Origin of the sequence: uncultured Fibrella sp., assembly GCF_964250085.1 — a bacterium.
In the GTDB taxonomy this organism is placed as follows: domain Bacteria; phylum Bacteroidota; class Bacteroidia; order Cytophagales; family Spirosomataceae; genus Fibrella.
In genome coordinates this window covers 800,918-916,260 of record NZ_CAXUEC010000003.1, presented here as the reverse complement: position 1 = coordinate 916,260, position 115,343 = coordinate 800,918, and the positions used below count along the sequence as shown (strand labels likewise).

The following is a 115,343-nucleotide window of genomic DNA, read 5'->3' as shown; positions in this document are numbered from 1 at the left end:
GCGTCGTGGAAACCGGATTACCCGGCAGGGCAAACACAACCCGTTGGGCGTCGGCACTGCGGCCAAACCAGAGTGGTTTACCCGGCCGTTGCTCGATCTTGTGAAAAAGGCGCTGAATGCCCAGTCCGCCCAGCACCTCGGGCACGAAATCAGCTTTTCCGGCCGATACGCCGCCCGTCATCACCAGCACGTCGTTGGTTGCCAGCAGGCTCGACAAACCGGCCGTAATCGTGGCTATATCGTCGGGGAAATGGTGCACCGAAGCATCGATCGACAAGTCGCGGAGGGCGGCCTGCAACAGGTACGCGTTCGACTGTCGAATCTGATGGGGGAGGGGCGTCTGGTGCGTATCGACCAGTTCGTCGCCCGTAGAGACCACCGCCACGCGGGGCCGTTTCAGCACCGATACTGACGTTTGCCCCACCGACGCCACCACCGCCAGTTCAACGGGACGAAGCACGGTTCCGGCTGGCAGGAGCACATCGAAAGTGCGGCGGTCGGTTCCCTGTCTGTGTATGTTTTGGCCGCGCACCATGTCGGCAGGAATGGTGAGCGTAGCTATGCCGTCGGTAATGGATAGGTCTTCGTAGCGAATCACCGCATCGGCACCACTGGGGAGCACGGCACCCGTCATTACTTCGATACAACCCCTGGGGTCAGATAGTGGCTGGATGGGTTCGCCCGCCCGCTGAACGGCCAGTACCGGGTACGTTGTTTGCCCGTCGGCCAGCGCCGTAAACTGAATAGCAATGCCATCCATCGCCACCCGGTCGAAGGGTGGAAAGTCACGGTCGGCCAGAATGGTTTCGGCGAGCACCCGCCCGCGGGCCTCGGCAAAAGGCACCGTTTCGGTCGAGAGTGTCAGGCCGTGAGTGGCAAGGAGTTGATCAGCGTCGGCAACAGTGAGCATAGCGGTTCAGTTGAGGAAAGCCAAAAATAGCTCATTCTCCCCGATGATTCGTAGCGGGTGGCAAACAGCCGGTGACCGGGCGTGCAGGCAGTGGCCTGGCAATTAATTGACCCGAAGCGCGTTGCGTAGTCGGGACTTACTAAACCAAACCAATCCAATGAAAGCGATCCTCATGATGCTCGGTTGCCTATACGGCTCGGTAGCCACTGCCCAATTCGTTGTCTGTAAGCGACCGGAAGTGGTTCAGATCGACAGGCGGGAAGTGTCTAATAAAGAGTGGGCAGCCTTCCTTCAGTTTACCAGGAACGACCCGGCCTTATCGAGAAAGTACAGTCAATCAATGAAACCGTCGCAATGGAGCAGCAACAAGCTCAGCCTTAACAGGCAACACGAACCCATAACGGGAATTAGCTGGCAGCAGGCACTAGCCTATTGCGACTGGCGCAGTATAACGGCTACTTATCTGGCCACGCACGCTAAACCGGCCACCTATCAGCAGATGAAACAGGCCAATGCCAGGGCTAAAACACGCATCACGTACCGTCTCCCGACTGATGAGGAATTCAAGCGGTTGCCGATCCCACCGACCACGGATACCAGGGCAGGGATAAGCTTTCGTTGCGTTCGTTCTGTGAAAAAAACAGCGTAGTCAATCGGGTAACGGTATCAGCCATGAAACCGCTACCCGACTGCTTTATTTGTTCTCCGACTCTTCGCTGGGCTCCCACAGCTCAATCAGGTTGCCCTCCGGGTCGAGCACGTGCACGAATTTGCCGTACTCATATTCGGCTATTTCGTCAACGATTGTCACGTTATCCTTCTTCAGTTCCTCAACCAGCGCCGCTAGATTTTCCACCCGGTAGTTGATCATAAACGGCTTTGTCGACGGATCAAACGATTTGGTGTCATTGGGGAATGCGCACCAGGCCGTAGAGCCTTTTTTCGACGGGTCATCGGCCTGCCGCCACTCAAATGATGTTCCGTATTCGCTGGTAACTAACCCCAGGTTTCTGGCGTACCAGTCGTTCATGGCTTGCGGATCGTTGCATTTGAAAAATACGCCGCCCAGGCCCGTTACTTTTTTCATAGTAGTCAATATGTTGGTGTAAAGTAACGTGGTTTGCCAGTCGTAAACGCAAAAGCCCCGGCTTTCTGAGCTGGGGCTTTTGCGTTTACGACTGGCAGACTCATAGTATTGATGAGCGCAAGGCTACCTATTAAAATAAACTGGTAACAATGCGCCACAATGCCCAGGCTGTGGCCAACGAACAGAGCAATACCACTGACCAGGTGATCAGATTTACTAACGCGTCTGACGCGTGAAGGGTGAGAAGTTTTCTGGTAGTCACGCCTATATGACTATTTATGCGCCAATAGGTCACACTAAGTTTACAATTAATTTTATTGGATAATGTGCATGGTCTATTTCCTGCCGCAAAAAAGCGTCCTGCACGGAGCGATTCCTGTTGCCACTGACGAACACAGAATAAATAAATGTACTTATTCTGGAAGTCCTGACTGAGCCACTTAGCTTGTACCCTCAACACTATACTACCTTCCGGCCATGAACAAATTAGGGCCAGTAATCATCATACGGTCGGACGTTAATAGGCCAAGATTAAAACGGGTTCGAACTACGCCAGAAATTACATCTGGATGCTGAGCTACAGGTCAAATGATTCCTTACTTGTTTTTCAATACGGCGGCGAGCAGACTCCATTCTGTACTGTGCTAGCCGATTTTACATAGAAAAACCCCGATCACACGTAGTAATCGGGATTTCCTTATGGGGTAATTTTGCTGCCGAACGGTTAGGGACTGAGCCTCAACCGTGGAAGAAATCCTTCATTTTTTCGAAGAACCCTTTGTCGCTTTTATTGGGCCTTGGATGAAAATTGGGGGATAACCGAAGCTTCTCCAGGATTGTCCGTTCTTCTGAACTGAGGACTTTAGGCGTCCAGACATTCACGTGAATCAACTGATCGCCACGACCATAGCCATTCAGGTCTTTAATGCCTTTTCCTTTCAGGCGGAGGATTTTGCCACTTTGCGTGCCTGCTTCCAGCGAAATTTTGGCCCGTCCGTCAATCGTGGGGACCTCAACACTGGTACCCAGTGCCGCGTCGACAAAGTTGACGTATAGGTCGTAGACCACGTTGGTGCCATCGCGCTTCAGGTCCTCGTCCTCTTCTTCCTCAACCACAATCAGCAGGTCACCGGCTACGCCACCGCGCGGGGGTACGTTGCCTTTGCCGCCTACCGAGAGCTGGATGCCCTCGGCAACACCCGCCGGAATCTTGATTGGAATGACGTCTTCCTGTAACACGCGACCTTCACCGTGGCATACGTCGCACCGGTCAGTGACAAGTTTACCTTCGCCGTTGCAGGTGCCGCAAGTGGCCGTCGAGACCATCTGCCCCAGCATGGTGTTCACCACTTTGCGGGTTTGGCCTGTTCCCTGGCAGGTCTGGCAGGTTTGAACGGCGGTTCCGTTTTTGGAGCCGTTGCCGCCGCAGGTCTGGCAGGCAACATGCCGCTTCACTTTAATTTTTTTCTCTACGCCGTTGGCGATCTCCTGAAGGTCAAGCTTCAGTTTGATGCGCAGGTCAGAGCCACGACGAACACGCTGCCGTTGTTGCCCGCCGCCGCCACGACCGCCGCCAAAGAAGGAGCCGAACGGCGATTCGTCGCCGAAAATGTCGCCGAACTGGCTGAAAATATCATCCATTGACGGGCCGCCGGCACCACCGCCCGCTGCGCCGCCCAGACCCGCGTGGCCAAACTGATCGTAGCGAGCCCGTTTGTTATCGTCGCTCAATACGTCATACGCCTCCGCAGCCTCCTTGAATTTATCTTCGGCGGTGGGATCGTCGGGGTTTTTATCCGGGTGATACTTGATCGCCATCTTGCGGTACGCCTTTTTAATGTCGTCTGCCGTGGCTTTCTTGTCTATTCCCAGAATTTCGTAATAATCACGTTTCGTTGCCATCTCTTAAGAAATTAAGAATTAAGAGTTAAGAATGAAGAGTTTCTGTTCACAGGCTCCAGGTACGGTGACTCAGTGTAGCGCAACTCTTCATTCTTAATTTCTTAACCCTTAATTCATCTATGCTCCTACAATTACTTTAGCGTAGCGGATTACCTTGTCATTGAGCAGGTATCCTTTTTCGATTTCATCGATCACCTTGCCTTTCAGGTCTTCGGTGGGAGCCGGAAACTGTGTGACTGACTCGTGCAAATCGGCGTTGAATGGTTCGCCCTTGCTGTTCATCGGTTTGAGGCCCTTCCCTTCCAGCACCTTGTTAAGCTTGCTGTATATCAGGTTGATACCCTCTTTAGCGGCGGCAACATCGGTTGTCGACTCCAGGGCCTGCATAGCCCGTTCGAAATCATCGACTACAGGCAACAGCGTGACCATCAGCCCTTCGCTGGCGGTCGAGATCAGGTCTAACTTCTCTTTGGCTGTGCGGCGGCGGAAGTTCTCAAAATCGGCGTAAAGACGCAGGTATTTATCTTTCATCACGGCGAGTTCAGAGCCGATGGCTTCTGTGGGTTCGGGAGCCACGTCGGCACCGTCACCTGCTGGTGCGCTACCGTTGATAACTTCCGCTTCTTCGACCTCACGGTCTTCGGTCGTGATTGGTTCGGTTGAGTTGTCAGGTTGTGGCACAGACTCGTCCACAATGTCTTTATTTTCCATACAAACAGGTCGTATTTCGCGCTTAATCGGATTGTAAAGGTAGTTGCAAATCCGCTGCCAAAGCCATCAGGCTGACAAGATGGCACAACGGAATGCTGTAACTGAAAGGAGGTGCACCGTGATAATGCCCCCTATGCAGGAACGTACCTGGCGCTAATTGTGCCAGGTACGTTCCTGCATAGGGGGCATTATCACGGTGTCGGCAGGGCTACTGCCGGGTTAGAATCAAACCGAGATTTTGGTAGGTACTTGATGTGAGCACCAACTGGATATAATTGCACTCGTTCCGTAGCACCGTAAACGGAGTAATCTGTGCGTATTGACCACTTTGCTGGATCGACAGGTAGATCATGAATACGTTCCTGGGGGAAGTGTCCTGGAATGGAACGCTGGGGTCATATGTTTTAGCCACTACTGGTTTACCAAGAATCGATGTCTCAAACAACGCATCGGGGTCGTCGATTGCTCCGTCAGCGGTGAATGTAATGGTCCCTGTCTGAGTGGGCCTTTTCGGATTTATCGTTGATTCGACATGCCAGGTGCCAACGATATTCTGTTCAATTGGCTGCGTCTGACAACTAGTTGGCGGACTGGTGGTGTGGTTTGGCACGATCACTAAATCGGTGCAGGCTGATGCGATTAACAGACACCCCGGTAGTAGTGTATACAGGTAACGTATTCTTCTCATTGCAAATCTACTTTCAATCTACAACGGTCATTTGTTTTATTTCCTATATACCAAGTAGGAATATTGCACGTACAGCTCATTTCTCAGCCGATGATTACTCAGTAACCACCAGCGAGCGAAGCTGATTCAATTGGTTACGAGCCTGCTGTAGCTTTGTCTGATACGCTTCAATCGGTTCTAAATCACTTACTTCTACGGGCTTCTCAACCTGCTCCAGCAACATCATCATTTCTTCGAGTGCCCTGATCGCATTCCATAAGGCGTCTTCCAGCGTTTGCTTCACCCCACTAAGCAACGCTTCGGTGGTAAACCCATGACCCGTATGACACCGGTACCGCAGAAGTTGACCTTCCTGAATACGTACCAGCGTACCATGACATTCCGGGCAGGTGAATGGCGTTAGCTGACCAACCTCGACAAGACCCAGTTCAAGGCCATTGTCTTTTTTCGTAACGTTCACTTCTCTCGACATACGCGTTTCCTCGTCTGAAGAAAGCACAGGTCTTTCTCCGGTTTCTTCCTGAACCAGGTTACCCAGCAGAGAGGCCATATCAGCGAGGGGGACTGTATAATCGACCTCAACATGCTGGCGTACATTTTCGGGCATACTGGGATACATCGCTTCCTGAGGCTCCTGAATGACACTGACACCTCCCAGCCGTTTAACGGACCACATACCAGAGGTGCCGTCGTCGAGTGCACCCGTCAAAATTACCCCGATTACCCGGGGGCCATACCTATACGCCGCTGAGCGAAATAGCGTGTCGATCGAGGGTCGGAACCGGTTCTCTTTAGGGCCATTTCTGACCAGTACATGATCATGCTCAAGTAGCAGGTGATGGTCTGGCGGGGCTATATAAATATAACCCTGTTGAATCGATTCGCCATCTGTTGGGTGGATCGCTTTCAGTTTACCGGCATAGTTTAGTATTTCCGGCAGCCGACTGGGCGAGTCAGCACTTACATGCTGAACAACAAACAACGAAGCAGGGAAATCAGCAGGTAAGGCCGCGACCAGTTCTCTGAGGGCGTATATCCCCCCCGCCGAAGCACCAATCACAACAATATCTCGTTTGCCCATATCGGTCAGTTCCATCCCTTCGGTGGTCTAACCGGTTGCTATCCCGCTTGTTGTCGCTGGAACAAGCCAGAGCGCCTGATGCTCACTATCGTGAGGAAACGGTTCGCTTAACAAGCAGGCTGCAGGTTGCTTATCGACTGGTCTGGTTCACTAGTTTTTTGAAGAAGGGCAACAGTTCCTGAGCCATAATTGCGTGGTCCTCAACGTTTGGATGGCCACTGCAACCGTGGGCCTGCATCGGTTGGAAAAAATAGACTGCAACGGGTTTGTCCGTGCTGTGAGCGGCATCAATGCGTTCTTTCACGGCTGTCAGGCAGTGTTGGAGTTTCGCCCGGTTGTTTCCGTTGATCATCGGGCTGCTAAGCAGGGCAATCTGCGCACCGGGGTATTTCGACTTGACGACATTCACAAAATCTACGTATTTGCTCACGTAAGCCGCACTGTCGAACGGTAATCGTTCCCGCTTCCCATCGCCATTGCTCAAGTCGTTGGTGCCCAGGGCGATGCTAACCACTTGTGGTGTGAACCGGCTGAAGTTCCAGGTCGTTGTGTTCCCTGCCTGGAAATCTACTTTTTCATACACGGCCGGCATCGTAGGCCCGTTACTATTCCAGTTACGATACACGCCAATACCGCTTACGCTGCTCAGGATAAAACTTGTTGCCAGGGCACGGGCCACGCGGGGGCCATACGCCATGTAGGCGTTGTGCTGGTCGTGATACTGCCCGCTCCCGCAGGGTACGTCAGACGGATCTGCGGCGGCTCCGCAGGTAATACTGTTGCCGATGAATTCGATAAGTGGTGCTTTGGCTTCCCGGACAGGTTTTATGTTAGTGCCGGTAATTTTCGCGAGGATAATGGGGCCGGTATGGGCTTCGGTCGCTTTATAGAGCCAAACCGTGTGCTTACCGGCAGTGGGTGCCGTTAGCCGTATCGGTTCTTTCGACTCCCCCGAGATTCTTATTCGCTTCTGGTAGACGCCATCCAGCTCATATTGCAGGTAGTTATGTCCGGTAGCATTGGGTAGGCTGACGTATAACTCGCAGGTCGGGCCGTTGAAACTAAACCCGACGTGCATCGCCGAACTAATCATTTCCAGCCGTTGATACTGGTCTATGGCGAATCGGCCATAAGGCTGTAAATCTGATGCGGATAGCGTGGCTGACTTGTCTGAACTGCGTTTAGACGAAGCACAGCCCAGGCAGAGCATGATGGCTACCAGTGCTGCTGTTAGTAGACGGGGAGTCGCGTTCATGCAAGACGTATGGTCGTATTGTTGATAGGAGGGCAGTCTGACTGTTGCTTTCCGGCTTCAAAAATAGCAGGAATCAGGTACGTTCCCCACTTGGTTTCGATGCGGTAGGAACGAATTGCCGTTACGGGACGATAGTGCCGGTAGCCGCATTTTATAAATCCGGCTACCGGCGTAATAACGTGGACCCGTTGGGTGTAGTTAGGGGCGGCTAATTCGGTTTTCTGCGTTCAGGTAACCAATTAATAAACATCTTTTATAGAACGCGTTTTGGCAAATAGCTTTGGCCAAGCTAATTTTTTTAACCTCTTCGGCTATGTCAACTATTAGGCAGACAATCAGCGACGCATTCAAGGGCCTTTCTCCAGGGACTATTGGTTTACATCATGGCGATCCGTCAACTTACAGTCATACATTATCTGTAAAGACAAAAAATTCGTCGGTAAAAAAGAAGAAAGTCATACAGGTTCCTGGGAGGTTTTACCAGCATGGCTCGAAAACTTTGTACCTGGATGCAAAGGGAGTATGGGAAAATACAGCCTTGCTATTGTCAAAAGCAGATGCATTGCATATCGCAGGCGAAATAGATAGATTCAGCTTGTCGTATCATGGTGATGTGAAAAGTAATAATGAATGGCTGGCTATGTACGGTTATAACCCTACCATGTCGATTACTTTTCATGACAAGCATGGAAAGCCTGTCCAAAAACCAATGCCGGGGATGGCGTGTCATAACTGCGGTATAGTGTTGCCTATACAACTCATTGAGATAGACCACCATATGCCCCAAGCTGATGGCGAATACCTATACACAGTAAAAACCCTCCGGGCGCTCGGACTTACGATTGCCGCCGGAACGGGAGCAAAGAGTACAGGTATCGGCAACTGGGGAAAATTTGTGATAGCTGTGAAGGAAAGGCCGTTCGGGACGAATCCTCAGTTGAATTTAGTTGCTGACAGAAATAAATGGATACCTAACGATAAAGGGAAAGCTTTTTTGAGTCTCTGCGCATTTGCTTTTTCCCTGAATCCCTTTTCTATAGGCATGATGGCCTTAACATCAGCCTGCCGAAATAGTATGCTAAATTTAGTGCCCCTTTGCAGAACATGTAATGGAAATAAATCTGATTATTATAAAGTAATAAAATAGTTCTGAAGCCGCCCCAAATTTCTGGACTGCTCAGCTATTGAGAGTCGGGCCGTAATGGAAAAGCAGAATTGTTCCAGCGCGTGGCGGAAAGAAAGATCAGTTACGCCCTATCGCGGAAGCTACTGGGAGTAACCCCTTTTTCTTCTGAAAAAACCCGGCTGAAATAGCGGGGATTGTCGAAGCCCACGGCATAAGCCACCTCGGCAACGCTCAACGCTGATTGTAGTAGCAGCGCTTCGGCTTTTTGCAGGCGAAGTGCCCTCAGGTAAGGAATTACCGACATGCCGGTCAGCGCCATTACCTTGCGGTATAATGAGTTCCGGCTCATGCCCATCAGTTGACAGATCATGGTCGTATCGAGCGCCACGTTGTCCAGATGAAGTTCCAGGGTAGCGCGCAGTTTGGCCACAAACTGATCTTCCCGCGTATCGGTCCCGTCGGCGGAAGAGGGGTCTTCCTGCGGGTTACCCATCGCCCGCTGGCTGTAATAGCGCTGCAAAAGCTGTCTGGTCTGGAGCATATTGCCCAGCACGAGGAGCAACTCTTCCCGCTGGAAAGGCTTAACCAGGTACGCATCTCCCCCCCGCCGTAAGCCCGTAAGCCGATCGTCCATAGCGGCCCGGGCCGTGAGCAAGACAATCGGTATGTGGCTGGTGCGCTCGTCGTTCTTCAGGATACCGCAAAGTTCGAATCCGTCTTTGATGGGCATCATCACATCGCTCACAATCAGATCGGGAATGATGGACACAGCCTGGTTAATACCGATCTGCCCGTTTTCGGCCCGTATGACCTGGTACTCCTCCCGCAGGCAGCTCTGGATATAGGTGGCGGCATCGTCATTATCTTCCACCAGCAACAGCACGGGACGATCTGGCGTCTCTTCCAAACTGGCTTCGACCTGGTCGCCCATCTCACCCGGGTCAGATGTGGTCAGCATGGGCGCGGGCGGTACATGGTCGACCAGGGGAGCCTGCCGGGTCAGGGGGATACGGACCACAAATTCAGCGCCCGATCTGGATGGACCCAGTCTGGATGGACCCGGCCCGGAGGGGGCTGGTCGGTTGCGAACCGCTAGTCCACCCTGCATCAGACTAACCAACTCCCGTACCAGCGACAGGCCAATGCCAGTACCACCAGTGGCCAGCCCAGCCTGATGCGGCCCAGCCTGATGCGGCCCAGCCGAATCGTCGGACTGCTGCTGATAAAAGCGGTCAAAGATCCTTGTCAGGCTGGCCGGATCAATGCCGGGGCCAGTGTCGCTGACGGTGATTTGAATCCACGGGTCAGCCAACTGATGGATTGGCGTAAGGGCCTCATGGTAGCCCGCCGGGGTAAGTGGTTGCCAGTGGGGCTGAATAGTCACTTCGCAACGTACCTGACCTCCTGGCGGGGTAAAATGGAGCGCGTTTCCCAGCAGGTTGGCCACAATGTCCTGTAGCTTGTCCGGGCTGAAGTCGGCCTCCACGCTTTCTTCCTCCGTGTGCACGATCAGGCTCACCTGCTTCGTCCCGGCTATCGACTGGAACGATTCACCGACGAAGCGGATAAAGCAGATCAGGTCGGTTCGCACGAGTTTGAGCGGCATCTTGCCGGCTTCCAGCCGGGAAAGATCCAGAATTTGATTGATCAACCGCAGCAGGTTGCGGCCGTTGCGTTCAATCAGGATGGCCGATTGCTGCAACTGGGGATCGGCCTGCCGGCGTAGGTTGTCGGCCATGCCCAGAATCACCGTTAAGGGCGTGCGGAATTCATGGGAGATGTTGGCGAAAAAACGGGATTTGGTTTCGTCGAGTTGTAAGAGGTCCTGAGCCTGGCGGCCAATGATCTGAGTGGCCTCGTTGATCTGGGTTTGCAGCCGGATTTGTGCCTTCCGGTATTGCCATTCCCGCCATCGACCCCAGGCCCATACACCACCCAGCAACAGAAATGCCAGGGGAAAGGCAAACCAGCCGCGCAGGTAAAACGGCCGCAGTACCCGCACCCCAATGGAAAGGGTATCCGACGACATCCGGCCGTCGGCAGCCTGCCCCCTGATCAGCAGTGTATGGTCGCCGTAGGGCAGGTTACCCAGCCGTAGCGAAGGTTCGGTCTGGTAGTGCCAGGTATTATCCACGCCCCTGAATTGGTAGGCGTACGTATTTTTCTGAGCGTCGGTGTAGTTGAGCAGCGCGAAGTCGAGGGCACTACTGCGGTCGTTGGGGCTCAGCGTGATCTGATTGGTCCTGAGCAGTTCCGCTGTCTTGTTGACCAGTGTGTTGCGGTCGGCATCGAATTGGCGGAAAGAAACCACCCGCAGAGGCAGGGAGGGTGGCGGGGCTTCGGCTTCGAAATCACGCGGGTCGAAAGCCGTTACCCCGTTCAAACCACCAAAATAAAGCCGCCCCTGCGCATCCTGATAGTGGGCAATGCGGTTGAACTCGTTGTGGGTGATGCCGTTTTGTACCGTGTAGGTACGTGTGGTAAGCCGGACCGGGTCAAACTGCATGATGCCATTGTCGCTACTGAGCCAGAGGTGGCCCCGCCGGTCGGCATACACCGCATAGATATTATCGTTGTTCAACCCGTCGGCCCGTTTGAACTGGCGGTACTGGCTTAGGGATCGATCCCAGCGAATCAGCCCGGCGTTGGCCGTGGCCAGCCAAAAGCGTCCGTTGGGAGCCTGGTAAAAATGCTGGTAGCTGTCGGCGGGTAGCCTGAAGGTGCCCTTGCCGCCACGCCAGTAGCGGGCTGTAACACCTCGTCGGGGGTCAACCGTGTAGAACCCCGTGGTTGCGCAGAGCCAGATCGTGCCTTGCCGGTCGGTACCAATGTGGAGGACGTGGGCCTGGGCTAATTCGGGGAACTGGTTATAGCCCCGGAAGGGCGTTACGCGGCTGGCGACCGGGTCGACCAGCCACAAACCGGGATCGCCACCGGCCAGCAACCGGCGGGGAGTGGCCGAGAAAGGATGAATGGTCCATACGGCTCCCGGCCCGGATAGGGGCATCACGGTACTTTTGGTGGTTCGGTAATCGTAGGCGATCAGCGTATACCCTTCGCCTAAGTAGAGTTTGCCCGCCAGGTTACCGCTCAAACTAAGTAACGACCGCTGCCCCCCCAGCAGCCGACGGGCCGCTTCCCCCGAACGTCGGCTGGCGAATAAACCCATATCATTCTCCAGATTCGCGTAGAGCGTATCGCCAACGGTGGTAATGCCCCGAACTGCGGGTTGTTTTCCGTTACCGGACTGGTAAAATAAACGCTGAAAATAGTTCTGGCTAATCCGGATCTGGTAGAGTCCAAAGCTGGTTCCTAACCAGAGGCTCCCATTTTTGTCCCGAAAAAAACTCCGGTTATCAACCTGGTCACTGACCAGTTGATCGCTGATATCGAGGGTAACTTTTCCGGTGGAGTCACGCAACTGGTAACCATTCCAGACCAGTCCGCTCCGGTCGAAGGCATAAACAAGTCGCCGTTGCAATTTCGCCGGTTTGATCAGATCAATGGATTGCTCCTGACGACGACCCGACCCGTCGATTTTAAACAATTGGCCCGTATACGGGTGTTGCGCGTCTAGAACAACTCTGTAAAAGAATTCTGTACCGGCATGGCGCTGGCCTGAACAGGTAATGATAGTTCCTGAGTGGTCGTAGGTACGTAGTACGCGCCCGTCCTGCGTTAGTTCCACCAGTTGTTTATGGTTAGCAATGGCCCAAACGGTGTTGCGGGGGGTTACGGCCGCCAGCGTCAGGGTCGTATACTGGGGTAATGACACCGTCTCCAGACCCGACCTGGGATGGTAGACGTTTAGTTTAGCTGGCGGATGGTAATCAATGAAAAAGATCGTTCCGTCAGCACCATTCAGTAGCAGAAGATGCGGCAACACCGGAGGGGGAGGGCGTTGGGGCTGGTTGAAGCGTTTCCCGAAGGAAGTGGCTACGCCGGTTACCGGGTTAAAGAGGGTGATGGCTGATTTACCCTCGGGACCCATAAGCCACAGCAATCCGTCGGCATCCTGAGCAATGGATTGAATGTCATCAAAATCAAGCCCGTTTTTTTCCCGAGTATACGTCGTGAACGTAGCGCCGTCGAAGCGGTTAAGCCCAAACTTGGTGCCGAACCACATAAAATCCCGGCGATCCTGAAAAATGGCGTTCACTTCGCGGTGGGCCAGCCCCTGCTCGGGGCCGTAGCGCTGAACGGAAGCCGCAAAGTGCTGCGCCCCGGCCAATGAGGAGCAACCGACTAAGAGAACTATGACCAGGCTGATCGCTTTCAATACATGCTGTTTTAATGCCTGATTCTAGGAATGAGCAGCCAAATGTAAGTAGTATCCTATTATAATCTGTAGACTATGCGTGCATTAGCTGGCAGATCGCCTGACCCATGCTGGCTCACCGGCCTGTCGAAGGGGGCGACGTTCACTGCTCGTGGCAACTGACGTAAGCCGCCAGAGTGTGCCGCTCCTGGGGCTGATTTACCTGCTTTCCTGCTCTTTTTGGGCCTGCTGCACCAAATTTGCACCTATTTGGGTGAAATCTGCACACCGGTCCGACGGCCTTCGGATAACATTGCAAACTCATTCAGGACCGAAAAACTCCCCTTTTTTATCGGCCTGATTTAGCAGAAATCCGGGATTGAATGCCTTCGGATGTGCCTCTTCCGCACCCTTATCCGCTGCGCTTGCTTTACCTGCTTATTCTTATATGAGTGCCATGGCTCACCACAACGGGTACATGGGAGTAGATGTCTAACTAAACAAAGGTTCACGTATGATCTTTACCCCACCGCTGAATAGCCCCGCCCATCCATTTCCTCTGACCTGGCCGCCCCTTAGACTGTACGTTCGGGAGCGCGGCAAGCAGCATTTTCCCGTCAGCAGTCTGGTCTCTCTTCAATCTGAGGGCAACTACAGTTGGCTATGCTGGGCCGATGGCCGGCGCATGCTCATGCCGCGCACGCTTAAATGGTATATGGAGCAGCTTCCCCCTGCCCACTTTATCCGCTTTCACCGCAACTGCATTATCAACAGGCACTACATCCAGCGGCTGGAAAACTCAAAAGCGGGCCACATAGCTCATCTGTCGACGGGTGAGACCCTGGCCATTTCCCGTCGTCGCTGGCGGGACGTATGCCGGGAGCTACAGCTCTTCGGAGAAGCTGAACGAACCCCGACCCACGGCTGGTAAACCGAAACGCTACGGTAGTGCCAGATGGCTTTGTCCTGGAACCCTAACTGGTCAGCACGGCCCCTCGAATGCCCAGATCAACACGGTGCTGGAAGGACACAACGAAGGCAACGTACCTGCTGCGAATACCTCTTCGCAGGGTACAAAAAAGCCAACCCTCAAGTCGGGGCTGGCTTTTTGGTTTACTTAACCTAAACTAATCAAAAATCTTAACTACCTGACTGCATGCGATTTTTTAGTTCGTCGGCCCCCGTATTGCGCTGGCGGGCGGCTTTTACGTTCTGGTTACCAAATCGGTAGGTAAATGAAGCGCGGATGACGCGGCTTTGCCAGAACGATTTCACGGCGAAATCGATATCCTGGAACTTCGCAACGCCGCTGAATTTATTGCCCCAGAACAGGTCGTTTATGTTGAGGCTGAAGCGGCCTTTCCGTTCCCATACCTGCTTCTGAATGCCAATCGACAGGGCACTCTGTGGCTGAAACTTGTAGAAACCATACACGCCCGCCCCATTATAGTAACCGCTGACTTCTACGGATAGCGTTTTGCTGACGGTCAGGTTTTGGCTGCTATATACATTCCACGACGTCTGTTGCAGGGTTAGCAACTGATCGTTGTAGAAAGTCTTGTAGTTGTTGTAGAAGCCCGAGAGATTGGTCTGCATCTGCCACCATTTTGTCACTTTCACCGGGAAGCTTATGGTCAGGTTTATATTATCCTGATGGTCGATGTTCTCGCTGGTCACGTACGTTTTATTCTCGGCCGGAATCTGGTGTGGCACTTCGCTGATGATGGCGTCGCTGATACGGCTGTAGGCAAGGGTGGTAATAAATGACTGCTTGAAGGTGTGGGTCAGTTGGAGCGAATTTGTAAACTGCGGGCGTAGATTGGGGTTCCCCTGCTGATACGTATACGGGTCAAGGAAGAAGATGAACGGGTTCAGTGTCTGGTAGTTAGGCCGGTCGATGCGGCGGCTGTAATTCAAAGACAACGCATTGTTGGTGTCGAGTTGCTGCGTTACGAAAATGCTTGGGAACAGGTTCGTGTAGGTACGTTCCCGCACGTCGTTGAGCGTGACTGAGTTACCTACCGAATGCGTATGTTCGAGGCGAAGCCCTGTTTGTAGCTGCGTTTTCTTGCCGAGCTTGGTACTGTAATTCGCGTAGGCGGCCGAAATAGTCTCCGTGTAGATGAACCGGTTCGAGCGGCCGGCATCAACAGCCCACACATCCGATTTCGTCTCAAATGCCAGGTCGTTGTCTGATTGTACCCGGCTGTTTTTCAGACCCGCCTCAAACTTTCCGTTGCCAAGTGGGTGCGCATAGTCGACCTTGCCAACCAGGATGCTGATGAATGAGGGCATGATGTTACGAACCGAGTCGGGGCGGCCGCTGGGTGTTCCGTCGGGGGTGAAGTATTGCGTACCGAGCACGTTGCGAGACCGGCCGTTGTAGGTGACGTAATCGACGTCGGCGCTCAACTCCCGCCCTTTATCATTGAGCTGGTGCTTCAGGTTCAGGTTATAATTCAGGTTCGTCAGCCCGTTGCTTGCAACGCCATTGGTCGAGAATCGGCGTGTAACAGCCAGTTGTTCGTTCAGGATATCGGTCTTGCTTTCCGAACTGGGCTGATCCCAGGCTTCGGTAAAACCGCTGAACAGCACCCCAATCGTCGTTTTTTTCGTTACCGACCAATCCGCGCCTGCCTTGAAATTGTGGTTCTGGCTGCTGCCAAACCGGCGGCTATGCTGGTCGAAGTACGTCACATTACCTTCGTAAGGGATGCGGCGATAAATGTCGTTCCGGTTAAAATTATTGTACTGGCCGAAGCTGTAGGTGCCAAACAGATTGACTTTCCCTTCCCGGTGGTTCAGGTTCAGCGACGTAGATGCCCGGCCCCGGCCGTCGGGTTGCAGTGTCTGGCCAACGCCCACCGTGAAGGTGCCGTTGGTGCCGAAATTCTTGTTCTTTTTGAAGCGGATATTGATAATGCCTGAGTTACCGGCGGCGTCATATTTCGCTGATGGATTGGTAATTACTTCCAGTTTCTCCACATTGTCGCTGGGCGTATTGCGCAGCAGGTTCATCAACTCCTGCGTAGACAGATACGACCGTTTGCCGTCTATTTCAACGATAACGCCGCCTTTACCCCGCACCTTTATCTCTTCGTTTTGCTGATCGACCGTGACGCCGGGTGCTTTCTCAAGCACTTCCAGCAAGGTGTTTCCTGCTGCTACGGCACTGTTTTCAACGTTTACGACCATGCGGTCGACCTGCTGCTCGATGAACGGCCGTTTGGCCACAACCGTCACTTCTGATAGCTTCCGCTGCTCCTCCGTTAGTTTCAGGCTGGGCAGTTTAATCGTAGTGTGCTCGGCATCGAGGGCGAACGGTTGGCTGTAGCTTTTGCTATAGCCAACCTGCTGAGCTGAGAGTAGATACCGGCCGATGGCAATGTTCTCGAACAGGTACGTTCCCTCGGCGTCGGCTACGGCACCTTTTACCAGCGTTGAATCGCTTGCCTTGACAAGCAACATCGTTGAAAAAGGGAGTGGTTTATCGGCCTGGTCAAGGCATTGGCCAGTTATTGAGCCCTTTATTGGTTGCTGCGCGTTGGCCGTCGTATACGCGAACCATGAAATAACGGAGAGTAGAATGAGTAACCGCATAAGAGAAGTGGCATGGGCCGTTAATGATGTTGTAAAACTAAGGTACTAGGCACTGCATAGTACCTGATCTTACACGAGCGGCAGGTTTGTCATGTTCAGTGGTCTATGGCGCTGTATAGACACCATTCCCCTTTTTTCTGTACATAACTACCCAATAGATGAGCGAAGGGGAGCGGTACGTTGCATGGTCCCACCAAAAAAGTTGAGAAATTCATTGGCCTCTCGGCTGAACTGTCTGCCGATGACTAACAAAAAACCCGGTCTGCAAAGCGCAAACCGGGTTTATGCCAATCAGTATAGTCCTGCGCTTAGTCGACGCGGTAGGCTACGACGGTATTTTTAAGAAACGTAGGAACGAGCAACAGCTTCCCCTTTTTGATATAGGTTATGTCTGCTGAGTTGGTTTTGCTGGTTCGGGTATCGAGCAGACTCTGTTTTTGCCCGTCCTTGTCCACGAAAAATACCTGTCCATTCCAGTCTGATACAAAGTGGCCTGATTTGCCGTCGCTCACAATGCCGTCGGTGGCTGCCATTCCATCGGCAAGGGTGGTCATTTCTTTGGTGTCTAAATCGACCCGGCGCAGGGCACCTATTTTCGTGCTTCCGACGAGGATTGATTTTGTTCCTTCGGCTAGCAAACCATTTGGCTTGTTGAGTTGCTCGCCCGACATAAGCACCTCCCAATTGCCATTTTTGAGGCGGTAGATTTTATCAAATCGGCTATCCGATACATAAACGGTGCCGTCTTTAGCCACCGTTACGTCATTCAGGAACGCATTTTTCGGGTCTACCGCATCATACGTTTTCTCAACCTGCCCGGTAGTGGTGTTAATCTCAACCAGTCGGTACACGTCTGTTACATAGAGCTTGCCCTGATGTAGCCCCATGCCTTTGGGGGCATTAAGGCCGGTTGCCCAGCGTAGGTTGGTGATCTTGCCATCGGTGGTCATCTGGCTGATGAAGCCATTGCCGTCGAGTTCATCGGACTTGCCGTCAATGTTGGCCACGTAAACGATGTCGGTAGAGGGGTCGAAAAGTACGGATTCGGGAACGCGTAGGGTAGAGTCTGACTCCCAGACTTTTACCAGTTTTTTTGGCTTAGGTTTTGCTACTGTGTTCTGGCTGATGCCAAAAAGAAGGCCAGCGGCTATAAGCAGGTAAGCAAGTCGGATTGAGGAGTTAATCATGATTCGTTTATTTTTCAACGCAAAAGAAGTGCAGTTTCCATCCAGTACAAGCCTGGCCAGCAGATTTCCAGTGATCGGCTGCCGTAGGCCAGTCTATAAGCTGCTGCCGAAAGGAGGCTGCCAATCGTGCCGTTTGCCAAATTTATTGATTAGCCAATTTTAATAAACCTTCTCACTATGAACAGGTTATTGACCTGCTACCTTCTAAATCATAAACCATGTTTACCCAACAGAACCAACAACCTGCGGCTTCTTCGCTGAAAGCAAGTATCCAGGATCTGGCCCGTCTGCATCAGTTTTACGACCCCTCTGATGACATGCTTTGGGCATTTTTCGACGCACGCGTGCTACGCGATCAACCGATCGAAGTAGCTGATTTTGTCTTGCAAACGGTATTGTCTAATGAGCCTTACGGGCAGATTCCAACGGCTACCGTGGGATAAATGCCGGGCTATGCGTAACATTACGCAGCTTTCCGGGGCGGTTTCCGGCATTTAGTTTCATTCCACTCTCCGTCTGTTTTATGCAAATTGGATTTGTTGGCCTTGGTAAAATGGGCTTTAACATGGTGCTCAACCTGCTGCGCCATAAACACGAAGTAATTGGTTACGACATCAACGAGGCGTTGGTGAACGACATAAAGGGCGAAGGCGCTCAGGGCGTGTTGACCCTGCCGGACCTGTGCAATGCGCTGGAAGGGCGCCGTATAGTATGGTTGATGATTCCGGCCGGCCCACTGATCGACCGCGTAATCGACCAACTGTTACCACTGATCAAAGAGGGAGATATCCTGATCGACGGCGGTAATTCGCACTATAAGGATACGCTCCGGCGCTACGCCATGCTGAAAGAAAAAGGCATTAATTACGTAGACTGTGGAACGAGCGGTGGGATGGAAGGTGCCCTGAACGGTGCCTGCACGATGGTGGGGGGCGATCCCGATGTGGTTTCATACATCGACCAACTGTTCCAGGATATGTCGGTTGAAAACGGTTATCTCTACACCGGTCCGGCAGGTAGTGGGCACTTCACCAAGATGGTCCACAACGGTATCGAGTATGGCATGATGCAGTCGATAGCCGAGGGGTTTGAGGTGCTGGAAAAAAGCCCATTCCCATATGATTATCAGGCTGTTGCCAAGATGTGGAACAACGGGTCGGTTATCCGTAGCTGGCTGATGGAACTGGCCGAAAATGCGTTTTCGAAAGATGCCAAACTAGACAGCATTCTGGGACGGATGCACTCATCGGGCGAAGGCAAGTGGACGCTGGAAACGGCTCTTGATATGGGCGTACCTACACCCGTTATTGCCATGTCGGTGCTGATGCGGTACCGGTCGTTGCAGGAAGACACCTTCTCGGGTAAAGTAGTAGCCGCCCTCCGAAACGAGTTCGGCGGCCACGCGGTGGATAAAAAGTAAACGTTGACTTGAAGTTCAATGTCTACCGTCTAAAGTTCAAAGGCGCTGCTCATTACCAATCAGGTTAATGAGCAGCGCCTTTGAACTTTAGACGGTAGACATTGAACCTTACCCCTAAAAACATTCCCCCTTACCACACAGTTGATAGCCTGATGTACTCTTCGTTCTGAACTATGGCTGTTAATCTGCTTACCTATTTATCCGATCAGTTCACACCCTCGGTAATCGACCAGTTGGGTCAACGGATTGGCGAGTCGCCTGCTAAAACAGGCAATGCCATCAAGGCAATTATTCCGGTAGTACTGGGTGGCCTTGCCCAACGTACCCACACTATTACTGATGCTGACGAGATCGTCGACTTTCTCCGTCATTCCAAGTATACAAAAACTGGTACGCCCCTCGATATTGCACAGGTGAGCGACACAGGAGCCGAAATGCATGATGCCGTTTCGACGGGCAGTACCTTCATTGAACGCATACTGCCTGCGCGTGTCGATGCGGTAGCCCGCGAGATTGCCCGGCATAGCCAAATCAACCGTACGTCGGCCTTGAGCCTGATGGATCTGGTTGGTGCGGTGCTGGAAGGTGTGCTGGGTCGGCAATCGCTCGAAAATGGGCTGACTGGCGTTAACCTGAGTACGCTGGTAGGCGGGCAGGTTGCCGACATCCGGGCTGGTATACCCGCCGGGTTGGCTGCTTTCGCCACGTCGCTTGGCTTCGATAAATTAGGAGGCCCCGCAACCGGCGACGGGCAACATGTGACCACCTTCATGAGCACGCCGGTAAACCCCGATATTCCAAAAAGCCCGCTGGTTGAACGGGAACGGGAAAACGTAAACTGGTTGCGGTGGGCGATGATCGCCGTGGGTGCACTAATTCTGTTTCTGATTATTCAGAAATGCCGTCAGCCGCAGACAGGCGTCGATGGCGTATATACAGATACGACAGCTCGCTCTGAACCCGATAGTCGGGAAGATACGTCGGCTGTTTCACGGGCCAACGCCGCCAAATCGAACGGATCACCCACGGGCTCGATTCCAGGTGGGCCAGCCGGGGCTGCGGCGGCCGATGCGGAAGAAAAACGACAGATGGACCTGCCCGGTGGTCGTCGGATCAGGGTAGCATCCAATACGTTCAACGCGAACCTGGCTCAATTCCTGGCCGGAAAAACGCGGCCATTACCCCGAACATTCACGTTTGAAAACCTGACGTTCGAGACCAATTCGACGAAGATTACCAACGAATCGAAACCCAACGTCAACGATCTCATCGAGATTATGAATGCGTATCCCTCGTTGCAGATCAACATTCAGGGCCATACCGATAATACGGGGGATGCCGTTGCTAACAAGAAACTTTCGCTCGACCGGGCCAACACGGTTCGGGACGTGCTGACGTCGGCCGGTGTGGCAGCCAATCGAATTACCACTCAGGGGTTTGGCGCTGAAAAACCCACCGCTACTAATGATACGGAGGAAGGGCGCCAGAAAAATCGCCGCATCGACGTTGTGGTCACGAAGATTTAACAGCCGGTAGTCTAATGTAGGCTCCGGTGTAGAGGCGCAAGATTTTGCATCTTCATGCACGATTTTGCCCCGCTACAAAGCTACTTTTGCTGGCTAGACCGCCTACTATGTTTGCTGACGCGATTGACATCGTCGATCCATTTACCCGCCCCATTCATTCGATTATCCGGCTGTATGGCCATAATGAAGTTATCCCCGGCTCGGCAACACTCTTCTTTGTCAATGACAAAGCCTGTGCTATTACGTGTAAACACGTGGCCGAACTGATTGTCCAGTCTGATTCTATCTATGGTCAGTTCAACGCCTTTCGGGCCGAAATAAGACAGTATCAACGGGATAAAAATTACGCGCACCTGCTGCAAAAGATGGAAGAAAAATATGGGTTCAAAAGCGAAACCGTGATCCGGGTACGTAATATGTTCATGAACTGCGTCGATCAGTTTACGGAACTCAAAGTTGACCTGCATCCTACGCAGGATCTGGCCCTGATTCGCTTCATTGGCTATAACCGAACCTTATATAAAAGCCACGCCACCTTTTTGCGTGACAGCAGCCGGGCCCGGCCGGGAAGATCGCTCTGTCGGCTTGGCTATCCGTTTCCTGAGTTTACAAACTATTGGTACAACACGGATAAAGACGATATCGAGTGGATTGCTGAAGGTCGTGATACGACGCCCAAGTTTCCGATCGATGGCATCATTACCCGACTTCTGTCTGATAATGGCACCAATGTAACCGGCATCGAACTCAGTACGCCCGGTCTGCGCGGGCAAAGCGGCGGCCCGTTGTTCGACATAAATGGCCTGGTATATGGCATGCAGGCCGAAACGCGCCACCTGCACCTGGGCTTCGATATCGAGGGGCGTGACGTGATGGTGAATGGCCGGAAAGCGCGCGTCTCCAATTACCCGTTCCTGAACGTGGGCGCCTGCATCCACGTCGACGTGATCAAACGCTTCCTGAGTGACCATAATGTAACGTACCTGGAAGGCTAAAAGCAGGGGAGTGGACGAACCAGACTGCGCGGAACTACCTATATTTGAGGCGCTTCGTAACCGTCAGGCGCAGTGCCGTTCACTCCTCCATATGAAATATAGCTTACTTTCCTTCGCGTTGCTAGCTGCCAACCTATCGGTGGCACAGGCGGTTACAAATAACTCAGGTACGTATACGTCAATAACCATCTACGATCCGTTTCAGATCGGCTATAACGACGTAAGCGGTTCGCCGTTCATTCCAGAAAAAGGATTTGCTACAGGCTACGTCACTGTCGGCGGAACAACCCCCCAGAAACTCAAAGCGCGTTATAACACAGAAGCTGGCCAACTGGAATACCTCGAAAAGTCGAAAGTACTTCGGATGACCACACCAGTGAACGAATTCAGGATGGTGGTGAATGAAGGCGACACGCTTCTTTTCCGAACCGGATATTCGGGGAAAGGGGAACTGGCTAAGCCATTGTACTGCCATGTAGTATATGAAAGCAAAAAAGCGACCTTGATACGTTCGATCATCTCGGTTATTAAAAAAGATGAAGACCCGATGAGTGCTGATTTTGGCAAGAAACGCTTTGTGCAACGGGAGCAATCTTACCTGGTAGTTGCCAAGGAGATAACATCGGTAACCCCATCGAAATCATCCGTACTGGCTGCTTTCCCGGCCGACCAGCGTGAGGCATTCACCGCGGTGCTTAATAAGCAATCCGGGAAGCTGAAAACGTGGGCTGATGTGAAGAAAGTACTCACAGAGTACGATCACAATTAAGAGTGACTGGTAAGCAGGAGCTGGTTGATTCATACAACGTACCTGAGCGAAGCATGCCTCAATCCTTTAACTCAGCCTTACTTTGAACAGGTCTCTCGAACGGGTGTAGATGTAGCTGACTACCAGCACGGTGACCACGCCACCCGCCAGCACCGACCGGACCGTGCCCAGTACCCGAGCCGCTACGCCCGATTCAAACGCCCCGATTTCATTCGACGAACTAACGAAAATGCCATTTACGGCCGCTACCCGACCGCGCAGGTGATCGGGCGGAAAAATCTGCATGATCGTCTGGCGGATGATCACACTGACGCTGTCGAAGGCACCCGTGAGCGCCAGCATCATGAGCGAGAGGTAGAAATTTGTAGACAGGGCGAAAACGATTGTGACTACGCCAAATGCAGCCACCGCCAGTAACATATTGCGCCAGGCATTGTGCGTGGGCGGGTATTTTGCCATCGCCAGCATCGTGACCACCGCGCCCACCGATGGAGCCGCCCGCAAGGCACCCAACCCTTCGGCCCCTACCTTGAGTATGTCTTCGGCGAAGATGGGCAAAATGGCCACCACACCACCAAACAGCACCGAAAAAAGGTCTAATGAAATAGCATACAGCACAATACGATTGCTGAAAACAAAGGCGAAGCCTTCGCGCAGGCTGCTCCAGAAGCCCACGTCCGTAACCGAATGCGTGGCAACAACGGGGTGCCGCTTAATCAGTGACAGGAAAATGAAGCAGAGAACATACAGAAAGATGGCGGTCAGCAACGTGTTCTCAAACCCAATGGCGGCGTAAAGCAACCCAGCCACACCCGGCCCAACAATGGCACCGGCCTGCCAGAATGAACTGCTCCAGGTCGAGGAATTAGCGTACAGTTCGCGGGGAACCAGGAATGGTTTCAGCGATGAACTGGCGGGGGAATAAAAACCGCGTGCTGTGCCAATCAGCATCAAAACGCCATAAATAACGGCCAGGCGCGCCGTCTGCGAGAATTGACTGACAACCGACGGCTGGAAGGCCGCGTATAAAATAACCGACCCCAGCATAATCACGATGAGGCTGAGTTGCAGGATGCGCTTTTTATCGCGCCGGTCGGCCAGGTGCCCGCCAAATAACGACAGAATAATGAACGGAATCGCTTCGGCCAACCCCACCAGCCCAAGTGCCAGCGGATCGTGGGTGATTTTGTATAGTTCGTACCCCAGAATCACCTCCTGAATGAGTAAGGTGATCGTGAAAAAAAACGAATTGAGAATGTAGTAGAGGAAATCGGGAATACGCAGCGAGGCGTACGGATCGTGAGGGGCAACTGAATCGGAAACAGGCATACAGAAAAGTCCAAAGTCTAAAGTCCAACGTCTAAACTTGCCCGGACGGTTCACCCGCCGACAACTTCAGACATTGGACTTCAGCCATTGACTGTTGAACCTACCTATCTAGGGGTACATCGTTTGCACCGTAGCCAGATCGAGGGGCGAGAGAGCCGTGCGCTGCGCATCGAAGGTCGAGCCGTCTTTCTTCACCAGCGTGGGTTGCCCGTTGACCGAGAAGCTCCAGGAATGATACAGCATGATGGAGCCGAAGTCAAATCCACCCGGCTGATCAAACCCATCCTTGTTCTGCTGCACATATGTCTGGAAGTCACTCTCAAAACCGGGCTGAATATTCTGGGTCAGCACCGTGACGGAATTGTCCCGGTCGGCCCGGCTATGTTCATGGTACAGGCCCACTGTATGCCCAATTTCGTGAATCGTATTCCCCGTCGTGCACCAGTCGGCCAGGGTGATGAACTGCTGGCCACCCACCCGGCCAATGTACGACGAGCAACCACCACCGGGTTTGAAGGTAACATAGCTCAACTGGGTGGTGCGCTGCACAAAACGGATGGCGGTATTGGCTTCCCAGTGGGCGATGGCCTCGGTGACCCGCTGGGGATAAGGCAGCGTTGGATCAACGGTGTAGTAAACGATTTTGCTGGGCCAGCGCAGGCTCTTCAGGGTGCGGCCCGCGCCCTGAGTGGCGTGGTCGGCATCGCCCAGTTGATCGGCCGACAGCATGATGTCACCCTGATAAACGGCCTCTCCATTGACCATTCGATAGGTGATGGGTTGGCCCAGGTAGGTGCCGGTCTGGAGGGTGCCGGTCTGGTTGGGAAAAGCCATTTCCAGAGGCTGGCCGCTATGTTTGGGACTTAACTGGTCTTGTTGCTGATCCGTTGAACAGCCGATGATACATAAAGCTGCCAGTGCAGCACCCGCAATAGAGAATGGAGAGCTTTTCATGTTGTGGTTGAATAAATGTAAGCGTGAGATGGTTGAGTTAATGAATATGTGCACTTCTGTTAATACTCAAATATAAGGCCAGGCCTTAAGCCGGATTTAATGCTGTAACATACGGAATAGGCCTGTTCTGTAGATTTCTATACTAGTAAATTTGTTCAAATGCAAGAAATAGTGTGTTTAAATTCTTAATATCTACTTAAGTACTGGATTAACTGGTTTGTATATAGGCACTTAGCCTTCTGTAAGGCTGGTAGAGGAGCGAATTAAGAAGAAATAAGTTATCTGATTAGTAATATAGTTATATGACATATATACAAATACAGGAATGAGAGTAGCTTTACTTCAGGATGATAAACTTCCTTTGGTTGCCCCTATCAAGCTGGTAACTGAAAGAAATTTATCGTTTTGGTTCATCTTCAGTCTACTACCTTGGTTTTTTATCTACTAATTTTTTTAATTATTTCTTTGTATTTCAATTGGTTAAGAGCTGGTGAGCTATGGGCTCGAAAATAGGTATCAGGCAATTTATTCACTAGAGGTCATGGTCAGGGAGTTCACAGACGCTGAACCGGATCTGTTCGCAGATAAGCCGTTGTGCCTATACTTCGCGACTACGGAATTTGTACTTTAACCAGATTGTAGAGTGACAGGGTCATACGCTGTATACAGGAAGTAGAGGCGTCTTTCCTAACAACGATAGGTTGTGCGATGACCGGGAAACTCCCGACTGGTAGCCTATGTCGGCGTTAAAGTTGAAGTCCCCGCCTGGTAAAATCTATCCTTGTTTTGCTGAGCGCAGATCTGAAAACCGCCGCCGAAGTCCGCTTGAATGGCTTGGCCTAACACCGTTACAGAGGCATCATAAAACACCATGCCAAGTGATTGTGACTGTACTATAGTCCCGCCGGATTCCCGTTTTTGTGGATAGTATTCTACACGTCTACAGGCAATAATTAGTGTGCCAACAATTGCTCAATCAGAATAACTTATTGTATGTCGATATTTCCTATCAGGCGGTTTATTGGTGTCGCCAATTGAAAGTAGATGAGAAGGCGATTGTTTATTAATGGTTGGAATAATGCTATATTTTGGCGACTTTTTTATAGGTCAAGAAAAATGAGCTACTTTCGTTTTCCACTGCTTAGCGCATGCTATTGCAGTTTTCTTATACGTAAAATTCCCTTTATCTATGCCTGTTCGTCTGATTCCCCGGGTTGCGTCGGCCTATGAACCACCCATGCTGATCAAGAATCTCCTTCATCAATCGAACCGATACGAGCCGAACCGGGAGATCGTCTATCGCAACCTGTTCAGGATGACCTACACAACGTTCAATGAGCGGGTGCAGCAACTGGCCAATGTGTTGACCGATCTGGGAGTGGAGGCTGGCGATACCGTCGCCGTAATGGATTGGGACAGCCACCGGTATCTGGAGGCTTTCTTTGCTGTTCCCTGTCTGGGGGCCGTGTTGCATACGATCAACGTGCGGTTGTCTCCCTTCCAGATTCTGTACACGATGAATCATGCCGTTGATAAAGTGGTACTGGTTCATGAAGATTTTTTGCCGCTGCTCGATGGAATTCGATCGCAACTGACCACGGTTAAGACCATTATTGTGCTGAGCGACGCCGTGTATAACGCGACCACAAAACAGGTCGACACCGCTCGTTACACAGCCCCCGACAATACGGCGGGCGAGTACGAAACCCTACTCGCGGCTGCGTCAATCACGTTCGACTTTCCCGATTTCGACGAAAACGCGCTGGCCACCACGTTCTACACGACCGGCACAACGGGCCATCCAAAAGGCGTGTACTTCTCGCACCGGCAGCTATTCATGCACACTATGGGCTTATGCACGTATGTGTGTGGCTATCAGGCCGCGTCGTTCCAGTCGAATACGGATGTGTATATGCCCATCACGCCTATGTTCCACGTACACGCCTGGGGATTTCCCTATTTAGCTACCATGCTGTCGGCTAGACAGGTATATCCTGGTAAATACGAACCGGAAATGCTTTTGAAACTGATTCTGACAGAAGGCGTTACGTTTTCGCACTGCGTACCGACCATTCTGAACATGCTGGTGAGCAGCCCGGCGGTCGTGCAGTTCCGCGAGCAGTTGAGCCGCTGGAAAGTCATCATTGGTGGTTCTGCGCTGACCAAAGGGCTGGCGTCGGCGGCTATGAAAATGGGCATCCGGGTGTATCAGGGATATGGCATGTCAGAAACGGCCCCCATCATGGCGGTAACGTACCTGAATGACACCGAGCGCGTTTTACCCATCGACGAGCAGGTGCCGCTGCTGACGCAGGCCGGCCGAATTGCCCCTTTCATCGAGATGCGCCTGATGGACGAGCTTGGCAATTTTATGCCGCATGATGGCGAAGCCGTGGGCGAAGTGGTAGCCCGTGGCCCCTGGCTAACGCAGGGGTACTGGCAGGAACCCGAACGCGGCAGTGAACTGTGGCGGTATGGCTGGCTTCACACGGGCGATGTAGCCAGCATCACCCCCGACAACTGGGTGCATATTGCCGACCGAACCAAGGACGTGATCAAGACGGGTGGTGAATGGGTGTCGTCGCTGGAAATCGAAGACCTGCTTTCTCAAATAGAAGGAGTGGCCGAAGTGGCCGTGATCGGGCTGCCCGACGAGAAGTGGGGCGAGCGGCCGCACGCCATCATTGTGCCCAAATCCGATTATAAAGATAAGCTCCGCCCCGACATGATAAAAGCGGCCCTGCAAGCGCGGGTCGACAAGGGTGAACTGAACAAATGGTACGTACCTGATCGCATCATCTTCGTACTGGAAATCCCGAAAACCAGCGTCGGTAAACTCGATAAGAAACGGATGCGGACCGAAATGAAAGAGGAAATTTTGAAATAAGTTTGCCGTTTACTATTGCGCTGCTAAGCCAGAGTCAAGTACGTTAGCAGCGCAACAGTAAACGGCAACCGGCAACCTTTTTTTCCATGACTCGAATCGGGCTTATTTCCGACACCCATAGTTACCTCGACCCTACGGTATTTACCCACTTCGCCGACTGCGATGAGGTATGGCATGCAGGCGACGTAGGCGCACCTGATGTGGCCCGGCAACTGGCCGATTTTCGGCCGTTGCGCATCATCAGCGGTAATATTGATTCGGAGCGCGATTATCCTGCCAACCTGCGTTTCGATCTGGAAGGATTTTCTGTATGGATGACGCACATCGGCGGATCACCACCGCGCTACAATCCGACGGTTCGGCCTGAGCTTCAGATCAACACACCTGATCTGTTCATCTGTGGGCATTCCCACATTCTAAAGGTCGTGCGTGATCCGAAGCTGGCCAACATGCTATATCTAAATCCCGGTGCGGCCGGAAAAACAGGCTTTCATCTACAACGTACCTGCCTGCGCTTTACGCTCGATGTCGGCCGAATCAGCGACATGCAGGTGATTGAGTTGGGGAAACGCTAAACGGTTGCTACCGGCTCGTGACGTTGCCACCAAACGGTTGGCCCATCCGGGTCATGGCCTCAAACGCATCCGCGTTGGTATTGATAAATGGTGTTACGATCAGTCTTACATTTGTCCAAAATGGACGATGTTGTCCGATTGAATACTTCTGATTAAAATTTGTGCGAATGGCTTGCATGTATTCGATAGTTGGTTGACAATAAGGCGTATATGCTTTAATAGCACAACGCCCACTAACGACCATGAAACAAAATTGACTTTTAAAAAGATTCAGTCTTATTGGAATAGTGCAACTAGTTCGTAGGTCAGCCCTTCGTTTTCAGGTATAGTGCTATAGATTCTTTTAACGATTCCCTCTTTTCAGGTACGTTTTCGCGCTAATGACGTTCGATCCGGTTGCTCCCTTCTATGATATACTGGCTCGGTTAGCGTTTGGGCAATCCCTGATTCGGGCGCAGGAATGGGGCATTGATCAGGTACGTCCGGGGAGTCGCGTGCTGGTGCTTGGCGGCGGAACAGGGGCAACGCTACCGTATCTGCTGGCCCGGCAGCCTATCCATATCACATACATAGAGGCGTCAACGGCCATGCTTCAGCGGGCCAGGCAACGTACCCAGCCAACAGCAACCATTACGTTTATAGTTGGTACTGAAGCCGATCTGTCAGCGAAGGAGAAGTTTGACGTTATTCTGCTTCCGTTTGTGCTGGACCTTTACCCCGCCGATACGCTTCAGGTACGTATGCTGCCTCGGTTATTACGCCACCTCAACGCGGATGGGCAGCTTGTTGTGACGGATTTTGACCGTCCCCAAACTTACTGGCAACGGGGATATATGTGGCTGATGCTGCGATTCTTCAACGTTACCGCCAACATTGTTGTCCGAGAGTGGACTAATTGGCCCGACGCCCTGCGGCAGGCTGGTTTAACCGAGAAAATCACCCGGTCGTTTCGCGGTGGCCAGGTACGTTCCGGCTGCTGGCTACGGGTTCAGTAACGTACCCAGCCAGTACCAACATTACTCCAGTAGGTCGGTTAGGGCTTCATGGACATCATCAAACTGGCCGATATCGTACCATTCGTCGCCACCAATATCGAGGTAATGACCGTCGCGTTTCGGTGGTTTGGCAGTGCCTTCGCCGGGGATGAAATCGTGGGCAAAAATCGTGCTCATCAACGTCCGAAGTTGCTCCCAGGGCAGCGTCCGATGCTGCTCTTCCCGGTTTTGGATCGTAATCAGTTTCACAACCCTGGTTGCGAACTGGGCCTGTAGGTGTACCTCCGCGTCGCCGCTCCGCTGGAAGCTGAGGTAGCTCAGTTCAAAAGGCTTTTCTTTACCACCCGCCTCATAAATGGCCTGAATCAGTTCCTGAACTGAATACATGAATACGTCGACATTAACTGGTGTGCCAACTTCAGGGTCATCATAACCTGAGTCGATCGTTACTTCCAGAAAATCGTCATCCTCATCCAGTGTTGACTCGTCGAATGGGCCAAGTTTGGTCGTTGACACAACGTTGTGAATGACCGGCAACCAGGCGGTGCCAAGCTGTCCCGACCACGCAAAGTTGTCATTCATGGTAAATCCTTCACCCGTAATGTCTTCTTCGTCAAGGTCCTCGCGGTCGGTATATGTGATGGCGAAGTCGACCTGTAGGCCGCTCATACCGGCGGGGCGGGCGGTTAATTCGTAGAAATGGGTGTAAGGGGCCGGAATCATGCCAGCCGATTGGTAGCGAATATGAAGCGAAACGAACGACATGATTCGGTGAGGTTAGTGGCGAAACGGGAATGCAGCACCCGCCAGTTTGTGATACAAAGATACAGCACCCGTTGCCGCCAACGTGCCTATGCCTGCGCCCGCCAGCACATCGAGTGGGTAATGCGCACCAACGTAGATGCGGCTGTAGGAAACGACAATCGCCCATAGAAACAGCCAACCTACCTGTTTGTAGCGTTGCCCAAACAGCAGCCACAGGCTCATGGCAAGAGCAAAGGTGTTGGCGGCGTGAGACGAGGCAAAGCCAAACAACCCGCCGCAGGGCAACACAGGGTGAATCAGCGGTTGCAGCGCCGCTTCATGGCAGGGCCGGAACCGAAGCGTGAGTGGCTTAAGTACAGACGAGCACACCTGATCACTCGCCGCCACGGCAATGGCCAACGTAAGGACCAGCGCCACAGCCCGCCAGCCGAAACGCCAGCCTAGCCAGATTACCAGCAGGACGTAAAAGGGAATCCAGGTATTTCGCTCGGTAAACAGCACCATGACTGGGTCGAGCCAGGGTGTGTAATGGCCGTTTAGAAAGAGGAATAAAGCGGTATCGAACTGGTTAAGGGCATCGCGCATGGTGGCGCAAAGATAGCGGAAGCGGGCACGGAGCGTAGCTATTCAATGATGTGTCAGTCCGGCTTTTCGGTTAAAAACTCATCCGTAAAGTGAGCTTTCTGTTTCGGCTTTATGAATTTTTCGGCGTTGTAGCTGGCTGATTTTCCTTTCGGAATTGAGAGTGACGTCCAGTCGGTATCACGAGCCATTTTGCCAATGAATACGATCTGACCAACATGGTACGGGTAATGCGCGAGTTGTCGATTGATAGCTTCGGTAATGGTATGCCCCTGATTACGGATGAAAATCTCGCGTTGCAGGTCGCCGGGTGTCAGGAGCCGGAGGGCCGAAAACAGGCATTCCCACCCTTCGTTCCAATTGGCCATAAGCTCCTCGCGCGTGTTAATCGTGGGCTCAAACTCACTTTCCCGGCTGCGCCATTCTTTTTCGCCATCAGTGGTTAAAAAGTCGGTCCACCGGGATAACATATTGCCCCTGAGATGCTTGACGATGATGGCAATGCTGTTGCTTTCTGAATTGTATTGCCAGAACAGTTGCTCATCGGTCAGTTGGTCGATCGTCTTTTCGCCAAGCAGTTTGTAATAAGCGAATTGCTTTTGGACACTGGTCAGGTAATCGTCTGTCATGTTCGTTAAACGATTTAAAAGTAGGCGATCAGTACAACCGTTGCCTGGGGTTAGCAATAGAAGGGGCCAGTGAAAGTTAAATGGCTTCCAGCAGCAGTTTCGCTTCACCGCCCAACTCGATCTGGTCGCCGGGTGATAGCGTATAGCCAACGCCGGGTAGGTCGGCGCGTTCAACGGTGTCGTCGGCGCGGAGGATTTTGGTTTTGTTGCCATTGGCAGGCAGGCCACCCGCATCGGCCATGAGTCGATACCGGCGGGCTTCGGCGTCGTAGCGGATCGTCGCATGCTGTCGGCTGACGCTCTGGTTCGGTTCGCCACGTGTAGCGTCGAAACCGGGTTCGCCCGAATCAAAAAAAGCAATATCGTTGGTTCTGACGCGCCCCGATGCTGTTTCGACGGTGCGACCCCGACCAATACGAAACTCGGTTTGCTGCGCCGGATCGAGCACATAAATGGTTTGCGTGGTCTGACCCGTAAGCGTTCGGATACGGATCTGAAGCGGTTTGCTCGTGGATGGACGAATCACTTCCAGCCCGAGATTACCCTTCTGATAGGTGCAGTTGGCAGGCAGTTCATCGCGAACGAACTGCCAGCTAAATGTCCAGTTAGGGGCGAGCTTAATATACTGATCGGCGAGGTGGCGGCTCAGTTCGTCCTGGAAATGCCCCGGTTGGGTGGCATAGAGCGCCACGGACATCCGGTCTTCTTCGGCCGTATCAGCGCAACGTACCCAGAGTTTCAGGCCCGTGGGCAGCCCGTCTTTTTCGTTGGAGTAAGCGGCCAGTTTTTCCACCATGAACCGATACAACTGCTCGCGCTGGCGGGGTGTTGTTGGCATCCCCGACGGGTTGGGCGCAGGTACGTTCGTTACCGGTGCGGGTGGCTGGGCATCGGCTGGGTACGTTCCCAGTCCGAAAAGCTGCTTTAAGTTGTCGATGAAAGCCATTGTTTGGAGAATAACCCATTGATAATTGTTCATTGATAACCATTAACTGTCAAAAGCTTCCCAGGTAGCCTCTTTCTTTTAAGATGGGGGCGATGAGGGTGTTGGCTAATTTAACGGCGTCGGCGGAGGATTCGCCTAGTTCGATGCGGACGCAGGTGACCGTATGTGAGCGGCCGTTGGGCGTTGGGGCGAAGAAGACGTACCAGCCATCGTTCTGTTTCTCCCCCATAACGATCCGTTCGGGCGTGCCGGTTTTACCCGCCACTTTGCTGATGCTGATTTTCGCCCGCCCGCCCGGATTCGATTGCTCGATCATGAAGTCGCGAAGGAGATCGGCGGCGGGTTTCTGGGTCAAGGCCACACCAGCGGCAACAGGCACAGCCTTGCCGCCCCGTTTCAGCACGTACCGCGACGGTTGCATCACGCCACCATTGGCTACGGCACCCGCCATGCGGGCCAGTCCAGCGGGGGTGGTGGTGAGTTGACCCTGTCCCCAGGCCAGCCCCGAAAATTCGCTCCGGTACCGGCGGGGGTAGATCAGGCTCTTGTACAGATTGCGCCGGACAACGAACGAGGAATCGTGCCAGTGTTTCAAAATGCGCGCTTCGTCGGTGGCCGTGCGGGTATCGGCAAACGAGTAGCCACCCACGTAATCGACGTTCATACCAGTGGCCAGATACAGCTTAGCCATCTCATTATCAAGCGAATATTCATTGGCAATGCGAATGAAATACACATTGCTGGACCGAACAATGGCCTGGCGCATATCGACCCGCCCACCGCAGGGTTCGCTCTCGGTTTTGCCCCGCCGGATAATTTCGCCGCAACTGATCGGGAACGTGACCTCGGCGGCTGCCATGCCCAGTTTGTTCAGTGCGGCGGTAGCGGTCATGATCTTGGCCGTTGAGCCGGGGGCGGTTGGGTATGTTAAAGCCGGGTCGCGCTCGGTGGTCAGGTAAGGGAGTTTCATCCGTTCGCGGTCGGGGAGGGCCAGTTCGTCGGGGCGTTGCAGGTTTGGCAGGGGGTGCATCGCCGACGCCAGCAGTTCACCCGTGGCCGCATCAAGCACCGCGACCGACAGGCGTTTGTCGGCATAATCGGACTGGGCCAGTGCTTTCTGGATAGACACCTGTAGGGCGGCGTCGATGCTCAGGTGCAGATCGCGGTTCCGGTTTTTGTGTTCTTCCACCACGCGCCCATCCACACCGGAGCGTACGGCTGGTGCCAGTTCGCGGTAGTCGTAGAGGGGAAGCGTCAGGGCGCGGTCAATGGCGGGCGTAAACCGGTCGGCCCGGTAGCGGGTGGTCAGCAGCGTATTCTGGCGGGGGTGATTATCGAAACCGCGCAGGTCACTGAGGTGTGCCGCTTCGGCGAAATACCCGTTTTGCTGGCCCCAGAACAAACGCGTATTGGCATCACCAACCATGTAAAAGAGTTGTTCGCCAAACGGATAAAACCGGTGTACTCGTTTCGTTGTCAGTTTGTTGAGTGCATTTGGCTCAAGTCCTGCCTGTCGTAGTTGCGGTGCGTTCCGACGGACCGAATCGGGGGAACTGGTGGCCAGTATACGTCCGGCGCGGTCATACAACGTACCTGCGGCGAGGGCGTCGGTGATGCGGTTGATGCGTGGATTGTAGCTGTACACGGGCAGGCCGTCGCGGCTGAGCACGCGGCTGGGCCGGACAATATAGTCGGTCCAGTTAAGGAGCGAAACCTCACCGGCGCGACCCACCAGCACCAGTGAGCCGATGAGAAATCCAGCGATCCCGGTGGCCAGAACGGGGTCGTAGTGTTTATCCAGGTACGTATGCTGCACGGCCTCACCGGGGTGGCTGGCGATAGAGAAAACCACGCCCATAGCCGTCATGTTGATAATGAGCGACACGTTTCCGTAACTCAGAAAAGGTACGGATATGCCTGTCAGCGGCACCAGCCCGAGCGAACCGCCCGCAATGAGCAGGAACTGAACACCGGTAGCCAGCGCAATACCTGCGCAGAGGTAAAAGCTGAACGGCTGCCCCGACCGCCGCGCATGCAGTAGAATTCGATGCAGCAGCATAAACAGTAACAGGCAAACCGACACCAGGCCCACCCAGCCCAGTTCTTCGGTTAAACTGGGCAGAATCATGTCGGTATGGGCAGCGGGCATTGCCGTGGCGAATCCTTTGCCCAACCCCTGCCCGGTCCAGCCGCCGGTGGCGAGGGTCCAGAAGCTATGGGCCAGGTGGTCGCCGCCATAGACGTCGTTATTCCAGGGGCTGAGCCACATGGCTTTACGATCGGCCAGCCGGTCGCCAACAACGGGAATCTGATCACCGAAGGCGAAGGCCGCCAGTACCAGTACCAGCAATACCGGGCCTTCGGCCAGTAAGGCCAGCCAGCCGGTGGTAGTGGCGGTTCGGGCGTGGCCTTTCCAGACCAGCAGGCCGATGGCACCAGCCAGCCCAACGAGCGTGGCGGGCAGGCCGGGGAGCAACCATAACGCCAGTCCGTAGATCAGGCCGGCAAACAAAGTGATGCCCAGGGTTTGGCGGGCAATGGTGTAGAAAAGAAGAAAGGTAAAGCCAATAACCAGTGCTGGACCCATATCGCCCAACAGCAGATATAGCCCCATCAGCACGCCCGTTCCGAGGAATACGCCAATGCTGACACGCCAGCGCCAGCGCAGGTCGGGCAGGGTGCGGAGTTGCTCTTCGTTGGCCGCAAAAAAGCCCGCCAGAAACAGCAGCATCAGGTATTTGGTCAGTTCGCTGGGTTGAAAGAGCAGGCCGCCAACACGCAGGTTCACCCGAACGCCGCTACCTTCCGGCCCGGTGCCAAACGCCAGCGTGAGACCCGCCAGTCCGAAAGCGAGCAGGAGCCAGGTCCAGCCGGTAAGACGAAACGTAGATTTTCGGCGGAAGTTCGCCAGCGGATCAAACCACCAGCGGGTGTAAAATTTGCCGATGTTGAGTTGCGAAACGATCGTTAACCCGAGCAGTCCCAGCCCAACGCCAAGCACCGCCTGACTGCCGTAAAACGTATCCTGCAACGGGTCCTGAATAGCCAGCAGCGTTAGTACGGAAATGCCCGTCAGTAGCATCAGAATGGGTAACAGGAGCGGATCGGGCTGAAAACGGCGCATCGTCCAGACCAGGTGAACGGCCCAGAACGCGAGCAGAAACAGACTGGCCTGGAGCCAGAACGCCAGCCGGAACTGGCCCGGCGTACGCACCGTCAGGGCGTGGTCGCTTTTCAACTGACCGTAGGCCAGCGGACCAATAAGCCGAAGGGTGTGCGGACGGGCCGTAAACGTGTAGTCGACCGACTGAGCGAGCGTTGCCGAACCCCGCCGACTGCCAAATTCGAAGCCGGGCTTCAAGGGCAACACGCTGTAGGCGCCGTCGGCTTGCAGACCGGCAAACGCAAACCGACCATCGGCGCCGGTGCGGGCGTAGGTGACGTCTTCAGGTGCGTCGTTGGCCGGGTCACGGTTGGGGCGATGTTGCTTTAGCTGAACCAGCACGTCGGCCATTGGTCGGGCATCGGGCGACGCATCGACGATCTGACCGGCCAGTTGCAGGCCACCGGTCCCAACCAGGGCTGGGTACGTTCGGGGGCGGGTCAACTCGGTGTTGTACAGCACCGAATCAAATCCGATCTGCTGGCGCGATGCACGGAGTCGGCTTTGAAAATCGGCACCGCCAATCCGGCTTTGCCAGGGTACGGGCGTTCGGATGGCAAAGGTCCGTTTATTAATAGCTCCCAGGTTATCGGGCGTGCCGTTCTGCGTTAGTTTGGCCCGGAGCGAGTCAGTAATCAGGTCAATATCGCGGGGGTCGGTGAGGTAATTTCCCTGCCTGAGTAGTCGTTGTAGGGGTTCTGCGCGGAGGCCCGGTTGTAGATTTAGTTTAAGGCCGGCGGTATAGTCCTGTTCAGCGGCACTAAGCAAGGGCTGCCGGTTCACATACAGCCGCGTGAAGAGCAGCAGGAGCAAGGCCGTTGCTACCAGTAAGTATCCGCGTTCTGAAGCAAGTAATTTCATGGGGGCAGTCGGTACGTTGAGGCGGGTAAGGAGTGGGCTTACTCTGTGCTGTCTGGTGGCATGGTCGCTGTTGAATCGACCGGGGCTTGCTGTCGTGCGCTGGTGTCGGCCGGGGTTTGCTGAACAGGTTCGGTGCCCGTTTGCTCGTCAGTAGTTTCTTCCGATGGTGCTTCTTCGACCGGAGTCATCCGCGTCGAATCGCCGTCGATCTGTACCGTACCGGGTTGCATCAGCATGGTCGAATCGATTGGCGTTGTTGAGGCGGCCGGTGTTTCCCGATCGGTATACATGTATAGACCCGCGGCTAGCCCGATGGCTACCACAATGCCCTCAATGCCCCACCAGGTAGCCCGGCTTAGACCCGCTTCCTGGTCAGGTACGTTGTCGGTTTCGTAAGAAAATTCATCGGTTGCCGCTACTGGCCCCGCTGTTGTCTGGCCGTACGATACGGGTACAGGTTGCCCCAGTCGGTTGGCCTTCAACTGCTCTACCCGGCTCTGTTCAAGCAGTAATTCTACCTGATCGGGATCACGCAGGCGGTCGGTCGGGTTGCGGGTGAGGAGACTCATCAGTAACGTACCCAGACTGGGTGGCAGCGGCTGTCCAGACGGGAGCACGGGCCTGGGGATGGGCGCGGTCAGGACCTGGTTCATGAACCCACCGAGGCCGTTTTCGTGATGCAGCACAAAGGGAACATGACCAGTGATGCATTCGTAGAGAACGACTCCAAGTGCATAGTAGTCAGCGGCTTCGTCGACCTGGCGCGGGTTGTCAAACTGTTCGGGGGCCGCGTATTCGTAGGTCATCAGCGATTGCCCGGTGCGGGTGCGGGTAGTGTCGTCGGCGCGGAGTTTGGCAATACCGAAATCAGTGAGCAGGAAGTGAAGTTCGCCACTGACCAACCGGCGATAGAGTACGTTTTCCGGCTTCACATCGCGGTGAATGACGTGCAGCGGATGCATGGCCCTGAAGGCTTCCGTCAACTGCAACCCGAGCCGAATTGTGGTGGGTACGTCCAGATGGCCTGCCTGCCGGAGCAGGCTGCGCAGATCGCCGCCTTCCACAAAATCCATCACCACATAGGGCATCGCGGCCCCTAACTGCACGTCGCGCACCCTAACCACGTTGGGGTGGTTGATCTGCGTCATGATCTGCGATTCGCGTTCAAACCGCTGGAGAGTCTCGGCATCAGTGGCGAAGGCGTATTGCTTGATGGCAACGATGTCGCCGCTGAGTACATGGCGGGCTTTCAGCACCCGTGTATTGCCCCGGCCCAGTTCGGCCAGCACTTCGTAATCGGGGAGGTGTGTGTTGAAACTGACTGTTGGCATTGATGGTCAGTGGGTTTGGGCGCTAGTGGCAGCGAGACTATCAGGAGTTACAGCGTCGGCCCGCATCACGTCGGCACTGAACCGGGTACCACGTGGACTGTCGGGGGCTTTGCGAACGATGGTCGCGTTAGGACCGAGTTGATTGAAATACATGATGGTTGATTTATAGAGATCGCCACTCTCTTTGATGTACCTCACCCGAACGGCAACGGATGAAAAAGTGATCGACGACGGATTTCTCAACTGCACATTCAGCCCGGTGATTCCTCCGAACAGGCCACTTTTTCCGCCAAAGGTTTCAACCTCAAGCTGTTTGGTTGCCGTAGCGGCGTCTTCCTCAAACCGGCGGCGGGCTGCTTCGGCGCGCTCACGCCTGGCAATGGCCGACAGTTGCCCGATACTGGCTACCGTGTCGGTGGCCGTTGGCGTCTCTGTCGGTTCATCGGTTAACGTCGGTTCCGGGTTATCGGTATTATTTTCCTGTTTTACGGCTGTTTGTTTAGCGGGCGACACAGTTCCAGGTACGTTCCGATTGAAAAACCAGTAAGCACCCAGGCTGGCGAGCAGCAACGTACCTACCAGCACCGCAATGGGGACTAAGCTACGCCGCCGACGGGCCGCACTCCGATCTGCTGGCTTTTTTACCGGCTCATGGGCTGGTTCTGATTCACCAGACCGGCGAGAAACGGGCGTTTCGGCCGATCGAAACGGTTGCGTACGAGTAGCTACAGGCGGCGTAACGAGCGCTGGTGGGCCGTTTTCGTAATACAACTGCTCTACTTCGGCCTGTTTCAGTGCCAGCCGTACCCCATCGGGATTATGAATGCGTTCGGTCGGATTTTTGATCAGTAATTCCTTTATCAGCGTCGTTAAACTGCCCGGAATGGGCTGGTTGGACGTCAGCACCGGGGTCGGTGGCGGTGTGGTCAGAACGGCGTTCATGAAGGTGACAATCCCGGTCTCGCCCCGCATGGCAAAGGGCACTTTCCCCGTCAGGCATTCGTAAAAAACAACGCCAAGGGCATAATAATCAACGGCTTCGCTGACGTTGCGCGGGTTGTCGAACTGTTCGGGAGCCGCGTATTCGTAGGTCATCAGCGACTGACCCGTCATGGTCACCGGCTGTTCGTGGAGGCGGGCCACGCCGAAATCGGTCAGCAGAAAATGAAGTTCACCACTCGCCAGGCGGTGATAGAGGATATTCTCCGGTTTCACATCGCGGTGAATGATGCCCTGCGCGTGAATCTGCCGGAAGGCGTTCAGGATCTGTAACCCCAGGCGAATGGTCAACTCAACAGAGAGGCAACCCTGTTCAGTGATAAGTTGCCGCACATTTCCCCCCTCAATGTAGTCCAGTACGATGTACGGTAGATCGGCATTCAACCGTACTTCACGCACCCGGACAATATTTGGGTGCGCCATCCGGGTCATGATCTCCGATTCGCGCTCGAAACGACGCAGTGTATCGGCGTCGGTATTAAGTGCAAAATGTTTGATCGCTACGAGGTCGCCCGTGGCGATGTGCCGGGCTTTCAAGACACGGGCATTGCTGCGGCCGATCTCCCCAAGTACGTCATAGCCCGGAAAATTCGTATTAAAACTAACTGTTGGCATGGTTTACCGCGTTCTGCGGATTGTGTCGGGTTGAGTAATTGCACTATTGATGCCAGACGTAGCAGGCGGCACGGTGATGGTTGAACTAGCCGTAGAATCGAGGGCTGCGGGTTGCGCCGACTGCACGGTTTTGGGCACGGGAGCCCGCTGCCAAAGCAGATAACCCAGGCTAGCTACCAGCAACATACCTAAAACGAATACCCAACGTTTCCAGGTACGTTGCGGCGGTACAACTACTTGTTGAACCGGTTTTCTGGTTACCAGATCGGGCGGCGGATCACTGGTGCGGACTGGCTGCCGGGGCACTTCGTCAGTGACGCCGGTCGGGGCCGGATGCCGGGACAGCACGACCGTGATATTGTCCTGCCCGCCTTTTTCATTGGCCTGGCGGATGAGTTCTGTAAGCTGCTCCTCAACGGTGAGGGGGCTGAGCAGCACAGTTGTTACCTCGGCGCGGGTGAGCATGTCGGTGAGTCCGTCGCTACAGAGCAACAGAACATCGCCGGGCAGAAAATCGGTTTCCCCGGATTCCAGAAAATCAGGATCATCGACGCGATGCTTGACCGAGCCAACATCGCGAAGGATTTCGTTCCGGCGGGGGTGCCGCATGGCTTCGCGCTCGGTGAGTTGGTTCGCGTCTTCCCGAACGCCAACCAGCGAATGGTCGTGCGTTAATTTTTCCAGTTGCTGTTGCCGGAGGCGGTACAGGCGCGTGTCGCCCACATGCACATACAACACTTTATTGGTTTCAGCATCGGCAACGGCCGCTGTGAGCACGCAGCACATCCGGCTCAGTGCCGGGTTTTCCTGTTTTTGCCTGACAATCTGGTTGTTGGCGTATACGGCGGCTTCGCGCAGCATGGTGAGCGTATCACCCGTTTGGCTGGCCATGTACTGGACAATCGACTCTTTGGCCAGCGCCGCCGCCTGAGCACCACCCGCATACCCGCCAACTCCGTCAATGACGACCAGCAGGGCGCTTTGTGCCGACCAGAGCGGTTGACTGATAAATGTGTCCTGATTATCCTGCCTGGACCGACCAACATCCGTCTGTCCGGCACTATGCATGGTACTATTCATTCGCTGCGCGTCATTAAGTGGTCATTGGGCTGCGCTGTCATTAAGTGGTCATTCGTGGTTTACTACAAATGACAATCAATGACCACTTAATGACAGCGCAGCCCAATGACATTTATTTATCTGGGAAGGTTACGGAAGTGCCTCAACATAAGCAGTATAACAAAGGCACACAATAATAGGGCCGTTACCAGGTCGAACATGGCCTACAGGTTGCTTTGAAAGGTGAGTGTCACAACGCCATTGAGCAGAATCTGCGACGAACCCGGTAACTCAACCCAGTTTGGATTGCCCGGTTCGCTGCGTTCCACCACCTGTTCGTTCAGCCGGGTTTCGTGGCGGCTAAACGACGCCAACTGAAACTGACCGCTCGCCGCATCGTGCCGAATTCGGGCGTGCGGGTTGGAAACGTAGGGCGACGTCAGGCGTATGTAGTTAGGAAACAGTTCGTTATCAGGTTCCCGGCGGGCAATCACTATCTCCCGATCTTTCATCCAGTACGTTTCCTCGACGTTCTGATCGGCCATATAGCAATCTATTCGGGCCAGGGCATCGGGGCGGATCGGGCTGGGTGCGGGCTGGGCAGGCGGAGCGGCCACCGCTGGTTGGGCAACCGGCTCAGCGGGCGTCGCATCGGCCACCGGTGGAGCCAGAATAGCCGGGTCGATCCGAACGGCGAAGGCCCCTGATTCGCGAAAGTCGATCTGACTGAAGGCGGGCAGGTTAAGGTCCAGCTTTTCGTAGACGTTCGTGTTTTTTACTTTTCGGGTGGCCTTCAGGTTTACGCTACCTGCTTTGGGGCTGCTGACGCTGTCGTTTTCGAGCGAGGCACCCGTGAGGGAGCCAATTACTTCCACGTCGGCGGGGCTGATCGGCTTCCCGTCAAACTCCGTGCCGGGCCCGAATTTGAAATGCCAGTGCGACGCCACCGTCACGATCCGGTTTGGTTCGTGGTTACGCTGTTTGAGCCGTTCGTTGAATGCCGTGACGGCTTCGTTGACAATAACGGGCAGGGCTGCCAGCCGTTCGGCATAGCTAGATGGATGCAGGATAATGACGTAATGCGCATCGAAGAGCAGGCTTGTGCCAATGCTTTCCCGGTTCAGCGACGTGTCGAAGCAACGGATCAACTCCTGTAGAATCTGCTCGTTTGATACCGTGCGCGGCGTAGTCACCTGTCGCCTGGGCACTAGCAGGTTACCTAACTGATCCCAGAACGTAGTGGGTGTTTTTTCCATTTTTCTTATAACGGACAGATCGGTTTGTCATGCATGAATCAACCGGGGAACAGCGGTTAAGTTTTTGAACGGAAGCGACCCGGCAAATCAGTGAATAAGATCGTTTGTGTATAACTGGTTGATAGCCAGTTTCTCTGTTTCCAGTTCATGCGCGTAGAGCCAGTCGACGAAGCGTTGAATCCGGCTGGCGTCCATCTTGCCCCAACTCCCCTCATCGCCGTAGTAGCCAGCCGTATAGGCCTGACTTTTTACCAGGTCGATCGCTTGAATGTCGCGCTCAGGTACGTACTTGGTCAGGATAGTAACTGCGGCCTGAGGGTTTTCGATGGCGTGGAGAAATCCTTTTTTTGTAGCGTTGACAAACGCTCCACAGACCGCCCGATTCTGCTCGATAGCCTGGCGGGTGGCCACGATAACGGGCGAATACGCGTAGGGAATCTGGTAATCGGCCAGACGGAATCGGGTCAACTCAACCCCCGATGTGTCGGCTTCGACGCCTTCCCAGTTGTCGAAAATCCAGGTCGAGTCGGCGGCGTTGGTCAGGAGTGTGTTCCAGATGCCCAGTTTTTCGGGATAAACAACCTGCACATTTCCGGTGCCACCATCACTGATGATCATCTGCTTGATGATCGAATCTTCATACCTGGCTCTATACGAAGCATAGGTACGTCCGTCCAGTTCTTTTGGCCGTGTGATGGCGCTGGAACGGAGGGCCACAATGGCACTAATATCTTCCTGCAACAGGGCCGCAATAGCCTGCACAGGTACGTTGTTTTTCTTGGTGTGCAAACTGATGACACTCTCGAACGGAGCCAGCGCAAAATCGGCCAGGCCCAGTTCAAGCTTTTTGGCGGGCGTCATTTCGTAGTTATCCTGGTCGGGTGTGATCAGGGTAAGCTCAAGGTCGACGTCGGCGTAGAAACCCAGTTCCCGGGCTACATAAAAGCCGGTATGGTTGGTATTGGCTGTCCAGTCGAGGGCAATGCGTACGTGCTGCATGCGTAAATTGAGGTAAGGTTAAAGGTTGGAAAGCGAACGATAAATCGATTCGACAACGCGATGGGGCGTCATTTTTTACCAAGATATAAGGCTTTAAACGCATTATAGACGCTTTGATGGCTTACCGTGGCGTGGGTTTCGTTGGGCAGGTAATCGAAGAAGACCCGCGTGGTTGGGCCGCCGTAGGTCGTCAGCATATCGGCCAGTGCTTTTGCATCCTTGTACATAATAACGTCTTCGGCCCGGTTGCAGGCGCTGACGTAGACACTTACTTTTTTTGTGGTATTCGCCTTCAATAGACCTGGTCCGTCGGTCAACAGCGATTCCTGCCCCCACCACAGGCTAGGGGCAATGATCACGTAGTTATCGAACAGAGCTGGTTTCTTCAACAGTATTTCGGTGACCAGCAGACCCGCCATCGATTCGCCGATGATGGTTTTCGAGGCAGTAGTTTTGTAACGTTTTTCGATAAATGGCTGCACTTCTTTCTCAATAAAGTCGATGTAAGCCCCGGAACCGCCATAAGCTGGAAACAGCTTCTTCGCGAAACCTACCCGGGCGAGAAAGTCCAGGTTGGGCACGGCAAAAGTGAAATCGCGCCGCCGGTTCACATTCGCCAGGCCAACCACGATAGAGGGCGGAAACCGGGCGACCCAGGGTGTTGTGAAGTAGCTGACCAGGCCAACAATGTGTACGAAATCTTCGTCGGCACCCCCATCGGGCAAATAAATGACTGGATATCGGGTGGCCGAATCGGGCGAGTAGCCATCTGGCAGGTAGATGTTGAGCACCCGTTTTTCGTGTAGACTGACAGACTGAATCGAATCAACGATGCCCAGGATAAAAGGAGTAGGCTGGCTAGCTCGTTTTCCCTGCCCAACAGACGGGCTAATTGCCAGTATACTCAGCACAGAAAGAAGGTGTAAGACTCTGATCATAAATGGGTTGCGCGGTGAGAGGAATATGGTTGCGTTTATGCGTTCCTGGGTTTATCGGGTCAGTTACGCCCTACCCTGGAGACAGGACGAAGCTGATCTGATAAACCCAGGATGAATATGATTGTCCAGCCGATGGTTCTGATCCAGTTGGTATCAACCAGGCGGGTGAGGGTGCCGCTGGCTGTGTCGCCAGCGGCAATGGCGTTGTGGATGGGTACGGATATGAAAGCCGTAGCGGCCCACATCAGTCCCACGATCAGGGCCGATAGCCGTGTATGCCACGAGGGGTACAGGTACGTTTCGCGGCCCACCAGCCCAACCTGAGCGAGCATAAGCGGACCCACAATGAGCGTGATGAGGTGGCTGTATTGGGGATGCCAACTGGCCAGTTGGACCGGACTGTAGTGCGTAAAGCCCGGATAGATGATCAACTGGACCAGCCAGATCAGCGCCACAAGGCCAAAATCGACCAGGTTACGGGGAGTAAACGCCATGCTTATTTACTCCGCTACCGGGCCGTATTTGGCGTCACGGATGGCTTGCCATTCACGGGCGGTGCCCCCGTTGCTGAAGTGGTCATCTTCGTCCTGAATTTCCTGATCCCAGCTATAGACGGTTGTATACTGCCCGGCGGCCATCAAGTCGAGTTGTATGGTGTTGGCGCGGGGCTGCCCGTCGGTTTTGCGAAGTTGATACAGGGTCTGAACGGCTTCGGTCACCTCATCCGGGAAGTCGGTGGAGAGGGGTTGTGGTTCGCCGGTCTGGTCCAGGTACGTACCCGAAAACTCGACGTCCTGCCCGTTGGTAACGAATTGGATGTTCAGTCGAGCGATGGTCCAGCCGGTGGGGAGGTGTTCCTCCATCGCGTCGATGAGCAGATCGAAGATGGCGTTTGGCTTCATGGTTTGTTGAGAACGGTTATGGCTGGATCAACCCAGGAAGCCCAAAGGTAAGCGTTTAGGCAACCTGAACGTTGACTTCGTAGTAGTCGACGGTGGGTGGTCCGGCAAAAAAAGTGCTCATTTCCTGGAGCACCTGCCGCAAAAATCCATTGGTTTCGGCACCCTGCCGGTGGGCCTCCGATTCCCAAAGGGTAACCATCAACCCTTTGTTGGTCTCAGCGTTAGTCAGGAAACGGCTGTTCTTAAATCCGTCGAGTTGTTTGAGGGCCGGGCCGACCGAGTTCTGGAAATGGGCAACTGCCTGATCAATGGTGTCGGGCTTTAAAGGCACCTGAATGACGCGTGCATACATAGCAATTTGTGAGTTAGGATGAATACTGTCAGTAATTTAGCTGGTAAGCCAATCAACGAACAGGCAATTTGGGTAGAAATAGCTTACCAGAATTGCTGGGAGAGTGGTGTATTTATTGAAAGGTTTAGTAACAATCAATGCTCAATTTGTTGCCGTAATGTTTTTTTAGTTAACCATTAACTAAGGGCAATCACCCAAACCCTTTTTTTGCCTGACTATGTGCTTGACAATGGAGGCTGGATAGTGTAACTTCTCCTGAAATGGCCCGGCTTTTGTTAGAAATCTGACTTAGTCTACAAGCCGTAATTTCCTTTAAAAGCCATTGTCTATCTAATGTATACGACTCAATCCCGGTTGCGATGGCTGTCGATTCTAGTTGGCCCCGAATTACTTTGGCTACTGATATATGGCATTGTCGTCTTGCTGGGTAGAGCAAATTACCCACCCAGCCAACTGCTAAATGATTTGCTCGAAGGCCTGTCGGTACTCATTCCGGGCGTGACGGTACTGTTATTCCTGCTCTGGTATGTTCCTGACGTCGAGAAGCGCTGGTTACTGCTGCGGGTGTGGGTTGCTACGTTATTCGGGGCGCATTTCGGCCTGGAAAAAGGCATGTCGGCCTACAGCGATCAGGGTCCCGGCATTGGTTCGGCCTATATTGCCGGTATGGTGCTTACCGTATTTGTCTTGATTGTGGGCAGCCTGTTCATCCAGATTCGGTTTCGGAGGCGGTCTTGATCCTACAGGCGATTAGTGTTTATTAGCCTGATAATGTGCCTTCAGCAGATCATCGCCAAAATCATTTCCTTTTTCGCGCCAGATGGTGTGAATATGATTTGCCTGACCACCAAACCCGCTGTTGTCGAATTCGATCAGAAACGTGGGGCCATTGATAACAAAGTAATGCCGTTCCGATTCCTGGTAGCTGCCGATCCATCCGAAATGGACGTTATCCCAGCCGACTTTTTCAATTTTGGCGTATTCAACGTCGGCTTTTCCCCGTTCGAGGTTGTGAGCGTACTCATGCACGATATACTGTAGAATCGCTTTCTGGTCTTTTGTCATGGCCGCCGCCTTAATGCCCCAGTAATCGATCAGACGTTTGTTACTACTGGCCGACGTGATGATATCTCCGGGCACCTGACTGCTCATGGTGGCCACCTTGCGCTGTTGAGCCGTGAGCGAATTAACGAGCATCAGGCCGTAATCTTCTTCCTGCCCCAGTACACGCCATCCTGCATAGGCCGAAATCTGGTATTCAGCGGGGTCGGTGCCCAGAAACATGGGGTTTACCGCCAGTTTATCGGCCGTAAACGTCAGGTTGAGGGATAGGTGATGCCCTTCTACTTTGATGGCCCAGGGAGCCGTGCCTGCGGGGTCGCCGAAGATGGCGGTGTAAAAATTCTGATGCTCCCATTTCAGCGATCGCATCTGGGTATACATTTTTTCGTTGATCTCTTTGTGGGCAAACAGCGTGTCGTAATACTGATTCAGCAGGTTATCGAGGTGCATGATGCTCGTTGTTTTCAGGTAGCCCTGCGAGCTTAATGCGGCTGAGAGAATGCGGTGGAGACGTTTGCGTTGCGGCACCGTCATCTCGCCAACGGATATACCCGCCCGTTTGGCCAGGCCCACGGGCAGATTATTCCACTGGGTACGTGCCGAATCGGTGAAGCTGACTACGGCTATTCTACGTTGGCTGGGCGTCAGTTCCCCGACAAACTGGATCACCTGTTTCCTGATGGCTCTGGCCGTAGTGTCTTGCGAAAAGCCGGATAGGGCCGGGAGGCAGCTTAACAAAAAGAAGGTAACGTACAGTCGTTTCATGAATGCGGGCGCTTAAAAGGAGCAGAGTAGCTACCCTACGAAGGCGATTCGACTTTGCAGCTACTGTTGATTGACTACCTGCCAGAAAAATTGAAAAAAGTACCTATCTTTTCAGCTACGTACCATAAACCGATTTGTAGTAAAACGAGCTACTTCTGTGGCTTCTGTCAATGATGAAGAAAAAGAATCTGGTGAGCCTGATGGTTGCGGCTGTATTTACGGTGCTCTCGGTAACGGGTCTGCTTATTTATTTCGGTCAAAGTAACCACACCATCGACCATACGCACGCGTGGTTTGGCATGCTGTTTTTCACCGCTGCCGTCTTTCACATCGTCAATAACTGGTCGTCGATTAAAGGGTATTCGACTGATCGTAAAACGGGCGGCATTAAACGGGAGCTTGTTGTTGCCCTAGCTGTAGTGGTCCTGTTTGCTGGTGGTATCTCCGCTGACCTGCCTGTTTTTAAAGACCTGGCCAACGCGGGAAAAAAGCTGTTCAGACCAGACAGACCCGAAAAACGGGGTATGGCCAAAGCCACCATCGACTCGATAGCCCGGCAGATGGCATCTGCCGTAATGGCCGTTGATGAGCAGACGATTAAATTTGATTCGACGGCTTCGCTGGCCGAGAATGTGATCATAGCGCAGGGCACCGCATCACATGCTAAACCCGACACGGGTACGTTCCGCTTCACCGAAGTATTGACTATGGACGGCAAGCAGTGGAAAGTAGCGGCTCAACAGATGGCCCCTCTGAAGTAAATTCAATGAAACCCACAACTATCTTCAGGTGGTTGTGGGTAAGCCGATGTAAAAAACCGGGCAATCGCCTGGGCGTTCACAGTTTAGTCCTGTTCGCCCAGGCGATTGCCCGGTTTTTTACTCCCGAAATACGCAACTAATTATTCCCGCGCGAGCTGCCCCGACCGCTCGAGTAACCGCCCTGAGGCTGACCACCCTGACCGCGCTGCTCCTGGGGCTGCGCATTCCCTACACGACCAGCGCCACTTTCCCGTTGTGGGGCCGGCTCCATACGATTGCCCCGATTCCACTGACCCTGAGCAGGCATTTCCTGTCGGCTGGGTTGTGGAACTGGCTGGCTTTGCTGTGTCTGGGTCATGGGCTGGTTCTGTTGCGCTTCGTAGTTGGGACGCCCATATGTTCCACCGCCGCGCGTTGGCCCATTACGTTGAGGAACTGACGTGTTTGCGTCGGTTGGCGTTGGTTGTGGGCTGGCATCGCCAGTATACGTACCTGAACCACGCGAACCTCTGCCTGAGTACCCGCCGGGGGCAGGCGTAGTTACTGCCCCGCCGTTACTTTGGCCGTTGCCGTTGTACGAACCGCCATTGCTGCGTCCAGCACCACCGCCATACGTACCTGCCGGATTCGGTGAATCGCTGCCGTTTGTGCGTGAGCCATTGTTCCCCCGGGTGTTGTCGAATGGAGCGTTGTATACCCGACTGCTGTTTCCCCGGCTATCACGAGTGCCGCGGGTCGGTTCGGGGCGATAGATGCCGATTGAATTGCTTCTGACCTCATCGCGACCGGGGCGGCCCGAATTCTCGATGCGGTACACCGGTACTGACCGACGCGTTACCCGTTCGATCTCATCGCGCTGTGGACCATAGGCGTATACCCGGTTGTTGGCCCGATACACATTGTTGATGATCGTCGTTTGCTGGTAGATAGTCACCACCCGTGGACGGGGCACATAGTAGCTGTAGATGCTAGGGCTGGTGATGTATACCTGTGGTACGAATACCCAGTAATTGGCTGGAATATTGATGTTTACGTTGATGTTCATGCCAGGACCCAGCGGTGCCCAGCCGTAGTAGCCGCCACCCGAACGCCACGACACCCAGGCTGGTCCCCAGTCGTAGCCCGGCACCCAGGCCCAACCCATACGGGGGTCCTGATACCAGCGGCCGTAGTGGAATGGCCCCCAGCCCCAGGCGTAGTCAGACACCCAGGTGTTGCCGTATTCCGTTACGACCCAGTGGCCATTGGTGGCGTATGGCTGGAAACCCTGGGGTACGTTCGGAATCCAGACGGTACCATACTGGGGTGTCTGTACCCATTGACCGTAAGGCCCCAGGTCATTGTAGAAATCCTGCGGTTGACCGCTATATTGATTATAACCCGGCTGGTTGTTGTAGCCGTTGTCATAACCCGGCTGATTGTAGCCTGGTTGGTTTTGGCCGTAGCCGGGCTGGTTGTTATAACCGGGCTGATTATAATCGGGTTGATTTTGACCATACCCTGGTTGGCCGTAGCCGGGCTGGCTGTAGGTGCCCTGTGCACACGATGTGAGAACGCCGGCCAGGCTGACGGTCAGGCCGACCAACACTATCAAATATTTACCTGCTGTTTTCATGGCCTTATCTGGGCTTGTATACAAGTTAGACCCATCTGGCAGGCAATAGTTTAGCGAGTGTCTAAAAATGATAGTACGCAGATTGGGCGGATGAAACGGATTTTTAGATTGAAAAGGGATTTGCTCTGCTTCGACCTAAAAATCCGCGAAAATCTGTTTCATCCGCTCAATCCGTGTTCCCATCAAAATCCGCCCAATCCCGATTAGCCTTTCTGGCTGAGTGGCCCGGCTTGGAGCTTGCCCTGGAGGATTGGTCGGGCATCTTTTGTTTTGTTGATTCGGGCAATGCTGCTTTCAAACTCGACGGCAACTTTATCCGCGTCGAACCGGCAGGTAACCGTTTCGTAATGAGCCGTTTCAATAAAGCGCCAGGTCATCAGAAAGGTGTTGGCATCCTGCCAGGTGCCCGTGCCGGCAATGCGCGTTTTGGTTTCGCCGGGGATAGGCGTTGGTACCAGCTTGATTGGCTTTGTCGAGAGCGTTGATTCACTTTCTGCCCAGCGGTTAATGCCGCAGGTTAGCTGATGCGTACCCTGGTCGTCGCTGAATTTTACTACGCAGTTACCCGTACCAAATGTCAGGGAAATAGCGCTGGCCTTTATGGAATTAGGGGCGAATGCGTACGTCTTCCCGCTGATGGTTGCCGCCAAGGGAGAGCTCGCCTCCATAACCGGGTATGTGAGTGCAAGGCTGCTCAGTTTCCGGATCATCGAGGCCGTTGCGGTCGGGTCGGCGGGTAAGGCACTGGCTTTGAAGGCTGGTAAAATGTTGTTCCAGACGGCATCCATCACCGCCTGCATATCGCCCGTTTCCGACGTAATCGCGATGACGGCATCTTCGTTGGGCATCACAATACAGTACTGCCCCATGGCTCCATCGCCCCGGTAAGCATCGTGCCGACAACGCCAGAACTGGTAACCGTAGCCCTGTAGCCAGTCATTTTCTTCAGCTTTCCGTTTACCGCCTGCCGATTGTATGTGCGACTGCGTTGCCTCGGCGACCCAGGCTTCAGACAGAATGCGTTTGCCGTTCCACATGCCTTTCTGGAGGTACAACTGCCCGAATTTGGCGATGTCTTCTGTATGCAGTCGGAGGCCCCAGCCGCCCGTATTGATGCCGTTCGGATCAACTTCCCAGTCGGCCCCTTCAATGCCCAGTGGCCCGAACAGGCGCGGGGTCAGGTACGTTATAACCGGCTGTCCGGTAAGCTTTTGTACAATGGCCGAGAGCATGTAGGTAGCTCCGCTATTGTATACGAAATGCGTCCCCGGTTTATGGTCAACCGGGTGGGCCAGAAAGACCTTGATCCAGTTGGTATTGCCGTTGGCGCGCATGTCGGGTGTGGGCTCTTTATCGTGTCCGGTCGACATGGTCAGCAGGTCTTTCACCCGCATAGCCGCCAGGTTTTCGCTGACCGTTGCAGGCAACTGATCGGGGAAGAACGACACCACTTTATCGTCCACGGTCAGGCGGCTTTCGGCTACGGCCAGGCCAACGGCTGTTGAGGTAAAGGCTTTGCTAAGCGAATACAGCGTGTGCTTGAGTTGAGGTGCATACGGCGCCCACCAGCCTTCGCCCACCACCTGCCCGTGCCGCACCACCATGATGCTGTGAACGTTCAGGTTTGCTTTCTCAATGGCATTGGCAAAATCGAGTAGACCGGATGGGGCTACCCCCTGGGCTGTCGGGATACTGCGTGGCAGCTTAGCCGTGCGAGTTGGCGATAACAGGTCGGCCAGCGTACCGCCTGAGTTAGCCCATCCGGTGGTGGCAACACCGAGGCCAAGGGCACCGAAGCCCAGTTGCTGTAAAAAGTGTCTGCGATTGAGATGCATCGGGGAGGAACGCGTTAAGGTTTGCCTCTCAAAGGGGTAGACAGGGCATTTTTTACTTCATATGTCGGCGGTATCAAGGCTTTTCCGCCGCTGCCTGCATGGCTTTCTTAAAGTAACGGCCCTGCCGGGTTGGCGTGTAGTTCCAGTCGCTAAAGAGCATGGGCGCCCATTGCGGATCGAACACCCAGACCACATAGGATATACCGTTGGCGCGGCAGTAGCCAGTGATCGCATCACCGTACGATTCATCGCTGATGACCGGTACATGAGCCCCTTTGTCGTCGGGTCCACAAAAGCCAACTTCGGTAAGAATGAGCGGGTATTTTTTGGCGACGAACCCCCAGTCGGCTGTCCATTGCGGTTCCCACGGTTTACTGCGTTTCATGGGGTAGGGGTGACTAACGTACCCAATGCCTGCCGCGTTGATCGGGTTATTGGCCACTTCCTTCAGGTCATATGCCCAGTTGAAACCGGCAACCAGCGGGATGGCTTTGCTGCCATTAGCCCGGATAATGGTAATGGTTTCTTCCATCAATGCCTTCCAGTCGGTCCAGCTACAGGTACCCAGCTTACCCTGCATAACGGTTGGTTCATTGAATAGCTCGAAAAAGGCAACGGTCGTATTGTCTTTGTAATGATCCGACATGGTCCGCCAGAACTCGAACGACTCCTTGTGGGTGGTTTCGTACATCGGGTTTTGGTACATTTCATTCTTCAAATTGCCGATGCTGTGCCAGTCGATGATAACGTATAGCCCCAACTCACCAGCCCAGGCCACACCCTTGTCGAGCAGCTCAAGATACTGTTTGGCCCCCCGGTTCCGCCAGGCGGTTGGATGCACCGGAAACCGGACCAGCGTTGCCCCCCAGCGTTTCATCTCCTCAAAATAGGCTTTATCCCAATGCCCGCTCTTGTCAAGCTTGTCGGGGTCGCTGGCATTTAAACCTTTGAAAACGAGTGGTTTATTATCTGCTGTAACGAACTGATTACCCTGAACATGCAGTTGGCTGAGCGGGGCTGTAGACTGGGCCAATAAGTGACCAGCTTGCAGCAGAAAAAACAGGATAAAATGACTAAGAACAGGTTTCATTGGTTGATTAAAAAGGGTTACTCAGCAAAGTGCCCCAATACGAGCTACTGCCTGTGTTGGGGCACTTCAGATAGTTTTATGTAGCGTGCTACTGATTATACCGCGTTGCCGATTTTCATTTTTACAGGGTCCCAGGTCATGACTTTTTTCTGGAACAGGCTCATGTTGCCGCATTGCGTTGGACCGCAGGCGCGCAGCCCAAACGTGGCGTCTTCGATGTTCGGTTTCTTGTCGCGTACCGAATTGAAGAAGTTGACGAAGTGTTCGTAGCGATCGCCTTTGTAATCTTTCGGGACGGTATATTTGAATTCCTTCGGCCCTTCCATTTCCGGAATTGTCGGGTATAGCTTGTTGTAGTCGGCCAGGAATAATTCCTTCTGGTCTTTCGGGAAATTGTCGATCGACATGCCGGGGGCTTTCGGGAATTTGTTTCGGTGTACCGTCAGGCTATCCCAGCCAATAGACAGGTCGCCTTCAGTACCTACAAGCCGGACCAGGTAGTTACCACCGCCGCCATCGACGAAGTTCGAGCGGGTGGTCAGGTTGAACTCAGGGTGCTCGGCCGTTTTTGGGTAGTCGTAGATACTTAACTGGATATCAGGTACGTCACGGCCGTCTTTCCAGTAGCGGGTTCCGCCGCTCGAATACACGCGGTTTGGGCCAAGCGAGCCGGTTACGGTATGGAGGCTGGTGAGCAGGTGAACGTACAGATCACCCGCAATGCCGGTGCCGTAGTCCTGGTAATTGCGCCAGCGGAAGAAACGGAGCGGATCCCACGATCGTTTGGGGGCACTGCCCAGGTACGTGTCCCAGTCAACGGTTTGCGGTGACGCATCGGGTGGAATCGAGTATTGCCAGGCGCCCATTGCGCTGTGCCGGTCGTAAATCGCTTCCGCAAAAACGAGCTCACCAATGTCGCCGGCTTTCAGCAACTCCTTCGCCTTGGCAATGATGATCGACGACGCGAACTGGCTACCCACCTGAAAAACCTTTCCCGTTTCGCTCGACACCTTGATCAGGGTGTGGCCATCCTCCACTTTTTGCACCATCGGCTTCTCGCAGTATACATGCTTGCCTTTGCGCATGGCGTCTGACGAAATTTTTTCGTGCCAATGGTCGGTGGTAGCGTTGATGACGACGTCGATGTCTGCCCGGTCGAGCAGGGTACGGTAATCTTTAGTTACGGTCAGCCCATCGCCCCAGAGCTCCTTAGCGCGGCGCAGGCGTCCGTCGTAGAGGTCACAGGCGGCTACCATCTCCACACCATCTACCTGTAGGGCCGTTTGCGTATCGCCGATGCCCATGCCACCCGTACCGATCAACGCCAGCCGGACCTTACTGTTTGCCGCCGTGCTCGCATGATTTTTAACCAGGTTGAGGTACTGCGTAGTCGGTGCTGCCCTGGCTACGTCGGTCAGCGCAACAGGGGCTGTTGCAGCCAGCCCGAGGGTTTTAAGGAACCTCCGGCGTGAGTTGGCCGACGGGTCGTTGGGGGTTTCGGGTTGTTGATCTTGGTTTTTCATCGGGTACGTTCAACTACATGAAGAGCAAATCTATTTTTTATCGAAGTAATTTAGTGCCCATACATACTCTGTACAAGGCCATTGGTCTATAAATCATCAATTCGTGTTATGGCTGAGCCAGTGCCCCTCGGCAACTCCGACTTATTACTTGAGTTGTTACGCTACCCGATGCCATTCGGTAAGTACAAAGGGCGGCTGCTTCGGGAACTGCCAATGGCGTACCTGGAGTGGTTTGCCCACAAAGGCTTTCCGCCGGGTAAGCTGGGTACGTTGCTGCAAACGCTCTATGAGATCAGGCTGAACGGACTGGATTATCTGCTTGATGAATTACAGAAAACGCACCGATAGGCTGACGGTAATTGACGATTGGCCTATAGCCGCACCAGTTTCCCCCTTTGTTGCGGCCGTGCCGACTTATTCTGCAACAGAAGGACGCTCCTGAACGCAACCGATCATACTACCGGGGCTGGGCGCGGGCTGCTACTGTTTTGTTGTATTCGGTCAGACAGGTATTGAGTGGCTTGCCCTGATTATGAATACAATCGCAAAATGTAGCGCAAGCTTCGGGGTTGGCGCTATCCTTGCACTTCTGCTGACAGTCGCCAATTGTATTGAATGGTTTTATCTCAAAAACGGTAAAGATCAGTAAGGCTACCATAACGACAGTGGCAAAAACACCCCCGAAAAAAGCAATGGGAAACTTGTTGCTCATTGCGCTTTTTTGCGGTACCTGACCAGATACTGCCGGGAGCTCAACCGGGAAGATGTATTTTAATCGGTCGTAATGCCAGCAGAGCAGGTACAAATTTGCCAGCACCATCAGGGGAGACGTCAGAAGAGACCCATCGAAACGTACAGCGAGCGAGAGGATACAGATATTTAAAATGATCGGGAAATAAAGTACTGCGCCAAGGAGAACTGTCCTGGGAATTAGTAAAAGAATAGCGGCCATTACCTGCGCAAAACCGATAAAAGTGTAGTAATAGCCTGTGTGGTGAAGCGCTTCCAGGTAATTACCCATTGGGTGGTTGACGGATAAGGACGTAAAGCGCTCTCCCATAATTTTCACGAGACCCGACGGTAAAAAACCCGCAGCCAGAGCGATACGAACAAAAACGGTAAAATACTGAAGCCATCTGTTCTGCCTTGCCTCAAGATGTAGACGGTCGAGCTGGGTAGAAAGGCGCATTGATTGAGCGTACGTTTTATTGTATTGAAAGTACTTTGTTTAGCAAAGTAAATAACTATTCTGTTATAAACTACCCATATCTGGTATTCATTCGATCAAATCAGGTTGGATCAGAACCTGATTCTACTTCCGTAATCAGGTAGCCCACGGCATTGTGGGTGGGAACGGCGGCTAGCTCAGCCCAGAGTGCATATTGTCGGGTAAACGAGGCCCCATAATAAAAGATGAGCGAGCAGTAAAATACGAGTAGCAACACCAGCGTAATCGTGCCTGAACGCCCATGAACAGCCTGCATTTGCTGATCGGTGAGCAAAGTTGTTAGTACAGCTTCGCCGATGGTAAACAGCACGCCGGTGACAAATGAGCCAACCCAAATAGCTTTCCAACGGATGTGGAGGTCTGGCAAATACTTGAATAAGAGCGCAAACCAGCAGGTTAGGGTAAATACAGATACAAGGTACCGGACTACCGCACCAGTCAACGCCGACGCTGTAACGGGCATATTGGCTGACGCCGCAGCAGGCAACTCGGCCAGTCGATTCACGGCGATCGAGATGGTAACCAAAAAACCCGTTGCAACGATGATTGCCAGCGCTATGCCCCTGCTCCGTAAAAAGCGCAGCGGAGTTGAGTGCGCTTTGATTTTAATGCTCCAAAGTTGGTTCAGTGAGTTTTTCATCACGTCGAACAGCGTCGTAGAGGCTATCAGGAGAATGGCGATACTGACGAGCATCAACCAGCCGTCGTTCTTCTGGGGTTCAAGGTGCTGGGAAATGTCCTGAAGTTGTCGGGCACTCCGGGTGCCGAGTAACTCTGCCAGTTGCTGAAACAGCCGCCCATTGACTGCCTGTTGATAGTCGTTGAACAACAGGCTCAGGACCTGACTTACGATGATAACGATAGGAGGGAGCGCGAAAAAGGCGAAAAAGGCGGTTGCTCCGGCCATCCGGATCGGGTCATTGCTTTTCAGGGTAGCGAAAGCCTGCCTGAATAGTCGCAAAAAGGAAACGAGTTGTTTCAAGGGGCCATGACACTGTTGAATGCACTTAACGGCCTGTACAACGCATAGGTTTACAGTTGGTGTTATTTGTTTGTAACCAGTTACTTGTATGCTGACTGGATGTATAAACGAAACTTGTTAATTGGGTTCTTATTGGTGGTAAAATTGACCGGATAGTAAAGTTGGAGGTCGCTTAAAAGCAACTACCATACTTTGTAGGCTCAATTGACAGTCAATGCGAAAGGCCACTTTATGGCTAACTGAGGTACAGGGCGCTGCGCATCTGATACCAACATTAGCTTTATTGAAGTTGACCAGAACGACTTCAATTGGCCATAGCTTACTAACCATCCACATCACCCATGAGCCAGATTTTTAGTCCACTTTTGTTCGCAAAAGAAACAGCAACGCGTAGGAGGTACTTGAATACATCTGTATTTACGCTCCTGTTAATATTCACAAGCTGCAAACAGAATTCCCAGGATCAGGGAGCAGATCCACAGTCGGCTAATTCAACTACTACACTACTTATCAATGGCCACAACCAGACCAATCAGGCCCGTTTAATTTTAGTTAGTTTAACCACTGAAGTTGTTAATTCAACGAAGAAAAGTGTTCTCGTTGGTCGATGCCTGAAGTTTACTACCAGTTATGGCGCTGATCTCGACAATGCAATTAATGCCGCCTTTTATGAAATTGATCAAAAAGGAAATGAATTAAGTGATAAGGATATGGTCTCTTTTTTTGAAGACCGTTTAAAAATAGTTACTGGGTTTCAGGCAGGCGTAGATATTCCACAGCAGCAATTAATTGCTATGCTGAAAGCAGGACAAATTGACTTGTTGGCGTACGAAACTAAAAGTAATCCTATTGAAGACTTTATCGTCAGTCTGGTGTCGAGTCCAGCTTACGCCAAAGATGATAAACTAGATAAAATATTAAATGATATTGTCAAAGGGGCCGTTAATCAGGTTAAAGGTTGTTTTGGCGGCACCAGCACAAAATGTGTCAAGTCGATTAAAGACTTAGCAAAAGCCACTGGGAATTTATGGGATTACATCGCTGATGAAGTTGGTAAAGCGATGAACCCAGACAAGCCAAATAATGCGGGTGATGTGTACAACAATTTGCAGAATTCACCATCATCAAACTCGGGTGGCAATTCACAACAGACATCGCCCTCGCCAAGCGGGGGCTCATATGGTGAGCCACACATCACTACGATGGACGGGCTCCATTATGATTTTCAGGGGTTTGGCGAATTTATAGCCGTAAAATCCACCACTGACGCATTTGAGATTCAGGCGCGTCAGCAGGAAATTGAGCCGTATCGGAATGGAAAAGTAACGATGAACACGGCTTTAGCGGTTAACACAGGTAGTGATGTTATCTGCCTGTTTCCAACGGAAGTGTACATAAATAAACAGCGCTACACATTTACATTATCCGGGCAACGTGATTTTACGCTCAAACAGGGAAGTGCAACATTGTCTAATAATTTCTTCACTATTCAGTCGCCGACGAACGATGTTATCCGCGTGAATATACAAAATTTAGGAGCTGGTTTTCTTGACTATAAGGTTACATTAAGTGAGGCCAGAAAAGGAAAAGTGAAAGGCTTGCTGGGTAATTTTGACGGTAATTCAACAAACGATGTGCAAACTCAGGACGGAAAAGCTGTAAATCCGTTTGTTCGCTCAGAGATGTATCCTGATTACGCAAATAGCTGGAGAATAAGTGATGCTAATTCACTGTTTGAGTACCCTGCCGGAAAAAAAACTGCCGATTATACAAAAGTTGATTACCCCAAACTAGCTACAGATATTGAGGCAACGTTACGTACCTGGGCCGAAGGTGTATGTCGTACAAGTGGTATTACGGATGAGCCTTATTTTTCTGCCTGTGTCATGGACGTAGCCCTGGCTGGTTCTGACAGGTATTCGATCAGTGCCCTGGGAGCTGAGGAAAATAAATTACGCCTGAACAGCTTTGATATCAATCAATTTACTTCATTCACCGAATTAGGGTTGACGCCTCATGGAACGGCAGTAATTGATAAAGGGCTTTTATACCTGACAAAGCCGACCGGTGCAGCGGCGGTGTATCAGAAGTATAAAGTAGACATCAGTAATGGATTTGAAGTAAACATCGATTTTTCATTTACAGACGCGGGTGGGCAACTTGACGCAAAAGGTGAAATTGGGGCAGATGGAATTGCCTTTATCATCCAGGACTATAATAGTAAGCTCGTGCCGCCTTCATCAGGCCAGGGATTGGGGTATAATGGCCTGCCACGTAGCCTGGCTATTGAGTTCGATACCTACACCAATGCCGGACAGGATTCGCCAGACGCCGATATTTGGCTCAATACACAAGGGATAAACCCTAACTCAGTCGACGACGCCAGAACCCTTATAAAGCCCCAAACCAGGCCAATAGCCAACCTGGTGGATGGTAAAATGCATAAATCGGTGATCCGGTACACGAAGAAGGCCGCTACTACCTACAAACTTGAAGTATTCGTAGATGGTGATCCGATTCCCTACCTCACAGCCGACAACATAAATATCCAAAATACAATCGGTGCTTATGGATCAGGGGTTTATTTGGGCTTGGCGGCTGCAACAGCCGGGGGATACGAAAACCACATTATCCATCGCTGGGCCTTCAAACCGCTGTAAGCAGCTTTAACCGCATTTGAACGTACCTGATACAACTGATCAGACTTGGTCTGCTTCGTATCGGGGCGGGTAAGTGCAACCGGGGGGATGCCTTTATCAGTCATGCGGATTTACCGTGTAGACTGATCATCCCAATCCATGACTGCTTCGTTAGTTTCGTTTTCATGCCTCATTACGTCGCTGCTTGTTCTGGGTAGCCCAGGTACGTATGCTGGACATGTACCTCCTGCCAAACAAATTTCGGCCGTTAAGCGGTCAATCAAACCGACGGATGTGAAGTTGCCGACGGGTTTTTCTGCGACTATCGTGGCGGAAGAACTGGGTGCGGCGCGGCATATCGTCGTGAGTAAAACCGGCGATATTTACGTGAAACTCGCCCAGCTAAAAGACGGTAAAGGTATTTATCGACTGCGCGACACCAACAAAGACGGAGTCGTCGATGAGCGGGTCGGCTTTGGGGATTACCCCGGAACTGGTCTGTTTATGAATGGCGGCTACCTGTATGCTTCGTCCAATAATAGCATTTATCGTTACAAACTGACTGACAACCAGGAAGTACTGAATCCAGATAAACCAGAAAGGCTTGTCTCCGGGCTGCGGGAAAAAGACCGCGATAAGTCAAAATCAATTGCCGTTGATAACCAGGGAAATATCTACGTAAACATCGCGTCGGACAATGACCGGTGCCGGGTGGCCGGTACAGGCAAAGGCATGATGCCCTGCCCGTTGCTGGATTCGGCGGCGGGTATCTGGCGGTTCAAAACCAACGTACCTGACCAGTCGTTTTCGAGCGGTGTGCGGTACGCCACCGGTCTGAAAAACGTGGTTGGGCTCGACTGGAATACGAAGACCAACTCGCTCTTTGTGATGCAGCACGGCCGGGGCAGTTTCGACGATTTTTACCCGCAATACTATACGCCTCAGCAAAGTGCCGAATTGCCGGCCGAAACTATGTACGAGCTTCATCAGGGCGATGATGCTGGCTGGCCCTATGTGTATTACGACCACATCCAGAAGAAAAAAACCCTGGCCCCCGAATATGGCGGTGATGGCAAGAAAACGGGCACCGCCAACACGATCGATCCGCTGGCGGCTTTTCCGGCCCATATGGGTCCCAACGGACTGTTGTTTTATACCGGCACTGCCTTCCCCGAACGCTATCGAAATGGGGCCTTTATTGCGTTTCACGGTCAGTCGCAGGCGCTGCACAAAGGGTATCTGATTGGGTTTGTGCCGTTTAAAAACGGGAAGCCCGCTGGCCCCTGGGAAATCTTCGCCGACAATTTTGCAGGGACAGATCTGGTGAAACCCACTGGTCCTGTGCAGCATAGACCGTGTGGCCTGGCGCAAGGCCCCGACGGGTCACTGTATGTGACGGATGATTTGAATGGTACATTGTTCAGGATCAGCTACCGGCAGCAGACGTCGGCCAGGAAAGGGAAAACGTCGTCCAGAAAGTAGCATAAACCCTCCGTACCCTCATTTCTCTGGTCAGAAAACCGACTTTCTGCCTTGTTTCTGGTAGTAGTTTCTCAGGTCAGTACGAATCATAAACAGACACTGCGATGAGTGAAAAGAAAGGAGTGGAGGACGTAGGACTGCGCATTCAGGCGGTGAATTGTACCGTAGATGATGCCTTCAGGGATCGGATAACACAGGCGCTGACCAAGCTTCGGCGCTATTACAGCGGAGACCTGATTACGGCCGACATCATTCTGCGTGAGGAAGCACATGGAAATCCGGGAGCTAAATCGTTGCGGATCAGTCTGGGTATTCCCGGCACGGATATTTTCGCCGAAGACGATGGCGAAAACTGGGATACGATGCTATCGACCGTGACGGGTAAACTCAAGCATCAGCTTGAACGGAACTTTACCAATTCCCAGCATAGCTATCGACAGTCGTAGCATCCTTCCAGCATAACCGGAGGCTACATCTTCGAACAGTGTCAGGTAGGCCCGATTTCCAAGAGATAACCTACTGACACTGTTCGGGGATGTACTTTTTATGCCCCGTGCAATGCCTGCTGTACCTTCTCAAGGAAAGCAGGCACTTTCTGGCGGGGATCGCCTTTGCCGAGCGTTTCGATGGGCAGATACCCGCGATACCCCGACTCCCGAACGATACGGACAATCCTGCTCAGGTCGGTTGGTACTTCCTGCCCATCGACAAACAGGTTTTCTTTCAGTTGCCAGGTGGCTGCCTTCGGCGCTACTTTGGCTATTTCGGCGTAGGGGTCACCGATCTTGAAACTACCAATGTCAAGGTTTGGCGCGAGCCAGTCGGAGTTGACCCGCTTCAGAATATCGAGTACCTGATCGCCTGTTTCGATGAAATCGGCGTGATTCTGCAAGACCAGGAGAACACCCTGTTGGGCGGCGTAACTGACGCACTCGCCGATCGCATCAACCACCCAGTTGGTCACCTCTTCGCGGGTGTGGCCTTCAGGTACGTTCTTACCCGCGAAGAGGCGGAGCACTGGCGCGCCAAGTTTAGCGGCAAAGCCAATCCACTGTCGAACCAGTTTGATTTCGGCTTGTCGGTGGGTGGGGTCCGGTAGGGTAAAGTCGTTGCGTATGCCCGTTCCGCTAATATCGAGCCCCAGCCGGAACGCCTTCCGCTTAATCAGGTACGTATAGCTATCGTCGGGCAGCACCGGATAGCCAGGGAAGTAATAGGCTGTTGGGTCAACCGCCGCAAAACCCGTATCCGCGCAAAACGTGAGCACCTCTTCGAGCGTCATGGTCTTGTTTACCAGCGGCTCATTGAACGAATACAGGTTGCAACTCAGCCGAACCCGTTCGGACTTTATCGGTGCCACGCTGGCCGTAAAAGCCATTGGTGAACCCACAACAGTTGCCGCCAGCGGTACGCCTATTGTTGCCGTTTTGATAAATGACCGGCGGTTTTGCGGAGACTTATTCATGCGTGTATGGGCTATTATTTGCGGCCGGCGATCAGAATTTTTGTTCGTCGAATTTGCCTTGTTGCCTTATACTGAAGCCGTTCATTGTACAACATCCAGCCGCCAAGTGCGCCGATGGTACTGCCAATCAGAATGTCGAAGAAACGGGCAATGATGAGCGAGGTGGGGTCTATAGTTAAAGACCTGCCTGATTCGGCCAGGAATATAGTGAGTACGGTGATGAAAATAACGGCGATGCCATAATTGCGTACAACCAGGAACTCGACTACCAACTGCAGTCCAATTACGCTCAGGCACAGGACCAGCAGGGAGGGTTGTAGCAGCAGGATCAGCCAGGTGATGCCCAGCCCAATGAACGTGCCGACGATCCGTTGAATGCTGCGTTGCCAGATGTGGCGGGTGCTCATGCCCTGCATCACGGCGGCACAGGAAGTAGGTGCCCAATAGGGGTTTTCGAGCGTCAGCAGGTTCGCGATGAGTAAGGCAAGGCCAACCATAGAACCAAAGGTTACCGACTCGACAAGGTTTACATATTTGCTCTTTGCTATGTTTATCGATTGATTATCAACAGGTTGATTTCTGAGTGTTAGCAGGCTGTAGATCAGTCCCAGGGCAAAGGAGATCATAGTGCCAATGCCGATGAAGCCGATATGCTGAGGAATTGATTCCGGCTTGAAGGGCATGCAAATGGCGACCGAGGCAATCATAATAAAGAAAAAGTTGCCTGGTGGACGAGTCATTTTTAAGTAATAAAGGCCCAGATGCACGGTAAACGCATACAGGCCAAGCACCAGCGGGGCAAGCAACGGATTGAAACTGAAGAGGCTACCCACGGCAAACGAAACCATGATCCCGAAGGAACAGGCCATGAGTATAATGAGTCGGTTGGCGATGCTGAGCGAGTGAATGTAGAGAATGACCAGTCCGGCCATTGATGCCAGTTTTCCACCCGCCAGCGCCCCGGTAAAGTAACCTGCCAGAATAGGGATTCCAACGCTCAGACCCGCCAAGACGGGGATATGCCATTTTCTATCTGTTTCCCTGAATTCTAAAAGTTGCTTCAACATGCTACTGCCAGTTCGATTCCGGTCGGGAATGTAAACCTTTATAAATCTCGATGCGTATGGATGGGCGCTTTATTGATTGTGTGAGCGCACTTATAGCTTCGTGCTACGTACCTGACTAAGCCACCCCCAGGCAACGTACCTACAATTTACACCCGAATGTAGATTTTGCGGCGGTCGAGGAACCAGCCTACGCTCCAGCAGAGGAGCATGAAGACAAGCGCGAAAAGCAATGAACCCACTGGACCGGGAGCGAGCGACTGAAACATATGGATGCCAATCCAACTGATCAACGATTCGCCGCCACCCGCCGGAATCATGTAGCCGATGATGACCAGCACTTCGGAAAGCAGGTAAATGAAAAGCGGATTCTTGCCCGGAATGACAAAAAACTGCGTCCAGTTGGCCTTAGTCCACTGGCTGATCTCGATGGTGTAGATGAGTGTGGCGAGTATGGTCAGGTCGAGGCCGGTGGTTAGCAGGACAAATGAACTGGTCCAGAGTTTCTTGTTGATGGGGAACACCAGATCCCAGCAGAGGGCTAGAAAAATCAGGGTAGCTCCTGCCAGTAGCAATTTCGCTACGCTTTCGTAGTTCTTACCAATACGCTGCACGAATGTACCTGCGTAGTAGCCGATGATGACATTGACAATGGCGGGCAGGGTGCTCAGCAATCCTTCGGGGTCAAACGCCACACCGCCATTACCGTGGTACAAATGCGCGTCGCCGATCAGAAACCGGTCGAGGCGACGCACGGCATTACCCAGTAAGCTGAGCGGATCGGCCTGGTCTCCCCAACCCAGCAGCATAAGCCAGTAGCCAACCAGAAAACTGACGCTGAGCCAGAAAATGGTTCGCGTCGAAAAGAAATACACCATCAGCGAGGCTAGCCCGTAACAAACCCCGATGCGCTGCAATACGCCCCAGATTCGGGTATCGCTGATGGGAAAGCCCAGCACTTCACCCGACTCGCTGAGCCGGAAAAACGGGAACCAGTACATCAGGTAACCAAGCAGGAAAATAAGCGCTGTTCGCCGGGCGATTTTACCCAGCACCGCCGACGTACCCAGCCCGCCGTACTTTTTCATGGCAAAGCTCATGGCATTGCCAACGGCGAACAGAAACGATGGAAATACCAGATCGGTAGGGGTGAAGCCGTGCCACTCCGCGTGGTTTAGCGGAGAAAACGACGCCGAGCCAGCCCCCGGCGTATTCACCACAATCATGAAACAAACGGTCAGGCCCCGGAATACGTCCAGCGATAGAAATCGGTCGTCGGTGTTACGTACTGCCTGTGATGTAGGTGAGATGGTGTAGTCTTCCACGGTAGGGTAGGTAAAGTGAATGTGCAGTCACAAAAGGCAGACAGCCAGGTACGTTACTTCCTGATTGTCACGGTTTGTCCGGCCCGGCCCTGGCTGTTGAAGACCCGTAGTTTAACGGTGCTCGTAAACGGCAGCGGGCTCATATATACCGGGCTGGCGGCCGTTGGTTCGGTGCCGTCGGTGGTGTAGCGGATCGTTAGGCCGGGAAACTGTACGTTGGCGGCGAGCTTACCATCAGCGACTCTGGCCCCCGCCGTGGGAATGCGGTACTGAAAACCGCCCGCGTAGGTATCGAGCCGGGGAAGCTCCCGATTGCCTACAGTGTGCAGAAACGCCGACCAGGCCTGATTGTAGAGTTGATCGCTTTTCTGCTCCTCTTTTTCGAGTGCCCAGGCGGGATCTTTAGCCCACGCCCGTTCGGCAACGGCGAGCAGTTTGGGCAGCAATTTGTACTCAAACTGAACAGGGCTCCGGTTCGTTTCTGACCAGAGCGGCGCTTCGATACCCACCAGATTGGCTTTCCCCTTTTCCGTGATCGCCTCCCGACTTCTGATGCGGTTCTGGTCGATGCGCTGCCCCGTGTTATCGTCTTTCAGGTTGCGGAGGTAGTCGTAGGGAATAAAGTAAAACGGTTTGTCGATATCGACGTACCCACCCCAATACTGGCCCGCTTCTTCCGATAACTGGTTATACGCCAGGTCGATGTACAGATGCGTGACACCCGTCAGAATGACTTTATAACCGGCATTGGCCATGCGATAGGCCAGATCCTCGGCTCCCGAACCAGGCTCATTCTTCCAGACATTCACCCGAAATTTTTCGGGCGCAAACGCAGGGTTAGGTACCCAGACCGTCTTCTTGTTCTGAACCACTTTTTTCAGCCCGATTTCTTCCCAGCCCGACAGGAATAAGCCCCGTTTCTTCAGCACCTGATTCAGCTTGCCGAAGTAGTAATACCACAGATCATCCGTGGATTTGATTGCCTTATCGCTGGCCATTAACCGCTGTACGGCCGGCGATTTTTGCCAGACGCCCTGTGGCACTTCATCGCCGCCCATATGTATCGTTTTCAGTGGAGCGCCTGCCTCGCGGTACATGCCCACCAGATCGTCGATCACCCGCTCCAGAAACGTGTAGGTGGAGGGTAACGCCACATCAATCACGTTGTCGTTCCAGCCCTGCACCGATTCGTACACTGATTTGTCGGCCAGGTCGCGCAGCAAATACCGTTCTGCTTCTGCCTTTTTCCCGCTTGTCAGCATGGTCTGGTAGCGGGCATCCATCGCCCTCAGCGCGGCGCGGGCGTGTCCGGGTGATTCAATTTCGGGAATGACCTCGATATGCCGGTCACGGGCGTATGTCAGAATATCGATAAAGTCGGCCTTCTTGTAGAAACCGGTGCCTGCTTTATTGCTGGCATTCGGGCCAGAGCCATAGGAGGGCAGTAAGCTTTTCGTCTGATCGGCCGCATAGGCCCGTGTGCTACCCACCGACGTGAGTTCGGGTAACGAGGGCATTTCGACGCGCCAGCCTTCATCGTCGCTAAAGTGCAGGTGAAGGACGTTGAGTTTATACAAGCCCATCAGGTCCAGCACTTTAATGACTTCAGATTTAGGTTGAAAATTTCGGGCCACATCCATCATCAGGGCGCGGTAGCCGAAACGGGGGGCGTCTTTTACCAACAGGCCAGGCAACCGAACGGAACCTGCTTTGTCGGTTGATGCAGTAGGCGGTAGCACCGTCTGGAGCGACTGAATACCGTAGAAAATACCGGCTCTGGTCGCTGCCGAGATCACAACGCCCTCCTGATTTACCTGCAACTCATAGCCTTCAACCGGAACAGCGGGGTTTTTACGAAGTGAAATCGTTTTACCTGATCCCTGGGTGCGAATCGTGAGTTTTTTGTTGAGCGTTAAAGCGAGACTGGTAGCCAGAAATTCAGCTTCGGGCGCAAACTCAGCCGGTGCCACAATCGTAGTCTGCCCGTCAAGCAGAAAAGGCTGCCCCGTTTCCTGATATGAGGTGGGAGTAGGGAAGATCTTGGTTAATTTTTCGTCCGAAACCGGCTGAATAACGGCGTTCTGGGCGAAAATGCGTTCAGTTAATTTTCGGTCAGAGGCGTCGAACAGATCGCCCATGTTTACCGCTACATCAACGGGAAATGCCTGAGCAGGATTTTTATCGAAAACGAGGTAAAAACCCGCCGGGAAGTCGGTTCTATTACGGAGCCGCCGCGAGGCAATCTCGATGGTCGCCGACTGACCAGCACCAATGGGTTTGAAACCGGGACCTGGGCTCAACGAATGTAGGTCGCCGTTAACGGGTTTTACGCGGGCGAGGCTGACGTCGGTACTGCTGTAGGAGCCGCCGTTAAAAAACAACGTCCAGCCCGAAGCGGGCAGAGCATCCGTGCCCGTGTTTTGTAACGTTAGAACCATGCGGGAGCCCGCCCGAGGGTCGTTGCTGACCAGGGTCAGATTGATGGCTATTGGCTTTGAGCTGCCTGATACCATTGTTTGCCGCGCAGAACCGGATGCGGCGTATGACGGTGAGCCGCCAACAAAAGGAAGGCAGAGAAGCAAAAAGCCAGGTAGGTTAAGGCGCATTAGATGGGGGGGAAGCTGAATGAAAATTACTCTCTTAGTTTAATGGCTGGATGGGTTGCTTTCGCCGAGCCTGTCGAAAGGCCTACAGCAAAAAGGCAACCCATCCAGCCATCATTTTTACAAAAAAACGGGCCAAAGTAAATAGCTGTCAAGAAGCACAAAAATGCCCCGGTCTGCTGCCCGTAAACGCAGCAAGCCGGGGTAAGAAAAAACAGGCTACACCAGTCCTTTTTTCAGTTCGCTCACCGCATGGTTGGCTGCCCGTGCCGTAATGGCCATAAAGGTAAGCGACGGGTTTTGCGTTGAGGTCGAGGTCATGCAGGCACCATCGGTAACGAACACGTTTTTGCAGTGGTGCAACTGATTCCACTTGTTGAGCAGCGACGTTTTCGGGTCTTTTCCCATGCGTACGCCCCCCATTTCGTGAATGTCCAGACCCGGCGCTTTGTTAGGCTTATCGTGCGTCTGAATGTTTTTAAAGCCTGATACGGTCAGCATTTCGGTCATCTGCTCATGAAAATCACGAATCATTTTTTCGTCATTATCATCATAGGCCACCGATATTTTAAGCTGCGGAATGCCCCAGTCATCTTTCAGGGCTGCATCCAGCGCCACGTAGTTCGATTCTTTTGGAATGGTCTCGCCCATCATGTGCGAATTCACCCGCCACGGGCCATATTTGGGTTGCATCAGGCTGGCTTTCAGGTCTTCACCCAGCCCTGACGTATCTGTTTCGGTGGCACGGTACGAGCCAAAGCCAGCCGCATAGCCCCGCAGAAAATCAGTTTCCTGCTTGGCCACGTTTCGGAAACGCGGAATGTAGCTGCCGTTCGGCCGGATGCCATCGGTTGTCGTATCCTTAAACCCGTCATGCTCGGCCGAAATAGTTGTGCGGAAATTATGGAAAGCAACATACTTGCCCAGCAGCCCGTTGTCGTTGCCCAGTCCATTCGGGAAGCGGTGCGACGTAGAGTTCAGCAGAATCAGGTTGCTGTTCAGCGTGGCGGCATTCACGAAAACGATTTTGGCATAATACTCCGTCATCTGTTTGGTGTGTGCGTCAATTACCCGCACGCCCGTCGCCTTGTTTTTCTGCTCGTCGAAAATAATCGAGTGCACCACCGAATCGGGGCGGAGGGTGAGCTTTCCGGTGTTGGCCGCCCAGGGCAAGGTAGACGAGTTACTGCTGAAATAGCCGCCATACGGGCAACCCCGCTGACAGAGCGACCGGTTCTGGCACTGACCACGGCCCTGCTTCAGGTGAACCGGTTGCGGAGACGTCAGGTGCGCACAGCGGCCAATAATAACAGGGCGGCTGCCTTTGTAGTGCAGCGCCATCTGATCGGTGAAGTGCTTTTCTACACAGGACTGCTCATGTGGGGTCAAAAATTCACCATCGGGTAAACTCGCCAGCCCGTCTTTATTTCCTGATATGCCCGCAAATTTCTCGACATAACTATACCAGGGCGCAATGTCGGCGTAACCAATTGGCCAGTCAACGGCAAACCCGTCGCGGGCCGGTCCGTCGAAATCGTACTGCGACCAACGCTGTGTGCCCCGCGCCCACATGAGCGATTTGCCGCCCACCTGGTAGCCCCGAATCCAGTCGAAAGGTTTCTCCTGCACATAGGGATGTTCGGCGTCTTTGACAAAGAAGTGACTGGCATCTTCCCGGTTGGCGTAGCAGCGACTGGCCACAGGGTTGGCGTCTATATACTCTTTCGATAAGGACCCCAGGTGGGCAAATTCCCAGGGTTGCATCATGGTGGTGGGGTAGTCGGTAACGTGTTTCACGTCGCGCCCACGTTCCAGGACCAATGTACGTAACCCTTTGCCGGTAAGCTCTTTAGCTGCCCAGCCGCCGCTGATGCCGGAGCCAATAACGATCGCGTCGAACGTACGCGCTTTGATGGAATCTATGTTGAGTAAAGACATGATCGATTGGAGATAGATGATAAACGAAAAACGGCCGGCTCACTTACCGCCCGCCCGCAGTCAACTTGTCGATGGGCACACAGCCGTGGTAATAGCCCGGAGCCATGTTGAACTTCTGGACCGTCACCATGTAAAATTCGGAGTTGGTATAGCCCTGAATCGTGAGCCGTTTCATCAGCTCGACAAAAGCTTTCCCAACCGGATCCGTCGAAGCAGCTAGTTTCGTAAGCACCTCTTTACGCTGGTTGGCGTCGCAGGCAGAAAAAGATTTAGTAAAGGTCTGCTGGGCAGTCGATTCGGTCAAAACCAGCCCTTGTTGAAGCGTCGATTGGGCGGATTCCCCATAACAATCCCGGATCATCCGCATCGCAAATTGATGCACTTTCAGCGATTTGGCTCCCGGAGTGGATGCTCCCGGAGTGGATGCTCCCGGAGTGGATGCTCCCGGAGTGGTGGTTTCGGGAATGATCGTTTCCACGATGTCGCCCAGCAGCGCCTCGTCATCGACCGACACCGTTGATACGTACCCAAGTGAGTCGGGTGTCCAGTTCGAGGCCCAGGCGGGAAGCGCCACCAGACCCCCAAGTGTTGCGGCCAGTCCCCGAAGGGCAGTACGTCTTTGCATAAAGATGAGATGTAAGGTTAATCGTGATTGATTTCCCAAATGAACCGGCAAAAGCAGCGCTCCCAGGAACGGGTTGAGTGCCTCTGCCGTAAGCGTGATTCACTGTAGGAACGCGACTAAATAAGGAAAAGCCAGCAAACCCAAATCAGCTACTCTTTTTTAAGAATGAACGTACCTGGGACGCAACATACCACCCTGACTGTACGAAAAACATCACAACCGTACTGCCTCGCCGGTGCGTACACTTTCGTCGCAGGCGAAGGCAATGCGGAGGCTGTTTACGGCATCGGCCAGGTGGTCAGTCAGGTCGAGGTCATCGGTGATGGCTTGCAGAAAATAGCGTTGTTCGCGGTTGCAAAGCTCCTGATGGTTGGGCTCATCCTGCATGTCGATCCAGGTGTCGGGCTGAGCGAATTCATCGTCGGCGGTTAACTGGGCATGGTGAACGCGAAGTGATTCGGTCTTGGTGTGCGAATCCACATCGTCGGATTTACCCACTGCCCCGGCATTTTTAGCCACAATAGATACGCAGCCTTTGGGGCCAATAACGTCCTTGACAAAAAAGGCCGTTTCGCTCACCATCGGACCCCAGGCGGCTTCGTACCAGCCCACCGAACCATCTTCGAACCGTAGCTGCAACTGCCCGTAATTGTAATTATCCGCGGGAATGTCGTCGGTAAGCCGGGCACCAATGGCCGACACCCAAACGGGCTTCGAGCGCGTCATCTGGCACATCACGTCGATATAATGCACGCCACAATCGACGATCGGGCTGAGCGATTTCATCAAATTGCGGTGCACTGTCCACATGTAGCCGTGGCTCTGCTGGTTCAGGTTCATGCGCATCACCAGCGGTTTGCCGAGTTGCCGGGCTTCTTCCACGAACCGGGCCCATGACGGATGAACGCGCAGAATGTAGCCGACAACCACTTTTTTATTCGCCTTCTGCGCGGCTGCCACTACGCGCTCCGAACCGGCAACGGTGTCGGCCAGGGGCTTTTCGATGAATACGTGACAACCCGCTTCCAGCGCCCTAATGGCGTAAGCCTCGTGGGTGTCTGGGTACGTTGAAATGCAGACGGCATCGGGTTTTGTTTCGCGTAGCGCCGTGGCATACTCGTCGAAAAGGGGATACCCACCACCGAGTTTATCGTTCAGTACGTGCTTGCTCTGGCCGGTTGAAACCAGGCCGCATATCTGGAAACCATCGAGGGTATGGTAGGCAGTGGCGTGTGAGGCACCCATGTTGCCACAACCGACAACCAGCACGCGAAGGGGAGAAGAAGACATAGACAGTTGAATCAGGAAAAGAAAAAGATGCAATATAACGACAGGTGAACCCGACCGGCAAAACACACGTATATTGATCACGTAAACACGACCCTGCCTTTCATGCGCCACATTGTCATTATTGGTAACGGCATTGCCGGCATCACCGCCGCCCGCGAACTCCGTAAGGGAGGCGATGATCAGCTTACCGTTATCTCGTCTGAAACCGACCACCATTTCTCCAGAACGGCGCTCATGTATATCTACATGGGTCACATGACCTACGCCCACACAAAGCCGTATGAAGATTGGTTCTGGACAAAAAACCGCATCGATCTCCTTCGAGCGCATGTTACGACGATTGATTTTGGGAAGAAAAGCCTGAACATCGAGCTGCCAGATGGGTCAGAAAAAGCGCTGACCTACGATGTGCTGGTGCTGGCTGTTGGTTCGTCGCCCAATCGCCCCGGCGTGTTACAGGCCGGTCTTCGCGGTTTGCAGGGGCTATACGGCATGCCCGATCTGGAGCAGATGGAGTCACTCACCGACGCGAAACAGTCAGGTACGTTGGTCAACAGGGCGGTGGTAATTGGCGGCGGGCTGATCGGCATCGAACTGTGCGAAATGCTACTGTCGCGTGAGATTCCGGTTTCGTTTCTGGTGCGGGAGGATAGTTTCTGGCGAAGCGTGTTACCCGCCGAAGAGTCGGCGATGATAACCCGCCATATTCGGGCGCATCACGTCGACCTGCAACTGGAAACGGAAGTCGTTGAGGTGCATGATGATGGCACCGGTCGCGTTGGTGGGGTAACAACTAAAGCCGGAAACCGAATTGATTGCCAGTTCGTGGGCGTATCGGTCGGCGTATCAGCCAATATCGATTGGCTACGCGGAACGGCGCTGGAAACAGACCGGGGCATTCTGGTGGATACGTACCTGGCCACGAACATACCTGATGTGTACGCCATCGGCGACTGTGTGCAACACCGAACGCCGCCTCCCGGCCGTAAGCCTACCGAACAGATCTGGTATACGGGCCGCATTATGGGCGAAACGCTGGCGAAGACATTGCTGAACCAGAAAACAGCCTACGCGCCCGGCGTCTTTTTCAACTCCGCCAAGTTCTTCGACATCGAATACCAGACCTACGGCGACGTACCCGCCAACCTGCCCGACGACGGTACTGTTCAGTCGCTTTACTGGGAACATTCGAACGGCGAAAAAGCGATCCGCATCAATTACGCCGCTTCTGACAGAGCCGTAACCGGGGTAAACGCCTTCGGAATCCGCCAGCGGCAGGAGGTCTGGACGCGCTGGATCACGGAAAAACGGTCGCTCCAATATGTGCTGGAGCATTTGGCTCATGCCAATTTCGATCCCGAATTTTTTCGTCAGCACGAAGCCGACGTGCTAGCCGTTTACAACGCGCAACACCCCGATGCGCCGCTGCGGTTACGAGCCAAAAAGGGCTTGTTCGCGTTGTTTGGGAGGAATAAGTAGGTTTTAGTTAGCTGATTATAGCGATGTGCTGCGCGAGCCGAAGAGACCGACAACTTTTTTAAACTACTGGTTGTACCTCTGACATACTGTTGTCAAAGCACCGTAGGACCTTTGTCGAGTAATCAAAATTAGAAAACTATGACAACAGAGCAGGTGGCAAAAAGGTACTACGAACTGATCCAGCAGCATCAGTACGAGCAAATTCAAAATGAACTATACGCGCCCAACGCTGTCAGTATTGAACCAGAAAACGACAGCAACTTACCATTGGTTGTGCAGGGTATCGACGCACTTCGGCAAAAAGAAGGTCTGTTCTTCTCTCAAGTTGATGAGATGTTCGGCAGCTACATGAGCGAGACAGTCATATCGACCTTTTTCTTTTCCATGATGACTGGCATGGACGTCAAAATGAGCGGAAAGCAACGGAAGAAAAAAGAGCAGATTTGCGTCTTCGAAGTCCGAAACGGCAAGATTGTAAGAGAGCAGTTTTTCTACGACGATTTTGCCTGAATTAATACAACAAGGTTTCCTCAAACGGCTGGTTTTAAAATCAGCCGTTTGTTTTGCCAAAGGTTTTTATTAGGTATTGCTCAAATGTGATTTTATGCGGCTCAAAGTACTCGTCTTTGATTTCCAGCGTACTGATACTGGTCAGTGAGAACGAACGAAAGTCATTTCTCATCCTGCAAAAAGCAATTAGTACCCATTCATTTTTTTGGTTGGCATACAACGCGAACGGCTCTAAATCGCGGCGTGATTTTTCGCCATTTGCGTTAACATAATCAACTTGGATAACTGAATGCGTAAGAAGGGTTTTTTGAAGCTGGAGAAGCCAGGTGCTTTTTGGCGAACCGCTGATATAGGTATTGGTTACGCCCATCTTTTTCTCAAGCTGCTCGGTTCTATCTTTTAGAACGCGTGGCAAAACCGCCCTGATTTTTGCCGTTACAGAAGCAAATTCAGTAATCAAAGAGGTGTCTTTGCTAGATTGAATAATAAGCTCAGCCGTTAACAGCGCATTTGCTTCTGTTTCGGTAAGCATAATTGGCGGCACCTTATAACCATCCACTAAACTGTATCCTCTCCCTTCTTCTGTAACGATAGGTACGCCAGCCCCTTCCAGTAATTTGATGTCTCTATAGATCGTTCTAACGCTAACGCCAAACTTGTCTGCCAGAGTCTTCGAATTGACAAGCCGTCTTGATAAAAACTGGATAAGGATAGCTGTTATTCGAGATAAGCGTTTTATGTCATTGTCCATACCGAATAGGCATGTTCTCTGCCCATTTACTCGCCGCCTTGGATGATAAATTTCAGTGCGTTTCAAATGCCATCTCCGGCTCCGTCACTTCAACTAATCCTTCCGCATTTATAGCTGATAACTGCACGGGGATCAGTTCGTTAATGCGCAGCGGGTCGTAGTTGGCCACCACGCGAACGTAGTTTTCGGTGAAGCCCTGCATACGGCCGGTTGCTTCGTCTACATCATCTTCAAATAACACCGTTGCCGCCCGCCCGATCTGAGATTCGTAAAAAGCCCGCCGCTTTTTGTCCGACAGAATATGCAGCATCTTGCTCCGTTCGGCACGTACCTGACCCGGCACCACCGGCTTGATCGTGATGGCCGCTGTATTGGGCCGTTCCGAATACGTGAACACGTGCAGGTACGAAATCGGTAGTTCGTTCAGGAATTCGTACGTCTCGCGGAACAGGTCGTTCGTCTCGCCGGGATGCCCCACAATCACGTCGACACCAATGCAGGCATGCGGCATCAACGCCTTGATTTTCGCTACCCGTTCGGCATACAGTTCGCGCTTATACCGGCGGCGCATCAGGCCAAGTACCGTGTTGGAACCTGACTGGAGCGGCACGTGGAAATGCGGGACAAACCGCTTCGACTGAGCCACGAAATAGATAATTTCGTCGGTGAGCAGGTTCGGCTCGATGCTCGAAATACGGAAGCGATCAATGCCGTCAACCTCGTCGAGCGCCTGAATCAGCTCCAGAAACGTCTGGGTACGTTGTGGAGCCTGTCCGGGCACGTTCACCAGCCCGAAATCACCGATATTCACACCCGTCAACACGATCTCGCGCACGCCGCGCTCGGCAATTTCATGTGCTGCCCGGACCACGTTTTCGATCGTGTCGGAGCGGCTTTTGCCACGTGCCAGCGGAATGGTACAGTAGGCGCAGGGATAATCGCAGCCATCCTGCACCTTCAGAAACGTACGCGTCCGATCATTCAGCGAATAGGCAGCGTGGTAGTCGATGGCTTCCTCGATGTTTGAATTCAGCACCCGCCCCGGCTGACCAACGGCGGCTTTGGTAAATGTCGGCATCAACTCGGCGAGCCGGAATTTTTCGGCCGCTCCCAGCACCGCATCAACACCCGGAATCTCGGCAATTTCGGTGGGTTTCAACTGGGCGTAGCAGCCAAGGATAGCCACAAAGCCGTCTGGATTCACTTTTTGCGCCTCCCGGACAATCTTGCGGCATTTCTTGTCGGCGTTATCCGTCACCGAGCAGGTGTTGATGATGAAAATGTCGGGCTGCTGATTGAATTCTACGCGCTCGTAGCCCTCTTTCTCCATCATGCGGGCGAGGGTTGAGGTTTCCGAGAAATTCAGCTTGCAGCCAAGCGTATAAAAAGCCACTTTTTTCATATTCACTCCTAACACCCGTCATGCCATCGGGGTTTCATCCGGCAAAAATACAACAATGGAGGTAACGCGGACTTCAGTCCGCATCTGGTTTGATAAAATGCGGACTGAAGTCCGCGTTACCTCCACGAATCCAGCCCCAGCAACTTCTTGCCGAGATCGTTCAACTCGGCGGTTTTGTAGCGGGTCTTTTCCCAGTTACGGGGGTCGCCGGGGAACGCATACCCTTCGGGAGCCTGCCGGTCGCGCCATGAGGTGATGCGCCACTGACGGAGGGCTTCGTTGTCTTCCTGCGCGGGCATCATGGAAATGTACTGGGCAACACGGACTTTGTCGGTCGAGTGGTTGGGGCGAATGCCGTGGGCGAGCGTGCTATTGAAAATAAGCAGGTCGCCCGCTTCGAGTTTCACTTTCACAAACTCGAAGCCGGTGGTGTCGGGTTTGAACCGGTCACGGTCAGCGGGCTGGGTCAGTTTCCAGGTATCGTAAGTTCGGTATAGCTCAGGGATGCATTGAAAACCGCCCATGTTCTCGTCGGTCTGGTCGGCAAGCGCCAGCACACCCTGCACGTTCTGTGGGCGCGTTTCGGGGTCGTAATCCCAATGAATAAACCCTTTGAACGGCTGGTCGGGCTGAACCGGGAAGTTAAGGTTTGCCCGGTCGATGGTGACCCACAGTTTCTCGGTGCCCCAAACATCCACAAAGGCGTCGTACACGCGTTGGGTCTGTCGGTTGTCCCATTCGTGCTGATGGTTATACAGCTCGACCATGCCGGAGCCGATGAGTTCTTTCATCCGCATATCGGCGCGGGGCGGTGCATACCAGGTTGACTTATCAGTGGGGTCTTTTTCCTCAAACTCCCAGATGGTCTGCGCCAGCCGTTCGGCCTGTTCGCGCGGAACGGCCTGCTTGATGATCACGTACCCATTTTCGCGCCAGAACGTCCAGTCTTCTTCAGAGAGCACCCGCAACGGAGCACCCGATGATCGGTCGTTGAGGGGTTGCTGGCTGCTGGTCGCTGTTGATGGATTTCCCGGAATGTCGGTATGCGCATTGTCAGGAATCATGACAGGCGTCATGGTTGGCTGCATCGTCGGAGTCATAAATGGAATTTGTTTTTGTCGTGAAAGAATAAAACAAAACTACGTTGCTTGATGAGGTTGCTGTTAGCACGTACCTGACTCGTTTTTGCACTATATTGCTCTGTAGTTACTGAAATAGGAAACGAAAGAGTAAATAATCGTGAATTATCCAGAACTCACGATTCACGTTAAATGAATATTGCCCGATGAAAATCGCTCTCGAAGAAATCCGGCCCGACGCTGACAGTTCCTTCCGTATTCTGCTTACGCCGCATCTGGAAAACGTATTTCTCTGGCATTACCACCCCGAATACGAGATTGTGTATATCGACGGGGCCAGTGGCACCCGGCACGTAGGCGAGCATATTTCGCGCTACGACGGCAGCGACCTGGTCTTTATCGGCCCGAACATCCCGCATCTAAACTTCGACTACGGGGTGAAGACCGATTACCGGAAAGTGGTGGTACAACTGAACGAATCGTTTCTGGGCGAAGGATTCTGGAAAGCACCTGAATTTGCCCGGATAGCCACGCTCTTCGAGCGGGCAAGGGCGGGCATTTCGTTTGGCGGGGAAACCAAAAAAGTCGTTGGTGCCCAGTTGCAGGCGTTGGCCAATCTGCCCCCGTTCCAGCGCATGATGGCGTTGCTGACCATCTTTCAGCAGTTGGCAATGAGTGACGAGGCCACGTCGCTGCATGGAAAGCCAGTGACGGGGGCGTCTACCCTGCGTGAACAGGAACGGCTCCGTCGGCTTTACCAATTTATTGACGAGCAGTTTGCCCGAAAGATCGACATTCCGCAAGCGGCCAGCGTCGCTAACCTGACCGACGCCGCTTTTTGCCGCTACATCAAACGGATGACGGGGTTGACCTTCACGCAACTCCTGAATCAGTACCGGGTAAATCAGGCCCGGAAACTACTCCTGTCCGACTTTACGGTGACCGAAGCAGCGGAGGCCAGCGGATTCGAGAGCCTGTCGTATTTCAATAAAATATTCCGGCGTGTGACGGGCGAAAACCCGTTGCAATTCAAAAAAAGGCATCGTGAGTACTACTGCCCAACCTGATTAAAATAGCGTAAAGCTGCAACGTACCCACCGCATTTTTCGTAAGACGAAGTACTCTGTCTATCCAGAAGATACCCGTCATATGACAAAACCGTTACTCGTATCGTTACTCTCGCTGATAAATACCCTGACCTGGGCACAGGACTTGCCGCCCATGCGGGTCAAACGGGTGCCGCAACAGCGGAATCTCACCGTTTCGGGCCGCATCACAGATGCCAAAAACGCGGAAAACCTGCCCTTTGCCTACGTTCGGGTTCGGAATACTAAACTCATCGCCCAAACCAACGTCGATGGTTTTTTTACCTTGCTGAACGTACCCAGCGACACATGTACGCTGGAAATCAGTTATATCGGCTTTAAAGATGCCATTCATCCGCTCATACCGGGCGAGCCAGCACGGCGGCTGGTGATTGAACTGGAGCAGACCCGAACCGACCTCGACGAACTTCAGGTGAGCGGCCAGAAAGCCGAAGTGATGCGTGCCGCCGAGACCATCGGTATGGTACAACTCACGCCCCGTAACCTGACTAAATTGCCGAACGTAGGTGAACGCGACCCATTCCGTGCCCTGCAACTGATGCCCGGCGTCAGCGCCGCCAACGAATCATCGGCTGGCCTGTACGTCCGCGGCGGAACCCCCGATCAGACGCTGGTGCTGCTCGATGGCTTTACCGTGTATCAGGTCGACCACCTCTACGGTTTCTTTTCGGCGTTTAACTATAATGCGCTGAAAGATATTCAGTTACAGAAAGGTGGCTTTGGTGCCAAATACGGCGGTCGGCTGTCGGGCGTGGCCGAAATGACCGGGAAGGAAGGCAGCCGCAAAGGGTTTAATGTTGGCGGAGATGCTAGTTTCTTAAGTGTAAATGCCTTTGCCGAAGGGCCGATTGGCAACAAGGTAACCGTGATGGTGGCCGGTCGCCGGTCGTTCAAAGGGCCGTTGTACACCAAACTGTTCGACCAGTTTCAGACTACGCAATCCACGCAGCCGCAGGTGCCTGCCGGTCGGGGAAGGCTGAATCAGGTAGCTACCACGCAGACCGTCGCCTCTTATTTCTACGACGTGAACGGCCGGGTCACCTACCGCCCCACTGATCAGGATCAGGTGACGTTGAGCGTTTATAATGGACAAGATTATTTGGATAACTCGCAGAATATCAGTCTGCCCGCCTTCAATCGGGGACCAAACAGCACGACCGCCGCCATCGGTGGTAGTCTGAGCAACACCGATTTGTCGAACTGGGGGAATACAGGTAGCAGTCTGAAGTGGTCGCGCCGGTGGTCGGATACATTTTACACGAATACCCTGGTCAGTTACTCCAACTACTACAGCCATCGCGATATTTCCAACCAGGTATCCATTCAGCGGGGACCGACAACACGGAATAATGCCAATTTTGGTACGCTGGAAGATAATAACCTGATTGATCAGTCGATAAAAACGGACCTCACCTGGCAACCCTCCGCGGCGCATCAGGTAGAAGCCGGTCTGCAATACACGCGCCTGGTCATCGATTACGCCTACAAGCAGAACGATACGCTGACGGTGCTGGGCAAGAACGACCGGGGGCAACTTATCACCGCCTACGTGCAGGATCGTCTTCGCCTGCTCGACAACAGGCTGACTGTTACGCCGGGGATCCGCCTCACGCAGTATGGCGTAACGGGCAAGCTTTACGCCGAACCCCGTTTGTCAGCGGTGTATCAGGCCACGCAGCAATTTCGGTTGAAAGCGGCCGTGGGCAACTACTACCAGTTTATCAAGCAGGTAACGCGCGAAGACATCTCACAGGGCAACCGCACTTTCTGGCTATTGTCGGGGACGGAATCGCTGCCCGTGGCGTCCGCGAGGCATTACATTGCCGGAGCGAGCTACGAAACGGCGGGCTACCTGTTCGATGTCGAGGCCTACGCCAAAGACCTGAGCGGCGTTACCGAATACACGCTGCGTTTTGCGCCGCAGATTGGGCGTGGTCTGGTGCCCAGCGAAACGTTTTTCAATGGAACCGGTACCGTGCGCGGAGTAGATGTGCTGGTGCAGAAGAAATTTGGCGCCTACACGGGCTGGGTTGGCTACACCTACGCGATGGCCAAAAGCAACATTGCCGCCTTTGGCGATCAGCCCTACTACGCTAACCAGGATGTGCGCAACGAGTTCAAATCAATCAATACGTACCATTACAAACGCTTCGACTTTGCCGCGACGTTTATTTATGCCGGCGGCAAACCGTATACGTCGATCGTTGGCGAATACAGCGTAAAACTGCTCGATGGCACCAGCAAGACATTCACGACGCCATCCGGCAAAAACGCCAACCGCTTCCCCGACTATCACCGCCTTGATCTATCGGCGACGTACACCTTTAAGCACGGAAGCATTGGAGTATCGGTGTTTAACGTGTATGACCGCAAAAACGTCTGGTACAAGAAATTCACGTCGGTCAGCGATGGAAGCAACAGTCAACTGGTCGTCACCGACGTAACGTACCTGGGCATTACCCCAAACCTCATTCTTTCCTACCGCCTTCGCTAGATGAAACCAGCTATAACCACTCGAATCAACCGACATACCGGAGCCCTGTCCGGCGCAGCCAGCCTACGTACCTGGCTTGCGGCGGTCTGTCTCGGCATACTACTGATGGTAACGGGGTGTACCGAAAAAACAACGGCCATTGCCCCCGATGATCAGCCAGTCATAGAAGCGTATCTGGCCGTTGGTCAGCCCATGATGGTGCGCGTCACGAAACAGATTCCGTTTTCGACCGATACAACCGGACAGGGGAAGCCCGTCGAAGGCCTGTCGATCAGCATCAGTAGCGGCGGCAGCACGTACCCGCTCAGGTACGTTGGCGACGGGCAATACCAGTCCAATCCGGACGTGAAACCGCAGGTTGGCAAGACCTACACGATGGCGTTTGATTACCTCGGCCAGCGCGTGTCGGCCACAACGCAGATTCCAACGAAGCCCGTGAACTACCAGCAGGACGTTACGGAGTTGATTCGCACGGCACCCGGCGCGGGGGGCGGCCCCGGTGGACCAGGCGGTGGTATTTTGCAACAACTCCAGTCGGCCGTTCGATTGACCTGGCAAAACCCAACGGCTGATTATTACTTCGTTGTGGTCGATAATATCGAGGCAAACCCGGTGCTGATCAACCAAAACGTGAACCCGAACCGGCCATTAGCCCAGAATCGCCGGTTCCGAAACCAGCCAACACAGAGCGATTTCGACGACGTACAGGGACTGAGCTTTCAATACTATGGCAAGCACAGGATGATCCTCTTTCACCTTAACCCTGATTACGCCGCCCTGTACAAGCAGAGCAGTACCTCGACCCAGAACATCGCCACGCCACCAACTACCGTCGTCAACGGCCTCGGCATCTTCACCGGCGTGAACACCGATACGCTCTATGTCAATGTGAAAGCGCAGTAGTTCAGGAAAGCCATAACACAGAGCTACACGGAGGTGACACGGAGTTTCACAGAGAATAAACCTTGCTCTGTGAAACTCCGTGTCACCTCCGTGTAGCTCTGTGTTATGGCTTTTTAACTTTTCTTCCGTTCGCCGTTTAGCTCCAGCAGTTTCAGCCCAAGCAGTCCATTCAAGCCACCGTCTGACCCACCGTCGGCCCCGCCGTTGATCACCAGATCGGGGATGATCTTGATCTGGCCTTTGCCAATTTCTTCGGTGATCTTGTACCGGGTGAAGTTATCGCCGCCCATCGCCTTCACCTGCAATTCGTAGGCTTCGGCGGTCGATTTACCGATGGCCAGGATCTTTTCGGCTTCGGCAGCCCCCGTTTTCGCAATACGCTCGGCTTCTGCTTCGGCGGTCAGTTTGGTCGCATCCGCTTCGGCCGATGCCTGACGGCGACGCGCTTCAGCGTTGGCTTCGGCCCGTACTTTCGTAGCCTGTGACTCGGCACCAACCTGTAGCTGTAAACTGCGCGCTTCCCCTTCGCTTTTCTTGACGGCCGCATTGGCGGTGCGTTCGGCAATTTCTACGCTCTGCTGCGCCTTCACGATCTCGCGCTGCATTTCGGCAATGGCCGTCTCGCGTTCGTAGCCCTGCCGTTTTTCCTGAGCCATGCGTTGCGTGTCGTATGTCTTTTCCTCTTCCTGCGCCACTTTTCTGTCGGTCAGCGTTTTCATCAGGGCTTCGGGCGGCACAATGTCACCAATCAGCGTATCAACGGCGTTTACGTTGTAAATTTCCAGCACCTGCCGAATATGCTCCCGCGCCGATTCCTGTCGCTCTTTCCGGGTGCTCAGAAACGCGATCACGTCAGAATCCTGCGCCGAGTTGCGGAAATAGTTACCAATCGTGGGCTCCAGCACCTGCGATACCAGGTTGACCATCGACCCAAACCGGGCAATGACTTTCGGCGCTTCGTTGGCCGGAATATGGATGATCTGCGCCACATCGAGGTTGAACGGAAAACCGTCGCGCGACCGTACCGTGATCGTCGACAGATTTCGATCCAGGGCGTGGGCTTCAGACCGGGCATTGGCCCAGTTCAGCACCAGGTTGGTGGTAGGTACGTTCTCGACCTTCATCGTGTACACATTCACCGGATATTTGCCCGGTCCCAGTGGTTCCATCCACACGCCCCGAAACCCTTTATGCACAATATTGCCGTGCTTGAACGTGTCGCCCGTCATGTCTACCCCATCTTCACCGATGTACGAAATCACGACGCCAACGTACCCAATCGGCACTTCGGTCATGGGCGTCTGCTCAATCTGCACCGCCCAGGGGTTGATATAATACGAACCGGCCAGAACCACCTGCGGCTGTAAACCCCGGTTGCCGCCATTCTGCAAAAAGCTGTCGATATCCTGGAAGTTATTATGTCCCTCAACCTGCCTGCCTGCAATCTGTCCCGGTTGTAACGGAGCCCCATCGAGCGCCGTAACAATGCCTACCATGTTCTCTTTCACGTCGGTCATTGGCGACATGGTGACGGTAAACGCATAGGGGTTGATCCGGTACGTACCTGGCGTCAGAATCGACGTTTGCCGGCCTTTCTGCCCACCGCTGTCCAGAAAGCGGATCGTATCCTGAAAATTGTCGGATTCAACGCGCCGGGCCAGAATGTTTCCCGTCGGCAGTTCGCGCCCGTCGTTGGCCAGTACCAGACCAACGTTGCCTTCGGGAACGACCGTAAAGGGTTGCATCTCCACCCCGTATTGCCACGGCCACATCCACCAGTAGAGACCAGGGGCCAGCGTTTTTGCCTGGTAGCCGGCTTCCCCTTTTGTCGCCAGAATTCGCCCGTCGGGCAGTGCGCGGTCGTCGCCAACCAGCACAAACTTCCTGGTTACCAGGCCAATCCTGTCTTCGGGCACGATGACCATGCCGAACAGGAAGCGTAGCACAAACTTGTATAACACAATGGCTACCAGCAGGATGGGCACCCAGGCCCATCCCGATAAAGAGGAGAAATCTGTCATTTTATCCGTTTAGATTAAGTTGGTTTTTGATCAGAATCACTTGCGAAACGATCATGGGTCAAATGTATCAGGCCGGATGAAGACTCGTATAACCGTCTGGATGTACGGTTGCCCGGTGGCCGGATTGGCTACCTGAATTGACGGATGGTGGACACCACTACTGGCTTATAGCGCCGGTTTATGAAATGGGTAGTAAGGCGCTTTTTCTGAATTATATGAAGTAAATCTGGTGAGAATATAGAGCAGTTTTAACCGCAGAACTGCTTTTTGGCGGCTGGCCCGTATTCCCTTTAAAATTGGCTTGACAGATGATAAATTGGTTAAAATTGGATTTAACAACTATTAATTGTAATATAGAGAATATGCCTATATAAAATCCTGCTGATTAAGCCAATTGCCTTTTTTTATTTTGGAAAGAGGCCTCTATATTTGATGCCGACAGTACCACCCACGTACCGCAAAACAATAAATCGACCTCTCCAAACACATGGCAAAGTCTAAATTAGAGTACATCTGGCTCGATGGTTACAAGCCCACCCAAAGCCTCCGGTCAAAAACGAAGATTGAAGAAGATTTTTCAGGTAACCTGGAAGATTGCTCAATGTGGTCATTCGATGGCTCCTCGACCGAGCAGGCCGCCGGTGGTTCATCAGACTGTTTGTTGAAGCCCGTTTACATTTGCCCTGACCCGCAGCGTAAGAATGCGTTTCTGGTGATGTGCGAAGTGTTGAACGCCGACGGTACGCCACACCCAACCAACGGCCGTGCTACGATTGAAGACGATGATAACGATTTCTGGTTCGGTTTCGAGCAGGAGTATTTCCTCTACGACACGGCTACCAATAAGCCATTAGGTTTCCCCGAAGAAGGTGACCCAGCCCCACAAGGTCCCTATTATTGTTCGGTAGGTGCCAACAATGCATTTGGCCGCAACATCATCGAAGAACACCTCGACGTGTGCCTCGACGCTGGCCTGAACGTAGAAGGCATCAACGCCGAAGTAGCCCCCGGCCAGTGGGAGTTTCAGATTTTTGCTAAAGGTGCCCGTGAAGCCGGCGACCAGATCTGGATTGCCCGTTACTTGCTCGAGCGCATCGGCGAAAGCTACGATGTAGCCATCAACTGGCACTGCAAGCCACTAGGTGTAGATGCTGACTGGAACGGTTCAGGCATGCACGCAAACTTCTCGAACACGGCGCTGCGCACATCGGGTAGTAAGGAAGTATACGATGCTATCTGTCAGTCGTTTGCTCCTGCTGATGTAGTGAAAGCCCATATCGACGTATACGGTGCCGACAACCACCTGCGGTTGACGGGCAAGCACGAAACCCAGTCGATCGACCAGTTCTCGTACGGTATATCTGACCGGGGTGCGTCGATCCGTATTCCTATCGCTACCGTACAGCGCGGCTGGAAAGGCTGGCTGGAAGATCGTCGCCCAAACTCGGCCGCCGATCCATATAAAGTAGCTGCTGTGATCATTAAAACGGTTAAGTCGGCCGCTCTGCCCGAACTGGCTTAGTCCGCGGACTATTCTTACCCTTCGCCAAAACGGCCCGTCGGTAACGACGGGCCGTTTTTTTTGTATGTTTGGCAGGAAAAACAGCATTCTTTAAAGCGTGTTTTTGTAGGTCGGTTTGTTCATATGACGTCCCCCGACCCGCAAATGCCACTTTAAATTTACTTCACCACCATACTGACCGAATGGCCTACCTACGTTTTAATGCCCTTGACACGGCACAAAGTCGCCAGCCTCTAGCCGTCACGGCCCCGGGCGATCGACTTACTGATTACTATGGCGTACACACCTTCAGCAAAGAAGTGATGCGGGCCCTGCTTTCCCCGGAAGCGTACCTGCGCATTGCGGAAGCCATCGACACGGGCGGGAGAATTGATCGCGATATTGCCGATGAAGTTGCCAATGCCATGAAATCGTGGGCCGTCAGTAAAGGAGCCACCCACTTCACGCACTGGTTTCAGCCATTGACTGGCTCCACTGCCGAAAAACACGACTCGTTTTTCGATCTGGCCGGCGACGGAAAAGCCATCGAGAAATTCAAAGGGTCGGCGCTCGTGCAGCAGGAACCCGATGCGTCGTCGTTCCCAAGCGGAGGCCTGCGTAATACCTTCGAAGCGCGGGGCTACACCGGCTGGGACCCCTCGTCGCCCGCCTTTCTGATGGATAACGGGGCAGGAGGGAAGACGCTCTGTATTCCTTCGGTGTTCATTTCCTACACGGGTGAAGCCCTCGATTACAAAACACCGCTGCTCAAATCGCTGGCCGCCATCGACAAAGCGGCCACGGCCGTTTGTCATTATTTCGACCGCAACATTGACAAAGTAACGCCTACGCTGGGCATCGAGCAGGAGTATTTCCTGGTCGACAAAGCCCTGTTCGTGGCGCGTCCCGATCTGGTTATGGCTGGCCGGACGGTATTCGGCCATGCACCAGCGCGGGGGCAACAGCTCGAAGACCATTACTTCGGTACCATTCCCCCGCGCGTGAATGCGTTCATGGTCGATTTTGAGTTCGAAGCTCTGAAACTGGGCATCCCGGTACGTACCCGGCATAACGAAGTAGCCCCCGGACAGTTTGAGGTGGCGCCCACGTTTGAAGAGGTGAATCTGGCCATCGACCATAACGCCCTGTTAATGGATCTGATGCAGAAAATTGCGGAGAAGCACGGTTTCAAGGTGCTTTTTCACGAAAAACCGTTTGCCGGCATCAACGGGTCGGGTAAGCATAACAACTGGTCGTTGGGTACCAATACGGGCGTAAACTTGCTGGGGCCAAGTAGCAAGCCGAAAGAGACATTGCGGTTTATTGCGTTCATTGTCAACGTGGTAAAGGCCGTTCACGACCATGCTGATCTGCTTAGAGCCAGTATTGCCTCGGCCGGAAACGAACACCGGTTGGGTGCCAATGAGGCCCCACCCGCCATTATGTCGGTGTTTCTGGGCGATACCCTGACCAAGGCGCTGGATGATCTGGAAAACAAATCAGAAATCTCGCTGAGCAAAGGCGACAACGTATATTATAAACTGGGATTGAACCGGATTCCATCGCTGATTCGGGACAATACGGACCGCAACCGGACGTCGCCTTTCGCGTTCACGGGCAATAAATTTGAGTTTCGGGCGGTAGGTGGTGGGGCCAATTCAGCGTCGACCATGATTGTGCTCAACACGATTGTAGCCGACCAGCTCATCCAGTTCAGGCGTGACCTGGAAGCGCGGCTGGAAACCGGTGAGAAGAAGGAACTAGCCGTGGTAGACGTGCTCAAACAGTATTACCGGGCATCGAAACGGATTCTGTTCGAAGGCAATGGCTATTCCGATGAGTGGGTAGCTGAAGCCGAAAAACGGGGCCTGTCAAACATCGCCTCCACGCCCGACGCCCTGAAGGTGTATCTCAAACCAGAGTCGATCGAGTTGTTTGCCCGGTTGGGTGTAATGAACCACGCCGAAGTGGAGGCCCGGTATGAAATTGAACTGGAGAAATACATTAAAAACGTACAGATCGAATCGCGGGTGATGGGCGACCTGGCTATTAACCACGTGGTATCGACCGCGTTGAAATACATGAACCAGTTGGCCACCACCGCCAAATCACTGGTTGACCTGGACATGATCAACGAGGCGCAGCCGGTCAAAGCCATCATCCGCGAACTATCGGCGCGGGTGGTGGTGATCAAGAAGAATGTGGAGGCAATGATCGAATCGCGCAAACGGGCCAACAACGTACCTGACTCGGTAGAAATGGCCCGTCTGTATGCCACGGAAGTTAAGGATTTCTTCGAGGTAATCCGCTACGAAGTGGATAAACTCGAACTGCTGATCGACGATGACGACTGGCCGCTGGTGAAATACCGCGAGCTGTTGTTTGTGAAATAATAGGCCTGAAAGTCGTAAAGTAAGGAGTCCTGAGTATGGGAAGCTGCTAGTGAGCAATGACTTCCCATACTCAGGACTCCTTACTTTACGACTGTCAAGAGGCACGCTGTTAATTGGTGAGCGGGTCGTTATCGTAGATGCGGCGAGACTCGCTTATTATTCGCCCAATGCTTCGATGATCACGCTGGCCGTTTCGGCACCGCTGAAATTCTGCTGGCCGGTGATCAGGTTACCATCGCGGATGGCAAAGCCCCGCCATAGCCCGGCCTGCACGTAGTTGGCCCCCAATTCCTTGAGTTCGTCTTCGATCCGCCAGGGCATCAGGTGTTGGCCACGGGGCAATATACCATACTCCCAAACCGCATTGTCGGCGAAATCTTCTTCGACGTTGGCAAATCCTGTCACCGTTTTACCGCTAACCAGGTATTCGCCCGTCGATAGTTTGGCGTACCGAAGAATCGCCGTGCCGTGGCAAAGGGCCGAGGTTACCTTGCCACTTTCGTAAAACGCCACAAACTTTCTCTGTAGGTCAGTGGCATTTTCAAACGAGAACATCGGGGCTTGTCCACCGGCCACAACGAGTGCATCGTAATCTGCCACGTTCAGGGCGGAAACCGGCTTTGTGTTGTCGACCAGCGCCCGCAAGCTTTCGGTATGAATAAATCCCTGCGAAATGAGGTCGCCCGATGAATAACCACTTGGGTCGTTTGGGTCGCTCATAGCGTCGGCTTTGCATTGACCGCCATCGGGACTAAAAATGGTCACCTGATAGCCTTTTTCCGCAAAGGCATGGTATGGGTGGGCCAGTTCGCTCCACCAGAAGCCAACGGGCCAGCCAGTCGTTGTTGAGGTAGCCGGATTGGCAATAACGATGGCAACGCGCTTGGGACGTTTACTATTGACGCTGTTTGGGTCTTTAAGGCTCATGACCGTTGGGTACGTTAGTGAACCCGATGATTTTCACCGGGGTGTAGCACAAATATCAACGGTACACCTACTTTTGCCATTAAATACACTTTTTCGTGTGATACTCTCCTTTCAGAGAGCGTCTGATTATGAACTATTTATCGACTTGATACAGCGTATCGTAACTTGTGGGGCTCTTAGCAAACAGTAACTATGCCTGATTTTCTGGACAACGGCCGGGTCTATTATAATCCGGTGGATTATGCCATGCACCACATCGGCGGCACCTGGAAAACGCCAATTCTCTGGCGGCTTAGCAAGCGGATTATGCGGTACAGTGAATTGAAAAAACACCTGCCCCATATTTCGCACAAAATGCTGACCTCTCAACTGCGGGAGCTTGAAGAACTGGGCTTCGTTTCCCGGACGGTTTACCCGGTTGTGCCGCCCAAAGTAGAATACGCCCTGACCGAGAAAGGCATGCGGGCCATTCCCGTCATTGACACCATTCGGCAATACGGCATGGACCTGATGCGCGAAGCGGGAATAGATCCGGAAACAGTTTTCCGAAAAACAGAACCTTGATACGAACGGACCAGCGCAACGATGCCATCCCCCCATTTTTTACTCAACGAACTTTGCCGATTACCTCACCGGGGCTCGGCCACACCTAACGAACGCGAAGCTGCCCGGTTACTGGCCGAGCACCTGCGAAGCCGGGGTGCGGCCGTACGGCTCGACGCATTCAGCACCCCGCAAACCTACGCCACGGTGGTATACTGGATCATCGGTCTGATGCTGGCGGGAATTGGCCTGGCCCTGAGTGGTGGGTTTCTGGTCGGGCAACTGGGTCTGTTCCTGAGTGGCTTTGCCCTGAGCCAGGCCTGGCTGTATTTTAACTGGCGTGAGGCATTGGTTACCCGCTTTCCCGGTCAGCACCGGGCCGTTAATGTGCTGGGTACGTGGGCTCCCCCCAATAACGTACCCGGCGAGTCTATCCGGCTGCATGTCATTCTGATGGCCCACTACGATACAGCTCCCGTTTCGGTGCTTTACAGCCCGAAGCAACAGAAAACTTTCCGGGCGTCGCTCATTGTGTCGCTTTGTGTCATGGCGCTGGGCGTTATCCTGTCGGTCGTTTACACGTTCGGTGGTACATCGTCGATCGTGTTCTGGAGCCTGTGTGCGGTTGCCCTGTATCTGGTTGTGCAAGCTGTATTGGGCACGATTGGCTACCTGACCAAAGGCTATACCAACGGAGCCAGCGACAATGCCACGGGCGTTGTGGCAGCTATTGAAACGGCCGACCGGCTGCAACGGGCCACTCAGGCCGGGGCGCTGCCAGGTACGTTGGTCGAGGTGGTATTGCCGTCGGCGGAGGAAGTGGGCATGCTTGGTTCGTTGGCGTATCTGAAAAAAAACCGCGCCAACTGGCCCGATGGTGGGAGAAAAACGATCGTCATTAATTTTGATACTCTCGGAGCAGGCAAGCTCACCGTAATCGAACAAACCGGTACTGTCGAGGTTATTCGCTATACAAATGCCTTGACTGATCTGGCCCGCCAGTTGATCGACCAGCCTGCTTTTTCGCCGCGTGCGCAGTCTGGCCGGTGGCACACGGCCGATTTCGATAGCGTCTGGTTTGTGCGGGCGGGTCTGCCTGTTTTGGCCCTGTGCGCCCTGGATACCGACGGAACGATGCCGCGCATTCATCGGCCCGAGGACGTACCTGAACTGGTTGATGAGCAACCGATGTACGCGGCGGTCGATCTGGCAGAAGCAGTAGTGAAGCATTGGTATAAACAGTTTAACTAACTTGCAACAAACGAAAGTTGCTCAGTCATGAATTACAGAAATGAAGGATATGCCCCCGAAGAAATTGAGGGGCTTCGGGAGGAGTGCCGCGAAACGGGTCGCTCATTTATATACGTGGAAGACGAAGATCTTGACGTACTGGAATCGGGCGAGTGTGCTCATATTCAGTTTGTTGGGAAAGATTTCGGTGAAGATGTGATCTATGACGGATTGGTGTATACCCTCCGTTTGCATCACAGCAGCACCGTTTATGAAACAGCCGTCGCTCAGATTCGGAAGACCCACCCCGAATACGTACCGCCCGAAGAACGGCAGCCCGGCTACTCGATCGACGTGGCTAAAGACGAAGAAATTGAAGAGCTGCTGACCGAACTGATCGAAGAACTGGAAGAGACCGAGGCTGTAAAAGTGCAGGAACATGTTGAACTGGAACACGACTTCGAGTACGGAATTGGTATCGACGTGTGCCTCAATGTGGAAGAGATCAACGATGAAGTGGTTGAGAATTTCATCACCCAGTTCAACGCTGGAACCCTGAAACTTGACACAACGCTCTACTCGTTCACCAGCGACGAGGTAGACGAGGAGTAATCGACAATGATCAATTGGCAGTTATCAGTGACTTTGCTTATCCGATACAGGTTGGTTAGGCAAAGCAATTGATCACTACCCATTGATAGCTGTTAATTGATCATTGATAACTGATCATTGTGTATGACCTTCCAGGGGACCGAATCGTATGTGGCCACGCGCGAGTTGAGCGTAGCGGTCAATGCCGCCATTCAATTGCAGAAGCCACTGCTGATCAAAGGCGAACCGGGGACCGGTAAAACGCTGCTGGCGTTCGAGATTGCCCGCGCCCTGAATAAACCCTTGTTTACCTGGCATGTGAAATCAACTACATCCGCGCAGCAGGGGCTATACGAATACGATGCCGTTTCGCGCCTGCGGGATTCGCAGATGGGCGACCGGGAGGTAGGTGACATCTCGGCCTACATCAAAAAAGGAAAGCTCTGGGAAGCGTTCGACACCGATGAATCGTCGGTATTGCTGATCGACGAGATCGACAAGGCGGATATCGAATTTCCGAACGACCTGCTGCAGGAGATCGATCGCATGGAGTTTTATTGCTACGAACTGCGGCAAACCATTTCGGCCAAACACCGGCCTGTGGTAATCATCACATCAAACAACGAGAAGGAACTGCCCGATGCGTTTCTGCGTCGGTGTTTTTTCCACTATATCCGCTTTCCCGACCGCGAAACGATGCAGACCATCGTTGATGTTCACTTCCCCAACTTGCCCGGCGAACTGATGGCGAAAGCGCTGTCGGTTTTTTACGGCATACGGGAGGTTAAAGCGTTGAAAAAGAGGCCGTCGACCAGCGAACTCATCGATTGGATTCGCCTCCTTATGGCTGCCGGTGTCACCCACGACGACCTGACCGACCTGGAAAACCTGCGTGAAGTGCCCCCGTATGTAGGCGCGCTACTCAAAAATGAACAGGATGCCGACCTCCTGACCGCCCTACGCACGAAAGGAAGAAGCTACGGACAATGAACAATGATCGGAAGTTGTCTGGCTTGTTACTGATAATTGTTCATTGATAATTGTCAACTGACCATGTTTCTCTCTTTCTTTCTCCTGTTACGCCAGCACGCAATGCCAGTTACGCTGCCCGAGTACCTGACGCTGCTTGATGCGTTACGGTCCGATGCAGGCGGTGTAACGGTCGATGACTTTTATTACCTGAGCAAAACGACCCTGGTTAAGCATGAACAGCATCTCGATCTGTTCGACCGGCTGTTTGGTGAATGGGTGTCAGGTCAGTTGGCATCGCCTGCCACCACCGAAAGCCTCCCTGTAGTGCCTCCCAATTGGCTTCGCGATGCAATGGAGTTAAACTTGAGTGACGAGGAAAAGGACGCCCTGGAAGCTGCTGGTGGACTTGATGCCCTTTACGAACGGTTTCGTGAACTACTCAACGAGCAAAATGAACGCCATGATGGGGGCAACAAGTGGATTGGAACGGGAGGAACGTCGCCGTTTGGTATAAAAGGCTACGCTCCGGAAGGGTTCAAGCTGGACAAATCCGTGGCTGGAGAAGGCAATCGTCGGGCGATAAAAGTATGGGAGAGCCGGGCGTACAAAAACCTCGACGATGGCGTTGAACTGAACACCCGGAACATGAAAATGGCCATGCGCCGCCTTCGGATACTCACCCGCGAAGGAGCCGCCGATGAGCTTGATCTGGACGAAACCATCGCCGAAACCAGCCGTAATGGCGGCTATCTGGATATTAAGCTGCATCCAACGAGGCAGAACCGGGTTAAAGTACTGATTTTGTTCGATGTCGGTGGCTCGATGGACGAGCATATCGACCTGTGTAATCAGCTATTTTCAGCGGCCCGGTATCAGTTCAAGCATCTCGAATTTCTGTATTTCCATAACTGCGTGTACGAAACGCTCTGGAAAGACAATTCACGCCGACGGGAGCGGTTGCAGACGTACGAAGTGCTGCATAAGTACAACAAAGACTACAAGGTTATTTTTGTGGGTGATGCGGCGATGTCGCCCTACGAAATTACTCAGGCTCGGGGCAGTGTAGAACACTACAATGAAGAAGCGGGCATGGTCTGGCTCGACCGATTTAAAAAACAGTATCCGCATATGGTCTGGCTCAATCCCTCGCCAGCCGCCTACTGGCAGTATACCCACAGCACAACGATCATCCGCGAGTGGTCGGGCAACCGCATGTTTCCCCTCACACTCGGCGGACTGGGCGAGGCGATGAAGTCGCTGAAAAACCCGAAAGTGACGTTCGAGGCGAAGTAGGCTAACCAACAGATAAGGATGCTATAGCCGGTATCAGCCTAAGCTTGATCTGGGGTCTATTTTGTGATTCACCTATGCGAACTGACGTCCTAATTCAGTTTATCATCCTGCTCGGCGGCGTGCAGGGTTTCGTATTTGGGGTATTGCACAGCCTGCGGGTACCCCGTCTGTGGTGTCGGTTTTTGGGCTGGGCGTTGGCATCGCACGCCCTCAGTGATGTCTTTCTGTGGATATACTGGACGGGTACGCCCGATTTTCTGCGCTTACTCAGGTTATTGCCTTTGAACATAATGATCGTTCCGGTCTACTGCCTCTTCAGGTACGTTCAGGGGTTTACTGGGCATCAGACCCTGCAAAAGTTCAGTCGTTTTTTGTTGGCTGCGGCGGTTATTGAGGTAATTGCCTATCTGTTGCCTGCCGGTGCGGCCTTATACGAAGGAAACATCGGGCAACCGGTGCTCTCCTTTTCCAAGTTGGTGCGTACTGTATTGAACAGCATCTCGCTACCTGTTTTTGGGGTCACCAGTTACCATATCTATCGAATGATCAGGCAGGAGCAACGCGCTGACCGGGGAACGCTGCACAAGTACCAGCTAGTTTGGTTGTACCAGATTCTAATCGGCATGTGCCTGGTATATGTCTTGGCTCAGATGCCCCTTTTGGTATTTATTGCCGTCAAGTGGCAGGCCAGGGTCTTATATTATCCGCTTGGGCTGGCTAGTAGCACCTTTTTATGCGTCATTGGATTCAGGGCGTTTGCTATTCATGATCGGTTGAAGGGTAACCCACCCGCCCTCGTAGCTAATACGCTGGCTCTGTCGACACAGGAAGTTCTTTTCCGGCAGGCGATCCGGGAAATCGAGGGCGGAAAACTATACCGAATACCTACACTCAAGCTAGGTGATGTAGCTAACCGACTGGCTATTTCGCCACACTATCTGTCGCGCATTATTAATCAACAGGCCCGGAAAAGCTTTACTGATCTGATCAACGAATATCGGGTCGATGAAGTAAAACGGTTGATGGCCGATCCCGCTTTTATACACATTACGCTGGAAGGGCTGGGGCAGGAGGCGGGTTTCGGCGCGAAATCTACGTACCAGGCATCGTTTAAACGGCTTACCGGACTAACTCCATCCCAATACCGCATCAGCGTGCGTACAGAATCTTGACATTACCGTCCAATATCTTGTTCATAGTGCTGGTATCTTCTTCATCAGTTGTTTCAGGACGACTTTAGCGGGGGCAGTTTTTGGGGGAGACGTACTTTTGCGTCGTCAAAACCCAAGTCAACTTATCACGTTATGTCAGCCTGTCTCAGTTCTATTTCTAAAGCAATTTCACTGTTGGCCCTGGTAGCAAGTACCGCCGGATGCACCGACGCCATTGATAACACGCTCCTACCCGCCCAGGATTATTCTCAATTCAGCGACTTCGATAAAATCTCAATTGCCAACGGATTCGGCGTAACAGTGCGACAAGGCGCAACCCGGCAGGTAAGTGTGTCAACAACAGCAGCTAATCAGTCGAAGCTGCAAGTGAGTCAACTGAATGGCACCTTGACGGTACAAATCGATAACAAAGCGACTAACGGCCCATCCGGGATGGTCGATATTACTATGCCTTCGCTGACTGGTATCAACTTCTCGGGCGGAGTATCTGCCACGATAACTGGTTTTACGCAACCAAGTTTGGTCGCCTCCTTCTCGGGCGGGTCAACAGTGACATTGACTGGTAGCGTTGGTCAGCTAACCGCTAGTTTGACGGGAGGGTCTACTGTAAATGCGTATAGTTTCCCTGCCAGCGATGCGGTTATCAACCTGGCGGGTGGGAGCGAGGCTCGTATAGCCGCTTCGCAGAACCTGAACGTAACGGCGAGTGGTGGTAGTAAAGTGTATTATAGAGGTACACCAACCCTGGTGCAGAATCTGACTGGCGCCAGCACAGTAAGTAAAGAGTAAAGTGTACCTATTCTCTGTTATCCGTAGGTCGACTCTTCGTTTAGGGGATGGTCAATTCAGGGTGATAGGAAATTTTCCTGGATGTACGATAGCGATAGCCCTAAAATGGTTAAGTTGCCTTGAAATCGAGTCAGTTGGCTTTTTAAGTGATGGGCACCTCACCACGTGTTTTTCTGGGCTATTTAGTGGTTGCGTTGCTCGTACTCGGTTCGATCAACCAGATGGCATGGGCGCAGGCAGTGCCGCGAACGACCCTCACCGGGCGCATCACCAACGCGACCGATGGGAAACCTTTACCTTTTGCCAGCGTCTACCTGAACGGCACAACGCGGGGGACAACCACGGCCGAAGACGGTCAGTTCAGGTTGACCGATGTGCCATATGGCGCTCATGAACTGGTAGCTTCCTATACCGGTTTCTCGGCGGTTAAACAGGCAATCCGCATCGCCGATGCTAAGCCGGCTCCGGTAGAAATTGCCCTGTTTCCAATGGCGAACCTGCTAACGGGTGTGGTGGTTACGGCAAAGAAAGACAAAGCCTGGTTGCGGCAGGTCGAGCGCTTTGAGCAGGATATGATCGGCTCGTCGGCCTTTGCCCGGCAATGCAGAATTACGAACCCCGAAGTGCTCGAGTTTACTGAATCGGGCGGCATACTGTCGGCCACCGCCCGTGAAGCCTTACTTATTGACAACCAGGCGCTGGGCTACCGGCTGACGTATACGCTGATTGGGTTTCGGAGCCAGCTTAAAACGGGTAAAATAGTTTTTGGCGGCACAACGCTGTTCAAGGAGTTGACCCCTGAATCGCCGAAACAGATGAAGCAGTGGGAACGTAACCGGCAACAGGCCTATCAGGGGTCTGTGCGTCAGTTACTGGCTACCCTGGCCGCCGGCACCCACGAGCAGGCGGGCTTTCTGGTTTATCTCACCGACCCCGCTCACCCCTTGCTGACGACGCCACCACCAACGCTCAGCGAGGAGATGGGGCGCCATCTGAAACCTTTCGACGTCAGGGCGCTGATAAAGCCAGGTACGTTGGCGCATGAACGATGGCTGATCAGTAATAGCCCAATCGAGATTTTGTATACTCGTGTTCCGTCGCCCCATTCACCGTACCGGGATGCCCAATTCGCCTTTTCAGAGTTGGTTCTGCCTCAACAGTCGCTTGGCTTTACCGTCACCGGACAGATTACGGCTCCGCGTGGATTTGAAGCCGTTGGGTTTTTGAGCAACGACCGTCTGGCCACGGCTTTACCCGACGGTTGGCAGAAAGACTCAACATCGGCCACGCAACTAGCCACGGCCCGCCTCGATTCGGCCAGTAACCAGGCCGAAAAACGCCTGAAAGCGGAGGTCGCCCTCGATTCGCTGGTGCAACGCTGGCAACGGCAACCGGTCGGGACAACACATACCGTATTTTTGCAGATCGATAAGCCCCTCTACCTCACCGGCGATCGGCTTTGGCTGAGTGGGTACGTCCTGAATCCGCAAACGCAGCAATGCGACACGGCATCGGTTGGACAGGCCCTGAATGTGGAACTGTGGTCGGAGAAAAATGTGCTTGTTTACCACCAATGGCTTCGGGTGGAAGCGGGGCGGACGGCCGGTACATTTCGGCTAGCCGACACGCTGGCGACGGGCACCTACTGGTTGCGCGCCTACACCGAAACGGATCGGCAGCGCGGCAAACCCGCTTTCGAGCGGCCATTGTGGGTGGCGAATAGCCAAACACCGATAGGGGATGTGCAGCCGGTAAGGGGCAATTCCGACCTAAAAGCGGCTGTGGGCGTGGCTAATGAGTTTGTAGAAGAAGTTATTGGCGCGCCGTACCGAACAACGGTTTCGCTCGACAGCACTCATCTGACCATCACACTCGATGCCCGGTCGAAAGCCCGGCTACCAACGGCTTATGTGTTCATCGAAGTGCGGGGTACGTTGGTGAAAACCGCCTATATACCCGCTCGCGGTTCGTTGACAACAACGAGCTGGTCGACACGTACCTGGCCGACTGGCATGGCCCTGATTTCAGTCATGGACAGCACTGGCCGGGTATGGACACGACGAACGATCCGGCTTGGCGGGCGTACCAGTCCGGTGACCGCCCGTGTGAAACGGATGAGGACCACGACGGATCAGCCGGAACAGGAAACGCTCATCCTGGCCCTGCACGATGACACCGGTCGGCCCGTTTCCGCATATGTATCGGTGGCCGTGACCGACGCTGACCTGACGCCTGCCGATTCACTGGTGGCCGATTTGCCCTCGTATCTGGGTTCGCTGGATAACCGCCGGGGAACGTACCCAGCCACTAAACCGCCGTTGCCCGATATTACGCTACATGGGCGGGTGTCGACCACAGAAAAACAGCCCGTCAATGTAATGCTGATGGTGACGGATCGGCAGGGTGTTCTCACGCGGGCCACGCAGACAGATGAGAGCGGCCATTTTCAGGTGAGTCAGCTCGCGCTGGCCGATACGGCTCAGCTTCTGGTGCAGGTAACCAATCGTCGGGGAAAGCCGATCAATGCCACGGTTTCGTTTAGTCAGCGGGTAGCCTGGTTGGGATCACTGCCTTTCTGGCCAGACGCCAAGCCCTTGTTTGCTCAATGGCGATCCTTGATCGAGGCCGCCCGGCAACGGCAACTGACCGAGCCCGCCCTGTATCGGCAAAACGACGCTCGTCAACTCCGTGAACTGGTGGTGCGTACCAACCGCCCAGTCGACGACCGACCGGCCGACATTCAGCTACGGAGCTTGCATAACCAGGTCGATCAGACAATTATACTGGACCGCGACACGCCGCCGTTCGAGAATCTGTATCTGCTTATTCGGGCAAAAGTGCCCGGCATTCGGGTCGATGAAGTTCTCACTGGCGGCCGAACGGCTTATTCGGTGAGCTTTCCGGGCGCTTCGTCGATCATGAATTCAGCCGTAGCACCGGTAGCTGGTCGGGGCTCGCCACCGCCGACACCCATTTACAAGCCGGCGATTGGTATGCAAAATCCCCTGTTCCTGATCGATGGCTTCCCGATCGATGATATCGACGGAACGCAGTTAATCGCCTTCTCACCCTCGACTATCGAGCGCATTGAGGTGCTGAAAACGGGCGCCGTAGCGGCCATGTACGGCACGCAGGCCAGTAGAGGCGTAATTGCACTTTACACGAAAGTGACCCGCGAAACGGCCAAAGCAAAAGGGTTAAGCCGCCACACAGTAGCTGGGTACGTACCAGCACCTGCTTTCGTGACCGTTGCCGCGACGACGGAGGCAAAACCAGTAATTCGTGATATAGTGGCCTGGGAGCCGCTGGCCACCACCGATAAACTCGGAGACGTATCCATTCCCATCATACTATCCCGATCCACCCGGATGCTTCGTGTGACACTTCAGGGCGTTTCCAGCAGTGGGCAGGCCATTTCCTCGGTGCAACTCGTACCGGTCGAACGGTTAAAGTGAGGCTAGGCAAAAACGGTTCTGGCAACGGCGAGGTCCTGCCTGTGCGCGGCTACACCATCCATCGTGTTTGGCGAGCCCGTTTCCAGACATTGCTCCAGTACGACCAATGGGCTGACGTTGATGGATTTTAGTTCTGAAACGAGACGCGGATAATCGATGTCGCCGGTAGGGGTGAAGGTCTCGGCCCAGATGCCTCCCTGCGACTGGCGGACGTGTAGTTCCACAATTCGCTTTCCGTATAGCTTGACCACATCGAACAGGGCCACCTGCGAGTTTTCTGACCCCCGATACACCCAATGCGCATCGAGGCAGAGCTTCACGTTGTCAGGATCGCTGCCCAGCATCATATGGTGAAATTCGCGGGCGGCAGCGCGGTGTTCGGGCGCGTGCGTGTGGTAGGCCAGCGATATACCCCGTTTTCGCAGTTCGGCACCCAGCCGGTCAAGGTTACGTACCTGTTCTTCCAATTCCGCATCCGTTTTGTTATCGGGCGATCCCCACTTGATCGGGTTCGGATTAGTCACCACGATTCGCGTACCCATCGGCCTGGCTGCGTCGGCAATGGCCAGGGCCGCGGCAATGGATGCATCGGCGTCGTCGCGTTTGTGCAGCGAACTATTGACGTACAGCGAAGGCATCGCCAGGTTGTATTTTTTTAGCAATGGCCCCAGTTCCTGCACCTGCTTCAACGAACTGATGCCCGGTTCGTAGGCCGTAAAACCAGACGCAACGAAGTCGCGCAGGGACGCATCGGGGTCCTGCATCCATTGTTTACCAGCCCGTTTGTAAAACGTATCCCAGGTGTAGGAGTTGCACGAAAGCTGCATGGGCGTAGCCTGTAGCTCCCGGGTTCCTGACAATACCGGTGCGGAGGCAGTCAGGGCGGCAGTGCCAAGAGAGACCGACTGTATAAACTGGCGGCGGGTAGTGGGCATGGTGGTTAGGCGGTTTATGTACTAAAGGCCCGCACCTGATCAATTTCCCGTTGGAAAGCCATTTATTTAGGTTGCTAAAGCCGCCGTAAAGCCGGAATTTTGGCTTCATAACTTGTACTCACCAATCGTCCCGCATTCATGCATATTGCCATTACCGGAAATATTGGCGCTGGAAAAACCACGCTGGCACAACTTTTAGCCACTCATTACGGCTGGGATGTTCTCTACGAAGCCGTTGAAGGGAACCCATATCTGGCTGACTTTTACGGTGATATGGCCCGTTGGTCATTCCATCTTCAGATTTATTTCCTGAATAGCCGCTTCGAGCAGGTGCAGAAAATACGGGCGTCGGGTCGAAGCGTTATTCAGGACCGTACGATTTACGAAGACGCCTACATCTTCGCCAAGAACCTCTACGATACAGGCAAGATGATTCCCCGCGACTATGAAACCTATCGGAGTCTGTTCGATAACATGGTGGGGCTGGTTCGCCCACCCGATCTGATGATCTACCTCCGCGCCGACCTGCCCAAGCTGACGGGCCAGATCAAAAAGCGCGGCCGTGACTTCGAGCAGGCCATCGACCCCGACTACCTTCAGAGCCTGAACGAACTGTACGAACGTTTCGCCCAAACGTATTCCGCCGGCGACCTGCTGACCATCGACGTAAACGACCTCGACTACGCCAACCGCCCCGCAGACCTGTTGCACGTCATCTCATTGATCGATAAACAGTTGGCGGTGAAGGCGTAAGTAAGTTTAATGTTCAACACTGAACCTTATCCAGTGAGCCTCATTTCAATGAATACCTCGCTGGTCGGGGTTTATCGACCATCAGCAATATACCCTGGGTCGTGAGTTCACGGAGGAGCTTAGTGGCGCGATAGGCCGAGATATTGACGAGTTTGGCCATCCGGTCGGCCGTGATGCTGTCATTTTTACGGAGAAACGCGAGCAGGTTTTTCACCATCGGCGTTTGCAGTAACTGGTTATCTACGGTGTGCAGATCCAGCATTAACCGGGTTGTTGGCACCGATTTATCGCGTTGCCGAACGTAGATGGTCCGGTCGCCGCGCTCATTGAGGGCCGTGTGTGGTTTCTCATCACTTTCCGAAATGGTGAGGATCAGCACCGTTTTGCCATCCTGTTTCCGGGTTTCGTAACTGATGGTGATGGGCGGCTCGATCAGGAAATCGGTAGCTCGCTCAATCGTCTGCATCTCCTGATATTCGGATTCTACGCCCAGAATTTTACTGTCATCCGCCACGCCAATTAGCAACGTACCCCCGCTTGTATTCGAAAATGCCGTTAACGTCCGGGCAATCCGGTAGGGCGTCGACAGCGTACGTTTAAACTCCAGTTGCGTGCCTTCGCCCCTGGCAATCAGGTCATTTAGCTGCACTGTCATTGATTGTCATTAAATGGTCATTACACTACGTAGTCATTTAAAGTATAAACGCAATTATTGACTGTAAATGACCACTTAATGACAACCAATGACCACTATATCAATTATCGCCTGCCAAGCGTCATCAGCGTAACACCGACAAGCGCCACGCCGGCACCGATCAGCGAACGAGCCGAGAACACTTCTCCTGCAAAGGTGACCCCCAACAGAACGGCAATGATCGGATTGACAAAAGCGTAGGTAGCCAGTAGGGCGGGAGGGGCATGCCGGGCTAGCCAGGCGTAGGCCGAGAAGCCGATGATGCTGCCAAAAACAACCAGATACAGCATTGAGCCAAGTGCCTTTGGTGGTGCATTTATAATGCTTACTACGCTGACTGGTTCTGTTATTAGGCTGATAGTCAGCAGAAAAATGCCGCCCATCAACATCTGCATCCCGCTCGCCAACGTCTGGTTAGGCTGGCGTAATCTGGGTGTCAGCAACGTACCTATGGCCCACGACAAATTACCAACGGCGACCAGTGCTGTACCGATCAGGTTGGCGTCGGCCCCTCCTGTGCCGATCATCCGGTCGGGTTTTATGAGCAGGTAGATGCCGGTGAAACCAATCACCACGCCAATCAGCGACAGGTTTTTGGGACGTACCTGACCGAATGACACCCAGTTGAGCAGGAGCAGAAAGATAGGGAGCAGGCCCCCCAGCAGCGCACCAACGCCCGAGGGAATATATTGCAAGGCCATTGTGAGCGCGCCGTTGGCAACGGTGAGCAGAAAAAAACCAATGATCGATGTCGATTTCCAGTGGGTGGGTGTTGGCCGTTCAGTACCCGTGAACCGGGCGTAGGCGTAGAGAATGCTGCCCGCTACAATATACCGCATCGACGCCATGTAGAGCGGGGGCATCTGCTCGGTCATAAAGTGAATGAACAGGTACGTTGAGCCCCATAAAATATAAACGGCGGCCAGCGATGCCCAGAGGCGAGTGCCACTGGTAACGGTGGCCGGTGCCGAGTCAATAGAAATTGCCATAGTACTTTACTAATGCACCTTCACGCGGAATAGTGCCAAATCAGCGCAGAATAGGCAGTTGAACCGAAAGATGATTAGGGTTGGCGTAGTACTTTTTTGATGAACAGGTCTTCGCCGATACGTACTTGAATTAAATACAGCCCCGCCTGATCGAGCGGTACGGCCACTCGGGAAGGCGTGGTGCCGCCGTTAAGCTGCCGCCCGAACACCTGGCTACCCCGGCTATCGAATACCTGTAAATCAATGGCTCCGGTTTCCGTTTTTAGAAAATCAACCCAAACCTGACCCGATGTAGGGTTGGGATAAATGCGAATCCGGTCGAAATCGGGCTCAACGGCCGTTGGCAGGAGGCCCGTTAATTCACCGGACATCAGTACAGTTCCGGCTCCACATTCATTCGACACGTTTGTCAGCCGGGTTACGCCAACCGGTAACGCCGGAATGGAAACAGCGGCAGGCTGCGTGGTGGCCGTTAGCGACGTTCCGTTTGAGAATGTCAACTGCCAGGGTGCATTCCCCGTCAAACTAATCGTGACAGATACCGGCTGACCAGCCAGTGCCGTTACTGAGCCGGTTACCGACGCTGTGGGTTTCGATTTGATGCTGAAGGCAGGGCCGACAACCACGTCTGTGTAAGTAACCTCGCGGGGAACGACCCGGAGACGATACCCTGTTCCCGGACTCAGATCGGCCGGGAGACTGGCTACCAGCGCCGACAACGTACCTGTTCCTACCGTGCGGGGCGAGGTGAAGTTACCCGTCGCATCGGATAGTTGAATCGTGTACGTCCAATTGGCTGCAAGCGGGGCGTTCTCGGGCGTAACCGCCACTGACACAGCCGTTCCCGGACAGTAAGCGGTAGCAGCCAGCGCATTGACCGTCAATTTCGGACGTGGTGCTACGGTCACCGTGTATTCGTCGGTGATGCAACCCAGGCCATCCGTCACCCGGAACGTACCTGACTGATTCACCGTCTTTATCGTGCGACTCGTTTGTGGTAAGGCCTGCCCATTCGACCAGACGTAGCGAGCGGCTTGCCCATTACCGGCAATGGCGTTTCCCGGCCATGATGCCGTTAGAGTCAGCGTATCGGCGTAATTCAGGGTATAGCTCTGGCGGCGATTTACATTTTTCAGCATGGTAAACCGGTCGAGAACGCCGCTTGGCGCGACCCATTGCGCATCGAGTCGGTTCTCAGACGCGTCGATCAGCATCGACCCCCCTTCGTCGGTATAACTGTAGACCATCGCCTTGTGCGGATAATTAGGTGATCGGCCCGTGTTGGCTCCGCCCGATCCGTTGACGATATAAACAAGGCTACCGTTCTTCTGCACGATCGGGCACGAATTGGCTGAACCATCATAACGCCCTGTCGTGGTATCAACGGCGTATAATCTCTTGTCGAAGGTTGTAGACAAGCCCCGGTGACCACGTATCTGGTAGGTTCGTTCGTAGACATGGCTGTGGCCGCTCACCACCAGATCGACGTTGTATCGTTCGAAAATAGGCGTCAGTCGTTCACGGTTCAGAATCAGATCCTGCTCGGTATCCGCGTTGCGTGACCCCTGCGTGTAAGGCGGATGGTGAAACATGATGATCGTCCAGGGGCGTTTATTCGCCGCCAGATCGCGCTTAAGCCATTGAATCTGCGTGCCGGTGGTGTCCCAGATGCGGTATTTGCCCGCTTCGTTACCAAACGAATCCATTGAAACAATATGGACAGACCCGTAATCAACTGAATAGTAGGATGCCGAGCCTGAAGGAGTTCCGCCTGCCTCCCCCTGTTTCGGGTGTGTGGTCAGGGCGTAGTAGGGAACATTATAATCGTTGTTATCGTCGTGGTAATCGTGATTGCCGGGGGTAGAATAGAACGGTAGGTTACGCAGGTAGTCGGGGTAGTAATCGAAGACCCATTTCTGGTACTCATCATCATTACCAAACGAGTAAGCATTATCGCCCAGCCAAAGCCACAGATCGGGCCGCCGGTTTTGCGAAGCCGCTTTGAAGGCGTCGAAACCCTGCTTCTGCCGGTCAGAACCCGTCCCGAAATCGCCCAGTACCCAGAGCCGAACCGGATCATTTGACCCAAAAGCGGGTGCGGTTTTGACGTAGAACGAATTATCGACCGGCGAGAGATCGGCCGTCGACGTACCCACCACGTAGGGGTATTGCGTTGACGGTTGCAGTCCGGTCAGCGTGACCGTATGCTCTGTAGTCGACTGGAGGTCTGAAATTTGTTGGCTCAGACCCGTTCCATAACGTACCCGGCTGTTGGTTGGCTGGTCGGTACGCCAGCGCACCACCACGCTCGTGGGTGTGACCCGCTGAAGGTAGGGCCCCCGTATGATTGTCTGCGCCAGACTGGGCAAGGCGGTGAGGCAGAGGCTCAGAAGGATCGTGAAACGTAGGGGATAGTACATGCGCTGAGGAAGTTGGGCTATGCACAAAGGTAGGGGCAAACAAATAAGCCCGCTAACGAGAGTCGGCGGGCTTACCAAGTATTGTGTGTACTGTGAGGCCGTCTTTACGGCTGATTATTTATGGGTAATAACTAGCTTTACAAAGACCATGCCAGAAGCTGCTCAATCCTCTGCCTTCCGTTGCGCTGCTAGGTAACCAGACGGTCTGTAGCGGCGCAACGGAAGGCAGCAGACTTTCTTTTACCGACTTTTTAAATTAGCCAAGAACTCAACTACGTCTCTAATCTCGCGCTTGGATAAGAGATACCCCATCGGCGGCATGCTCGACGGCATGTTTTCCCGTTTTTTAACGCGCGATACAGCCACTTTTAACGGCTCAGCTTCAGTCGTTTTCAGTACCAGTTCACTGTCCGATTCCTGCATCAGAATGCCACTGACGGTCTGACCGTCTGCCAGGGTCAGCATCACCGTTCCGTAACCGGGCGACAGGCGGGCGCTTGGTTCGATCAGGGCCTGCAACAATTGGTCGCGGGTGAGCACATTCCCGATGTTGGTCAACGGTGGTCCAACTTCACCGCCCTGACCGCCGATGGCATGGCAGCGAACGCACTGCCCGGTTGAATTGGTCATGAAGTACCGCCGACCCGCCTGCCGATCGCCGCCGAATAGCGCATCTTGGTAATCGGCCACTGTCATACCCGTCGAGCGGAAAGGCGCCAGTTTGGCAATCAGTGGAGCCGATTTAGTCGAATCAACGGCTTCATTCAGTTCCAGCGCCAGGCTGGGCGGCAACGTTTTCGCCGCCATCCGGTCGATCAGGCTGGCCAGGATCGGCTCTGTTTTCGCCACCGGCATAGCACCCAGCACCTGAATGAGCTGCTGCTGTTCTTTTTCGGTGCCTTTCTCAAAAATCACCTTCGACATATCGGAAAGGGCCGCCGCCGATAGGTTCTGACCACGCATCAGGCCCAGGGCTACCGTGCGAACGTCCGGGTCCGAGTCACTCATACCCAGCTTCAAGGCTGATTCCATTCCCCCATAGTTCAGCTTGTTCAAGGCTGTCAGCATGGCTCCCCGCACCTCGGGCGAATTGCTTTCCTGTTGAAGCTTAGCCAGTTTATCCGTGGCACTTGTGATGCCCAGGTTGCTGGCCATTTGAGCAGCCGCCACCAGAACAACCGGCTCCGAATCCTGCAATAAGTCGTTGATAGCGGGTTGAACGGCAGTTTGTATCGTAGCCAAACTATGTTGCAGCGTACCCCGGTAGCGACCATCTACCCGATCCAGTACCGATGGATTTGCCCACGTACCCAGCGTTGCCAGTGCTTCGGCCCGTAGTGTTTTGTCGACATCCGTTCGTTTGGCAAACGCAACGAGCTGGTTGATCTGGTCGTTGCCACCCACCCGTAAACAGGCGTTGATGGCCCGGCGAAGGAGTGGTTCCGACGTAAATCGTTTGTCGCCCAACGTACCTGCCAGCGCAGGCAGGGCCGACGGGATCGACTCGTCATCGTTGATGGCACGGGCGGCTTCGGTCACGATGTACTCGTCGCTGTCTTTCAGGAATAGGGCTACTTTGTCGTTTTTCATGCGACGCATTATTAAGACCCCAGCCAACCTAAGCGATTTGTCGGGGCTTTTCGCCAGGGCAGCAATCGGCTCAACCTGCCCAATACGCGACAGGGCCAGCACTGCCGCATGACGCAGATAAACGTCTTCGTCGTTGTTGGCCTTGATCATCGCCAGCAGCGGCTCAACAGCCTTCTGATCTTTAATGCGTCCCAGGGCCTGCGCACTGAAAAATTTCACGCGCGGGTGCTGACTCGCCAGTAGGGGAACGAGCGTAGGCCCAGCCTCCGATAGCATTTCATCGCCAATCACTTTGGCAGCCTGCGCCACAATTTCCGGGTCTTTGTCGGTCAGTAACGCTACCAATGGCTTGCCATACGTTTTGTTCTGCCTGGCCAGTTGTCCCAGTCCCCAGATGCCGTGAATCCGGGCCAACTGGTTGTCGGTCTGCATGATAGCTTTATTAAGTTGAGCGGCACCGCTGGCTCCGCGACTGGCCAGTTCGAACTGCGCTTTCTGGCGGATACGCATGTCGGGATTGCTCAACAGGTTATACAGCACGTCGACCGTCTGGTCCGGGTACGTTAGCTGCATCAGGCGTTTGGTCTCGGTGCGTAGCCCGCTCAGGTCATTTTTATCGGCGGTAACATCCAGTTTCCAGACCCGGCCGTAGTTTTTGGTATCCCAGCCGTTGATCCAGTCGGCCACATAGAGCGCACCGTCAGGGCCGAAACGAATGCCCGTTGGCAGCAGGCCCGACAGGATATTTTGCTCACCATCGAGCACAAACGACGCTCCTTTTGGCTTCAGGCCAAACGACCAGATGGGCGAACGAGCCGGATTGCCTACGAATTCAACCAGAAAGAACTTGTTCTTCCAGGCCGACCCCAACGCGGTTCCGGGGTTGTAGACCATACCGGTTGGACCGTTGTGGTAGTTCATGATTGGCGGAATGATGTAGGCCGCCTGACCTTCCCAGCGGGGCTTGAACAGCTTCTCGTCCATCCAGACTTTGTACAGGTTGTTTTTTGGGTCGGTGTATTTACCATACTGCCAGTTCGACCGCCAGCCCGCATCCGAGCCTTCGACCACGTGTACCAGCCGCTCGCTTTCGCCGGGGTGGTCGCCGTCGTTATCGGAACTGATCAGGTTGCCGTATTCATCAAAAACAAACTCGTGGGTATTGCGCAGGCCCCCGGCAAAGATTTCAAAGTGAGTTCCGTCGGGGTTCGACCGGGCGATGATGCCCTCATTCGATCGCTTGAAATTGGTACCCTCGGCGGTAGTAATGTTAGCGCCGATGTCGCCGATATTCCAGTAGATCTTGCCGTCGGGTCCTTCGATCGGGTTCGACATGCCATGACCGCCGAAACCGATATGAACACCGTAGCCGTGACTGATTGACGTTTTCTGATCATATACGCCGTCGTTGTTAGTGTCTTGTAATCGCCATACATCGGGGGCTATGGTCACAAAGGCGTCTTTAGCCCGAACCAGAATGCCGCCAGCTACGTCCGAAACCTCGTCGAAGAAGTCGTTCAAAACGCGCATCGACACGTCGGCCAGTCCGTCGCCATTGGTGTCTTCCAGCCGCCATACTTCGTCTTTTTCAACAGCCAGATCGCGCCAGTCGTGGCTACCGTCTTCATTCAGATCTTTCAGCCATTCGTTTTCCTTGCTTTTGGCGGGATCAAACGTCTTGTGCAGAAAAGCCCTACGGTCTTCCACCGTTTGCAAACCAATTGATTCGGTCATCCAGTCTCGGTGGCCGCGAATATCGAATTCTGAGTTTTTCTGCCGGTTTGTCCGGTTCAGGTACACACGGCCTTTATCGTCGATCGACATCGAAACCGGGTCGGGAGCCAGCGAATCCGACGCCCATAGCGATACCTGAAGGCCATCGGCCACTTTGAGCGCGGTCTTTTCGCGAACGGCTTTTGCATTGGCGAGGCCATTCACTGGATCTTCCCGGATAATCTGCGCCGTGGACTTCGCCGCTTTGGACGAACCTCCGCCGGGTGCCATTTTAATGCAGGAGACAACGGCAATGGCCAGAAAAGCCAGCCAGAGCAGGGGTGTTTTTAGTGATTTCATTCGAAGCATTGAGCAGCCATGTGTCTGAATAGAATTACGGTTCTGGACTATCACCAGTAACGTACCTGGTAAAGCGAAAACGGCTCAATCCTTACCGTTTGCTAACTGGTATTAAAGAATATCGATTACGTACCTGGCGATAAAAAAAAGTCCCTGCTATGTGGGCAGGGACTTTCACTTGTCGAACTCAAACCTATAAGGTCACTTCTCGGACCTTACAGGTTTAGGAAATTACTTCACTTCTTCGTACGGAACGTCTGATACGTCGCTGTCGGTTGGCTGGCCCTGGCTGCCGTTTGGCTGGCCACCGCCGGGCTGTCCGCCGAAGCCGTCCATCGGGTTGGCACCGCCTTCCTGACCTTGCGTGGCGGCATAGATTTCCTGCGAAGCGGCGTTCCATGCAGCGGTGATGGCTTCCATTGCCGTGTCGATGGCGGCTACGTCACGTGAACCGTGAGCCGAACGCAATTGCGTCAGGGCGCTTTCGATGGCTTCTTTATTACCTGCCGACAGTTTGTCGCCGTAATCTTTCAGTTGCTTCTCGGTCTGGAAAATCATTGAGTCGGCACTGTTCACCTTCTCAATTTTCTCCCGCTCTGCCTTATCCGATGCTTCGTTTGCTTTCGCTTCTTCACGCATCCGGGTAATCTCAGCGTCGGTGAGGCCACTGCTGGCTTCGATGCGGATCTTCTGCTCTTTACCGGTGCCTTTGTCGCGGGCCGTAACGTTCAGAATACCGTTGGCATCCACGTCGAATGTTACTTCGATCTGAGGGACGCCGCGTGGTGCTGGTGGAATATCCGACAGGATAAACCGGCCTAGCTGACGGTTTTGAGCCGCCATCGGACGCTCACCCTGCAACACGTTGATCTCCACGCTCGGCTGGTTGTCGGATGCCGTTGAGAACGTTTCCGTTTTCTTGGTCGGAATCGTCGTGTTGGCCTCTACCATTTTGGTGAACACACCGTTCATGGTTTCGATACCCAGCGACAGCGGAATAACGTCGAGCAGCAGCACGTCTTTTACTTCACCCGTCAACACACCACCCTGAATGGCAGCGCCAATGGCTACGGCTTCGTCGGGGTTAACGGCTTTCGATGGCTTGCGGCCAAACAGCTTCTCTACTTCTTCCTGCACTTTCGGAATCCGCGTTGACCCACCCACCAGAATCACTTCGTCGATCTGGCTGGCGCTCAGACCTGAGTTTTTCAGGGCGCGACGGCAAGGCTCCAGGCTCCGCTGAATCAGTGAATCGGCCAGTTGCTCAAACTTCGCGCGGGTCAGCGTACGTACCAGGTGCTTGGGAATGCCGTTTACCGGCATGATGTAGGGCAGGTTGATCTCCGTTGACGATGAGCTCGACAATTCGATCTTTGCTTTCTCGGCGGCTTCCTTCAGGCGTTGCAGGGCCATTGGGTCTTTCCGCAGATCAATGTTTTCGTCGTTGATGAACTCCTGCGCCAACCAGGCAATGATCACCTGATCGAAGTCATCACCACCAAGGTGTGTATCACCGTCGGTCGATTTTACTTCGAAAATGCCATCACCCAGTTCCAGGATAGAGATATCGAACGTACCACCGCCAAGGTCAAACACGGCGATCTTCATGTCCTTGCTCGTCTTATCCAGACCGTAGGCAAGGGCTGCTGCCGTTGGTTCGTTGATGATCCGTTTTACGTCGAGACCGGCAATCTGACCAGCCTCTTTGGTGGCCTGCCGTTCGGCGTCGTTAAAGTAAGCGGGAACCGTGATAACGGCTTCGGTTACAGTTTGGCCCAGATAATCTTCGGCGGTCTGCTTCATCTTTTGCAGAATCAGTGCCGACAGTTCCTGAGGCGTATATTGACGATCGCCGATGCGTACGCGGGGCGTGTCGTTGGGGCCACGCTCTACCGTATACGGCATTTGGCTGGTTTCATTGGCCACGTCGTTGAAGCGTTTGCCCATGAACCGTTTGATCGATGAAATGGTGTTTTGTGGGTTGGTAATGGCCTGGCGTTTGGCGGGGTCACCGATTTTACGTTCGCCATTGCCGTTGTCCATGAACGCCACTACCGATGGTGTGGTACGCCGACCTTCGCTGTTTGGAATAACGACGGGTTCGTTACCTTCCATCACGGCTACGCACGAGTTGGTGGTGCCTAAGTCAATGCCTATGATCTTTCCCATATTTGGTTAATGTAAACTGTTGGGCCAATGCGCAACAGTCAGATGATGTTTAGCGATGATACTGTGGTTAATGATCGGCCGGTTACTGTCGAAGTAGCCGGTTACCACACCTATAACAAGCAAAATGCCAGTCGACTTTTTTGTTCGGTTTTGTGACAGATTGGCAGTGAAAATCAACGTAGCGGGCCGGATTGGCAGGCCATGTGTGTAGATGGCAGTGGAAGGTGACAGTACTTTATTCATGGCCCGTTGCGGCTGATGGGGCTGGCAAACGACCGTAAAAAAAGCCCGTAGTTACGACCACGGGCTTTTCGGATAAAGCGTATTGAAAAGGTAGAATGTGCCGTCGTAAATGGCGGCTGTTTTTACTTGCCGCCGAACAGGCCACCCAGCATACCGCCAAGGCCACCGACACCGCCACCACCCAGTTGGCTGCCTGCCACGCGCATCAGATCGTTCATATCCAGCTTGCCGTCGGCCATCGCCGAACCAGCCATGCCCATCCAGTCGGTACCCTGCTGCCCGGTTGCGGCACCCATAATGGTGTTGCCGTCAACGCTTGAATCGTTAGGGTCAGCCGCTTTGTGCATCAGCTTACCAAGCACTACGGGCACCAGCGCACCCGCTACCGACATGGCTACCTGCGGCGAAATACCCAGTTTTTGCATCAGGCTCTGCTCAACATGCTGTTGTACGCCCTGCGTCACTGGATTGTCCTGCACGTTGCCGCCACCATTGACAACCATACCGAGCAGGTTGCCCAGCCCACCGCCTTGTGCCTGCTGCGTAAGGCCACCCAGCATACTCTGCACCACCGTTTCCATCGCGGCGTTGTTGTGCTCATTTGGAATGGCGGGATTGTTGACAATAGCGCTGCCCGCGTTCTGCTGGACAAGGTTCATTAGGGTCTCGAACATAATAGTAGTCGGGAAAGATTTGATGATTGATTTAGACTTTGTTAAGCTACCAAATGTAGCGACTTGAGGGTAAATACTTACTATTGGTGTCAAGGTAACGGTATCTGTAAACGTCGGGCATTTGTTTCTGCAAACATTCGCCGTTCCGTTGTTATTTTACACTTGCCTGATCAAACCACAACTATGACGCCCGAATCGCCAGATAGTAACGTACCTGAAGCCAACTCAACTGCACAATCTGAGTCGGCGACCAGCCCATTCGTAACACGCGTAACTCCGCTCTTAACTGATTTGTTATACCCCAGTGAATCTGATGAGCCGCTGGAACCCGTGGAGACGTACCTGCGCATGGCTGAACCCCTGACAGTTAGCCACATCAAAGACTGGCTCATGTTGCCGCCCTCCAATTACGTGGACGAAATAACCGAGGCCGATTTCTGGGAGCCTGTCGTGACCGTAGAGGATTGGTTCGGCGAGGAGGAAAAAGCCAAAACTGCCCAGTTTCAGGAGTTGAAGACGTACCTGGAAACCACCCTCACTGACCGTCAGGTATTCCGCGTTGGCCAAACCGAAATTGACGTCTACCTGCTGGGCAAACCCAAAGAAGGTGAGCCCCGCGTTGGGCTGAAAACGAAGGTGATTGAAACGTAGCCAAACCTTATAGGTTTTGAAAACCTATAAGGTTTATACAAACGCAAAACCCCGGCTGACTCAGCCGGGGTTTTGCAGTAAAGAAGGTCTGTTTATTTAAGCTGATCGACAACCGCTTTGAAGGCCTCCGGGTGGTTCATGGCCAGATCGGCCAGTACCTTCCGGTTCAATTCAATGCCTGATTTATTCAGGGCGCCAATGAATACCGAATAAGACATTCCGTGTTGACGGGCACCTGCGTTGATCCGTTGAATCCAGAGACCGCGAAAATCGCGTTTCTTGGCTTTACGGTCACGGTATGAGTAACCTAACGCTTTTTCAACGGCATTTTTTGCCACTGTCCAAACGTTTTTACGACGGCCATAGAATCCTTTGGCCAGTTTTAAAATTTTCTTGCGACGTGCCCGTGAGGCGACGTGATTGACTGAACGCATAGTAAGTGCTTTTTTTGACGCGGGCGGTACGTTAAACAGCGAAGAAGACTAGACAACTTCTAAACCACTGTCACCTACACTTTTGTGCCTTTTGTCGGGTGAAATAGATAACCGAAAATTTGACTAGGTTAAACGCAACAGGGCTTTAATACGCGTCATGTTCGTCGGGTGTACGGTCGACGAGTGAACGAGGTTACGCTTCTGCTTGGTGGTTTTCTTGGTCAGAATGTGGGAGTGGAAGGCGTGCTTCCGCTTTAATTTTCCGGTGCCGGTCAGCTTGAAACGCTTTTTGGCAGCCGAGTTGGTTTTTTGCTTTGGCATGATTGATTAAGGCCGGTACGCCGGTCGCGTTAAATAAACAGGCCGCAAAGGTACGAAAAAAGTTTGAGGTTTGTAGTTCGGTATTTGTGGTCGCTCTGCTAAATCAGCGAAGCAACTACAAACACCGAACTACAAACCTCAAACTTCCTATTTCTTCACCTGCACCGCTTTAGGGGCCAGGAACATGATCATGCGTTTGCCTTCGAGTTTAGGTTCCTGCTCGATCTTGCCTACTTCTTCGAGGCCTTTCGAGAAACGCTCCAGGATCTGAAGACCCCGGTCTTTAAACACGATCGAACGACCCACGAAATGAACATAGGCTTTCACCTTGGCACCTTCTTTCAGGAACGTCAGGGCGTGCTTCAGTTTGAACTCGAAGTCGTGGTCATCCGTATTCGGGCCAAAACGGATCTCTTTGATCACTACTTTCTGGGCATTCGACTTAATCTCTTTCTGCTTCTTCTTCTGCTCGTACTTGAATTTCGAGTAGTCGATGACGCGGCAAACCGGAGGGGTCGCGTTTGGTGAAATCTCCACCAGATCTAAGCTCTGGGCCTTCGCAATGGCTAATGCCTGCTGAATGCCAAAAATGCCTTGCTCGACGTTTTCGCCGACAACACGCACCTCGCGAGCCTGGATGCGTTCATTAATTCGGTAGGGTTCTTCCACCACGCGACGGGGTGGTCTCCGTTGGGGTAATGCCATATGGTTTGGTTAATGTGACTACTTGTTGGTTTGGTAAACGAATTGGAAAGGGTAAAGTTTCAAGCTTCAGGTTTCAAGTAGCCGACGCTAGAGTACTCCAGCGTCGGCTACTTGAAACTAGACACTAAATTTTCACTTGCTCCTGAAATAGCGCTGTGAATTCAGCAACAGTCATACTGCCAAGATCGCCTTCGCCTTTACGACGAACCGACACCCGGCCCTCTGCCTGCTCTTTCTCGCCGACAATAAGCATAAACGGTACTTTGGCCACTTCTGCATCGCGGATTTTACGGCCGATTTTCTCGTCACGCACGTCCACGAAACCTCTGATGTCGTTCTCCTGTAAATGTAGGAAAAGCTCGTTGGCATAAGCCTCGTATTTTTCCGAAATAGGCAGGACGGCAACCTGATCGGGCGACAGCCAGAGTGGGAAATTACCGGCTGTGTTTTCAATCAGAATGGCAATAAAGCGTTCCATCGAGCCGAAGGGTGCGCGGTGAATCATGACGGGCCGGTGCTTTTGGTTATCGGCACCGGTGTATTCCAGTTCAAAGCGCTCGGGGAGGTTGTAATCGACCTGGATGGTGCCCAACTGCCATTTACGGCCTAGTGCATCACGCACCATAAAATCAAGTTTGGGACCGTAGAAAGCAGCCTCGCCCTTCTCCATAACGGTAGGCAGCCCTTTCTCGTTCGCCGCATTGATGATGGCCGCTTCGGCTTTCTCCCAGTTCTCGTCAGAGCCAATATACTTCGTGCCATTGTCGGGGTCACGGAGCGACACCTGCGCACTGTAATCGTTGAAACCCAACGCTTTAAAGACATACAGCACCAGGTCGATCACCTTCATGAACTCCTCGCTCACCTGGTCGGGGCGGCAGAAGATATGGGCGTCGTCCTGCGTAAAGCCACGTACCCGCGTCAGGCCGTGCAACTCGCCCGACTGCTCATAGCGATACACCGTTCCGAACTCGGCCAGCCGGAGGGGTAGGTCGCGGTAGGAGCGTGGTTTGGTCTTGTAAATCTCGCAGTGGTGCGGGCAGTTCATCGGTTTCAGCAGGAATTCTTCACCCACATCGGGGGTCAGAATGGGCTTGAACGAATCTTCGCCGTACTTCTCCCAGTGACCCGAGGTAACGTACAACTGCTTGCTGCCAATGTGCGGCGTCACCACGGGCGAGTACCCGGCACGTACCTGCGCTTTACGCAGGAAGTTTTCGAGCCGTTCGCGAATGATCGCCCCTTTAGGCAACCAGAGTGGTAACCCTTGCCCCACCTTTTCGGAGAAGGCAAACAACTCAAGCTCTTTGCCCAGCTTGCGGTGGTCGCGCTTCTTGGCTTCTTCCAGCAGCGTCAGGTATTCGTCAAGCTCCTTCTGCTTCGGAAACGTGATGGCGTAGATGCGGGTGAGCATCTTGTTTTTCTCGTCGCCGCGCCAGTAGGCACCCGCCACGTTCATGAGCTTGGCCGCCTTGATGAAGCCCGTGTTAGGAATGTGCGGCCCCCGGCAGAGGTCGGTAAAGTTGCCCTGTGTGTAGAACGTGATGCTGCCATCTTCGAGGCCCTGCAACAGGTCGATTTTATACGGGTCGCCTTTGTCTTCGAAGTAGGCGATGGCATCGGCCTTGCTAACTGACTTGCGTTGGTAGGCGTTTTTCTGCCGCGCCAGTTCCAGCATTTTGTCTTCTACTTTCTTGAAGTCATCCTGCGAGAAATGCTTACCTTCAAAATCGACATCGTAGTAAAAACCGTTTTCGATGGGCGGGCCAATGGCGAACTTAATGCCGGGGTACAGGGCTTCCAGGGCCTCGGCCAGTAAGTGTGCCGACGAGTGCCAGAACGTCGATTTGCCTTCCAGATCGTTCCAGGTCAGCAACTGTACCGACACCGGTTTGCCGTCGGCAGGTACGTCGATAGGCAGGGTGGCATCCTGTACTTTCCCGTTCACTTTGGCGGCCAGTACATTGCGGGCCAGCCCCTCGCTGATACCAAGGGCCACGTCGAGCCCCGACGAACCGGCCGGGTAGTCGCGGACACTGCCGTCGGGCAATGCCACCTGTAATTGTATATCCTGAGTTGTCATATTCTTTGAGTTTACCGTTCTCCGTTTATCGTTTTCAATTGCTCTGCTAGCCAACATTCATATTATTTAGCAGAGCAACTGAAAACGATAAACGGAAAGAAAACGGTAAACTGATTTAGTCAATTTGTTTCACTTTAAATGTTGAATCATTCATCGAACGAATTCGGGTTCGGGGCTGTATCGGGGCGATACGGATCCGGCTGGTGTCGAGTGTACGCCCGCCGGGCGTTCGGGTTCCCTGCAATAAGCCTGTCTCGGGCGATGTCGGATTCAATAAATAATCAGTATACGAAGCATTCGCCTGCTGTCGCCGCTGCACCCGCCAGAGCCCTGCCTGCGCGGCGGGATCGGTCGGGTCTTTCTGCAAAGCAGTTGTGTACTGGGCCAGCGCACGATCCCACTGGTAGGTCATTTCGGCTCCGTGCCCTACGTAGAAATCAATTCGGGGAAAGGTTGGTTTCCGTTTTTGTACCTGCTCAAAGTTTATCAGTGCGGCCGCATAATTGCGGAAACGGTCAAAAATCAGACCAGCCTGAAAATAAGCCTGTACATAATCGGGTTGCATCGATACTGTTCGCTGGTAGGCGATCAAGGCGCTGTCGGCCCGGCCGGCATACTGGTAAATCATGCCTCGCTGAAACAACAGTTCAGCATTGATCGGGAAATACTGCATGGCTTTTTCATTATAAGCCAGTGCCGTGTTCAGATCGCCCAACGAGCGATGAACGGCCGTGAGCTGGTTATAGGTCGGCAGAAAACGGGGCTTCAATTGCAATGCCTGCTGGTATTGCGCCAGTGCCTGAACGGTATCGCCCTGTTTGGCAGCCATCAGGCCACTATAAAAATGTGCTTCGCCGTCGTATGGAGCCATTTGCAAGGCTTTGGCGATGTACAACTGGGCCTTGGGATACTGTGCCTGCTGCTGCAATACGTCGCCAATGAGCGTAAAAAGCTCCGGCGAGTTAATGCCCAGAATCTCGGCCCGCTGTGCATCCTCAAAGGCCCGTTCGGGTTTCTTCAGGGCACGCATGATCTGGGCACGTACCAGAAAGAAAAAGCCCGTACTGTTGTTTCTGGAAATGGCTTCGTCGATGTCGTCCTGGGCTTCGGCTATGCGACCTACCGACAGTAGCAACATCGCCCGCTTGGCATAGGCGGTAGCTGATGACGATTGATTGATAGCGCGGCCAAGTGCCCGGAGCGTGTTGGCTGTCTGGGCACTGTCGGAGGCCTGGGGGAGGGGTGGGATGCGCGAAAGCCGCCGGTCGCCGCTACTGCACGACGCCAGTGTGGCGACCACCAACAGGATCAATATGTACCGCAAAATGTCCCCAAGGCAATTGTAGTTTACTGGTTGCAGTTTACCGTCTTCAGTTGCGTTGCTCAGGTACGTTGCCGGGATGAGCAACGCAACTGAAGACGGTAAACTGCAACCAGTAAACTGATTTTTACAAAGCTACGGAAGAAAAACGAGAGAAAACGCCCAACGGGAGCCGTTTCTGCTGGGAATCGGTCAGGAAAAGTTCACCCGACTGCTCGTAACGTACCCGCTGCCCACCTGTTCCGATGGCGCTGCCGAAGCATTGTGCCATTAGGTTATCCAGAATCAGGGCCGAAAAGCCAAGCGAATACAGGTTGATGATGAAGAAGAAATCCTGTTTGTCCAGCAGGGCAGCGCAGGTTTTCAGCAGGTCGTTGAGCTGTTCTTCGAGCACCCATTTCTCGCCATCCGGGCCGCGTCCATAGGCGGGTGGGTCGAGGATGATGCCGTGGTAGGTGTTGCCCCGCCGTTCTTCACGACGAACAAATTTCACCGCATCTTCAACCACCCAGCGGATATTGTCGAGCTTGCTCATCGCCATGCTCTCCCGCGACCACGAAATCACCTGCTTTACCGAATCGACATGGGTAACGTCGGCTCCTGCCTGTCGGGCGGCCAGTGAAGCGCCACCCGTATAGGCAAACAGGTTCAGCACGCGGGGTTTCTCTACGGGCAATGCCTTAACGGCATCGTGAATGTAGGTCCAGTTAACAGCCTGCTCCGGAAAAAGCCC

General features: G+C 53.5%; 94 protein-coding genes (2 of these 94 running past the window's edge). 34 read left to right on the top strand and 60 right to left on the bottom strand.

The window, feature by feature from the left end; genetic code table 11:
• Positions 1-910: the 5' portion of a gephyrin-like molybdotransferase Glp gene (gene glp, locus ACFE8Q_RS13445; protein WP_375445908.1), read on the bottom strand. The gene continues 293 nt to the left of window position 1, outside the view; the window shows 910 of its 1,203 coding nt (coding positions 1-910); it begins with the start codon at positions 908-910; its stop codon lies off the left edge, out of view.
• A gap of 157 nt (positions 911-1,067) precedes the next feature.
• On the opposite strand from glp, the gene ACFE8Q_RS13440 reads away from it, so the two are divergent.
• Entirely contained in the window at positions 1,068-1,559 is a 492-nt protein-coding gene (locus tag ACFE8Q_RS13440; protein ID WP_375445907.1) for a formylglycine-generating enzyme family protein, read from the top strand.
• A 45-nt stretch (positions 1,560-1,604) separates the two neighbouring features.
• On the opposite strand, the gene ACFE8Q_RS13435 is transcribed toward ACFE8Q_RS13440, so the two are convergent.
• The 6 genes from ACFE8Q_RS13435 to ACFE8Q_RS13410 all read right to left on the bottom strand — a co-directional run bounded on the left by ACFE8Q_RS13435 (position 1,605) and on the right by ACFE8Q_RS13410 (position 7,634).
• Positions 1,605-1,997, bottom strand: coding sequence for a VOC family protein (locus ACFE8Q_RS13435; RefSeq protein ID WP_375445906.1), 393 nt, complete (start codon positions 1,995-1,997; stop codon positions 1,605-1,607).
• A gap of 738 nt (positions 1,998-2,735) precedes the next feature.
• Complete coding sequence (dnaJ, locus tag ACFE8Q_RS13430) at positions 2,736-3,899, bottom strand: molecular chaperone DnaJ (RefSeq protein ID WP_375445905.1); 1,164 nt, start codon at positions 3,897-3,899, stop codon at positions 2,736-2,738.
• Between the two features lie 117 nt (positions 3,900-4,016).
• Entirely contained in the window at positions 4,017-4,610 is a 594-nt protein-coding gene (locus ACFE8Q_RS13425; protein WP_375445904.1) for a nucleotide exchange factor GrpE, read from the bottom strand.
• A 208-nt stretch (positions 4,611-4,818) separates the two neighbouring features.
• Positions 4,819-5,298, bottom strand: a complete 480-nt coding sequence (locus ACFE8Q_RS13420; RefSeq protein ID WP_375445903.1) for a hypothetical protein — start codon at positions 5,296-5,298, stop codon at positions 4,819-4,821.
• A gap of 94 nt (positions 5,299-5,392) precedes the next feature.
• Complete coding sequence (locus ACFE8Q_RS13415) at positions 5,393-6,379, bottom strand: chemotaxis protein CheB (RefSeq protein WP_375445966.1); 987 nt, start codon at positions 6,377-6,379, stop codon at positions 5,393-5,395.
• Positions 6,380-6,509: 130 nt separating this feature from the next.
• On the bottom strand, positions 6,510-7,634 hold the full coding sequence (locus ACFE8Q_RS13410; protein ID WP_375445902.1) for a GDSL-type esterase/lipase family protein: 1,125 nt from the start codon (positions 7,632-7,634) through the stop codon (positions 6,510-6,512).
• 313 nt (positions 7,635-7,947) lie between these two features.
• On the opposite strand from ACFE8Q_RS13410, the gene ACFE8Q_RS13405 reads away from it, so the two are divergent.
• Complete coding sequence (locus ACFE8Q_RS13405) at positions 7,948-8,781, top strand: hypothetical protein (RefSeq protein WP_375445901.1); 834 nt, start codon at positions 7,948-7,950, stop codon at positions 8,779-8,781.
• Positions 8,782-8,881: 100 nt separating this feature from the next.
• On the opposite strand, the gene ACFE8Q_RS13400 is transcribed toward ACFE8Q_RS13405, so the two are convergent.
• Positions 8,882-13,039, bottom strand: coding sequence for a two-component regulator propeller domain-containing protein (locus ACFE8Q_RS13400; protein WP_375445900.1), 4,158 nt, complete (start codon positions 13,037-13,039; stop codon positions 8,882-8,884).
• A gap of 493 nt (positions 13,040-13,532) precedes the next feature.
• Here ACFE8Q_RS13400 and ACFE8Q_RS13395 point away from each other — a divergent pair, with 493 nt between their 5' ends.
• A complete protein-coding gene (locus ACFE8Q_RS13395; RefSeq protein WP_375445899.1) occupies positions 13,533-13,949 on the top strand; it encodes a LytR/AlgR family response regulator transcription factor in 417 nt (138 codons plus the stop codon).
• 209 nt (positions 13,950-14,158) lie between these two features.
• Here ACFE8Q_RS13395 and ACFE8Q_RS13390 read toward each other — a convergent pair whose 3' ends face one another.
• Both ACFE8Q_RS13390 and ACFE8Q_RS13385 read right to left on the bottom strand, forming a co-directional pair.
• Positions 14,159-16,618 carry a TonB-dependent receptor domain-containing protein gene (locus ACFE8Q_RS13390; RefSeq protein WP_375445898.1) on the bottom strand — a complete coding sequence of 820 codons (2,460 nt, stop codon included), beginning with the start codon at positions 16,616-16,618 and terminating at the stop codon, positions 14,159-14,161.
• Between the two features lie 308 nt (positions 16,619-16,926).
• A complete protein-coding gene (locus tag ACFE8Q_RS13385) occupies positions 16,927-17,805 on the bottom strand; it encodes an SMP-30/gluconolactonase/LRE family protein (RefSeq protein WP_375445897.1) in 879 nt (292 codons plus the stop codon).
• A gap of 218 nt (positions 17,806-18,023) precedes the next feature.
• Here ACFE8Q_RS13385 and ACFE8Q_RS13380 point away from each other — a divergent pair, with 218 nt between their 5' ends.
• The 5 genes from ACFE8Q_RS13380 to ACFE8Q_RS13360 all read left to right on the top strand — a co-directional run bounded on the left by ACFE8Q_RS13380 (position 18,024) and on the right by ACFE8Q_RS13360 (position 22,515).
• A complete protein-coding gene (locus ACFE8Q_RS13380; protein WP_375445896.1) occupies positions 18,024-18,248 on the top strand; it encodes a hypothetical protein in 225 nt (74 codons plus the stop codon).
• 80 nt (positions 18,249-18,328) lie between these two features.
• Positions 18,329-19,225 (top strand): phosphogluconate dehydrogenase (NAD(+)-dependent, decarboxylating), encoded by an 897-nt coding sequence (gene gnd / locus ACFE8Q_RS13375; protein ID WP_375445895.1) that lies wholly within the window; start codon positions 18,329-18,331, stop codon positions 19,223-19,225.
• A gap of 173 nt (positions 19,226-19,398) precedes the next feature.
• Complete coding sequence (locus ACFE8Q_RS13370) at positions 19,399-20,751, top strand: OmpA family protein (protein WP_375445894.1); 1,353 nt, start codon at positions 19,399-19,401, stop codon at positions 20,749-20,751.
• Positions 20,752-20,858: 107 nt separating this feature from the next.
• The gene (locus tag ACFE8Q_RS13365; protein ID WP_375445893.1) at positions 20,859-21,746 is read left to right on the top strand and encodes a serine protease; all 888 of its coding nucleotides are present in this window, start codon (positions 20,859-20,861) and stop codon (positions 21,744-21,746) included.
• A 91-nt stretch (positions 21,747-21,837) separates the two neighbouring features.
• Positions 21,838-22,515: a hypothetical protein gene (locus tag ACFE8Q_RS13360; protein ID WP_375445892.1), complete on the top strand. Its 678-nt coding sequence runs from the start codon at positions 21,838-21,840 to the stop codon at positions 22,513-22,515.
• A 66-nt stretch (positions 22,516-22,581) separates the two neighbouring features.
• On the opposite strand, the gene ACFE8Q_RS13355 is transcribed toward ACFE8Q_RS13360, so the two are convergent.
• On the bottom strand, positions 22,582-23,844 hold the full coding sequence (locus tag ACFE8Q_RS13355) for an MFS transporter (RefSeq protein WP_375445891.1): 1,263 nt from the start codon (positions 23,842-23,844) through the stop codon (positions 22,582-22,584).
• A 108-nt stretch (positions 23,845-23,952) separates the two neighbouring features.
• Entirely contained in the window at positions 23,953-24,798 is an 846-nt protein-coding gene (locus ACFE8Q_RS13350) for a M12 family metallopeptidase (protein WP_375445890.1), read from the bottom strand.
• 1,189 nt (positions 24,799-25,987) lie between these two features.
• Here ACFE8Q_RS13350 and ACFE8Q_RS13345 point away from each other — a divergent pair.
• Both ACFE8Q_RS13345 and ACFE8Q_RS13340 read left to right on the top strand, forming a co-directional pair.
• Positions 25,988-27,685, top strand: a complete 1,698-nt coding sequence (locus tag ACFE8Q_RS13345) for a fatty acid--CoA ligase (protein ID WP_375445889.1) — start codon at positions 25,988-25,990, stop codon at positions 27,683-27,685.
• Positions 27,686-27,771: 86 nt separating this feature from the next.
• The gene (locus ACFE8Q_RS13340) at positions 27,772-28,260 is read left to right on the top strand and encodes a metallophosphoesterase family protein (protein WP_375445888.1); all 489 of its coding nucleotides are present in this window, start codon (positions 27,772-27,774) and stop codon (positions 28,258-28,260) included.
• Between the two features lie 7 nt (positions 28,261-28,267).
• On the opposite strand, the gene ACFE8Q_RS13335 is transcribed toward ACFE8Q_RS13340, so the two are convergent.
• On the bottom strand, positions 28,268-28,438 hold the full coding sequence (locus ACFE8Q_RS13335; protein WP_375445887.1) for a hypothetical protein: 171 nt from the start codon (positions 28,436-28,438) through the stop codon (positions 28,268-28,270).
• Positions 28,439-28,640: 202 nt separating this feature from the next.
• Between ACFE8Q_RS13335 and ACFE8Q_RS13330 the strand changes: the two genes are divergently transcribed.
• Positions 28,641-29,255 carry a class I SAM-dependent methyltransferase gene (locus ACFE8Q_RS13330; protein WP_375445886.1) on the top strand — a complete coding sequence of 205 codons (615 nt, stop codon included), beginning with the start codon at positions 28,641-28,643 and terminating at the stop codon, positions 29,253-29,255.
• A gap of 21 nt (positions 29,256-29,276) precedes the next feature.
• Here the strand turns inward: ACFE8Q_RS13330 and ACFE8Q_RS13325 are convergent, their stop codons facing one another.
• The 14 genes from ACFE8Q_RS13325 to ACFE8Q_RS13260 all read right to left on the bottom strand — a co-directional run bounded on the left by ACFE8Q_RS13325 (position 29,277) and on the right by ACFE8Q_RS13260 (position 44,652).
• Positions 29,277-30,020 carry a hypothetical protein gene (locus tag ACFE8Q_RS13325; protein ID WP_375445885.1) on the bottom strand — a complete coding sequence of 248 codons (744 nt, stop codon included), beginning with the start codon at positions 30,018-30,020 and terminating at the stop codon, positions 29,277-29,279.
• 12 nt (positions 30,021-30,032) lie between these two features.
• Positions 30,033-30,605 (bottom strand): phosphatase PAP2 family protein, encoded by a 573-nt coding sequence (locus tag ACFE8Q_RS13320; RefSeq protein ID WP_375445884.1) that lies wholly within the window; start codon positions 30,603-30,605, stop codon positions 30,033-30,035.
• A gap of 53 nt (positions 30,606-30,658) precedes the next feature.
• Positions 30,659-31,231 (bottom strand): DUF1572 family protein, encoded by a 573-nt coding sequence (locus tag ACFE8Q_RS13315; protein ID WP_375445883.1) that lies wholly within the window; start codon positions 31,229-31,231, stop codon positions 30,659-30,661.
• Between the two features lie 76 nt (positions 31,232-31,307).
• Positions 31,308-32,210 carry an FHA domain-containing protein gene (locus ACFE8Q_RS13310; protein WP_375445882.1) on the bottom strand — a complete coding sequence of 301 codons (903 nt, stop codon included), beginning with the start codon at positions 32,208-32,210 and terminating at the stop codon, positions 31,308-31,310.
• A gap of 16 nt (positions 32,211-32,226) precedes the next feature.
• Positions 32,227-36,201 carry an FtsW/RodA/SpoVE family cell cycle protein gene (locus ACFE8Q_RS13305; RefSeq protein ID WP_375445881.1) on the bottom strand — a complete coding sequence of 1,325 codons (3,975 nt, stop codon included), beginning with the start codon at positions 36,199-36,201 and terminating at the stop codon, positions 32,227-32,229.
• Positions 36,202-36,239: 38 nt separating this feature from the next.
• A complete protein-coding gene (locus ACFE8Q_RS13300) occupies positions 36,240-37,532 on the bottom strand; it encodes a serine/threonine-protein kinase (protein ID WP_375445880.1) in 1,293 nt (430 codons plus the stop codon).
• A 6-nt stretch (positions 37,533-37,538) separates the two neighbouring features.
• A complete protein-coding gene (locus tag ACFE8Q_RS13295; RefSeq protein WP_375445879.1) occupies positions 37,539-39,146 on the bottom strand; it encodes a serine/threonine-protein kinase in 1,608 nt (535 codons plus the stop codon).
• 3 nt (positions 39,147-39,149) lie between these two features.
• Positions 39,150-40,226 carry a PP2C family protein-serine/threonine phosphatase gene (locus tag ACFE8Q_RS13290; RefSeq protein ID WP_375445878.1) on the bottom strand — a complete coding sequence of 359 codons (1,077 nt, stop codon included), beginning with the start codon at positions 40,224-40,226 and terminating at the stop codon, positions 39,150-39,152.
• Positions 40,227-40,429: 203 nt separating this feature from the next.
• Positions 40,430-41,461 carry an FHA domain-containing protein gene (locus ACFE8Q_RS13285; RefSeq protein ID WP_375445877.1) on the bottom strand — a complete coding sequence of 344 codons (1,032 nt, stop codon included), beginning with the start codon at positions 41,459-41,461 and terminating at the stop codon, positions 40,430-40,432.
• An 87-nt stretch (positions 41,462-41,548) separates the two neighbouring features.
• Positions 41,549-42,460, bottom strand: a complete 912-nt coding sequence (locus ACFE8Q_RS13280) for an ABC transporter substrate-binding protein (protein WP_375445876.1) — start codon at positions 42,458-42,460, stop codon at positions 41,549-41,551.
• A 68-nt stretch (positions 42,461-42,528) separates the two neighbouring features.
• A complete protein-coding gene (locus tag ACFE8Q_RS13275; protein WP_375445875.1) occupies positions 42,529-43,398 on the bottom strand; it encodes an alpha/beta hydrolase in 870 nt (289 codons plus the stop codon).
• Positions 43,399-43,457: 59 nt separating this feature from the next.
• Positions 43,458-43,892 carry a hypothetical protein gene (locus ACFE8Q_RS13270; protein WP_375445874.1) on the bottom strand — a complete coding sequence of 145 codons (435 nt, stop codon included), beginning with the start codon at positions 43,890-43,892 and terminating at the stop codon, positions 43,458-43,460.
• Between the two features lie 6 nt (positions 43,893-43,898).
• Positions 43,899-44,300, bottom strand: coding sequence for a hypothetical protein (locus ACFE8Q_RS13265; protein WP_375445873.1), 402 nt, complete (start codon positions 44,298-44,300; stop codon positions 43,899-43,901).
• A gap of 55 nt (positions 44,301-44,355) precedes the next feature.
• Entirely contained in the window at positions 44,356-44,652 is a 297-nt protein-coding gene (locus ACFE8Q_RS13260) for an antibiotic biosynthesis monooxygenase family protein (protein ID WP_375445872.1), read from the bottom strand.
• Positions 44,653-44,985: 333 nt separating this feature from the next.
• Here ACFE8Q_RS13260 and ACFE8Q_RS13255 point away from each other — a divergent pair, with 333 nt between their 5' ends.
• On the top strand, positions 44,986-45,390 hold the full coding sequence (locus ACFE8Q_RS13255; protein ID WP_375445871.1) for a hypothetical protein: 405 nt from the start codon (positions 44,986-44,988) through the stop codon (positions 45,388-45,390).
• Positions 45,391-45,402: 12 nt separating this feature from the next.
• On the opposite strand, the gene ACFE8Q_RS13250 is transcribed toward ACFE8Q_RS13255, so the two are convergent.
• Positions 45,403-46,479: a DUF3500 domain-containing protein gene (locus tag ACFE8Q_RS13250; RefSeq protein ID WP_375445870.1), complete on the bottom strand. Its 1,077-nt coding sequence runs from the start codon at positions 46,477-46,479 to the stop codon at positions 45,403-45,405.
• A gap of 170 nt (positions 46,480-46,649) precedes the next feature.
• Here ACFE8Q_RS13250 and ACFE8Q_RS13245 point away from each other — a divergent pair, with 170 nt between their 5' ends.
• Entirely contained in the window at positions 46,650-47,240 is a 591-nt protein-coding gene (locus ACFE8Q_RS13245) for a DUF4405 domain-containing protein (RefSeq protein ID WP_375445869.1), read from the top strand.
• Between the two features lie 136 nt (positions 47,241-47,376).
• Here the strand turns inward: ACFE8Q_RS13245 and ACFE8Q_RS13240 are convergent, their stop codons facing one another.
• The 4 genes from ACFE8Q_RS13240 to ACFE8Q_RS13225 all read right to left on the bottom strand — a co-directional run bounded on the left by ACFE8Q_RS13240 (position 47,377) and on the right by ACFE8Q_RS13225 (position 53,303).
• Positions 47,377-48,855, bottom strand: a complete 1,479-nt coding sequence (locus ACFE8Q_RS13240; protein ID WP_375445868.1) for a DUF6600 domain-containing protein — start codon at positions 48,853-48,855, stop codon at positions 47,377-47,379.
• Between the two features lie 203 nt (positions 48,856-49,058).
• A complete protein-coding gene (locus ACFE8Q_RS13235; protein WP_375445867.1) occupies positions 49,059-50,690 on the bottom strand; it encodes a serine hydrolase domain-containing protein in 1,632 nt (543 codons plus the stop codon).
• Positions 50,691-50,763: 73 nt separating this feature from the next.
• Positions 50,764-51,780 (bottom strand): glycoside hydrolase family 5 protein, encoded by a 1,017-nt coding sequence (locus tag ACFE8Q_RS13230; protein WP_375445866.1) that lies wholly within the window; start codon positions 51,778-51,780, stop codon positions 50,764-50,766.
• Between the two features lie 95 nt (positions 51,781-51,875).
• Complete coding sequence (locus ACFE8Q_RS13225) at positions 51,876-53,303, bottom strand: Gfo/Idh/MocA family protein (RefSeq protein WP_375445865.1); 1,428 nt, start codon at positions 53,301-53,303, stop codon at positions 51,876-51,878.
• A gap of 108 nt (positions 53,304-53,411) precedes the next feature.
• Between ACFE8Q_RS13225 and ACFE8Q_RS13220 the strand changes: the two genes are divergently transcribed.
• Entirely contained in the window at positions 53,412-53,651 is a 240-nt protein-coding gene (locus tag ACFE8Q_RS13220) for a DUF3820 family protein (protein ID WP_375445864.1), read from the top strand.
• Positions 53,652-53,760: 109 nt separating this feature from the next.
• Here the strand turns inward: ACFE8Q_RS13220 and ACFE8Q_RS13215 are convergent, their stop codons facing one another.
• Complete coding sequence (locus ACFE8Q_RS13215) at positions 53,761-54,492, bottom strand: DoxX family protein (protein ID WP_375445863.1); 732 nt, start codon at positions 54,490-54,492, stop codon at positions 53,761-53,763.
• A gap of 100 nt (positions 54,493-54,592) precedes the next feature.
• A complete protein-coding gene (locus ACFE8Q_RS13210; RefSeq protein WP_375445862.1) occupies positions 54,593-55,513 on the bottom strand; it encodes a YihY/virulence factor BrkB family protein in 921 nt (306 codons plus the stop codon).
• A 341-nt stretch (positions 55,514-55,854) separates the two neighbouring features.
• Here ACFE8Q_RS13210 and ACFE8Q_RS13205 point away from each other — a divergent pair, with 341 nt between their 5' ends.
• From ACFE8Q_RS13205 to ACFE8Q_RS13195, 3 genes are all read left to right on the top strand, one after another.
• Positions 55,855-58,173 carry a VWD domain-containing protein gene (locus ACFE8Q_RS13205; protein ID WP_375445861.1) on the top strand — a complete coding sequence of 773 codons (2,319 nt, stop codon included), beginning with the start codon at positions 55,855-55,857 and terminating at the stop codon, positions 58,171-58,173.
• A 138-nt stretch (positions 58,174-58,311) separates the two neighbouring features.
• Entirely contained in the window at positions 58,312-59,634 is a 1,323-nt protein-coding gene (locus ACFE8Q_RS13200) for a PQQ-dependent sugar dehydrogenase (protein WP_375445860.1), read from the top strand.
• A gap of 104 nt (positions 59,635-59,738) precedes the next feature.
• Positions 59,739-60,080 (top strand): HPF/RaiA family ribosome-associated protein, encoded by a 342-nt coding sequence (locus tag ACFE8Q_RS13195; protein ID WP_375445859.1) that lies wholly within the window; start codon positions 59,739-59,741, stop codon positions 60,078-60,080.
• A 98-nt stretch (positions 60,081-60,178) separates the two neighbouring features.
• On the opposite strand, the gene ACFE8Q_RS13190 is transcribed toward ACFE8Q_RS13195, so the two are convergent.
• From ACFE8Q_RS13190 to ACFE8Q_RS13160, 7 genes are all read right to left on the bottom strand, one after another.
• On the bottom strand, positions 60,179-61,099 hold the full coding sequence (locus ACFE8Q_RS13190; protein WP_375445858.1) for a sugar phosphate isomerase/epimerase family protein: 921 nt from the start codon (positions 61,097-61,099) through the stop codon (positions 60,179-60,181).
• A 14-nt stretch (positions 61,100-61,113) separates the two neighbouring features.
• Positions 61,114-62,166, bottom strand: coding sequence for an FUSC family protein (locus ACFE8Q_RS13185; RefSeq protein ID WP_375445857.1), 1,053 nt, complete (start codon positions 62,164-62,166; stop codon positions 61,114-61,116).
• 146 nt (positions 62,167-62,312) lie between these two features.
• Positions 62,313-63,488 (bottom strand): acyltransferase family protein, encoded by a 1,176-nt coding sequence (locus ACFE8Q_RS13180; RefSeq protein WP_375445856.1) that lies wholly within the window; start codon positions 63,486-63,488, stop codon positions 62,313-62,315.
• A 53-nt stretch (positions 63,489-63,541) separates the two neighbouring features.
• Positions 63,542-66,094, bottom strand: coding sequence for a family 20 glycosylhydrolase (locus ACFE8Q_RS13175; RefSeq protein WP_375445855.1), 2,553 nt, complete (start codon positions 66,092-66,094; stop codon positions 63,542-63,544).
• Positions 66,095-66,310: 216 nt separating this feature from the next.
• On the bottom strand, positions 66,311-68,029 hold the full coding sequence (locus tag ACFE8Q_RS13170; protein ID WP_375445854.1) for a GMC oxidoreductase: 1,719 nt from the start codon (positions 68,027-68,029) through the stop codon (positions 66,311-66,313).
• A 43-nt stretch (positions 68,030-68,072) separates the two neighbouring features.
• Positions 68,073-68,654: a gluconate 2-dehydrogenase subunit 3 family protein gene (locus ACFE8Q_RS13165; protein WP_375445853.1), complete on the bottom strand. Its 582-nt coding sequence runs from the start codon at positions 68,652-68,654 to the stop codon at positions 68,073-68,075.
• Positions 68,655-68,867: 213 nt separating this feature from the next.
• Positions 68,868-69,944: a Gfo/Idh/MocA family protein gene (locus ACFE8Q_RS13160; RefSeq protein WP_375445852.1), complete on the bottom strand. Its 1,077-nt coding sequence runs from the start codon at positions 69,942-69,944 to the stop codon at positions 68,868-68,870.
• A gap of 102 nt (positions 69,945-70,046) precedes the next feature.
• Between ACFE8Q_RS13160 and ACFE8Q_RS13155 the strand changes: the two genes are divergently transcribed.
• Both ACFE8Q_RS13155 and ACFE8Q_RS13150 read left to right on the top strand, forming a co-directional pair.
• Positions 70,047-71,423 carry an NAD(P)/FAD-dependent oxidoreductase gene (locus ACFE8Q_RS13155; protein WP_375445851.1) on the top strand — a complete coding sequence of 459 codons (1,377 nt, stop codon included), beginning with the start codon at positions 70,047-70,049 and terminating at the stop codon, positions 71,421-71,423.
• 138 nt (positions 71,424-71,561) lie between these two features.
• Positions 71,562-71,933: a SnoaL-like domain-containing protein gene (locus tag ACFE8Q_RS13150; protein ID WP_375445850.1), complete on the top strand. Its 372-nt coding sequence runs from the start codon at positions 71,562-71,564 to the stop codon at positions 71,931-71,933.
• Positions 71,934-71,973: 40 nt separating this feature from the next.
• Here the strand turns inward: ACFE8Q_RS13150 and ACFE8Q_RS13145 are convergent, their stop codons facing one another.
• The 3 genes from ACFE8Q_RS13145 to ACFE8Q_RS13135 all read right to left on the bottom strand — a co-directional run bounded on the left by ACFE8Q_RS13145 (position 71,974) and on the right by ACFE8Q_RS13135 (position 75,186).
• Positions 71,974-72,684 (bottom strand): helix-turn-helix transcriptional regulator, encoded by a 711-nt coding sequence (locus tag ACFE8Q_RS13145; protein WP_375445849.1) that lies wholly within the window; start codon positions 72,682-72,684, stop codon positions 71,974-71,976.
• Between the two features lie 52 nt (positions 72,685-72,736).
• On the bottom strand, positions 72,737-74,086 hold the full coding sequence (mtaB, locus tag ACFE8Q_RS13140) for a tRNA (N(6)-L-threonylcarbamoyladenosine(37)-C(2))-methylthiotransferase MtaB (protein ID WP_375445965.1): 1,350 nt from the start codon (positions 74,084-74,086) through the stop codon (positions 72,737-72,739).
• 116 nt (positions 74,087-74,202) lie between these two features.
• Positions 74,203-75,186, bottom strand: a complete 984-nt coding sequence (locus ACFE8Q_RS13135) for a phytanoyl-CoA dioxygenase family protein (RefSeq protein WP_375445848.1) — start codon at positions 75,184-75,186, stop codon at positions 74,203-74,205.
• A 185-nt stretch (positions 75,187-75,371) separates the two neighbouring features.
• Here ACFE8Q_RS13135 and ACFE8Q_RS13130 point away from each other — a divergent pair, with 185 nt between their 5' ends.
• From ACFE8Q_RS13130 to ACFE8Q_RS13120, 3 genes are all read left to right on the top strand, one after another.
• Positions 75,372-76,232: a helix-turn-helix domain-containing protein gene (locus ACFE8Q_RS13130; RefSeq protein ID WP_375445847.1), complete on the top strand. Its 861-nt coding sequence runs from the start codon at positions 75,372-75,374 to the stop codon at positions 76,230-76,232.
• 82 nt (positions 76,233-76,314) lie between these two features.
• Positions 76,315-78,765 carry a TonB-dependent receptor domain-containing protein gene (locus ACFE8Q_RS13125; protein ID WP_375445846.1) on the top strand — a complete coding sequence of 817 codons (2,451 nt, stop codon included), beginning with the start codon at positions 76,315-76,317 and terminating at the stop codon, positions 78,763-78,765.
• Positions 78,766-79,668, top strand: coding sequence for a DUF4249 family protein (locus ACFE8Q_RS13120; RefSeq protein WP_375445845.1), 903 nt, complete (start codon positions 78,766-78,768; stop codon positions 79,666-79,668).
• A 113-nt stretch (positions 79,669-79,781) separates the two neighbouring features.
• On the opposite strand, the gene ACFE8Q_RS13115 is transcribed toward ACFE8Q_RS13120, so the two are convergent.
• Positions 79,782-81,689: an SPFH domain-containing protein gene (locus tag ACFE8Q_RS13115; protein WP_375445844.1), complete on the bottom strand. Its 1,908-nt coding sequence runs from the start codon at positions 81,687-81,689 to the stop codon at positions 79,782-79,784.
• 487 nt (positions 81,690-82,176) lie between these two features.
• On the opposite strand from ACFE8Q_RS13115, the gene ACFE8Q_RS13110 reads away from it, so the two are divergent.
• Positions 82,177-83,211, top strand: a complete 1,035-nt coding sequence (locus ACFE8Q_RS13110; protein WP_375445843.1) for a glutamine synthetase beta-grasp domain-containing protein — start codon at positions 82,177-82,179, stop codon at positions 83,209-83,211.
• 182 nt (positions 83,212-83,393) lie between these two features.
• On the top strand, positions 83,394-85,583 hold the full coding sequence (locus tag ACFE8Q_RS13105) for a glutamine synthetase III (protein ID WP_375445842.1): 2,190 nt from the start codon (positions 83,394-83,396) through the stop codon (positions 85,581-85,583).
• Between the two features lie 156 nt (positions 85,584-85,739).
• Here the strand turns inward: ACFE8Q_RS13105 and ACFE8Q_RS13100 are convergent, their stop codons facing one another.
• Entirely contained in the window at positions 85,740-86,510 is a 771-nt protein-coding gene (locus ACFE8Q_RS13100; RefSeq protein WP_375445841.1) for a type 1 glutamine amidotransferase domain-containing protein, read from the bottom strand.
• A 192-nt stretch (positions 86,511-86,702) separates the two neighbouring features.
• On the opposite strand from ACFE8Q_RS13100, the gene ACFE8Q_RS13095 reads away from it, so the two are divergent.
• The 8 genes from ACFE8Q_RS13095 to ACFE8Q_RS13060 all read left to right on the top strand — a co-directional run bounded on the left by ACFE8Q_RS13095 (position 86,703) and on the right by ACFE8Q_RS13060 (position 96,555).
• Positions 86,703-87,074, top strand: coding sequence for a winged helix-turn-helix transcriptional regulator (locus ACFE8Q_RS13095; RefSeq protein WP_375445840.1), 372 nt, complete (start codon positions 86,703-86,705; stop codon positions 87,072-87,074).
• Between the two features lie 21 nt (positions 87,075-87,095).
• Positions 87,096-88,304 (top strand): M28 family metallopeptidase, encoded by a 1,209-nt coding sequence (locus ACFE8Q_RS13090; protein WP_375445839.1) that lies wholly within the window; start codon positions 87,096-87,098, stop codon positions 88,302-88,304.
• 27 nt (positions 88,305-88,331) lie between these two features.
• A complete protein-coding gene (locus tag ACFE8Q_RS13085; RefSeq protein ID WP_375445838.1) occupies positions 88,332-88,895 on the top strand; it encodes a hypothetical protein in 564 nt (187 codons plus the stop codon).
• Positions 88,896-89,018: 123 nt separating this feature from the next.
• Positions 89,019-89,864, top strand: a complete 846-nt coding sequence (locus tag ACFE8Q_RS13080; RefSeq protein WP_375445837.1) for an AAA family ATPase — start codon at positions 89,019-89,021, stop codon at positions 89,862-89,864.
• 63 nt (positions 89,865-89,927) lie between these two features.
• Positions 89,928-91,139: a VWA domain-containing protein gene (locus tag ACFE8Q_RS13075; protein WP_375445836.1), complete on the top strand. Its 1,212-nt coding sequence runs from the start codon at positions 89,928-89,930 to the stop codon at positions 91,137-91,139.
• Positions 91,140-91,213: 74 nt separating this feature from the next.
• A complete protein-coding gene (locus ACFE8Q_RS13070; protein WP_375445835.1) occupies positions 91,214-92,311 on the top strand; it encodes a helix-turn-helix domain-containing protein in 1,098 nt (365 codons plus the stop codon).
• A 132-nt stretch (positions 92,312-92,443) separates the two neighbouring features.
• A complete protein-coding gene (locus ACFE8Q_RS13065; protein ID WP_375445834.1) occupies positions 92,444-93,100 on the top strand; it encodes a GIN domain-containing protein in 657 nt (218 codons plus the stop codon).
• 149 nt (positions 93,101-93,249) lie between these two features.
• Positions 93,250-96,555 (top strand): carboxypeptidase-like regulatory domain-containing protein, encoded by a 3,306-nt coding sequence (locus ACFE8Q_RS13060; RefSeq protein WP_375445833.1) that lies wholly within the window; start codon positions 93,250-93,252, stop codon positions 96,553-96,555.
• A gap of 2 nt (positions 96,556-96,557) precedes the next feature.
• Here ACFE8Q_RS13060 and ACFE8Q_RS13055 read toward each other — a convergent pair whose 3' ends face one another.
• On the bottom strand, positions 96,558-97,490 hold the full coding sequence (locus tag ACFE8Q_RS13055; RefSeq protein WP_375445832.1) for a sugar phosphate isomerase/epimerase family protein: 933 nt from the start codon (positions 97,488-97,490) through the stop codon (positions 96,558-96,560).
• 138 nt (positions 97,491-97,628) lie between these two features.
• Here ACFE8Q_RS13055 and ACFE8Q_RS13050 point away from each other — a divergent pair, with 138 nt between their 5' ends.
• On the top strand, positions 97,629-98,243 hold the full coding sequence (locus tag ACFE8Q_RS13050; RefSeq protein ID WP_375445831.1) for a deoxynucleoside kinase: 615 nt from the start codon (positions 97,629-97,631) through the stop codon (positions 98,241-98,243).
• Between the two features lie 40 nt (positions 98,244-98,283).
• On the opposite strand, the gene ACFE8Q_RS13045 is transcribed toward ACFE8Q_RS13050, so the two are convergent.
• The 7 genes from ACFE8Q_RS13045 to ACFE8Q_RS13015 form a co-directional block, all read right to left on the bottom strand.
• Positions 98,284-98,898, bottom strand: coding sequence for a helix-turn-helix domain-containing protein (locus ACFE8Q_RS13045; protein WP_375445830.1), 615 nt, complete (start codon positions 98,896-98,898; stop codon positions 98,284-98,286).
• Between the two features lie 104 nt (positions 98,899-99,002).
• Complete coding sequence (locus ACFE8Q_RS13040) at positions 99,003-99,926, bottom strand: EamA family transporter (protein WP_375445829.1); 924 nt, start codon at positions 99,924-99,926, stop codon at positions 99,003-99,005.
• Positions 99,927-100,000: 74 nt separating this feature from the next.
• Positions 100,001-102,346: a metallophosphoesterase gene (locus ACFE8Q_RS13035; RefSeq protein WP_375445828.1), complete on the bottom strand. Its 2,346-nt coding sequence runs from the start codon at positions 102,344-102,346 to the stop codon at positions 100,001-100,003.
• A 240-nt stretch (positions 102,347-102,586) separates the two neighbouring features.
• A complete protein-coding gene (locus ACFE8Q_RS13030) occupies positions 102,587-106,018 on the bottom strand; it encodes a HEAT repeat domain-containing protein (protein ID WP_375445827.1) in 3,432 nt (1,143 codons plus the stop codon).
• Between the two features lie 222 nt (positions 106,019-106,240).
• The gene (gene dnaK, locus ACFE8Q_RS13025; protein WP_375445826.1) at positions 106,241-108,178 is read right to left on the bottom strand and encodes a molecular chaperone DnaK; all 1,938 of its coding nucleotides are present in this window, start codon (positions 108,176-108,178) and stop codon (positions 106,241-106,243) included.
• A 6-nt stretch (positions 108,179-108,184) separates the two neighbouring features.
• Entirely contained in the window at positions 108,185-108,421 is a 237-nt protein-coding gene (locus tag ACFE8Q_RS13020) for a hypothetical protein (protein WP_375445825.1), read from the bottom strand.
• Positions 108,422-108,543: 122 nt separating this feature from the next.
• A complete protein-coding gene (locus ACFE8Q_RS13015) occupies positions 108,544-109,095 on the bottom strand; it encodes a hypothetical protein (protein ID WP_375445824.1) in 552 nt (183 codons plus the stop codon).
• A 183-nt stretch (positions 109,096-109,278) separates the two neighbouring features.
• On the opposite strand from ACFE8Q_RS13015, the gene ACFE8Q_RS13010 reads away from it, so the two are divergent.
• The gene (locus ACFE8Q_RS13010) at positions 109,279-109,746 is read left to right on the top strand and encodes a nuclease A inhibitor family protein (protein WP_375445823.1); all 468 of its coding nucleotides are present in this window, start codon (positions 109,279-109,281) and stop codon (positions 109,744-109,746) included.
• A 92-nt stretch (positions 109,747-109,838) separates the two neighbouring features.
• Here the strand turns inward: ACFE8Q_RS13010 and rplT are convergent, their stop codons facing one another.
• The 6 genes from rplT to ACFE8Q_RS12980 all read right to left on the bottom strand — a co-directional run.
• Positions 109,839-110,180: a 50S ribosomal protein L20 gene (rplT, locus tag ACFE8Q_RS13005; RefSeq protein ID WP_207327564.1), complete on the bottom strand. Its 342-nt coding sequence runs from the start codon at positions 110,178-110,180 to the stop codon at positions 109,839-109,841.
• Between the two features lie 123 nt (positions 110,181-110,303).
• Positions 110,304-110,501: a 50S ribosomal protein L35 gene (rpmI, locus tag ACFE8Q_RS13000; protein WP_375445822.1), complete on the bottom strand. Its 198-nt coding sequence runs from the start codon at positions 110,499-110,501 to the stop codon at positions 110,304-110,306.
• A gap of 147 nt (positions 110,502-110,648) precedes the next feature.
• Positions 110,649-111,206 (bottom strand): translation initiation factor IF-3, encoded by a 558-nt coding sequence (gene infC, locus ACFE8Q_RS12995; protein WP_207327562.1) that lies wholly within the window; start codon positions 111,204-111,206, stop codon positions 110,649-110,651.
• A gap of 124 nt (positions 111,207-111,330) precedes the next feature.
• Positions 111,331-113,289 carry a threonine--tRNA ligase gene (gene thrS / locus ACFE8Q_RS12990; RefSeq protein WP_375445821.1) on the bottom strand — a complete coding sequence of 653 codons (1,959 nt, stop codon included), beginning with the start codon at positions 113,287-113,289 and terminating at the stop codon, positions 111,331-111,333.
• A 115-nt stretch (positions 113,290-113,404) separates the two neighbouring features.
• Positions 113,405-114,697, bottom strand: coding sequence for a tetratricopeptide repeat protein (locus tag ACFE8Q_RS12985; protein WP_375445820.1), 1,293 nt, complete (start codon positions 114,695-114,697; stop codon positions 113,405-113,407).
• A 40-nt stretch (positions 114,698-114,737) separates the two neighbouring features.
• Positions 114,738-115,343, bottom strand: partial view of a class I SAM-dependent methyltransferase gene (locus ACFE8Q_RS12980; protein WP_375445819.1) — the 3' portion only. The gene runs 306 nt beyond the window's last position; the window shows 606 of its 912 coding nt (coding positions 307-912); its start codon lies beyond the right edge, outside the window — the gene reads right to left on this strand; its stop codon occupies positions 114,738-114,740.

What these genes read in the sequence shown, in the direction of transcription:
- dnaK (WP_375445826.1), bottom strand. Translation starts at nt 108,178, where the DNA reads ATGGGAAAGATCATAGGCATTGACTTAGGCACCACCAACTCGTGCGTA.
- ACFE8Q_RS13365 (WP_375445893.1), top strand. Translation starts at nt 20,859, where the DNA reads ATGTTTGCTGACGCGATTGACATCGTCGATCCATTTACCCGCCCCATT.
- rpmI (WP_375445822.1), bottom strand. Translation starts at nt 110,501, where the DNA reads ATGCCAAAGCAAAAAACCAACTCGGCTGCCAAAAAGCGTTTCAAGCTG.
- ACFE8Q_RS13120 (WP_375445845.1), top strand. Translation starts at nt 78,766, where the DNA reads ATGAAACCAGCTATAACCACTCGAATCAACCGACATACCGGAGCCCTG.
- ACFE8Q_RS13440 (WP_375445907.1), top strand. Translation starts at nt 1,068, where the DNA reads ATGAAAGCGATCCTCATGATGCTCGGTTGCCTATACGGCTCGGTAGCC.
- ACFE8Q_RS13335 (WP_375445887.1), bottom strand. Translation starts at nt 28,438, where the DNA reads ATGCAAGCCATTCGCACAAATTTTAATCAGAAGTATTCAATCGGACAA.
- ACFE8Q_RS13055 (WP_375445832.1), bottom strand. Translation starts at nt 97,490, where the DNA reads ATGCCCACTACCCGCCGCCAGTTTATACAGTCGGTCTCTCTTGGCACT.
- ACFE8Q_RS13420 (WP_375445903.1), bottom strand. Translation starts at nt 5,298, where the DNA reads ATGAGAAGAATACGTTACCTGTATACACTACTACCGGGGTGTCTGTTA.
- thrS (WP_375445821.1), bottom strand. Translation starts at nt 113,289, where the DNA reads ATGACAACTCAGGATATACAATTACAGGTGGCATTGCCCGACGGCAGT.
- ACFE8Q_RS13385 (WP_375445897.1), bottom strand. Translation starts at nt 17,805, where the DNA reads ATGATTAACTCCTCAATCCGACTTGCTTACCTGCTTATAGCCGCTGGC.
- dnaJ (WP_375445905.1), bottom strand. Translation starts at nt 3,899, where the DNA reads ATGGCAACGAAACGTGATTATTACGAAATTCTGGGAATAGACAAGAAA.
- ACFE8Q_RS13270 (WP_375445874.1), bottom strand. Translation starts at nt 43,892, where the DNA reads ATGGCGTTTACTCCCCGTAACCTGGTCGATTTTGGCCTTGTGGCGCTG.
- mtaB (WP_375445965.1), bottom strand. Translation starts at nt 74,086, where the DNA reads ATGAAAAAAGTGGCTTTTTATACGCTTGGCTGCAAGCTGAATTTCTCG.
- ACFE8Q_RS13015 (WP_375445824.1), bottom strand. Translation starts at nt 109,095, where the DNA reads ATGTTCGAGACCCTAATGAACCTTGTCCAGCAGAACGCGGGCAGCGCT.
- ACFE8Q_RS13240 (WP_375445868.1), bottom strand. Translation starts at nt 48,855, where the DNA reads ATGAAAACAGCAGGTAAATATTTGATAGTGTTGGTCGGCCTGACCGTC.
- ACFE8Q_RS13425 (WP_375445904.1), bottom strand. Translation starts at nt 4,610, where the DNA reads ATGGAAAATAAAGACATTGTGGACGAGTCTGTGCCACAACCTGACAAC.
- gnd (WP_375445895.1), top strand. Translation starts at nt 18,329, where the DNA reads ATGCAAATTGGATTTGTTGGCCTTGGTAAAATGGGCTTTAACATGGTG.
- ACFE8Q_RS13045 (WP_375445830.1), bottom strand. Translation starts at nt 98,898, where the DNA reads ATGACAGTGCAGCTAAATGACCTGATTGCCAGGGGCGAAGGCACGCAA.
- ACFE8Q_RS13020 (WP_375445825.1), bottom strand. Translation starts at nt 108,421, where the DNA reads ATGAATAAAGTACTGTCACCTTCCACTGCCATCTACACACATGGCCTG.
- ACFE8Q_RS13410 (WP_375445902.1), bottom strand. Translation starts at nt 7,634, where the DNA reads ATGAACGCGACTCCCCGTCTACTAACAGCAGCACTGGTAGCCATCATG.
- ACFE8Q_RS13160 (WP_375445852.1), bottom strand. Translation starts at nt 69,944, where the DNA reads ATGTCTTCTTCTCCCCTTCGCGTGCTGGTTGTCGGTTGTGGCAACATG.
- ACFE8Q_RS13105 (WP_375445842.1), top strand. Translation starts at nt 83,394, where the DNA reads ATGGCCTACCTACGTTTTAATGCCCTTGACACGGCACAAAGTCGCCAG.
- ACFE8Q_RS13300 (WP_375445880.1), bottom strand. Translation starts at nt 37,532, where the DNA reads ATGCCAACAGTCAGTTTCAACACACACCTCCCCGATTACGAAGTGCTG.
- ACFE8Q_RS13150 (WP_375445850.1), top strand. Translation starts at nt 71,562, where the DNA reads ATGACAACAGAGCAGGTGGCAAAAAGGTACTACGAACTGATCCAGCAG.
- ACFE8Q_RS13070 (WP_375445835.1), top strand. Translation starts at nt 91,214, where the DNA reads ATGCGAACTGACGTCCTAATTCAGTTTATCATCCTGCTCGGCGGCGTG.
- ACFE8Q_RS13220 (WP_375445864.1), top strand. Translation starts at nt 53,412, where the DNA reads ATGGCTGAGCCAGTGCCCCTCGGCAACTCCGACTTATTACTTGAGTTG.
- ACFE8Q_RS13125 (WP_375445846.1), top strand. Translation starts at nt 76,315, where the DNA reads ATGACAAAACCGTTACTCGTATCGTTACTCTCGCTGATAAATACCCTG.
- ACFE8Q_RS13145 (WP_375445849.1), bottom strand. Translation starts at nt 72,684, where the DNA reads ATGGACAATGACATAAAACGCTTATCTCGAATAACAGCTATCCTTATC.
- ACFE8Q_RS13350 (WP_375445890.1), bottom strand. Translation starts at nt 24,798, where the DNA reads ATGAAAAGCTCTCCATTCTCTATTGCGGGTGCTGCACTGGCAGCTTTA.
- ACFE8Q_RS13370 (WP_375445894.1), top strand. Translation starts at nt 19,399, where the DNA reads ATGGCTGTTAATCTGCTTACCTATTTATCCGATCAGTTCACACCCTCG.
- ACFE8Q_RS13090 (WP_375445839.1), top strand. Translation starts at nt 87,096, where the DNA reads ATGCCATCCCCCCATTTTTTACTCAACGAACTTTGCCGATTACCTCAC.
- ACFE8Q_RS13415 (WP_375445966.1), bottom strand. Translation starts at nt 6,379, where the DNA reads ATGGGCAAACGAGATATTGTTGTGATTGGTGCTTCGGCGGGGGGGATA.
- ACFE8Q_RS13280 (WP_375445876.1), bottom strand. Translation starts at nt 42,460, where the DNA reads ATGCAGCACGTACGCATTGCCCTCGACTGGACAGCCAATACCAACCAT.
- ACFE8Q_RS13200 (WP_375445860.1), top strand. Translation starts at nt 58,312, where the DNA reads ATGACTGCTTCGTTAGTTTCGTTTTCATGCCTCATTACGTCGCTGCTT.
- ACFE8Q_RS13185 (WP_375445857.1), bottom strand. Translation starts at nt 62,166, where the DNA reads ATGTTGAAGCAACTTTTAGAATTCAGGGAAACAGATAGAAAATGGCAT.
- ACFE8Q_RS13135 (WP_375445848.1), bottom strand. Translation starts at nt 75,186, where the DNA reads ATGACTCCGACGATGCAGCCAACCATGACGCCTGTCATGATTCCTGAC.
- ACFE8Q_RS13205 (WP_375445861.1), top strand. Translation starts at nt 55,855, where the DNA reads ATGAGCCAGATTTTTAGTCCACTTTTGTTCGCAAAAGAAACAGCAACG.
- ACFE8Q_RS13225 (WP_375445865.1), bottom strand. Translation starts at nt 53,303, where the DNA reads ATGAAAAACCAAGATCAACAACCCGAAACCCCCAACGACCCGTCGGCC.
- ACFE8Q_RS13245 (WP_375445869.1), top strand. Translation starts at nt 46,650, where the DNA reads ATGATGAAGAAAAAGAATCTGGTGAGCCTGATGGTTGCGGCTGTATTT.
- ACFE8Q_RS13170 (WP_375445854.1), bottom strand. Translation starts at nt 68,029, where the DNA reads ATGTCTTTACTCAACATAGATTCCATCAAAGCGCGTACGTTCGACGCG.
- ACFE8Q_RS13075 (WP_375445836.1), top strand. Translation starts at nt 89,928, where the DNA reads ATGTTTCTCTCTTTCTTTCTCCTGTTACGCCAGCACGCAATGCCAGTT.
- ACFE8Q_RS13310 (WP_375445882.1), bottom strand. Translation starts at nt 32,210, where the DNA reads ATGAACAATTATCAATGGGTTATTCTCCAAACAATGGCTTTCATCGAC.
- ACFE8Q_RS13215 (WP_375445863.1), bottom strand. Translation starts at nt 54,492, where the DNA reads ATGCGCCTTTCTACCCAGCTCGACCGTCTACATCTTGAGGCAAGGCAG.
- ACFE8Q_RS13260 (WP_375445872.1), bottom strand. Translation starts at nt 44,652, where the DNA reads ATGTATGCACGCGTCATTCAGGTGCCTTTAAAGCCCGACACCATTGAT.
- ACFE8Q_RS13110 (WP_375445843.1), top strand. Translation starts at nt 82,177, where the DNA reads ATGGCAAAGTCTAAATTAGAGTACATCTGGCTCGATGGTTACAAGCCC.
- ACFE8Q_RS13040 (WP_375445829.1), bottom strand. Translation starts at nt 99,926, where the DNA reads ATGGCAATTTCTATTGACTCGGCACCGGCCACCGTTACCAGTGGCACT.
- ACFE8Q_RS13065 (WP_375445834.1), top strand. Translation starts at nt 92,444, where the DNA reads ATGTCAGCCTGTCTCAGTTCTATTTCTAAAGCAATTTCACTGTTGGCC.
- ACFE8Q_RS13285 (WP_375445877.1), bottom strand. Translation starts at nt 41,461, where the DNA reads ATGGAAAAAACACCCACTACGTTCTGGGATCAGTTAGGTAACCTGCTA.
- ACFE8Q_RS13390 (WP_375445898.1), bottom strand. Translation starts at nt 16,618, where the DNA reads ATGCGGTTACTCATTCTACTCTCCGTTATTTCATGGTTCGCGTATACG.
- ACFE8Q_RS13155 (WP_375445851.1), top strand. Translation starts at nt 70,047, where the DNA reads ATGCGCCACATTGTCATTATTGGTAACGGCATTGCCGGCATCACCGCC.
- ACFE8Q_RS13095 (WP_375445840.1), top strand. Translation starts at nt 86,703, where the DNA reads ATGCCTGATTTTCTGGACAACGGCCGGGTCTATTATAATCCGGTGGAT.
- ACFE8Q_RS13340 (WP_375445888.1), top strand. Translation starts at nt 27,772, where the DNA reads ATGACTCGAATCGGGCTTATTTCCGACACCCATAGTTACCTCGACCCT.
- ACFE8Q_RS13435 (WP_375445906.1), bottom strand. Translation starts at nt 1,997, where the DNA reads ATGAAAAAAGTAACGGGCCTGGGCGGCGTATTTTTCAAATGCAACGAT.
- ACFE8Q_RS13315 (WP_375445883.1), bottom strand. Translation starts at nt 31,231, where the DNA reads ATGACAGACGATTACCTGACCAGTGTCCAAAAGCAATTCGCTTATTAC.
- ACFE8Q_RS13405 (WP_375445901.1), top strand. Translation starts at nt 7,948, where the DNA reads ATGTCAACTATTAGGCAGACAATCAGCGACGCATTCAAGGGCCTTTCT.
- ACFE8Q_RS13050 (WP_375445831.1), top strand. Translation starts at nt 97,629, where the DNA reads ATGCATATTGCCATTACCGGAAATATTGGCGCTGGAAAAACCACGCTG.
- ACFE8Q_RS13290 (WP_375445878.1), bottom strand. Translation starts at nt 40,226, where the DNA reads ATGAATAGTACCATGCATAGTGCCGGACAGACGGATGTTGGTCGGTCC.
- ACFE8Q_RS13255 (WP_375445871.1), top strand. Translation starts at nt 44,986, where the DNA reads ATGTATACGACTCAATCCCGGTTGCGATGGCTGTCGATTCTAGTTGGC.
- ACFE8Q_RS13330 (WP_375445886.1), top strand. Translation starts at nt 28,641, where the DNA reads ATGACGTTCGATCCGGTTGCTCCCTTCTATGATATACTGGCTCGGTTA.
- ACFE8Q_RS13235 (WP_375445867.1), bottom strand. Translation starts at nt 50,690, where the DNA reads ATGCATCTCAATCGCAGACACTTTTTACAGCAACTGGGCTTCGGTGCC.
- ACFE8Q_RS13165 (WP_375445853.1), bottom strand. Translation starts at nt 68,654, where the DNA reads ATGCAAAGACGTACTGCCCTTCGGGGACTGGCCGCAACACTTGGGGGT.
- ACFE8Q_RS13230 (WP_375445866.1), bottom strand. Translation starts at nt 51,780, where the DNA reads ATGAAACCTGTTCTTAGTCATTTTATCCTGTTTTTTCTGCTGCAAGCT.
- rplT (WP_207327564.1), bottom strand. Translation starts at nt 110,180, where the DNA reads ATGCGTTCAGTCAATCACGTCGCCTCACGGGCACGTCGCAAGAAAATT.
- ACFE8Q_RS13380 (WP_375445896.1), top strand. Translation starts at nt 18,024, where the DNA reads ATGTTTACCCAACAGAACCAACAACCTGCGGCTTCTTCGCTGAAAGCA.
- ACFE8Q_RS13100 (WP_375445841.1), bottom strand. Translation starts at nt 86,510, where the DNA reads ATGAGCCTTAAAGACCCAAACAGCGTCAATAGTAAACGTCCCAAGCGC.
- ACFE8Q_RS13035 (WP_375445828.1), bottom strand. Translation starts at nt 102,346, where the DNA reads ATGTACTATCCCCTACGTTTCACGATCCTTCTGAGCCTCTGCCTCACC.
- ACFE8Q_RS13345 (WP_375445889.1), top strand. Translation starts at nt 25,988, where the DNA reads ATGCCTGTTCGTCTGATTCCCCGGGTTGCGTCGGCCTATGAACCACCC.
- ACFE8Q_RS13355 (WP_375445891.1), bottom strand. Translation starts at nt 23,844, where the DNA reads ATGCCTGTTTCCGATTCAGTTGCCCCTCACGATCCGTACGCCTCGCTG.
- ACFE8Q_RS13195 (WP_375445859.1), top strand. Translation starts at nt 59,739, where the DNA reads ATGAGTGAAAAGAAAGGAGTGGAGGACGTAGGACTGCGCATTCAGGCG.
- ACFE8Q_RS13175 (WP_375445855.1), bottom strand. Translation starts at nt 66,094, where the DNA reads ATGCGCCTTAACCTACCTGGCTTTTTGCTTCTCTGCCTTCCTTTTGTT.
- ACFE8Q_RS13085 (WP_375445838.1), top strand. Translation starts at nt 88,332, where the DNA reads ATGAATTACAGAAATGAAGGATATGCCCCCGAAGAAATTGAGGGGCTT.
- ACFE8Q_RS13320 (WP_375445884.1), bottom strand. Translation starts at nt 30,605, where the DNA reads ATGCGCGATGCCCTTAACCAGTTCGATACCGCTTTATTCCTCTTTCTA.
- ACFE8Q_RS13305 (WP_375445881.1), bottom strand. Translation starts at nt 36,201, where the DNA reads ATGAAATTACTTGCTTCAGAACGCGGATACTTACTGGTAGCAACGGCC.
- ACFE8Q_RS13190 (WP_375445858.1), bottom strand. Translation starts at nt 61,099, where the DNA reads ATGAATAAGTCTCCGCAAAACCGCCGGTCATTTATCAAAACGGCAACA.
- ACFE8Q_RS13360 (WP_375445892.1), top strand. Translation starts at nt 21,838, where the DNA reads ATGAAATATAGCTTACTTTCCTTCGCGTTGCTAGCTGCCAACCTATCG.
- ACFE8Q_RS13060 (WP_375445833.1), top strand. Translation starts at nt 93,250, where the DNA reads ATGGGCACCTCACCACGTGTTTTTCTGGGCTATTTAGTGGTTGCGTTG.
- ACFE8Q_RS13265 (WP_375445873.1), bottom strand. Translation starts at nt 44,300, where the DNA reads ATGAAGCCAAACGCCATCTTCGATCTGCTCATCGACGCGATGGAGGAA.
- ACFE8Q_RS13295 (WP_375445879.1), bottom strand. Translation starts at nt 39,146, where the DNA reads ATGCCAACAGTTAGTTTTAATACGAATTTTCCGGGCTATGACGTACTT.
- ACFE8Q_RS13010 (WP_375445823.1), top strand. Translation starts at nt 109,279, where the DNA reads ATGACGCCCGAATCGCCAGATAGTAACGTACCTGAAGCCAACTCAACT.
- ACFE8Q_RS13130 (WP_375445847.1), top strand. Translation starts at nt 75,372, where the DNA reads ATGAAAATCGCTCTCGAAGAAATCCGGCCCGACGCTGACAGTTCCTTC.
- ACFE8Q_RS13030 (WP_375445827.1), bottom strand. Translation starts at nt 106,018, where the DNA reads ATGCTTCGAATGAAATCACTAAAAACACCCCTGCTCTGGCTGGCTTTT.
- ACFE8Q_RS13115 (WP_375445844.1), bottom strand. Translation starts at nt 81,689, where the DNA reads ATGACAGATTTCTCCTCTTTATCGGGATGGGCCTGGGTGCCCATCCTG.
- ACFE8Q_RS13080 (WP_375445837.1), top strand. Translation starts at nt 89,019, where the DNA reads ATGACCTTCCAGGGGACCGAATCGTATGTGGCCACGCGCGAGTTGAGC.
- ACFE8Q_RS13250 (WP_375445870.1), bottom strand. Translation starts at nt 46,479, where the DNA reads ATGAAACGACTGTACGTTACCTTCTTTTTGTTAAGCTGCCTCCCGGCC.
- ACFE8Q_RS13325 (WP_375445885.1), bottom strand. Translation starts at nt 30,020, where the DNA reads ATGTCGTTCGTTTCGCTTCATATTCGCTACCAATCGGCTGGCATGATT.
- ACFE8Q_RS13395 (WP_375445899.1), top strand. Translation starts at nt 13,533, where the DNA reads ATGATCTTTACCCCACCGCTGAATAGCCCCGCCCATCCATTTCCTCTG.
- infC (WP_207327562.1), bottom strand. Translation starts at nt 111,206, where the DNA reads ATGGCATTACCCCAACGGAGACCACCCCGTCGCGTGGTGGAAGAACCC.
- ACFE8Q_RS13275 (WP_375445875.1), bottom strand. Translation starts at nt 43,398, where the DNA reads ATGATCAGAGTCTTACACCTTCTTTCTGTGCTGAGTATACTGGCAATT.